Genomic DNA, 85,946 nt, shown 5'->3' on the forward strand with positions numbered 1-85,946 from the left:
GCGGGGGACGCTGCAAGTACGTCCATGTAAGCTCGGTCGCCGCATCCATGCGGCTCACGCCCCCGCAACCGGACCCACCCCGCCTTCGACAGAGTCCTGCGATCTGTCGGAATGGCATGGCCTGCTGTTGGTAGGTGTCGACCTTGGTCGACACATGTGGAGGCGATGGGGTCAGATCCCTTTTCCCTCGGAAAAAGGATCTGACCCCGGGGGGCTCAATCGACTTCGTACAGCTCCAGCGGCAGGTCGTCGGGGTCGGCGAAGAAGGTGAAGCGGCGGCCGGTGTATTCGTCCACGCGGATCGGTTCGCATTTCACGCCGTGGCGGGCCAGGCGTTCGATGAAGGGCTCCAGCGCGGCTACCCGGAACGCGAGATGGCGCAGGCCCTGGGCTTCGGGGCGGCTGGGCCGTGCGGGGGGCGAGGGGAAGGAGAACAGCTCCAGCTGGCCGCCATCGGGCAGGGCCAGGTCCAGTTTCCACGAGTCGCGTGCCGCGCGGTGGTTCTCGGCCAGTATGCGCAGGCCCAGCACGCGCACGTAGAAGTCTTTCGAGCGGGCGTAGTCGCTGCAGATCAGTGCGGCATGGTGGATGCCCAGCAGGCCGGTGGTCGTGGTGGTCATTGCAGGGTGTCCAGCCAGCGCTGGGCGATCTTCTGCGCCAGCGGATAGGGTTCGGGGGCGTTGCGGTTGCTCAGCACGATGACTGTCAGGTGCTTGTCCGGGTAGCGCAGGATCACGTTGCGGAAGCCGATGCTCTCGCCGCTGTGCCAGTGCATGCGGCCGTTCAGGCGCCAGCCGAAGCCGTAGTGCGGCACGTCCGCTTCGGTGGTGGCGGTGGCCGGGCTGAACATGGCCTTGCGTGATGCGGCCGACAGCAGGCGGTCGTCGTACAGGGCTGCGTCCCAGCGGGCGAGGTCGTCCAGCGAGGAGTAGATGCCACCGTCGCCGAGCACAGCGCTGGTGGTGCTCTGGTCGGTGCGCTGCCAACGTCCGTCAACTTCGCTGTAGCCATAGGCACGCTGCGCGACCTGGTCGATCCCGTCCTGGTGGGCGACGGTGTGCGCCATGCCCAGCGGCTGGAAAATGCGCTGCTGCAGGAAGCTGGCAAAGTCGCTGCCGGCGGCACGGCCGACGATCAGCGCCAGCAGTGCGTAGCCGCTGTTGCTGTAGCGGTACTGGCTGCCGGCTGCGAAGGCGAGTCGATCTTCGCGGGCCAACAGCGCCAGCACGTCGGCGTCGTGCACCTGCCGGGTGTCGGCCGGGTCCATCAGGTCTTCGTAGTCCAGCAGGCCGCTGGTGTGCGACAGCAACTGGCGCAGGGTGATGCCGGCAGCGGCGGGCGGCAGCTCCGGCAGCCAGCGCCGCGCGGGCTGGTCCAGCGCCAGGCGACCGTCCTCGACCAGCAACAGCACCGCCGCAGCGGTGAACTGCTTGCTGACCGAGGCCAGGCGGAAGTTGCTGGCCGGCGTGACTGCGCTGCCATCTTCAACCACGGCCAGGCCGTAGCCGCGACGGAACACCGGCTGCCCGTCGTGCAGCACCAGCACCGCCGCGCCCGGCACCTGGCTGTCGTAGGCCTGCATCAGTCCATCGATGCCCGCATCCGGCGGTGCCAGCGGTGCCGCTGCCAACGCTATCGACGGCAGCAGAGCGAGAACCGTGGCACACAGCAGGGCGGCAGGGCGCATGGCAGCTCCGTGGCGGTCAGGGCGCGGGCGCAGGCGTTGCAGCGGCCGGCTGCGCCAGCCAGCGTTCGATCTTGTGGTCCAGTACATCCAGCGGCATCGAACCGTCCTTCAGCACTTCGGCATGGAAGCGGCGCAGGTCGAACGCAGCGCCCTGGCGTGCCTTGGCCTTGTCGCGCAGGGCGATGATCGTGGTCAGGCCGGCGACGTTGGACAGCGCCTGGCCAGGCTGGGCCATGATCCGTTCCACTTCCGCGTTGGCATCGTCAGCGCTCATGTCCACGGTTTTCTGCAGATAGGTCACAGCCTGCTGCTTGCTCCAGCCCTGCGCATGCACGCCGGTATCGGCGACTACGCGCGCGGCGCGCAGCAGGCGCGAATACAGATAACCAATGCGGTCGTACGGATCGGTGTACACCCCGAGCTCGTCGCCCAGGGTTTCCGCATACAGGCCCCAGCCTTCGACGAAGGCGAGGTCACCGCCGAGGCGGCGGAAGCGCGGCAGCTTGGTCAATTCCTGTTGCAGGCCCAGCTGCACATGGTGCCCGGGAATGGCTTCATGCAGGTACTGCACCGGCACGTTCCAGCGCTTGCGGCTGGGCAGGTCGCGGGTGTTGACGAACAGCACGCCGGGTTGTCCCGGCGGCGACGGCTGGTAGGAGGCTGCGGCGGCGGTCATGGCACGCTCCGGTTCCACTGCACGGATCTGCAGCGGCGCCTTCGGCAGGGTGTCCAGTACCTGCGGCAGGCGTGCATCGACCTGCTGCTGCACCTGCCGGTAACGGTTGAGCAGCGCGTTGGCATCGCTGTACTGGAACTGGCGGTCGTTGCGCATGCTGCGCAGCAGCTTGGCCTGCGAACTGCGCAGCTTGCCGTCGCGCATCACCGTGGTGATCTGCGCCTGCAGCTCCTGCACACGCTGCTCGCCCAGCGCATGCAGCTGCGCGGCGGTCTGCTGGCTGGCGGTGGTCTGCACGATCAGGTTGGCGTACCAGGCCTGGCCGTTGGGAAGTGCGCCAAGGCCGCTGCTGCTGCGCGTGGCAGGCAGGTATTCGGTGGCGATGAAGCCGCGCAGGGCGCGGTAGGCCGGCATGATGCGCAGTTCGATCATGCGCTTGTACTCGGCGCTGATGCGCGCCTTGTCTTCGGCGGAGATGGACTCGGGCATGGTCCGGATCGGCGACCAGAAGATGCTCTCTTCAGCGCTCGGCTTGATCACCGCGTCCAGCTGCGGCAGTACCTTTTCCATCAGGTCGCGCGGCTGCACCACACCGGCCTTCATGCCCTGGCGCATGTTGTCGATGGCCTGCTCGAACAGGTCGGGGATGCCCAGCGAGCGTCGCGACCAGGTGTCGTAGTCCTTGGCCGTGTTGAACGGCTGTGCGCCAGCACCGGCGCCGAGGATGGCCATGATGCTGCCGACGTTGTAGTACTGGCTGATCGGCATCATCCAGCTCGGATAACGCTCGGCGGCCAGCGATGCGCGGGCATCACGCACGAAGATCTCGTAGCTGAGCAGGTCCTGCCCCTGCAGGCCGTCGCTGCCGATCTTCTCGACCTTGCCCAGCCATTCGGTGGTGAAGTCGTGCGATTGCTGGCGCCAGGCGGCGGAAAGGATGTTGGGCAGCTGGTCGTTGTAGCGCGGCTCGCCCTGGAAGGTGGCCTGCAGCGGGTTCAACCGCATGGAGGCATCCCAGTATTCGTCGTACAGCCGCTCCAGCTGCACCTGCTTGGGCACCGCACGGGCAGGGGCGACCGGACGCGGCGCGGCGCGGCGCGCCGAACTGCCGCGGGCCGGCGTGGTGGCACGTGTGCCGGCGCGGGCCTTCGGCTTGGCCGCCTGGCGGGTCTGCGCGGCGGCGGGGCGGCTGCCCTTCTTCTTCGCTGCTTCGGCCGGCGGAACGGCGCTGAACAGGAACAACGCGGCGATGGCGGCGGCCAGGACGCGGGGGGAATACGGCATCAAGAAGCTTCCGTGGAACACAGACCGTGGAGCTTGCACGATCCGCGCGCGTACGGCCAGCGTGGGGGCGCAGTCAGCTTGCGCGCCGCTGGGGCTTCAGTCAGCCGCGGCCGCAGCGCGCAGGTCGGCGGCGCGGTGTTCGCCCAGATAGCGGGTGATTGCACGCCGCATCAGGTACAGCAACGGAATCAGGGCAATCGCAAAGCCCATCTTGTAGACGTAGTTGACGCTGCTCACTGCCAGGAACAGTGATGTCGGCCAGTGCTGCGGGCCGAGCACGAAGGCGATCCAGATCACCACGAAGCTGTCCACCAGCTGCGAGACCGCGGTGGAACCCGTAGCACGCAGCCATACATGGCGCTCGCCGGTTGCCTGGCGGATGCGGTGGAACACCGCCACGTCGATCAACTGGCCGAACAGGAACGCCACCAGCGAACCGGCGATGGTCCACATGCCCTGTCCGAACACCGCCGCGAACGCGGCTTGGTAATCGGGCACGCCGTGGGCATCCATCGAGGTCACCCACCAGCTGGCCGGTGCCAGCGAGATCGCCGCGAATGCGAACAGGAAACCGTAGGCGATCAGCACCACCGCCAGCCACGAGATGAAACGCACCCCGCGCTTGCCGAAGAATTCGTTGATGGTGTCGGTCATGATGAACACCACCGGCCACAGCAGCGTGCCGGCGGTGAAGCTCAACGAGCCGGTCTGGCCGAACAGGTTCCAGTTCAGCGGGTCGATGCCGAGGGTGTCTTCCAGGGCAAAGATCTTCACCCCGATCAGTTCGGCCAGCACCGCGTTGCCGCAGAAGAACGCAGCCAGCACGATGAACAGCAGGACCGCGCGGTCCTGCAGCGGGCGCGCGTGCGACGCCTCGCTCATCCGGAACGATCGCCGGCGCGGGTGAACGGAACGCTGGCTGGTGCCACTGCACCGCCGGAAATGATGAAGCTCATTGCCTGGTCCACCGTCCAGTCGGTCGGGGTGAGCAGTTCGACAGGCACGATCTCCAGATAGCCCGAGGTCGGGTTCGGCGTGGTCGGCACATAGACGGCCGCCAGTTCGCGGTCGGTGCCCTGTTCCTTGATGACCCGGGTGACCAGGCCCACCGACTTCATATCGCGGTGCGGGAAGTCGATCAGCACCACGCGCTGGGTACTGCCCGGCTCGGTCTGCAGCATGTCCAGCAGCTTCTTGGCGCTGTCATAGATGATGCTGGCCAGCGGAATCCGCTTGATGACCGCGCCGACCCAGCGCAGCAGGCGCTGGCCGACCACGCGGCGGCTGGCCACGCCCACCGCCAGGATCACCAGCAGGGTGGCCAGCAGGGCAATGGTGTTCTGGATCCATTCGGCGCGGACCCAGCCGAGGTAATGCGGGAAGCTGGTCGCGATCTGTTCGGACAGCGGCACCACCAGCGGGCTGGAGATGCCCGACAGCAGCACGAACACGAATTTGACCACCACCCAGGTCAGCCAGATCGGCAACAGGGTCAGCAGGCCGGTCAGGAACAGGCGCTGCAGGGAGGGACGGGGAACCAGGGCGGGGGCATCGAGCGACATGCGCGCATTGTAGCGGTCGCGGCCGCTCGTTTACGCTGCCCGTTGGCGGCGCTGGCCATGCGGGGAAGGGATGCTGTGTTGAGGATGCTGCGGTGGTTGGGCTGGGCAATGCTGGGTCTGCTGTTGATCACCACCGCGGCATGGCTGCTGTCGAGGTTCTGGCCGTTGTCGGCCGCCCAGCAGGAGGATGTCCGCCTGCTTGAAGCCGCGCATCGCAGCGAGGGCAGGAACGGCTTCGCTTTGCTGTGGACGCTGCCCTTCGATGGGCTGGACCTGGCCCAGCGTGAGGCGGCATTGGCCGAAGATCTGCAACGCTGGCGGACGACGCCCACGCAGGCGTCGCATGCGTCGGTGCTGGCCGCCAGGCACGCACCGTTGAATCTGGATGGGGCAGGTCGTTGTGCAGTCGGGCCGGTCGGCTGCCTGGCCCAGGTACGCGCTGAGCCGCAGCGCTTCGCTGACGCCCACGCGGGGCATGCCGGCCTGCACGAGCGACTGGCCCGGATGGCCGACTACGATCGCTTTGATTCCCCGTTCCGGCCCAGCGGAAACGAGCCGATGCCTCTGCCGGCCTATGTGCCGCTGCTGGATGGGGCAAGTGCACAGGCATTGGCCTATCTGCAGGGCGATGTTGCCGGTGCCATCGAGGGCAGCTGCAGCGCGGTGCGGTTTGGCCGGCGGATGATGCGGACCGGCAGCACGCTGGTGGACAGCATGATGGGCGCCGCCGTGGTGCGGACCCATGCCGCGCTGCTTGGCGACATGCTGGTCGAGCAATCGCCGGATTACGCGCTGCCCGCCGCCTGCGAGTCGGCGCTGCAGCCACTGGACGTCGACGAACAGAGCCTGTGCCAGGCGATGCAGGGCGAATTCGCGATGAACAAGGCGGCCATCGAGGCGTCCACGCAGACAGCAGGCAGCCGCCTGCTGCTGGATCGCGAGCACACCCTGGCCCGGATCGCCGGCAGTTTTGGCTGGGCATGCCGGCCCGCTGCAGCCAAGGCACTGACGGCCGACGTCCCGCTCCTTGTTCCGGCGCCACCGCAATGGGATGTGGGCTGCGTGGCCAATCCGCTGGGATGCACATTGAGCGCCATCGCCGGGCCGCACCATGCGCCGTACGCGGCGCGCAGCCAGGATACGGCGGCGATGATCCGCCTGCTCGGCGCGCAGCGCTGGCTGCGGCAGCAGCCCGGGCCCGCTGACGAGGCGCTGGCGCGGTTGCCGGCGCAATGGCGTTCGGACGCCCGCACGCCCGAGGTGTCTGCCGATGGCCGCTACCTGCAGGTGCTGCGGCGCGGACCTGCGCGCGAAGGCGAAGGCCCGTATCTGTCGATGCCGTTGCGGGCGGATTGACCCGCGCTCAGCCGCCGTCGCCGAGCGGATTGAACGCCCAGCCATCACCGACGCTGTCCAGCGTCCAGTGCTTGCGGTCACGCAGGGTCTGCCAGCGCACCTGTTCCTTGTCGTCCTTCATGCTGCCTTCGGTCAGCTTCACCTTGCCGGTGGAGTAGTTCACGCTGAGGCCCTCGGTCTGCCCGGAATTGCGCATCATCGTGTCGCGGTCGTAGCCGATCAGCGCGAAATCGCCTTCCTGCCAGCGGAACGTGAACGTGGTGGTGCCCATCGACCAGCTGCCCGCGCTGGAGAACGAGTACAACCCAACCCGCAGTGCGCCGCGCTGGATCGACACGCCGGTGCCTTCGGCCAGCGCATCGCTGAGCACGGGCGAGTCCGGCCGTGGAATGAGCGTGTGGTTCTGCGCGGCCAGCACGTAACCGGACGGTCGCGCGAAGGCGATGGCGAGGATGCGCGGGTTGCTGTCATACGGCGAAGGGCCAAAGCCATCGTGCTCGATGATGTTGCGCGGGTCCTGCTGGCGCAGCACCAGCGCGAGGTCTGCGCGCCCGTCCTGGTCGAGGTCGCCTTCGATCCTGTATTCCAGCGTCCAGCCGGCAGGTACGAATCCCTCGGCCGTGGCGGCCTGCGCGGGCACGGCGGGATAGCGTACCGGCGGTACGTCCAGTGCAGTGGCGGCGAAGGGCAGGGCGGTCAGTGCCGCAGCAAGGAACAAAAGGCGCATTGCAGCCTCCATGGCAGGGCTGCAGAGGATAGCCGGGCGTCAGCCGGCCCGCTTTACCGTGCGTGTGGCTTCAGGCGCACATAGACTTGCTTGCGTACCTGCGCGACCACCTCGCCGGCTTCGTCGACCACATCATTGCTGAACCAGCGCAGCACTTTTTCGCCACCGGCCGCCGCCGTGCGCAGTTCATCCAGCAGAGCGTCGTCGATGCGGAAAGACGTGCGCACCGTGCCGCGACCGGGCTTGAGGAAATCGATCGCACCGGCGCGATCCCAGACGTAATAGTCACGGCCCAGGGTGTGCATCAGGCCCAGCATCCAGAACGGATCGGTCATCGCAAACAGGCTGCCACCGAAGTGGGTGCCGACGTAGTTGCGGTTCCAGGGGCGCAGGCGCAGTTCCACGTCGATCTGCCGGTAGTCCGGGGTGATCCGGGTGACATGGATGCCGGTGAACAGGAACGGTGGCCACAGGTTGATGCCGAAGCGGAACGTGCTGGCTTTCATGCGGGAACCGGCAGGGGACGGGGTTCACAGTCTAACCATTCGCATGCGTATGTTGTAGCCCGCAGCGGTTCCGCCGAGCCTGCCGGGCGCTACGGTGCTAGGGGCCGCCGTCGATCACATAGCCGTCGCGGCCATTGTCCTTGGCCCGATACAGCGCGTTGTCGGCGCCTTCGACGAAATGATGCGGTTGCAGGTCGCCGTCAGGCACACGGGTGTAGACGCCGATGGTCAGGGTGACACCTGTGTCGCTGGTGCCATCGCCGGGTGGCGGCAGGGCGCGGATGCAGGAGATCAGGTCTTCGATCACCTGCCGCGCGCCTTCAACCGGGGTGTCGGGCAGCACCAGTGCGAATTCGTCGCCGCCGTAACGGGCAGCCATGTCACGGGGGCGCCGGGCATGCGCCTGGATCAGGCGGGCCACTTCGCACAGCACGCGATCGCCGACCTGGTGGCCATGACGATCGTTGTGGTGCTTGAAGTGGTCGACGTCGATCAGGGCCAGGGTCAGTGGCTTGCCACTGCGGCGTGCCGCATCGCATTCCTGTTGCAGCGACTGTTCGAAGCGCAGGCGGTTGCCCAGTCCGGTCAGCGCATCACGGTTGGCCTGGCGGTGCCAGGAGGCGATGCGCCAGGTCGCCCACGCCGTCAGCACCAGCACGACGCCGAGCAGGGCGCTGGCCGGTGCCCACCAGAGGCTGCCGGTGCGCAGCAGCAGCCAGCTCAGCAGCGGCGCAGCCGGCAGCGAGCACAGCGCAATCACCCAGGGCAGGCGCAGCCCGAGCAGCAGCACGCACATGGCCACCAGCAGGCCGCCCAAGGCGTCCTGCCAGGCGCGGGGCAACACGTTGATCTGCTTGTCCTGCAACAGCATCGAGGCGATGTTGGCCTGGTACTCGCTGGCGCTCATCCAGTATTCGCGGGTGGTGGGTGTCAACAGGCGGAGGGCGATGCCGCTGGCCGTCATGCCCACCACGATGCGCCTGCCACGCAGCATCGAGGCATCCACGCGCCCTTCCAGTACATCGGCGTAGGACACCTGCGGCAGGCGTTCCGGTGGCCCGGCATAACGCAGGCGCACGTAATCATTGCGGCGCCATTGATAAGGCGATTCCAGCGCCGGGTCGGGGTCGGGCAGGCCCTGTGCGCGTTGCGTCGGCAGGCCGGTCAACGCCAGGCCGAGTGCCGGCCAGTGCGCCTGGCCGATGCCGGCGTGCAGGTAGACCCCGCGGGCGACGCCATCTCCGTCGACTTCAACGTCGCTGTGGCCCATGGCGGCAGCGCTGGCGGCAATCAGCGGGATCGGCAGCATCTCCTCGGCCATGCGGTCGCCGGCGGCCGGCGCGGCCAGCACCGGCAGCACCACACGGCCGTTGCGACGGATCGCCGCTGCCAGCTCGGCATCCTGGCGCGCATCGCGACGGTCGGGCTCGGACAGCATGAGGTCCAGTGCGACGCGCTCGGCACCGGCGTCGGTCAAGCGGTCCAGCAGGCGGGCATGCATCGAGCGCGGCCACGGCCACTGCCCCAGCCGCTGCAGGCTGCCTTCGTCGATGGCTACGATCAGCACGCTGGGGTCGGGGCGGTAATCCCAGCTGCCAACCATCAGGTCGTACGCGCTTTCGTCCTGCCGCCACAACCACTGGCCATGGCTGACCACCGCCGTTGCTACGCCTGCCAGAAGGGCCAGCAGGATCCGTCGCGACCATGGCAGCGGCGAGCGCCTCACAGCAACAGCCACAGCAGCAGGGCACCACCGCTGGCGCCGTAGCACAGGCGACACGGCAGCTTGACCTGCTGGGCGGGCGAGAACGGGCCAGCATGGCCGTCGTCATCGATGTACTGCACGCGGATGTGCAGCGTGCCGCGCCACGGGCGCTTGAAGCTGACCTGCGGTTGGTCGACGGTGGTATCGAGCAGCGGCGCGCTGAAGTCGCCGCGACGATCGACCTGCACCCGGTAGCGCTGCCCGTCGCTTCCCGCCTGCCAGCGCACCGTCAGCTCGCCATTGGCTGCTTCCGGCGGTTGCAGTGCCGGGTCCACGGGCTCATTGGTCAGTTGCAGCGTCATTGCCTGGCCATAGCGCCCCTGGTGGCCCTGGTCATCACGCGAGGCGATCCGCCAGTAGTACTGGCCGGGAGGCAGCGGCTGGGCCAGGCGCAGGTCGGTGCCGCCGGTGCTCTGCTCGCGCAGCGGCTGCAGGAACTGCGGCTCATCGGCCACCTGCAGCACGCTGCTGCTGGCACCGGGTGCCTGGCTCCAGTGGAAGCGGGGACGGTCGCTGTTGACCGCCTGTCCCTGCAGCGGGGAAATGGTCAGCGGCGGTGGAGGCTGGTCGTCGAGGACGAAATCCTCGCTGGCATCCAGGCCTTCCACACCCTGTGCATCCACCGCGCGCAGCAGCAGGCGAAGCGTTCCTGGCGGCAGCTCGCCGATCACCAGCCGGGTATCGGCGGTGTCGGCGGCAAACAGCAGGATCTCCGGGGTGGCGGCCTGCACGACTTCCACCCGGTAATGATCGGCACCGGTCACCGGCTCCCACGCGAGCTGTACCGGCAGGGCTCCCAGGCGGGTCGAATCGGCATGCAGGCGCGGCGCCGGCAGCAGGCCGGAAACCGCTTCGGGCGCCGTGCCGCTGCCAGCGCTGCGGCTGGCCTGGCCGGGGTGCACCAGACGCTGGCCATGCGGGTTGCCGACCTGCACCTTGCCCTCCAGTACCTCGGTGGCACCGGCATGGGCGTCATCGCCGGCACTGACCCGGAACACGGTGCCGCGCACGCTGCTGGTGGCCGTGGGGGCATCGATGATGTAGCGCGAGGCCGGCCCGCGCGCCGGGGTGACCCGGTTGCTGGCGCGCCCCTGCTGCAGGCGCAGGCGGGTATCGACCATGCCGGTGCGGCCATAGCGGCTGAGCTGGTCCAGGCGCAGGCGTGAGTATTCGCGCAGCTGCAGCCGCGACGCATCGGCGAACTCAAGGGTGATGCTGGAATCGGCCTTGGTCTGGATCGCGTCGCCGATGTGCAGAAGTTCGCCTGCGCGCACGGCGCGGCTGCTGCTGCCATCGGCCGCGTTCAGTTCAACCTGCCCACGCACGGCCAGTACCCGTGCCGGGGCGGGTTCAACGCGCAGCCAGCTGATCGGGAAGCGCAGCAGTTCACCCGGCGGCAGCCGATACGGGTTGTCGATGCGGTTGTGCTGCTGCAGCTGCTGCCAGCCGATGCTGGGCTTGAGGTAGGCCGCGCCGAGATCCCACAGGGTATCGCCGGGGCGGACCCGGTAGTTCCAGTCCTGCGCGCCGGCGATTGCCGGCAACAGGCAGAGGGCACACAGCAGTGCGCGCAGGAAATACATGATGAAAGACGACGAGCGGCCAACGGTCACGGATAGCTGTCCCGGCAAAGCGGGGGCGCAGCAGCAAGACCCCATGGCCCCGACCTCATCCCCCCGAACGGATCGTGGCGGCCCCAAGGCCACCATCGCGGGCATTATTGCCCGCGTTCAGTGCAGGGATTCTGAACGATGCCGGTGCCGTTCAGAACAGCAGGGAGGCCATCCGGCGCCGCGAACGGCCGACCAGGTCTTCATCGGCGATGACGTTGAACGCATCGATCAGGGCCTTGCGCGGCAGTCCTTCCTGGAAACCGCGGTCGATCCGCAGCATCTCCAGGAACTGTTCCAGCGCAGCTTCGTCCTCGCTGGCCAGCAGCAGCTGCACACCCCGCAGGTGGCGTGCCTGCAGATCCTTGCCGTCGGCGGCGATGCGCGCATCCAGCTCCTCGGCGGGCGGGGCATCCTTCAGCGCGGCGGCGAAGGAGAGCCGGGCGCGACCACGCACGGCGCGGTCGTCGGTGGCCAGATTGGCGGGCAGGGCATCGATCAGGGTGCCCGCCTCGTCCACGCCGCCGACCTGCAGCAGGGCCAGGGCCAGGTCGAGCTTCAGCTCATCCTTGTCCGGCTCGGCGGCGATCTGCGCGCGCAGCACGTCCACCTGTGCCTGCGGGTCCAGCGGCGCTTCGTCTTCGGCAATGGTGTCGCCGATATCGGCCGGCACCACGCCGTGCTGGGCCAGGAATTCACGCAGCTGGCCTTCCGGCAGGGCGCCGGGGAAGCCGTCCACCAGCTGCCCACCCTTGACCAGGAACACGGTGGGCACCGAACGGATCTGGAAGGCCGCCGCGATCTGCTGTTCCTTGTCCACGTCGACCTTGGCCAGCTCGAACGCGCCGTTGTATTCGCCGGCCAGCTTTTCCAGCATCGGGCCGAGGGTCTTGCACGGTTCGCACCAGGTCGCCCAGAAATCCACCAGGACCGGCGTCTGCAGCGACTTCTGCAGCACTTCCGCCTCGAAGGTGGCAGTGGTGGCATCGAATACGTAGGTCGTCTCGGTCATGGGGCATCGTTCGGCATCTGGAGACCGATTCTATGGTGACGAACCTTGCCGGTCTCAACCCTGCGGTCACGCCCCCCATGAAATCGCGGACGGCTTGGCGCAGGTGCCGGCTGCCGTGACAATGGCCTGATGTTCTCCTGAAGAGTGGCTGCAATGTCCGTGGTTCGGCTGGATCGTTGGGTAGGCATGCTCGCTGCAGCTCTGTTCGTGCTGTCGGTGGCCGGCTTCGGTGCGGCCCTGCCGGACTATTCGCAGGCGATGCATCCGGTGACCTGGCTGGGTGCGCACGGCATCCCCCATGCGCTGGGCTTCAACCTGCTGGGCCTGGTGCTGCCGGGTGCACTGGCGGTGGTCGTGGCCGAGCGCCTGCGCCGGCAGCTGCCGGTGGACGCCGCCTGGACGGCACGCGTGGGCAGCCAGATGCTGCTGCTGGCCGGTCTCGCCTTCATCGCGATGGGCCTGCTGCCGCTGGATTTCGAAGACCAGATGGGCATGCAGGGCCCTGCCAGCAAGCTGCACGCCAGCGTGTGGATGGTCTGGGCACTGGCCTTTGTCGCCGGCAGCGTGATGCTGGGCGCGGCGCGGCTGCGGCATTCCGGCGGGCGCAGGCTGGGCCTGCTGACGCTGGCCTGCGGAATCGGTGCCGGTCTGCTGGCGTTCGGTCTGCCGGGGGTACTGCCGGCGGCGCTGGCGCAGCGGTTGGCCTTTGCCTGCTGGGCGCTGTGGCTGGCCCTGGCCCTGCCTCTGTCGCGCGGGCGCTGAGACGCTTCCCGCAGCCACGCCGCGCGCCGGTCCGGCAGGCAGGATTGGAGCCATTTGCCGCACTGCGGTACGCTGTACCGCTTTGCCGCCGCAACCGCGTGTTACATGACCAGCGTCGAACCCAACGTTTACGATCCGCAGCAGGTTGAATCCGCCGCCCAGCAGTACTGGGATGCTACCCGTGCCTTCGAGGTCGATGAAGCCTCGGACAAGCCGAAGTACTACTGCCTGTCGATGCTTCCGTATCCGTCCGGTGCGCTGCACATGGGCCACGTGCGCAACTACACGATCGGCGACGTGATCAGCCGCTACAAGCGCATGACCGGCCACAACGTCCTGCAGCCGATGGGCTGGGACGCGTTCGGCCTGCCGGCGGAAAACGCCGCGATCAAGAACAAGACCGCGCCGGCCGCCTGGACCTACAAGAACATCGACCACATGCGCAGCCAGCTGAAGTCGCTGGGCTATGCCATCGACTGGTCGCGCGAGTTCGCCACCTGCCGCCCGGACTATTACGTCCACGAGCAGCGCATGTTCACCCGCCTGATGCGCAAGGGCCTGGCCTACCGCCGCAACGCGGTGGTGAACTGGGACCCGGTCGACCAGACCGTGCTGGCCAACGAACAGGTCATCGACGGACGCGGCTGGCGCTCCGGCGCGCTGGTGGAAAAGCGCGAGATCCCGCAGTGGTTCCTGCGCATCACCGACTACGCCCAGGAACTGCTGGACGGCCTGGACGAACTGGACGGCTGGCCGGAGTCGGTCAAGACCATGCAGCGCAACTGGATCGGCCGCTCCGAAGGCCTGGAAATCCAGTTCGACGTGCGTGATGTCGATGGCACCGCACTGGATCCGCTGCGCGTGTTCACCACCCGTCCGGATACCGTGATGGGCGTGACCTTCGTGTCGATCGCGGCCGAGCACCCGCTGGCCCTGCATGCGGCGAAGAACAATCCGGAACTGGCCGCGCTGCTGTCGGAAATGAAGCAGGGCGGCGTGTCCGAGGCCGAGCTGGAGACCCAGGAAAAGCGCGGCATGGATACCGGCCTGCGCGCCATCCACCCGGTCACCGGCGAGAAGGTGCCGGTGTGGGTCGCCAACTTCGTGCTGATGGGCTACGGCACCGGCGCGGTGATGGCCGTACCGGGCCACGACCAGCGCGACAATGAATTCGCCAACAAGTACAACCTGCCGATCCGCCAGGTCATCGCGCTGAAGTCGCCGCGCAAGGACGAGGGCGCCTACGACGCGACGCGCTGGCAGGACTGGTACGGCGACAAGACCCGCGAGACCGAACTGGTCAACTCCGACGAGTTCGACGGCCTGGACTTCCAGGGCGCCTTCGAAGCGCTGGCTGAACGGTTCGAGCGCAAGGCCCAGGGCCAGCGCCGGGTGAACTACCGTCTGCGCGATTGGGGCGTGAGCCGCCAGCGCTACTGGGGTTGCCCGATTCCGGTGATCTACTGCGACAAGTGTGGCGCGGTGCCGGTGCCGGAAGACCAGTTGCCGGTGGTGCTGCCTGAAGACGTCAACTTCGTCGGCACCGGTTCGCCGATCAAGGCCGATCCGGAATGGCGCAAGACCACCTGCCCCGATTGCGGCGGCGCGGCAGAGCGTGAGACCGACACCTTCGACACCTTCATGGAGTCGAGCTGGTACTACGCCCGCTACACCTCGCCGGGCGCCCGCGATGCGGTCGACAAGCGTGGCAACTACTGGCTGCCGGTGGACCAGTACATCGGCGGCATCGAGCACGCGATCCTGCACCTGATGTATTTCCGCTTCTACCACAAGCTGCTGCGCGACGCGCGGATGGTGGACAGCAACGAGCCGGCGCGCAACCTGCTGTGCCAGGGCATGGTGATCGCCGAGACCTACTACCGGCCGAACCCGGACGGCTCGAAGGACTGGATCAACCCGGCCGATGTGGAAGTGCAGCGCGACGAGCGAGGCCGCATCACCGGCGCCACCCTGATCGCCGACGGTCAGCCGGTGGTGGTCGGTGGTACAGAGAAGATGTCCAAGTCGAAGAACAACGGCGTGGACCCGCAGGCGATGGTCGGCAAGTACGGTGCCGACACCGTGCGCCTGTTCTCGATGTTCGCTGCACCGCCGGAACAGTCGCTGGAATGGAACGAAGCCGGCGTGGACGGCATGGCCCGTTTCCTGCGCCGCCTGTGGGCACAGGTGCACAAGCACGCTGCCGACGGTGCCGCACCGGCGCTCGACGCGGCCGCACTGGATGCCAGCCAGAAGGCCCTGCGCCGCAAGACCCACGAGACCATCGGCAAGGTCGGTGACGATTACGGCCGCCGCCACAGCTTCAACACCGCGATCGCCGCAGTGATGGAGCTGATGAACGCGCTGGCCAAGTTCGAGGACGGCAGCGAGCAGGGGCGCGCCGTGCGCCAGGAAGCGCTGCAGGCCATCGTGCTGCTGCTCAACCCGATCACCCCGCACGCCAGCCACGCCCTGTGGCAGGTGCTGGGCCATGGCGAAACGCTGCTGGAAGACCAGCCGTTCCCGCAGGCCGACAGCAGTGCGCTGGTTCGCGACGCGCTGACCCTGGCCGTGCAGGTCAATGGCAAGCTGCGCGGCACGATCGAGGTCGCCGCCGATGCCGCGCGCGAACAGGTTGAAGCGCTGGCGCTGGCCGAGCCGAACGCGGCCAAGTTCCTGGAAGGCCTGACGGTGCGCAAGATCATCATCGTCCCCGGCAAGATCGTGAACATCGTCGCTGCCTGATGTACCTGGCACCGGCCGCCATCGTGGCGGTCGGTGCGTTGTCGCCACGCCGGGCACGCCCGGCCGATGGCCCTGCGTTCACGCGGCCTCGGGCACCCTGTCTGTTGCCGTGATCGCCCGGCTCCGCCAGACTGTCTCCATGACCCGAATCCTGCTTGCCCTCGTTCTCGTCCTCGGCCTCGCCGGCTGCGGTTTCCACCTGCGCAACAAACTGATGCTGCCGACCGACACGGCGCCGGTGAAGGTGGTCTCCACCGCGCCCTACAGCGAGCTGGTCAAGCTGTTGAACCGCAGCCTGCTGGCCTCCGGTGCGCGCTTGGCCGATGAGGACAGCAAGGGCCCCAACGCCCAGCTGCAGGTGCTGTCCGAACGCTGGGGCGACCTGCCCATCGCGATCGACTCGCAGGGCCGCGCGCAGGAATACAGCCTGCGCTATGCGGTGATCTTCATCTTCCGCCGCGAAGACGGCAGCGAGCTGGTGCCGCAGCAGGTGATCGAACTGTCGCGCGACTATGTGTCGCCGCCAACCGACGCCACCGGTACCACCACCGAACGCGAGATCCTGGCCGACGAACTGCGGCGGGAAATGTCCGCCTCGATCATCCGCCGTATCGACAGCGTGGTCCGCGCCGAACTGGAAAAGGGCGGCAGCCTGTCGGCGCCGAAGCCGGTCGAGCACGATCCGATCGAGCCCGCACCCGCCGTCCAGCACTGAGCCGGGCGCCCGATGGAACTGCGACCGGAACAGTTGGCCGGGCAGGGCGCTGACACGGCGCTGGCGCCGGTCTATCTGATCGCCGGTCCGGAAACGCTGCGTGTGCTGGAGGCGGCTGATGCCGTGCGTGCCCGTGCACGTGCGGCCGGCATCGACGAGCGCGAAGTGTTCGATGCCGATGGCCGTGATTTCGACTGGAACCAGCTCGACGCCAGCTTCAATGCCCCCAGCCTGTTCAGTGCCCGCCGCCTGGTGGAAGTGCGCCTGCCCAGTGGCAAGCCGGGCAAGGAGGGTGGTGAGGTGATCAGCCGGTTCTGTGCCAACCCGGCGCCGGACGTGATCCTGATGATCACCGCCAACGAATGGAGCAAGGCCCACCAGGGCAAATGGGCCGAGGCGGTGAACCGCGTCGGCGTGCTGTCGGTGGCCTGGGCCATCAAGCCGCATGAGCTGTCGGACTGGATCGAACGGCGCCTGCGCGGCAGGGGCCTGCGCGCCGAACCGGCGGCCGTGCAGCGCTTGGCCGAACGCGTGGAAGGCAACCTGCTGGCGGCTGCGCAGGAGATCGACAAGCTCGTATTGCTGGCCGACGGCCAGACCCTGGACGTGGAACGGATGGAATCGCTGGTGGCCGATGCTGCCCGCTACGACGTGTTCCGGTTGGTGGAAGCCACCTTCTCCGGCCAGCCCCAGGCGGTATTGAGGATGCTGGCCGGGTTGCGCGGCGAAGGCGAGGCCGTGGCCGCGCTGATGCCGATCGTGATCCGCGAGCTGTTGGCCGGTGCCGGCCTGGCACGGGTACAGGCACGCGGCGGCAATCTGGCGGCGGAGATGAAATCCCGGGGTATCTGGGAATCGCGGCAGGCGCCCTACAAGCGCGCGCTGCAGCGGCATCCGGAAGGCAAGCGCTGGGAACGTTTCGTGGCCGAAGCAGGGTTGGTTGACCGCATCGCCAAGGGCCGCGCAGACGGCGATGCCTGGCTTGCACTTGAGCGCCTGCTGGTGGCGGTGGCCGAAGCGCGTGCGGTGCGGCTGCTCGCCCGGGCCTGATCCATGAGCCTTCGGATCTATTACGGGGGCACCTTCGACCCGGTGCATCTGGGCCATCTGGCAATCGCGCGCGCTGCGCGCGATGAACTGCAGGTGGCGGTGCGCATGCTGCCTGCTGCCGACCCGCCGCATCGCGCGGTACCGGGCGCGACCGCCGAGCAACGCTGCACCATGCTCGGCCTGGCCATCGGCGATGAGCCGGGCCTGCTGCTGGACCGGCATGAGCTGGATCGGGCCGAGCGCTTCCCTGGCCGACCTTCCTATACCGTCGATACCCTGCGCGAACTGCGGGCCGAACTGGGCCCCAGCCGCCCGCTGGCGTGGCTGGTGGGGGCCGACAGCCTGCTGGGCCTGCCCAGCTGGCACGAGTGGCAGGCGTTGTTCGGTCTGGCCCATTTCATCGTTGCCGAGCGGCCCGGCAGCCCGCTGCGGGCCAGTGTCGACGGCGCGCTGGGCCAGGCCACCGAGGGGCGCTGGGCCGACAACGAGCAGGCCCTGTTCACCAGCCCGGCCGGCCGCATCCTGCGCCTGCACCACCCGCTGCGGGTGGAATCGGCCAGTGCCGTGCGCGCCCAGATCGCCGCGGGCGGCCCGTGGCGGGCCATGCTGGCACCGGCGGTGGCCGACTACGTTTCTGGCCACGGCCTGTACCGCCCCGCCACCTCGTGAATACGGTTGCCGCGCTGTGCCCGTATAATCGCCCCCACGTTTATCGAGTCGACCCGCTTTGAGCAACCAGACCCAGCCCCAGACCATCAAGGTCGATCTGCCCAGCCCGCCGCCCTCCGTGCCGGAACTGCTGGCCAGCGTCCGTCAAGCCACCGAAGACCTGAAGGCCAAGGACCCGGTCGAGATCGACGTACGCGGCAAGTCCAGCGTCGCCGACTACATGGTGGTCGTGTCGGGTACGTCGACACGCCATGTGAAGTCCATCGCCGACGAAGTCGTGCGCTTTGCCAAGAACATCGATGTCATGCCGCTGGGTGTTGAAGGCGAGCGTGAAGCCGAATGGGTGCTGGTCGACCTGGGCGACGTCATCGTGCACGTGATGCTGCCGCGCGTGCGCGAGTTCTACGCGCTCGAGCGCCTGTGGACCGTTGGCGACCAGCCGCCGTCCCACGAAGACGACGAAGTGGCCTGAGCCATTCGTTGATGCGGTTTTCGACGGCGCCCGCCTGATCGCCACCGGCGAACGCGCGCCCAGCTGGGTGGCGCAGGGGTTTGCCGAGTACCAGAAACGGCTCTCGCACTGGCTGCCCTTTGAACTGGTGGAGATCGAGCCCGGCCTGCGTGGCAAAGGTCGCGATGCACGCCGCGCCACCGAGGACGAAGGCAAGCGGGTGATCGCTGCGCTGCCAAAGAATGCCTATGTCGTTGCCCTGGACGTACCGGGCCGCCAGCTCAGTTCCGAACAGCTGGCGCAGCGCCTGGAGCATTGGCGCGGACAGGGCAGGGACCTGGCGTTCCTGATCGGTGGCCCCGAAGGGCATTCGCCGGAAGTGTCTGCACTGGCCGATGAAAAGTGGTCGATCGGCCCGCTGACGCTGCCGCACATGCTGGTGCGGCTGGTGGTGGCCGAGCAGTTGTATCGCGCTGCTGCGATGTTGGCCAATCACCCCTACCATCGCGCGTGAAGAGTCGTTATACTGGCGGTCTGCCCGAATAGCTCAGCCGGTTAGAGCACTTGACTGTTAATCAGGGGGTCGTTGGTTCGAGTCCAACTTCGGGCGCCACATTCAAGAGGCCTGCATCGCAAGATGCAGGCCTTTTTTATTGTGTCGCGCCGCGCAGTCGCGTGCGGCGGTAGATCCACGCCATGCGTGGATGCATGGCGCGCGATCTTTCGAGCGGACTCGACTCTACACTGCAGGTCCATCACGTGGATGTTGACGATGCGCGCTCGCTTTGCATTTCTCCTGCTGATGGTCCTGCTGCCGTCTACCGCATCTGCAGCCGCGCCTGCTACCTGGCACCCGCCAGCCGGTACCACCGAATTCCCTCTCTGGCCCGATGGGCAGGTGATGGCGCCACCGAAGCTGAAAGGCCGCGAGCAGGTCAGCGAAAACGTGTCCAAGGCCAGTGGCGAGCGCTGGATGATGCTGCAGAACGTGGCCGTGCCCACGCTCACCGTGTTCCCGCCGAAAGGCTCGCCCAACGGAACGGCAGTGATGGTGATACCGGGTGGTGGCTACAACGTGCTGGCGATCGACCTGGAAGGCAGCGAGATCTGCGATTGGCTGACCGCGCAGGGCGTCACCTGCGCACTGCTGAAGTATCGCGTACCGGCCTCGGGACCGAACTGGGACCGCGAATGCAACTGCCGCGACATCCCGGCCGTGCCGATGGCCTTGCAGGATGCGCAGCGGGCAATGGGCCTGCTGCGTGCGCAGGCCGCGCGCTGGATGATCGATCCACAACGGTTGGGCGTGATCGGCTTCTCGGCCGGCGGCCATGTGGTGGCGGGGTTGAGCACGCATGCGCAGCGCAGCTATGCACCGCTGGATGCGGCCGACGTGCAGTCCAGCCGGCCGGATTTCGCGATGCTGCTGTATCCAGGGCATCTCTGGGTACGCAAGGATGATTCGCTGGAAAAAGACATCGTGGTCGATGCAAAGGCGCCGCCGACGTTCATCGTGCAGGCCACCGATGACCCGACGGACGATGTCCGTCATGCATTGGTCTATCACCGCGCACTGATCGATGCCGGCGTGCCGGTTGAAATGCATCTGTTCGCGCACGGCGGCCACGCGTTCGGCCTGCGCCTGAAAGATGCGCCGGTGTCGGCATGGCCCAGCCTGGCAGAACGCTGGATGCATGACATCGGCATGCTGACGAAGCACTAGCGTCGGGCGTGGCTCGGCCTTACAAGGTCAGCGCACCACGGGCGAACGCCACCAGCGTAGCGATCGCCACCACCAGGATCGCGCCGAACAGCACCCATTCCCAGCGCGTGAACACCCGCTCGCCACGCTGGCGCCGGGTCAACGCGTACAGCACTACGCCCGGCACATACAGCAGTACCGACAGCAGCAGGTTGTCCAGGCCACCGGCATACACCAGCCACAACGCATAGGCGCTGGCCAGCAGCGCGACGATGAAGTCGCGCCAGCGGGCGCCGGCCGCGCTGGCGTATGCCTCGCCCTGCCAAGCCAGCTTCACGCCGAATGCGCTGGACAGGAAGTACGGCACCAGGCTCATCGACGCCGCCAGCAGCACCAGGCTGGTGTAGCTGCCCGAATTGAACAGCACCAGCAGCAGGAACAGCTGGATCAGGCCGTTGCTCAACCACAGCGCATTGGCGGGCACGCCGCGCGCGTTCTCGCGGCCGAGAAAGGCCGGCATCGTGCCATCGCCAGCGGCGGCAAACAGAACCTCGGCGCACAGCAGCACCCATGCCAGCAGCGCGCCCAGTACCGAGATGATCGAGCCGATGATGATCACCGTCGCCCCCCATTCGCCAACGATCGCGCGCAGCACATAGGCCATCGAGGGATTGGGCAGGCCGGCCAGTTCGGCCTGCGACAGCACACCCATCGACAGCAGGCTGACCAGCACCAGCAGCAGCCACACGCCGAGGAAGCCGATCACGGTGGCGCGGCCGACATCGGCGCGTCGTGCCGCGCGCCGCGAATAGATGCTGGCACCTTCGATGCCGATGAACACCCACACGGTGACCAGCATCATCCCGCGCAGCTGCTGGCCCATGTCGCCCAGCGCGGGAGCGCCGAAGAAGTCGGCGCGGAACACGTCCATGCGGAATGCGCCGGCTGCCAGGATCAGGAACAGCGCAATCGGCACCAGCTTGGCCACGGTGACCAGGCCATTGATGATCGCCGCGGTGCGCAGGCCACGCAGTACCAGCAGGTGCACGGTCCACAGCAACAGCGACGATGCGGCGATGGCGGCCGGTGTATTGCCTTCGCCGAACACCGGTGCGAAGTGGCCGAGACCGCTGAAGATCAGTACGAAGAAACTGGCGTTGCCGAGCACCGAAGCGACCCAGTAGCCCCACGCGGCGGAGAAACCGATGTAGTTGCCGAAGCCTTCGCGCGCGTACGCATAGATGCCGGTGTCCAGGTCGGGGCGGCGATTGGCCAGGGCCTGGAACACGAAGGCAAGCATCAGCATGCCGGCACCGCTCACCGCCCAGCCGATCAGCGCGGCGGCCGGGCCGGCGCTGCGCGCCACGTTCTGCGGCAGCGAGAAGATGCCGGCACCGACCATCGAGCCGACCACCAGTGCGGTCAGTGCGGCCAGGCCAAGGCGTTGGTTGGAAGAGGGCATCGCGCCGGTCGCAGGAGAAGGTGCACCCATGATGGACGCTGACGCGTGTGTAGAAAAGCAAAGGCCCGGGCGTGAGCCCGGGCCTTTGCGGGTGACGCTGCAGCAGGATTACTTGAAGGTGTACTTGGCGCCGACGGTGAAGTAGCGACCAATGGCACCGCTGAAGTGCAGCGGGTTGTAGTTCACGCCACCGTAGGTGGTCGGATCGAGCGGAGCGATGCGGTCGAACACGTTCTGCACCGAGGCGTTCAGCTCGAAGGCTTCGGTGATGTTCCAGCGGCCGGACAGGTCGAAGGTGGTGAACGAGGAGATCTTGGTGACGTCGGTACCGTCGGCATAGGCGAACTGGTAAGAGCCGTCCGGGCCACGGAAGTCCGTGTTCTCCATCTTCGAGATGTAGTTGGCAACGCCGCTGACGCTCCAGCTGCCCTGCTTCCAGGTAGTGCCGAAGTTGATGCGGTTCTTCGGCGTGCCGATGCAGTTGGTCACATCGCAGTTGCCATGGGTGCCGGCGTAATCCCTCGTGACATCGGCATCGGTGCGCTCGAACTTCAGCACGTGGCTCCACTGCAGGTCCATTTCCAGCTGACCCGGGCCAATGTCAAAGGTCTGGCGGATATCGGTATCGATGCCGCGCACGCGGGTCGATGCAGCGTTGATGTACTGCGTGTTTACCGCCAGGATGCTGCCGGTGCCGGGAACGCCGTTGAGCAGGTTGTTGTCGCGCAGCACGTTGCCTGCAGCGATGGCTGCGCCGGTATCGCCCTGGGCGATTTCATTGGTGCGCTTGATCTGCCAGGCATCGACGGTCAGCGAGGTGGAGGAGGTCGGCTGCAGCACGATGCCCACCGAATAACTCTTGGACTCTTCCGGCTTCAGATCCTTGTTCGGGCGGGTGATGATGGCGACCGGCAGGGCGCCGCAATCGTCGTCCGTTGCACCGGGGGCCGGATTGCCGCCCGGGCAGCGCACAGGGTCGGCGGCATTGGAGAACGCTGCCAGGCCGCCATCGCCGTTTTCAGCCGGATTGGGGGCACGGAAACCTTCTGCATAGCTGCCACGGAGCGCGATCCAGTCGGCCGGGGTCCACTTGATACCGACCTTGGGCGTCGCCTTGCCTTCGCCGCTTTCATACTTGTCATAGCGCATGGCGGCCGACAGTTCCAGCTGCTCCAGCACCGGCGCCGACAGTTCGACATAGCCGGCATACACGTTCTGGGTGCCGTCGTAGGCCGAGTAGCCCAGGCCGATGATGTCACCCTGGTCGGTGTAGGTCTGCGGGGTCAGGCTGTTGCTGGTCTTGCGCCACTCGGTGCCCATCGCCAGGCCCAGCGGGCCACCCTTCAGATCCATCAGGCTGCGCGACACGGTGAAGTCGAACATGTCCAGGCTGGACTTGGCGCGTGCGCTGATCTGCGGCGAGATGTAGTCGTACAGTGCCTGCGAATTGAGGTTGGCATTGTCGCCGATGCGCCACACACCGCCGGCACAGTTCGGATTGCCCAGTGCGCACTGCACGGCGCTGTAGCGCAGGAAGCCGGTGCGCTTGTTGACCAGATCGGTGCCGGAGTGCAGGTAGGCGGTGTCGTAGCTCCAGTCACCCCAGTTGCCCTTCACGCCAACCAGGAACCGGTTGAACTCGTTGGTGTTGTTGGTCACGCGCGGACCGACATCCCACGCCGAATAGCGCAGGCGCGAGGCCTGGCCCGGGATCGGATTGTCCGGATGGTTCGGGCCAAGCACCGTTGCCCCGTCGCCGCTGTTGGCGTTGACCGGGCCGCCGGGATAGCCCCAGCCGCCGGACACGCCCGACGGCGTGTTGCTGAAGGTGGTTTCCTTCTTCGAGTAGCCGATTTCGGTGTAGACCTCACCGCCCTCGCCAAAGGCGAAGCTGGCGCGGCCGAACACGTTGACGTACTTCTCCTCCGGGGTCAGGTCACGGTACAGCTGGTTCGGATCCCACAGGCAACCTTGGGCCTGTGCGGTGGCCTCGGTCTGGCCGGGGATCGTGGTCAGGCCGGCGCAGCCCGGCAGCGCGACCAGGAAGGCGGGATTGTCTTCGTCTACATTGCGGTCGTCATATACCGCGCCGGTGGGGCCCACGCCACCGCGGGTGCGGCCGGACAGGAAGGCGCCACCCAGGAACTGGGCATTGTTGCCGTAGCCCCACGGACGGATATCGCCGGTGCCGATCCACTTGCGGTTCTTGCGGTCGCTGATCTTGATCGCGTCGGTCTTGCCGACATCCAGGCTGAAGAACGCATTCCAGCCATCGGTTGCGAGGTCGCCGGTACCGGCGGTCAGGGTGGCCTTTTTGGCATCGCCATCGCCGTCGCCGGAAATGCCGTAGGAGCCGCGCAGGATCGCGCCCTGGAAGTCGCTGCGCAGGATGATGTTGACCACGCCGGCGATGGCATCGGAACCATAGATCGCCGAGGCGCCGTCCTTCAGCACTTCCACGCGCTCGACAGCGTCGAGGGGAATGGTGCTGAGGTCGGTGAACACCTTCTGGCCGTCATCGGCCAGGCCATAGGTCGCCATGCGGCGGCCGTTCAACAGCACCAGTGTCGAACCGGCACCAAGGCCGCGCAGCGAAATGCCTGCGCCACCACCGGCGAAGCCGTTGCCGAAGGTCTTCGGAATCGAACCGGAACCGTCAGCGGTCAGGGTCTGCAGGTACTCGGCCACCGTGGTCTTGCCGGTGCGATCGATTTCCTGGCGGGTCACCACCTGCACCGGCGACGGTGTCTCGGTGTTGGTACGCGGAATGTTCGAACCGGTGACGGTGATCCGGTCAAGGTTGGTGGCCTGTTCCTGCGCGAAAGCAGAAGAGGAAGCCACGGCCCCGGCGAGCAGCAGGGCACCGCCGGTGAGGATATGGGTAATGGACGTTGCCAGGTGGTTGCGGCGGCGGCTGGCGGGCCGTTGGATCGGGTGTTTCACAGCTTCTCTCCTGACTGGAAAACTCGAGCATTGAGGGCTGTCTCCGGTGTGTCCCGGGACGCGTCAATCTAGGTTTCCGGCAGGTGACGAAGGTGTGAAGTTTTACTAAATTCGTAACGGTTTTCCAACGGATCGCAAATAACCGGGCAGCTTGGCCCTGTTTCGGCCCATTCACCGTTGTGACCGGCCCGGCGNGCTGCCGGGCCGGTCGGTGGCTCAGTCGGGCAGGGAGAACTGCACGGGCACCATGCCGATGGCGGGAACGGCCATGCCGTCACGCTCGGCCGGCACGAAACGCCAGTGGCGCAGCACCTGCTGGCGGGCGGCCTGGTCGAGGCTGCGCGAGCCGCTGCTGCGTTCGATGCTGACGTTCACCGGCTGCCCGCTGGGGTCCACCTCCACCCGCAGCAGCACCGTGCCCTGTTCGTGATTGCGCAGGGCCTGGATCGGGTAGCTGGGCGGCGGGTTGTTGCGGTACTGCAGCTGGGCGCCGGCCAGCGGCGTGGACGGGGCAATGGTCGGCGCAGCCTGCACCGCGGTCGGCTCGGCCGCCGGCAGGATGATGCCTTGGGCCTCCTCGACCGTCGCGGTGGGCGTCGGCAGTGGTGCGGGCACCGGCGTGGCCTGCCGCTTGTGCACCACCTCCACCTTTTCAGGCTCGGTCGGCACCGGCAGCGGCTCGATCGGCTTGGGCTCTTCCCTGGGAATGAACCGTACCGTGGTCTGATCGCGCGGCAGCGCGGTAATGGCCTGGTAGGTCGCCGGGATCAGCAACAACAGGAACGCGAGCAGATGCAGGGCGATGGCCGCACTCCAGGCGGCAACGCGGGCGGGATCGAAGTGCAGGGGTACTACGGGATACGTACGAACCATGGTCCACCTCCATGCCAGTGTCGAAGTCCTCAACGCACCAGGGCCGCCATCGGGGTTGCCGCACGCGGCTGGCAGTCAATCATTAGCGCGCTGCCTCCACCACTGCCTAGAGGCAGGGGCGGCAGCGTTGGGCTGGCCTTCATGTAACGCTGCCGGCACGGCGGCGGTGGAAACGAAAACGGCGCCCCCGCAGGGCGCCGTCGGTTGAACGGAAGGAGCCTCAGCGGCCCAGTTCGAACACCACGTCCAGGTTCACCGAGACGGTCGATTCACCCGGGGCGACCGGGGTGGCCTTGTCCATTGCCATGCCGGCGGCCTGCGCACGCATCATCGGCATCGGGCGGAAACCGCCACCGGCGTTCTCGGAAATGCTGACAATGCGGCGCACCTGCAGGCCAAGCGACTTGGCATAGGTCTGGGCACGGGCCTGGGCCTTCTTCAGTGCCGCCAGGCGCGCTTCGTCATAGACCGGCTCGGGCTGGTCGATCTCGAACTGCGGGCCGTTGATCTGGTTGGCGCCCTGCGCGGCCAGCGCGTCCAGCACCTTGCCGAGCTTGGCGATGTCGCGGACCTTCAGGCTGACGGTGTTGCTGGCCTGGTAGCCGGTGATCTTCGGGGCTTCGTTGTCGGCATAGCGGTACTGCGGGTTGAGGCTGACGCCGCTGGTCTGCACGTCGCGCTCGGCGATGCCGGCGGCCTTGATCGCAGCCAGTACCTTGTCCATCTGCTGGGCGTTCTGGCGCATGGCGCTGTTGCCGTCGGCGGCCTGGGTGACCACGCCGGCCGACAGCGTGGCCACGTCCGGCACGCGGGTGGCTTCGGCGTTGGCCGAGATGTTCAGCAGGGTGCCTTCGGCCGCGGCGGCGATCGACGGCGACGACGGGTCGGCATGGGCGGTCATCGAAGCTCCAAGAGCGAGGGACAGGGCAAGCAGCAGCGGGGTGGCGGTGCGACGCATGGGATCTCCTTGTTGTGGCGGTGAGGGTGGTGTCGTAGCGATGAACGCGTTGTGAGTCCGTTCGGGGTTGCAGGCGCCGGGAAGGATTGTCCGACGATTCAGGTACCGGCGTCAGGTTATGCTGTGTCGATGCTCTATCTTGCTTCCCGCTCCCCCCGACGCAACCAGCTGCTGGCCCGACTCGGACACCCTTTCCAGGCGTTGGACCTGGAGGTCGTCGAGCAGCGCGCGGCCTCTGAAAGTGCCCAGGACTATGTCTGCCGGGTCGCCGCCGACAAGGCGCGCGCCGGCCTGGCACGGGTGCTGGCCGATGACCCGCAGGCGCGGGTGCTGGGCTCGGATACCGAAGTGGTGCTCGATGGCGAAGTATTCGGCAAGCCGGCCAACGCGGCCGACGCGCGGGCGATGCTGGCACGGCTGGCCGGGCGCACCCATCAGGTGATGACCGCCGTGGTGGTGGTGGACGCGCGCGGGCTGGACAGCGAACTGGTTGTTTCCGAGGTCACCTTCGCCGCCATCGAGTCCGCCGACATCGCTGCCTACGTCGCCACCGGCGAGCCGCTGGACAAGGCGGGTGCCTATGCCATCCAGGGCGGTGCCGAGCGCTGGATCGAACACCTTTCCGGCAGCTACTCCGGTGTCATGGGGTTGCCGTTGCTGCATACCGATCGTCTGCTGGCACGCTGCGGCGTGCTGGCCCCAACTGCTGATGCCGCCAGGGAGGCTGCCGATGTCTGAGGAAATCCTGGTCAATGTGACCCCGCGCGAAACCCGGGTCGCGGTGATCGAGAACGGCATGCTGCAGGAACTGCACATCGAGCGCGGTTGGCGCCGGGGTGTGGTCGGCAACATCTACAAGGGCAAGGTACAACGGGTCATGCCGGGCATGCAGGCGGCATTCGTCGAAGTGGGCCTGGAGCGCGCCGCGTTCCTGCACGCCAACGACGTGGTGCGGCCGGCGCCGGTGGCCAGCGCCGATACCGAGAACACGACCCTGCCGCCGCCGTCCAGCGTGCCGATCGTGGAGCTGCTGCGCGACGGCCAGGACATCGTGGTGCAGGTGGTGAAGGATCCGATCGGGACCAAGGGCGCACGCCTGACCACCCAGATCAGCATTCCCTCGCGCTACATGGTGCTGCTGCCGCAGTCGAAGGTGGTGGGCGTGTCGGCGCGCATCGAGGACGAAGGCGAGCGCGCGCGGCTGAAAGCGCTGGTGACCGAACTGTCGGCCCAGCACGGCGGCTACGGCTACATCGTGCGCACCAATGCCGAGGGCCAGCCGGCCGAGGCCATCGCCGAAGACATCGCCTACCTGTCACGGGTGTGGAACGTGGTCGAGCGCCGCGGCCGCGAGGCGGCGTCGTGCAGCAACATCTATGAAGACCTGAGCCTGCCGCTGCGTTCGGTGCGCGACCTGATCCGCAAGGACGTGGACAAGGTAAAGGTGGACTCGAAGGAGACCTTCGCCCAGCTGCAGGCGTTCGTGGCCAAGTACATGCCGGTGCTGGCAGAGAAGATCGAGCTGTACAGCGGTGATCGTCCTATCTTCGACATGTTCGGGGTCGAGGACGAGATCGGCCGTGCGCTGGACAAGCAGGTACCGCTGAAATCCGGTGGCTACCTGGTGATCGACCAGACCGAGGCGATGACCACCATCGACGTCAACACCGGCTCGTTCCTCGGCCAGCGCAACCTGGAAGAGACGGTGTTCCGCACCAACCTGGAGGCCGCGCAGGCGGTGGCCAGGCAGCTGCGCCTGCGCAACCTGGGCGGCATCATCATCATCGACTTCATCGACATGGATGACGCCGAACATCGCCGCCAGGTACTGCGTACCCTGGAAAAGGCGCTGGCCCGCGACCATGCCAAGACCACGGTGTACGACTTCTCGCCGCTGGGCCTGGTGGAGATGACGCGCAAGCGCACGGTGGAAAGCCTGGAGCGCCAGCTGTCGGAAACCTGCCCGCAGTGCAGTGGCCGCGGCACCATCAAGACCACCGAAACGGTGACCTACGAGATCTTCCGCGAGATCACCCGCGCGGTGCGCCAGTTCGATGCCGCGCGCCTGCTGGTGATCGCGTCCAGCAAGGTGGTGGCGCGGATCACCGATGAGGAATCCACGGCCGTGGCCGAGCTGGAAGAGTTCCTCGGCAAGAGCATCCGCTTCCAGGCGGACGAGCAGTATCTGCAGGAGCAGTTCGATGTTGTTCTGCTCTGATCCAGGCCGGCTGTCTGCTTTCGGTGGCCGATGAGCGCGCCGCCGCGCCTGCGACTGCGAAGGATCCGCCGTCACTTCATCGCCGCATGCGCGGTCGGCCTGGTCGGGCTTGCGCTGCTGGTCGGCACCCTCAGCCAGCTGTTGCCGCTGGCTGAGCGCCATCCGGACCGGATCGCGGCCTGGCTGAGCACGCGCGCCGGGCAACCGGTGCGCTTCGAACGCCTGGACACCGCCTGGACCCGACGTGGTCCACTGCTGCAGTTGAAGGGCCTGCGCATCGGCGCGGGCCAGGGCCTGGCCATCGGCGATGCCGAGGTGCTGGTGTCGATGTACAGCGGCCTGTTGCCGGGCCGCTCGCTGACCGAACTGCGCCTGCGCGGCCTGGCGCTGGACCTGCAGCAGGCCGCCGATGGCCGCTGGTCGGTGCGCGGCCTGCCGCAGTCCCGCGCTGGCGGCGATCCGCTGGATGCGTTGCGCCGGCTGGGCGAACTGCAGGTGATTGGTGGTCGCCTGGGCGTGCATGCGCCGGCACTGGGTGTCGATGCCACCCTGCCACGTATCGACCTGCGCCTGCGTGTGGATGGCGACCGCCTGCGGGTGGGCGTGCGTGCCTGGGCACAGACCGACGCCTTGCCGCTGACGGCGGTGCTGGACCTGGATCGCCAGCGCGGCAACGGCCAGGCCTGGGTAGGCGCCGATCCGATCGATTTCCGTGCCTGGGCGCCGTTGCTGGCGGCCGGCGGCATGCGCCTGCGCCAGGGCAAGGGCGAGCTCAACCTGTGGCTGACACTGCGTGATTTCGCCCCGGTGGCGCTGACCACCGATTCGGACCTGCGTGATCTGCGTGTCGAAGGCGCGCCGATGCCTGGCGTGGCGCGCCCGGAAATTCAATTGCAACGGCTGCAGGCGCGCCTGCGTTGGCAGCGGACGGCAGAAGGCTGGGCGCTGCAGGTGCCGCGCCTGCGCCTGCAGGCCGATGGCAGCCAGCAGCAGCTGGATGGGCTGCAACTGCGGGTGGGCAAGCAGATGCAGGTGCAGGCCGCAGCAGCGCAGGCGGGTACCGCGTTGCGTGCGCTGGCGCTCAGCGACCGCCTGGACGCGGGCCTGCGGCATTGGCTGTACCTGGCCAAGCCGCAGCTGGAGGTGGCGCAGCTGCAGTTGCGCGGGCAGCAGGATGGCCCGTTGTGGATGCAGGGCGAACTGCAGTCGCTGGGCTTTGCCAGTGTTGGCAACTCGCCGGGCCTGCGCGGCCTGGGTGGCCGCTTCGAGGGCGATGCCAACGGCTTCAGCCTGCAGCTGCAGCCCCAGCGCCAGCTGCAGTTCGATTGGCCAACCGGTTTCGGCGTGCGTCACGACCTGCGCCTGGCCGGGCAGATCGTCGGTTGGCGCGACGAGGCCGGTGGCTGGCGCATCGGCACCCCGGCGATGCGTGTGGAAGGCACCGACTACGCTGCCGACGTGCGCGGTGGTCTCTGGTTCCAGGGCGATGGCACCCGGCCGTGGATGCAGCTGGCGGCCAAGCTGGACGATGTACCGATGACCGCGGCCAAGCGTTTCTGGATCCACTCCAGGATGAGCAAGGGCGCCACCGACTGGCTGGACATGGCCTTGGCCGGCGGCCAGGTGCGCAACGGCATCGGCCTGGTCAGTGGTGACCTGGACGACTGGCCGTTCGACAACAACGATGGCCGCTTCGAGGCCACCGGCCACATCAGCAACGGTGACATCCGCTTCCAGCACGATTGGCCGTTGATGGGCCAGGTCGATGCCGATGTCGCCTTCATCGGCCCTGGCTTCCACATGCAGGGGAGCGGCGATCTGGCCGGCGTGGCAGTACAGACGTTCGAAGCCGGCATCCAGGATTTCGGCCAGCAGCCACTGTACGTGCGCGCCGACAGCCAAGGCGACGCCGGCAAGCTGCTGGCGATGCTGCGGCAGAGCCCGCTGCACAAGGAATACGGCGACACCCTGGACAACCTCGCGGCAAGCGGGCCGGCCAACGTGCATTTCGACCTGCTGCAGCCCCTGCATCATGACCAGGGCGGTGGCCACCTGCAGGGCACGGTGGACCTGGCCGGGCTGAAGCTGGTCGACAAGCGCTTCCAGCTGGAATTCGACAACATGCGCGGGCAGGCCCGCTACAGCAACGCGGGCTTCGCCGCCGAGGAGCTGGCAGTGCGCCACCTCGGCCAGGACGGCCGGCTGAGCCTGCGCGCCGGTGGTTTCGTGCGTGACCCCAAGCTGGCCTTCGAATCGGAACTGGCCGCCACGCTCGATGCGGGCGTGCTGATCGACCGCGCGCCGGAAATGGCCTGGCTGAAGCCTTACATCAACGGCACCTCGCCGTGGACCATCGCGGTGAACCTGCCGAAGGTCGCGCCGGGTACACCAGCGCCGCCCAGCGAGCTGCGCCTGCGCTCGGATCTGCTGGGCACCCGCCTGGACCTGCCGGCACCGCTGCAGAAGCCGGCCAACGAACCGCTGCCGACCACCGTGGCCGCACAGCTGCCGATGGGCGCCGGCCGCATCGACGTGGCGTTCGGCCAGCGCCTGGCGCTGGCCGCGCGCAGCCACAACAACCAGACCGGCGTGCAGGTCACCCTGGGCAGCGACCACGTTGACCGCGAACCACCGCCCAGCGGGCTGACCATCAATGGCCGCAGCCCGACCCTGGATGCGCTGGAATGGATCGGCCTGGCCCGTGGTGCCGGTGGCGATGGCGACCCGATGCCGCTGCGCGCAGTGGACGTGCAGGTCGGCCAGCTGATGCTGATCGGCGGCGTGTTCGAGCAGACCCGCCTGCAGCTGCGCCCTGGCCCGCAGGCGCTGGATGTGCGCCTGGATGGCCCCTCGCTGGCCGGCAAGTTGAATGTACCCAACGCCGATGGCGGCACCATCAGCGGCCAGCTCGAGCGCGTGTACTGGCAATCGCTGCCGACCCTTCCCGGAGCCACGGCGGCACCGGCGCGGGTGCAGGCCGGTGCCGACGACATGGACCCGGCCAAGCTGCCGCCGTTCGCACTGGACATCGCCGACCTGAAGTTCGGCAAGGTCGTGCTGGGCCAGGCCGTGCTGCGAACGCGGCCGATCGCCAATGGCCTGAGCGTGGAACAACTGCAGTTCCGCGCCCCCAGCCAGGAGATCGACATCCGTGGCCGTTGGCTGGGCAAGGGCGGCGGTTCGCGAACCGCGCTTGATGCGCAGGTGCGCAGTGAAGACCTGGGCGGGTTGCTGCAGAACCTCGACTACGGCGGCCAGCTGCGCGGCGGCTCCGGCCACGCCCAGCTGCAGGCCTCGTGGCCCGGCGGTCCCTCGGACTTCCAGCTGGGCAACCTGCAGGGCCAGCTTGATGTGAATGCCCGCAATGGCCAGCTGCTGGAGCTGGAGCCGGGTGCCGGCCGCGTGCTGGGCCTGCTCAGCGTCGCCCAGCTGCCGCGGCGGCTGATGTTCGACTTCCGCGACTTCTTCTCCAAGGGCTTCGCGTTCAACCAGGTCGAGGGCAGCGTGCAGTTCGGCGAGGGCATGGCCCGTACCGACAAGGTGTTGATCGAAGGGCCGGCAGCGAACATCACCATCCGTGGCCAGGCCGACCTGCGCAAGCAGCAGTTCGACCAGACCATCGACGTCAACCCGCGCGCCGGCAACCTGCTGACCGTGGTCGGCGCGGTGGCCGGCGGCCCGGTGGGCGCAGCGCTGGGTGCAGCCACCAATGCGGTATTGTCCAAGCCATTGGGCGAGATCGGTGCCCGCACCTACAAGGTGACCGGCCCCTGGAAGGAGCCCAAGGTGGAGGTGATCGAGCGCAGCCGCGAACGCGCGCCAGTACCCGCACCGCCGCCGCGCCTGCCGCCGTTGCCGGCCGTGCCGCCGACCGTCACCGAACCACCGCCACCGCGCTGAGCGCGGCCCCCGTTTCCCCAGGGCGGCCTTGCCTGACCGCCTTCACACCCCCAGATCGAGACCATGACTGACAACGCCCTGACGCTTGCCCAAGATCGCCTGTTGCGCCCCGGTGGCCTGGATACCGCTGGCCTGGAGCGCACCTTCGGCCAACTGCTCGGCCCCGGTGTCGACTTCGGCGACCTGTATTTCCAGCATGCCCGGCGCGAAAGCTGGAGCGTGGAAGACGGCATCGTCAAGGACGGCGCCCATTCCATCGAGCAGGGCGTGGGCGTGCGTGCGATTGCCGGTGAGAAGACCGGCTTTGCCTATTCCGATGACATCCATGCCGGTGCACTGCTGACCGCAGCGCAGTCGGCACGTGCGATCTCGCGCGAAGGCGGTGCACAGACCGGACGCTCGCTGCTGCGCGGCGATGCGCGCGTGCTGTATCCAGCGCTGGACCCGATCGACGGCATCGGCAACGAAGCCAAGGTCGAGGTGCTCAAGCGCCTGGACGGCTACCTGCGCGCGGCCGACCCGCGCGTGAAGCAGGTGATGGTCAGCCTGTCCGGTGGCGTCGATACCGTGCTGGTTGCCCGCACCGATGGTGTGCTGGGCGCCGACGTGCGCCCGCTGGTGCGGTTGAACGTGCAGGTGATCGTCGAGCAGAACGGCCGCCGTGAGTCGGGTTATGCCGGCGGCGGCGGTCGCTATGGCTATGAAGCGCTGTTTGCCGATGGCCGCCCGGAAGCCTTTGCGCGCGAGGCGCTGCGGCAGGCCCTGGTGAACCTGGAAGCGGTGCCGGCGCCGGCTGGTGTGATGCCGGTGGTGCTGGGCCCGGGCTGGCCGGGCGTGCTGCTGCACGAGGCGGTCGGCCATGGCCTGGAAGGTGACTTCAACCGCAAGGGCACCAGCGTCTACGCCGGCAGGATCGGCGAGCGCGTGGCCGCCCCGGGCGTGACCATCGTCGACGACGGCACCCTGGATGGACGCCGTGGTTCACTCAACATCGATGACGAAGGCCACCCGACCCAGTGCACCACGCTGATCGAGGACGGCATCCTGGTCGGTTACATGCAGGACAGCCTCAACGCGCGGCTGATGGGCGTGGCGCCGACCGGCAACGGCCGTCGCGAGTCGTTCGCGCACATGACCATGCCGCGCATGACCAACACCTACATGCGCGCCGGTCAGCATGACCCGCAGGAAATGATCCGTTCGGTGAAGAAGGGCCTGTACGCGGTCAATTTCGGCGGCGGCCAGGTCGACATCACCAGCGGCAAGTACGTGTTCTCGGCCACCGAGGCGTACCTGATCGAGGACGGCCGGATCACCGCTCCGGTGAAGGGCGCGACCCTGATCGGAAATGGCCCGGAGACCATGCAGAAGGTGCGCATGGTCGGCAACGACCTCGCCCTGGACGAGGGCGTGGGCATCTGTGGCAAGGACGGGCAGAGCGTGCCGGTCGGTGTTGGTCAGCCGTCGCTGCTGATCGAGGGCATCACCGTCGGCGGTACCCAGGCCTGAGCACGGCGATGGCCACAGCCACCGCCATGCCCGACGGGGACTCAGTCCTCGTCGGCGTCGCCGACCGGTTCGTCTGCCTCGACGTCCTCAGCGGACGCCTTCAGGCCCAGCGCGGCCGGCAGCATCAGCGTGCGCAGCACCTGGAAGATCTCGCGGTAGGCGCGTGGCGGCTTGTTCTTGGCCTTTTCGGCCTGGGCGTTGCGTACCAGCGTGCGCAGCTGCTGGCGGTCGGCCTGCGGATGGTCATCCAGCAGCGCAGCCAGGGCCTTGTCGCCTTCATTCATGAGGCGTTCGCGCCAGTCTTCGACACGGTGCATCATCGCCACTTCGCGGCGCCCGGTTTCGCTGTTGGCATCCAGCGCATCGCGGATCGCGTCCAGCGTGGCATCGTCCTCGCGGCGCATGTGCTTGGCCAGGAACGCCAGCTGCCGCTTGTGCGCGATATGGGCGGTGATGCGCTTGCACTCGGCGATGTGCGGCAGCAGGTCCTCCGGGATCGGCAGGCGCGCCAGCTGGGCCGGGGTCAGCGACACCAGCTTCTCGCCCAGGGCCAGGACGTCGAGCGCATCGCGCCGGTTCTGGCTGCGGCTCTTGTCGTGGAATTCACCGGTTTCTTCGTCGCGTCCGCGCATCGTCCATACCTGATTTCAAAAAAAGTCGCCCGGCGTGATGCCGGGCCCAACCCGCACAGGATAAAGCATTGAACGTGATCGCCCCTGAAGTCGCCGTCGGCGACGACAGCCCGGCCCGGCTGGAACGGCTGGCCGACATCTCCCAGCAGCTGCTGCAGCGTGCCCGCGCTCTGGGCGCCAGCCAGGCCGAGGTCAGCTGCAGCGAAGACCGTGGGCTGGAGGTCAATGTCCGTCTCGGCGAGGTCGAGACCGTGCAGTCCACCCGTGACCGCGGCATTGCCGTGACCGTCTACTTCGGCCAGCGCAAGGGCAGTGCCAGTACCGCCGACCTGCACGAGGCCAGCTTGCTGGCCACCGTCGAGCAGGCCTGCGCGATCGCCCGCCATACCGAGGATGATCCGGCCGCCGGCCTGGCCGAGGCCGACCTGATGGCCCGCGACTTCCCCGAACTGGATGGCTGGCACCCCTGGGAGCTGCAGGCCGACGACGCGGTGGACCTGGCGCTGGCCTGCGAGGCCGCGGGCCGCCAAGCCGATGCGCAGATCCGCAATTCCGATGGCGCCTCGGTGTCGAGCATGCAGAGCGTGTCGGTCTATGCCAATTCGCATGGGTTCATCGGCCGCGAGCGCGGTACCCATCATTCGATCGGCTGTGCGCTGATCGCCGGCACCGGCGATGGCATGCAGCGCGACGGCTGGTACACCGGCGCCTTGGCCCGCGAGGATCTGGAAGATCCGGCGAGCGTCGGTCGCCGCGCCGCAGAGCGCACGATCGCCCGCCTGCAGCCGCGTTCGCTGCCGACCGGCAGCATGCCGGTGCTGTACGCGCCGGAAGTGGCGCGCAGCCTGGTGGGCCACCTGCTGTCGGCGGTCTCCGGCGGCGCACTGTACCGCCAGGCGAGCTTCCTGCTGGACAGCGTCGACCAGCAGCTGTTCCCCGACTGGATGCAGATCGAGGAGCTGCCGCACCTGCGCCGTGGCCTGCGCTCGGCCGCCTTCGACGGCGACGGCGTGGCCACGCGTGCCTCGGCCCTGGTGCGTGACGGCGTGCTGCAGCGTTACGTGCTGGGCAGCTATTCGGCGCGCAAGCTGGGCCTGCAGACCACTGCCAATGCCGGCGGCGTGCACAACCTGCAGCTGGCGGCCAATGCCGGTTCGCTGCAGGACATCGCCGCGCAGATGGGCAACGGCCTGCTGGTGACCGAACTGATGGGGCAGGGGGTGAACGGGGTGACCGGCGACTACTCGCGCGGCGCTGGCGGCTTCCGCGTGGAGAACGGCCAGATCCAGTATCCGGTGGACGGCATCACCATCGCCGGCAACCTGCGGGACATGTTCATGGCCATCGAGGCGGTCGGCAGCGACGTCGATCCGCGCTCCCATATCCGCACCGGCTCGATCCTGGTGGGACGGATGACGATCGCCGGCAATGATTGATGGCATTGATGGCGTAAGCTAGGCCCGCCTGACGCGACCGGCTTGCCGCTGGTCGGTCAAGACCACCCCAAAAAAAAGGAGTTTTGTCGTGAGTGAATTCGAGACTGTCCCGGCGGCCAGCAGCGTACCCGCTGACCAGCGCACCATGGCCCTGGCGGCGCACCTGCTGGGCATCTTCACCTGGTTCATCGGTGCACTGATCATCTGGCTGATCAACAAGGATGACGCCAGCAAGGCCTTCGTCACCGACCAGGCCAAGGAAGCGCTGAACTTCCAGATCACCGTTTCCATCGCGATGTTCGTCTGCATCATCCTGAGCTTCGTGATCATCGGCATGTTCCTGGCGCCGATCGTCGGCCTGCTCAGCCTGGTCTTCAGCATCATCGCTGCGGTGAAGGCCAACAACGGCGAAGCCTACCGTTATCCGTTCGCGCTGCGCCTGATCAAGTAAGCGGCAACGATCAACGACGCAACAAGAAACGCCCGGCAATGCCGGGCGTTTCCGTGTATGGCGGACAGGGTGGCGCCGGGCCATGCCTGGCGAGCGCGCGGCGTGGCAGATCCATGCCTGCAGTCAGTGATCGCGTTCCACGGCCAGCGTGGCCAGCGCGCGCAGCGCATCGGCTTCTTCGTGATAGCCCGCCAGCGCCTGCTGCATGCGCGCGGACAGTTCGCGCAGCTGCGCCTTGGCACCGTCCATGCCGAGCAGGGCAGGGAAGGTGCTCTTGTCCTGGGCCTGGTCCTTGCCGGCGGTCTTGCCGAGCTGTTCGGAACTGGCTTCGACATCGAGGATGTCATCGCGGACCTGGAAGGCCAGGCCGAGCGCATCGGCGAAACCGTCGAGCTGGGCCAGCACGGGTTCGGGCGCATCACCGCACAACGCGCCCATGCGCACCGCAGCGCGGATCAGCGCACCGGTCTTCAGCGCATGCATGCGGGTGAGGGCTGCCAGCGACTGCTGCTGGCCCGTGGCATCGATGTCCAGCGCCTGGCCGCCGCACATGCCGGCCGCGCCGGAGGCATGGGCCAGGGTCTGCAGGCACGCCACGCGCAATGCCGCCGGCAGCGGTGCATCGGCGAGCAGGCCGAACGCACGGGTCTGCAGGGCGTCGCCGGCGAGGATCGCGGTGGCTTCGTCGAAGGCGATGTGGGTGGTGGGCTTGCCACGGCGCAGGGCATCGTCGTCCATCGCCGGCAGGTCGTCGTGCACCAGCGAGTAGGCGTGGATCAGTTCCACCGCCATCGCCGCGGCATCAAGCCTGTCCAGGGGCGCGCCGAACACCTGGCCGGCGGCATAGACCAGCAAGGGGCGCATGCGCTTGCCGCCACCGAGCACGGAATGGCGCATCGCCTGGTGCAGGCGTTGCGGGGCGTCGGCCGGAGACGGCAGCGCAGCGTCGAGCTGGCTTTCGATACGGTCGCGCCAGCGCGCGAACAACGCCTCAGCCGTCATGGCTGGGCGGATCGAAGGGTTCGGCGGTGTCGGGCTGGGCCGGATCGCTGAGCAGGCGCACGCGCAGTTCGGCCTGCTCCAGCGCCTGCTGGCACTGGCGGTACAGACCAACGCCACGTTCGTAAGCACTGAGCGAGGCTTCCAGGCTCAACTCACCGGTTTCCATCTGCTCCACCAGCTGTTCCAGCGATTCGAGCGACTGCTCGAACTGGGCGACCGGGGAGGCGTTTTCGGGGGACTTCTTGGCCATGCGACAAGTGTGGACGGCGCGCGCGCGAGGGTCAATTCACCAGCCGCCCGGATGCCACTGCAACTGCGCATTGCGTGCCTGCAGCCAGGCCTGCAGCGGTGCGGCAATGACTACATCGGCGGCCGCCAGCAGCTGCCCCTGATCGAACAGCAGGGGCAGCTGTGCACGTCGCCAGGGCGCCAGGTGCTCGCGCTGCAGGCAATCCTTCAACGCGGATGAATGCGTACGGCCGGGGAGCACGATGCGCTCGCCGCCCTGGCGGGCACGCAGGTCCAGCGGATGTTCGAAGCCGTCCGTGCCGAGCAGGCGCAGCTGGCCACCGTCGGGCAGCCGCAGCGGCGCGCGGCCGTCCCATGCCGCCTGCCAGTCCTTCGGCAGTGACGGCAACGCTGCCGGCAGCAGGTAGGCGTGCTGGCGCCACTGGCGGATGGCGTGCTGCTGCCAACGCACCTGCGACTGCCGATCGGCGCCTGCGGCCATCAATTCGTTCTGTACTTGCCGCAGCACATGCGCCGGCAACGGGGCTGCGCCATGGCGGCGCACCCACGCACGCAGCACGCGCGCAGCACGCTCCGGTGCAACCTGGCGCAGCAGCTCCAGCGACAGCACCCGGGGTGCCACTTCCAGGTGAGCGAGCAGTTCGGCGTCTTCTTCATCGAGCAATGCACGGGTCTGCGCGCAATGCGCGGCGCTGCCGGCCAATGCGGCGGTGGCATGCGGCCAGCGCTGGCGCAGCAGTGGCAGTACCCGCAGGCGCAGGAAATTGCGGTCGGCGTGGTCTTCGCCGTTGCTGGGGTCTTCGATCCACTGCAGGCCGTGTGTCGTCGCGTAAGCCTGCAGTGCGCTGCGCGGCACATCGAGCAATGGCCGCCACAGCCGATGGCCCTCAAGGCGGCTGTCAGCGGTCATCGCCGCCAGCCCATCGATGCCCGAACCGCGCAACGCGCGCAGCAGGAAGGTCTCGGCCTGGTCGTCCCGGTGCTGGGCCAGCGCCAGGGTTTCCCCGGCCTGCAGCTCGGCGCTGAATGCAGCGCGACGTGCCAGCCGGGCGGCCCCTTCGATGCCATGGCCGTCATCACGGCTGACCTGCACGTGGTGCACGGCCAGTTCGATGCCCAGCACCGCGCATTGCTGCTGGCAGTGCTGCACCCAGTCATCGGCAACCGGTTGCAGGCCATGGTGTACGTGCATGGCACGCAGCGGCGTGCCGGCCGCCTGTGCCGATCGCCACAGCCAGTGCAGCAGCACGGTGGAATCCAGGCCGCCGCTGTAGCCGACCAGCAGCGGTGCATCAAGCGGAACGAGGGCGGGGAAGGCAGTCACGGCGGCAAGTATAGGGTGGGTGGATGAGTCGGCAGGGCTGCGCCCTGCACCCGCCGATGCAAGCGCAACAGCCAAGGCAACAGCGGGCATTCCGTGGGATGGCGGTGCACTGTGGGTTTGCGGGGACGCCGTGAATCCGTCCATGGAGGCTTGGTCGCCGCATCCATGCGGCTCACACCCCGCAAACCCACAGTGCACCGCCTCCGACAGTTGGCCGGTGGCCAGTAGATNCACGCNATGCGTGGATGAAATCTGTCAGATATCGAATGAAATTCTGGGCCATTCCCGTGTCGACCAAGGTCGACACCCACCAAGGGAAGGCCACCCCGTTCCGACAGAGCGCAGGAAACTGTCGAAGGCCGGGCCCACCCCGCCATCCCACGGAATGCCTGCTGTTGCTTTGGCCGTTGCCGTTGCCTGGCGTCGGCAGGTGCAGGGCGCAGCCCTGCCGAAAAACCCTTACTTCACTCGACGACCGGAACGATCGATGCGGAACCACTCACCGCCTTCCATCGGCGTATGCCCGTCGCCATCGGGCGTGCCCCGGCGGCAGCCGTTGCAGACCTCGGCCACGCCGTCCTGGAACGGCCAGGCAAAATCGAACGTGGCCGCAATCACCTGCTCGAAGGCAGCGTTGAAATAACCCACGCGATCGCCGACGCGGCCGCGGAACAGGCCTTCCTGCAGCGGGTCTGCGCCGTTGTCCCAAGCGATCACCGCCTGGCTGCGGCCGCGACGGTCGACGTAGTGGAAGCCATCGGCGGTCTGTACCAGCGCCAGGCCATCGCCGTCGTAGGGAAGATCCTGCAGGGTCTCCGCGCTGATCTGCGGCTTGTCATCGACGACCTCGCAGCCGGGCAGCATCCACAATCCGTGTTCTTCGGTCATGACCTTGCAGGCCGGGCCCTGCGCCGACGCCCATGGGCTGGCCAGCACGCCCAGCAGGGCCAGCCAGCGCGCAGGGCGGAGGCTGCCCAGCGCAGAGCGTGCCGGCCGCGCCATCACTTGGCCTCGGCCCTGCGTTCGAAGGTGGCCGGTGCCGGCAGTTCCACCGGTACGCCCTTGTCGTCGCAGGTGCCGGCCTGGCACAGGCGATCGCGCAGGGCCGGGGTGGCCTGCACGATCATGTGGTAGATCGCGTTCTGCTCCAGGGTGCCGCGGATCGCCTTGCTGCCGGGGCCGCGTGCCCAGATGCCGACGTCCTCGCCACCATGCGATTCGGACTTCATCGGTACCAGCGCTTCCTGCATGTAATCCGGATGCTCGGTATCGACGTCGTGCAGGTTCGGGCGGCCGTTGGCCGGCTCGAAGCTGCTGGGGTTGTGCGGGTAGCGCTTCGGGCCGGCCGGTTGCTGGTTGCTGGTGCCGGTATGGCCGGGGCCGTTGGCGTAGCTCAGGGTGGTGTACGGCTGGCCGTTGCCATCCAGCGCGTAGTCGAGCTTGCCGGCACCATCTTCGCCACCCTTGTCCTTCACCTTGCCCAGGATCGGATTGCCGCGGGCCGGGTAGCCGACGAAGTTCAGGGTGTGCGAATGATCGGCAGTGACGATGATCAGGGTGTCATCGGCCGAGGTGAGCTCGTTGGCCACGCGCACGGCATCGGACAGGGCCACGGTTTCGGTCAGCGCACGGTAGGCGTTGCCGCTGTGGTTGGCGTGGTCGATGCGCGCGCCTTCGATCATCAGCACGTAGCCTTCCTGATGGCGCGACAGGTTCTTGATCGCCGCAGCGGTCAGCTCGGCCAGGCTCGGCTCACCGGCCGGATCCTGCGGGCGTTCGTATTCGTAGCGCATGTGGTCGGGCTCGAACAGGCCGAGGATCGCCGGAGCGTTGGCGGCGGCCTGCAGCTGCTTGCTGTTCCACACGTAGGCGCCCTGCGGGTGCGCCTGCTGCCATTCCTGCACCAGGCTGCGACCGTCCAGGCGCTGGCCGACCTTGTCGTCGTACTCGGGGTCGCGCTCTTCCACGGTGGTGAACTCACCGCGACCACCGCCCAGGGCGACCAGCGGGCCGCGGCCGTAGCGCGAGGTCGACAGCAGCTGCTGGGCGATGTCCTTGCAGCCGGCGGCCTTGGCCGCCTCGGTCAGGTCGGTGTCGTTTTCCCAGTTGCGCTCGGGCGAGTGCGCATAGGTTGCGGCCGGCGTGGCGTGGGTCAGGCGCGCGGTGGAGACCACGCCAGTGGCCAGGCCGGCGCTGTCGGCCAGCTGCAGCCAGGTCAGCAGGCCCTTGGACAGGCTGTCGGCGCAGTCGGTGCGGATGCCGGCACTGACGCCGATCGCACCCATGTGGGTCTTCACGCCGGTGGTGATGGCGGTCATGGTGCCGGCCGAATCCGGGGTCTGCGAATCGGTGTTGTAGGTCTTGCTGAACGCGGTGGCGGGGAACCGCTCCCACGACAGCAGGTTTTCTTCACCGGAGCCGCCCTTCTGCTGGCCTTCGTAGATGCGCGAGGCGGCCACCGTGGTCAGGCTCATGCCGTCGCCCAGGAACAGGATGACGTTCTTGGCCTTGCCGGACATCGCGCCGTTCGCCGCTGCCTGCGCAGCGCCGCTGCGGTACCACCACTGCGGGGTTTCACCGGCAGGGTGGGCAACGGGGGCAACGCTGACCTTCAGGCCGGCTGGAGCGGACGCGGGGGCAGTGCTGGCGCAGGCGCCGAGCAGCAGGGTCGTGGCGCAGGCGGCCAACAGGGAGACGGAACGACGCATGGACGCTGGGATCTCACAAAGTGTAACGGGACGTTCATTATGCCCGGCCCTGCAAGGCACGCCGATGACACACTGATTTGCCATGCGGGCGGTCGTTCTGCGGCCCGCCTTGGGCTATCGTGCCAGCATCCCTTCCTACCCCCTTGGATTGCCTATGAAGCTGGTCTCTGCCTGGCTGCGGATTCCATTCTGGCAGCGCGTGGTCGGTGGCTTCGTGCTCGGTGCGCTGGCCGGCTGGGCGCTTGGCCCGGCTGCTGAAACCTGGTTCGGCCCGCTCGGCGAGCTGTACGTCACGCTGATCAAGATGATCGCGGTGCCGCTGGTGTTCTTCGCGGTGATCAACGCGATCTCTTCACTGCACGGCCAGAAATCGGTCGCCGCGCTCAGCGGGCGCACGTTCCTGTGGTTTGTGATCACTGCTGCGTTGGCGGTATGCGTGGGCCTGGGCGTGGGTACGTTGCTGCAGCCCGGCGCCGGTGGCCTGCAGCTGTCGATGGCCAGCAACTATGTGCCGCGCGAAGTGCCCAGCGTGGTGCAGGTGCTGCTGGATGTGGTGCCGTCCAACGTGTTCTACGCGCTGTCGGGTATCGGCACCAAGGTCAACGCCGCTGGTGAGACCGTGCTGGCGGCGGGCCGTGGTTCGATCCTGCCGGTGATCTTCTTCGCTGGCCTGGTCGGCTTTGCCATCGTCAAGCTCGGCGAGAAGGTGACCGAAGCGCGCAAGCTGGTCGGGCAGATGAGCGACATCATGATCCAGGTGACCCGCTTCGTGCTGGAAGTCACCCCGATCGGCACCTTCGGCCTGATTGCCGGCCTGGTCGGCAGCTACGGCTTCGAGAAGCTGCTGCCGTTGGGCCACTTCGTGCTGGCGCTGTACGTGGCCTGCGCGCTGCACATCGTGGTGGTGTACAGCGCGCTGCTGCTGGCGCATGGCCTGAACCCGCTGAAGTTCTTCCGTGGCGCGGCGCCGGGCATGCAGGTGGCCTTCGTCAGTTCCTCCAGCTTCGCGGCGATGCCGGTCGCGCTGCGCTCGATCACCCACAACCTGGGCGTGAACAAGGACTACGGTTCGTTCGCGGTGCCGCTGGGCGCGAGCATCAAGATGGACGGCTGCGGTGCGATCTATCCGGCGCTGTGCGCGGTGTTCATTGCCCAGTACAGCGGTGTGCCGCTGACGCCGGAGCAGTACGTGGTGGTGCTGATCGCTTCGGTGCTGGGCAGCTTCGGCACCGCCGGCGTGCCTGGTACGGCGGTGATCATGGCAACGGTGGTGCTGAGTGCGGCCAACCTGCCGCTGGAAACCATCGGTTACCTGTATGCGATCGACCGCATCCTGGACATGATGCGCACGATGACCAACGTGACCGGACAGATGCTGGTGCCGGTGCTGGTGGCCAAGGAAACCGGCCTGCTCGACCAGGCGGTGTACGACAACCCGTCCACCAATGTCGGCATCGATGACCCCGACCCGAGCCCGCCGCGCGCCTGAAGGGGCACTGCAACGTGCTGTATCAGCCGCTGTAACACGGCTGATACAGCCCCGATGGCGCCTTGCGCAGTGGTGTTTCCTGCGCGTTAAGACGAACGGAATCCGAACGAAGTTGTAACACTGTGGCGTCATGCCGCCGTGGTGTTACCCGTCAAACCCCCGCTGCGACGGACTTCCGGTGTTGGCACGAAAGCTGCTCTCTCCCTGCGCATATGCAACGGGAGAGCGGCATGGAAGGCAGCACCACCCTTTTCACTGTTTCCGGCCGGCAGCTTGCGCTGTTGCTGGTGCTGGCCGTTCCGCTGGCGGCTGCGGCCTCGGGTGCCCGTCAAGGGGTGAAGGCGCAGCCGGGTGAGATCGTCCTGCTGCGCGACGTGTCTACACGCCCGGCCTACCGCATGGCGCCGCCCGGCGTGGCGTTGATCGCCGATCCGAAACCGCAGCATGAGATCGCCGCCGCACTCGGCAGCAGCGGCGCTGCCAGCGGCATGGATGAACTCAGCGATGACGACTACGCCGGCCTCGGCGCTGGCCAGACCGGTAGCGTGCATGCGCACGGCGTCACCACTGTCGAGCGGGTGACGCAGCAGGCCCTGGGCGGAACCCTTGGACGCTCGGGCGAGGGGATGATGAGCGGCAGCAGCCTCAGCGGTGCGATGAGCGGCCCGCTGGGGGCGGTCGGCAATACCACGCGCGGCATCGGCGATACCGTGCGTGGCGCACTGTCGCAGTTCCCGCTGGGCGCTCCGGCGCAGGCGGGTGGCAAATGAAGCGCGCAGTGCTGCTGGCGGCCTGGCTGGCATTGCCCGCCACAGCGCTGGCCGACGACTACAGCGGCATGCTGGCCTACCTCGACGTGACCCGCATCGACGGTCGCGCGCTGGCCGGTGCCAGTGGTGCCATCGCCATCAACCAGGCGGCGGGCGATCTCAACATCCAGGCCAATCTGCATGGCATGGCCAGCGGCGACCGCGCCGACGTCGCCATCGCTGCGCGCCAGCAGCACAGCAACGACGTCGTGCTTTCGGCACCACTGGAAGCCAGCGCGCACATCGCCGGACAGGCATTGGCAGGCGCCAGCGGCATTGCATCGATCAACCAGGCCAGCGGCATCGCCAACACGACGCTCAACGTCGTCAGCGCGACGCTGGCCCGGCAAGGAATACGCGAGTCCGATGACACGGCGTTGGCCGCCTCGGACATCGCGTCAGCAGGGGGGCAGGGCGACACCGGTGACGGTGTTGCGGCGGGTATCCGCAGTGTCGGCGTTGCGTCGACGGCACTGCGGGGCTTCGACGGTGTCCTGCAACTCAATCAGATCGCGGGAGCGCGAAACGATACGGCCAATGTTCTGGGCCTGGTCGTGCAGGGCAACCCGTGAGTACCACCCACCCGAACCAATCACCTGATGAGAGAGAGGGCACCATGAAAGCGACTGTCAAAAAGACCGTACTCGCCATGGCAATTGCCACTGCCTCGACCGCTGCTGCGGCCAATGGCTGGGACAACCAGAATGCCAATGCGAACATCAGCCACAACCATGTCGTGACCGAAACCCGCAACGACACCCACAACCATACCGACAACGAAGTCCGCAACTGGACCCGCACCAACACCACGGTACGCAACAACACCGACACCTCGAACGTGAGCCGTACCCGCACGGTGAACGTCAACGAGCAGGTGCAGAAGAACAGCAACATCCAGGCCGACGAGCGCAAGGAAAAGAACAACCACGGCGTCGACGTGAACCTGGAGAAGGATCTGCGGCTGAGCTCGGACATCAACTTCTCCGGCGATCCGACCATCACCGGTGACATCGACCTGGATTCGGCAGCCATCGCCGTGATCGACAACCGCCAGTCGATCAGCAACAACCTCACCGGCAACAGCCTGGTCAGCAACAGTGCATCGATCGCCGATGATGTCGGTGCGGGTGCCTCCGGCAATCTCGGCTTCAACGTGGTGGCCGGCGACAACAACGCGCAGGACAATGCTGCGTCGCTGTCCGCTGCGGACGCTTCCTTCAGCTTCGGCATGGCCGACGCCGAGGTGTTCGTCAACCAGGCCGGCTTCGGCAACACCACCATGAACTCCGGCGTCACCAACGCCGCCGGCCTCGGTGGCAATGCCTTCGGCGGCGCCTCGGGCAACATCGGCGTGAACATCGCCTCGGGCAACAACAACGAGCAGAAGAACGCGCTCGCAGCCTCGGTGGCAACCAGTGCGATGGCACAGTCGAGCATCAGCTCCAACCAGGTGTCCACCGGCAACACCGTGTCCAACGCCGGCTTCGTGCAGTCCTACACCGATACGGTTCAGGTCGGCCTGAGCGGTCGCGTCGCAGGCGGTACCCTGGCCGTGGGTGCCGGTACCTATCGCGGCACCGGCAATGCCTACCAGATGGCCAACTACTACCTCGATTCGTGGAGTGGCGATCTGCCGCATCCGGGTGGCAATGCGACCGGGCACATCGATCTGGACAACGAGATCCAGAATGCAACGATGAACCCGAACCGGCCGGGAGTGGGTGGCCTGGGCTTCGATACGCGTGAAAGCGGCACCAGCCAGTTCGTCGAGCTGGGCGTGGCCGACCTGTATGCCAGCCTCAGCGGCACGGTCAGCACCACCCGCTGGGTGAACGTCGATGCGACCAACACCTCGGCACTGTCCGGCAGCGCGTTCTCCGGCGCGTCCGGCAACATCGGCGTGAACGTGGCATCGGGTACCGGCAACCTGCAGGCCAACAGCCTGGCATTGGCCGTGGCGCAGCCAAGCACCGGTGGTGGGACCGGCGGCGGCGAGTGATCCACGGCGTGACCGCTTTCGCAGCGAACCTGCGTTGAGCGCAACAAGCCCGGCCATCCGCCAATGGCCGGGTTCCCCCGGGGGCCCCTGTCCCTCCTCCCCCTTGGGGCAGGGGCTCCTTCCTTCTCGTGGAGAACGGCATGGCTGGTCATCACTGGTGGTTGCGTCTGCTGCCCTGCCTGCTGCTGCTGACCAGCGCATGTGGCTGGGCAGGCGAGGTGGTGTTCAGCGGGGTGCTGCCCAATGGCGCGCTGCTGCAGCAGAAGGTGGAAAGCATGCAGGAGCGGCGTTATCGCAACCTGGTGCGGCAGCACACCGACTACAGCTGCGGGGCGGCCGCTCTGGCCACCATCCTGCGTCATGCCTACCACCTGGACACCACCGAGGCGACGGTGATCGAGGGAATGATGGGGGTATCGGATCCACAGCTGGTCAAGGAACGCGGTTTTTCACTGCTGGACATCAAACGCTATGTCGAATCGCTGGGCATGCGTGGACGCGGTTATCGCATCGATGAATCGCGCCTGCGCACGTTGCGGGTTCCTGGACTGGTGCTGATGGATGTACGCGGCTTCCGGCATTTCGTCGTGCTCAAGCAGGTGCGCGACGGCGTGGTGGAAGTGGCCGATCCGATCCTGGGCAACCGCAGCCTGTCACTGGCCGAGTTCAGTGCCGCCTGGCCGTCACGCGCCGTTTTCGTCGTGATCGGCAGCGACTTCGATCGCAATACGGTGCTGCTGCAACCCAGCGAACGGCCCAGTGCCCGCGCGTTGTATGCGCGGCAGGGACCGATCACCGATGCCGAACTGGTCGACTTCGGCTTCAGCCACGCCGACCTGTTCTGAAGGAGGCACGATCATGCAATGCCAACGTGTAGTACTCGCCCTGCTGCTGATGCTGCCGGTGTTGCCGTTGATGGCGGCAGACGGTGCACCGGGGCGAGGCCTGAAGGAAATACCCGATCCCGAACTGAACCTGATGCGCGGCCGCTACACCGTCGGCGGCAACAACGTGGCCTGGTTCGGGGTGACGATGATTTCGCAGTGGCAGGGACCCAACGGTGCGGTGGTGCAGGGCGCGCTGACCCTGGGCATGGATTTCCGCAATGGCGGTACACCCAGGCTGAGCTTCCAGCCAAGCGTGCACGTTACCGCCGCCGACGCACCGTTGCCGGCAACGGCGGGGCGCAGCATCGACAGTACCGGCCTGGCCAATGCCAGCGGACTGGTGCAGAGCGTGCAGGTGGCCGGCGATGGCAACACCGCACGCAACGTGACCACCCTGACCGTGCGTGACGGCGCGGTGCCGACCGCACTGGGCGATGACGGCAGCCGCATGGCGCAGGCACAGCAGGGCGGGGCTACTGCCACCGCCATGCTCGAAGGCAACCAGGCGCGCCTGCTGCTGCAGGTTGATGGGCAGAGCCTGGTACAGCAGTGGATCCGCAATGGCAGCGTGGGGCAGGGCATTGCCCTGGCCGGCGATGGACAGACCGCCAGCAACCGGCTGCAGCTGGAGCTGGTACGCAATACCGCGGCCAACAACCTGCCCTTGAGCCAGAACGTGGCCCAGGCGATCGGGATGAACCGCGGCATGGGCCCAGGCCAGTAACACGGCCTGGTCGGGGGAACCGACGTACAACGCAGGTCACCGACATGCACACTTTCTACCGGCTTACTCCGCTGGCGCTGGCGGCGCTGGCGGCCACTGCCTTCGCCCAGCAGCCTGCGCCCAGTGATGGCGCCGACATGCAGGCATTGATCGCGCAACTGGAACAGCTCAAGGTCAATTACGCACAGGAGGTACGACGCCTGCGCGAACTGGACATGCAGGTGCAGGCGATGCAGGCGCGGCTGAGTGGTCGCGCAGGCCCCGGTGCGACGCCCGCTGCGCCGTTGGCGCCGGCTGCGGCATCCGCGGTACCGCCCAGCAGCGAAGGCTATGCCAGCACCGCGGCCGAGGCACAGCAGGCCAAGCAGGAGGCCCGGCGCAGCGTGGATGACGTCAAGCAGCAGCAGGCGGCATTGTTCTCGCGCCGGTTCACCATCGAGAACGGCCTCACCTATGCACGCTACGACCGCAAGCAGCTGACGCTCAACGGGTTCCTCGCCCTGGATGCGATCTTCCTTGGCAACATCGCGATCGAGAACGTCGAATCCGATTCGTTGACCTACAACCTGGCCGCGCGCTGGGGCGTCAGCCCCAACCTCACCTTGAACATGGACGTGCCGTACCTGGCACGGCGCACGGTCTACCAGAAAGGCGGTGCCGGCGGCGCTGCGGCGGCGATCGCGCAGGAAGAAACCAACGGCAGCGGCATCGGCGATGTCAGCCTGAGTGCCAATTACCGGCTGTTCTCCGAACGCGGCTGGCGCCCGGAGACGGTGCTGACCGGTGGCGTTACCGCACCAACGGGCCGCGCACCCTATGGCCTGGACTGGAAAGTAATCGAGCGCGATGACGATGACTACATCCGCTTCGCGGTGCCGCAGGAACAGCCGACCGGCAACGGCGTGTGGCAGGCCAACCTGGGCGTATCGATGGTGAAGACCGCCGATCCGGCGATCCTGTTCGCCAACGCCGGCTACATCCATTCGTTCCCGCGCGGCTTCAGCGATATCGACAGCAACCCGGACACGGTCAACCCCGGCGATGTGAAACTGGGCGGTTCGGTGTACTTCGGTGCCGGCGTGGCATTCGCGTTCAACGAGCGCACCAGCCTGAGCATTTCCTTCAGCGACAAGATCAGCACGCGCGCCTCGACCCGGTTCAAGGGCGGTGAATGGGTGAAGGTGATCGGCAGCGATGCCAATGCGGCCTCGCTCAATCTCGGCGTGACCTACGCGTTGAACCAGCACACCACGCTGGTGACGCTGCTGGGCATCGGCCTGACCCCGGATGCGCCGGACTTCACCCTGGCATTCAAGGTGCCGTACATGTTGTAAGCGCGGCTGCCCGGCATGGCGCGGCGCTGCACAGCCGCGCTTTGCCGGCGTCGGGCCATGCCCGGCAGTGCAGGTTCCTGCGTTGTCAGCGCTGCGCCGGCAGCTCCAGATGATGCTTGCGGCACAACCGGTATATCGTGACCCGCGAGATCTGCATGTGCCGCGCGCACGCCGACACGTTGTAGCCATGCTGGCGCAGGGCCTGCAGCAGTACATCGCGCTCCACCTGGCCACGCGCATCCTGCAGCAGCGCGCGCCGCGCAGGGGCGTCCGGCTCTGCCAGGTCCAGGTCAGCGGCGCTGATCAGCTCGCCTTCGGCTACGATCGCCGCCCGCTGCACGCGGTTCAACAACTCACGTACGTTGCCGGGCCAGTCGAACCCGCGCATGGCCTGGCGCGCGCCGGGATCAAACCCGCGTGCACGGCCGGGGTGGCGCTGCCGGAAACCGCGCAGGAAGTGCTCGGCCAACAGCAGGACATCGCTGCCGCGTTCGCGTAGCGCGGGCATCGGCAAGCGTAGGACATTGAGGCGGTAGTAAAGGTCCCGGCGGAAGTGGCCCTGGGCCACCGCCTGTTCCAGTTCGACGTGGGTGGCTGCCAGTACGCGCACGTCCACACGCAGCGGCTGGTTGCTGCCGACCCGTTCCAGCGTCCCCTCCTGCAGCACCCGCAGCAGGCTGGTCTGTGCGTCGGCGGGCAGGTCGCCGACTTCATCGAGGAACACGGTGCCGCCGTGGGCACTTTCAAACAGTCCGATGCGGCGTTGGGCGGCACCGGTGAAGGCCCCGCGCTCGTGGCCGAACAGTTCGGACTGCACCAGATTGGCAGGGATCGCGCCGCAGTTGATCGCCAGGAACGGTTTGCCGGCACGGCCGGACAAGGCATGCAGCGCCTGTGCGGCCAGCTCCTTGCCGGTGCCGGTCTCGCCGGTGACCAGCACCGGCAGGTCGACCGGAGCAAATTTATGCAGGGAGGCGCGCACCGACAGCAGGGCGGTGCTGTCGCCGATCAGCGCCGGCAGGTTGCCGGACTCGCGGACAATGTGCAGCAACGCGTCGTCGCCCTCGGACTGTCGCTGCATTGCCGACAGCAGATCGTGCAGTTCCAGCGGCAGCGCGAACTGGTCGCGGCAGGCGCGCAGCAGCGGTCCCCACGCGGGCGGAGCGCTTCCCAGTCCAGCGGGCAGCACGGCGAGCCAGGGCAGGTGGTGATGCCGCTCGATCCACGGCAGCAGCAACTGCACGGCGTCGGTATCAAGGCAACGAAGATCAACGATGGCAACCAGGTGATCGCGGCTGCGCAGGCCGATGGCCATGGCAGGGGCAGGGCTGACGCAGCGCAGTTGCCAACCGGCCGCCGCCAGCGCCCCCCGCTCGGCGGCCTGCGGTTGACCGAACCAGATTGCGCAACGCGATGGAATCTCCAGGCTTGCCGCCATTCCTTTCCCCCAGGCAACGCGGGCGGTCCAGCCGGGCACCCGCCGCGCCGCCCCGCGCCGGTATGCTGTGGCCGAACGCGGTCGGCCTGTCGCGGTCACTGCAACCTCGACATCAAGGACCAACGCAGCCAGCGGCGGCCAGCGGCCAGCGGCCCCGGTTACTGCCAGCCGCCCAATGAAAAAAGCCGCTGCAGGGCAGCGGCTTTTCAGGCAATGCGCAGATGACCCAGGCTCAGAGGTCGACCCGGCGGGCCTGCATGAACTTGTTGCCCCAGTAGCCGGTGAGCAGAGTGTCGACGCGGACGTCCTTGCCGGTGCTCGGGGCGTGCAGGAAGCGGCCATCGCCCACATAGATGCCGACGTGGTCGACCCGGCCCTTGCGGCCGAAGAACACCAGATCACCTGCAGCCAGCGCGGCGCGGTCGTTGATCAGTTCGGCATTGGCGTCATGCGCCATTTCGCGCGAGACGCGCGGCAGCTCGATGCCCAGCGCCGAACGGAACACGTAACCGACCAGGCCGCTGCAGTCGAAGCCGCTGTCCGGATTACTGCCGCCCCAACGATACGGCGTACCAAGCAGGGTCATGGCCCGGCGCAGCAGCGACTGCACCTTGCCGTTGTCGGCAGCGTTGCCGACCACGACGCTGCCATTGGCGGCGCTGCTGGTGTCGTAATTGGCGAGGAGGCGGCTGAGGTCACCGGCCACCATGGCCGAGCGGTCCATCAGGGGAATGGTGTCATTGGCGGCCAGGTGCGGCAGCAGGGCGGCCAGAGTGGCGCTGGCGGCGGCATCGGCGCGGCTGCGCTGCGGAGCGGTGGCGTCGGCCTTGGCGGCTGCGCGGGGAGCGGTCTCGGCGGTGGCAGCCGGGGTCGCGTCGGTACGGGTGGGAGCGGACTGCGACCAGGCCGGAAGGCTGGTCAGACACAATGCCAAGCCCAGCAGAAGTGGGCGGACACTACGTGAAGAAACGGCGGTCTGGCCTTGGCACGTCGGGTCGTTTGTCGTCACGCGTCGGTCACAAGGAAAAAAACGATGGGGCATCATGCCCTGTAAAAGCNGTAATAAGTTAAAAATTCCGTTAATAAATCGTTAGTTGCGCAGTGATGCCTGTCACATTTTTGAACATATCGCCTGTTCATTTTAGCGAAGGACACGTTTGGCCCCTGTGTAGTGGTCCTTCCAATAGGGGCCGCTGAGGGAATCCAGGCGGACCGTTCCGCCGCTGCTCGGGGCATGCACGAATCGACCTTCGCCCACGTAGATACCGACGTGGCTGACACTGCCGCGACTACCAAAAAAGACCAGGTCGCCGGTTGCCAGGCGCTTCGGGTCGATCTTCGGCCCCTGTACCGCCGCCAGGTCGCGTGAGGTCCGCGGCAGCTTCAGGTCCAGCATTTCCCGGTAGACGTAGGCGACCAGGCCACTGCAGTCGAAGCCGGATTCGGGCGTGTTGCCGCCGTAGCGATAGGGCGTGCCGACCAGGCTGATGGCACGCATCAGCACCGAATTGGCGGCTTCGGGGTTGTCCGGTGTGGTGCTGGGCCAGCTTGCCGCAGGCGGTGGCGGGGCGGAACGGACGGCCTTGCTGCCGCCGCAGGCGGTCAGCAGCAGGGGCAGGGCCAACAGCAGGGGCAGGGCCAGCAGCAGGGCGGGCGCGAGGCGCCGGCGCGTGCCGGACGAAACTGGCGTGATGTGCATGTTCTCCGGATAATGCCCGACCTTGGATTGGCCGTCATGATGGCGGCGTCCCCGCTGGGCGACAACCCGCCCCAACCCGCCTGCCTCCGGCAGATCCAGACAGAGTTGCGCATGAAGATCGAAAAAGACCGCGTTGTCCGCTTCCACTACACCGTCTCCGAGGCCGGCCAGGAGCCGATCGAATCGTCCAAGGACCGCGGCGAGCCGCTGGCGATCCTGATCGGCCACGGCAACATCATCCCGGGCCTGGAAAACGCCATGATGGACAAGGAAGCCGGCGCGGCCTTCGAGGTCGACGTCAAGGCGGCCGACGCCTACGGCGAGCGCCGTGACGGCCTGTCCCAGCGCGTGCCGAAGAAGCACTTCGGTACCGCCAAGCTGGTCCCGGGCCAGCAGGTCGTGCTGCAGACCAACTTCGGTCCGCGTGCCGTGACCGTGCAGAAGGTCGGCATGAGCGTGGTCGATGTCGACCTGAACCACCCGATGGCCGGCAAGGACCTGCATTTCAACGTGGAGATCGTTGAAGTGCGCGAAGCCGGCAAGGAAGAGATCGAACACGGCCATGTCCACGGTGACGGTGGTCACCAGCACTGATCGCATCGCGATCGTGATGGCAGCAACGGCCCGCTTCGACGGGCCGTTGCGTATCTGGAACAGGACGGGGCCATCCATGGCCCGCAGGCCGGCGGCATAATGACGGACCTGCACGCCGGATACCCCGTGAACACCGCTTCCCCTTCCCTGCAACCGGTGGCTTCCGGCGAACGCATCGCCGTGCTGGACATACTGCGTGGCTTCGCCCTGCTGGGCATCCTGCTGATGAACATCGAGGCCTTCAGTGGGCCGTTGGACCTGGCCTTTACGGGCATCGACGCGCAATGGCAGGGCATCGACTACTGGGCCGATGCGTTCGTCTATGTGTTCGTGCAGGGAAAATTCTTCACCCTGTTCTCGCTGCTGTTCGGGGCGGGCTTTGCGGTGATGGCCCAGCGCGCCGAGGCAGTGGGCCGCCAGTTCACTCCGTTCTACCTGCGCCGCAGCGCCGGGCTGCTGCTGATCGGCCTGTGCCATGCACTGCTGGTCTGGTCGGGCGACATCCTGGTGCTGTATGCGCTGGCCTCGCTGCCATTGCTGGCCTGCCGTGAGGCACCGCGCAGCTGGCTGCCCTGGATGGGGTTGCTGGTGTATGCGCTGGGTGTTGCGCTGATGCTGCTGGTCGGCGCGATGGTGTCGATGGCCACCCCGCAGGACCTGCAGAAGATGCTGGTCGACGCGCAGCAGGGCATCGACCAGCAACGCCTGGTGTACGGCCAGGGTGACTGGATGCAGGCCAACGTGCAGCGCCTGCATGAGTTCGGCGCGTCGCTGGGTGGCATGTTCATTTCCGGGCCCGAAGTGCTGGGCATGTTCCTGCTGGGTGCCTGGTTCGCCGGCAGCGGCGCATTGACCGCGCCGGAGCGTTTCCCGCGGTTGTATGCCGGCCTGCGCTGGATCGCATTGCCGCTGGGCCTGCTGGCCACCCTGGCAGGTGTGTTGTGGAAGCCGTATCTGGCGCCGGGTGTCTATGACCTGCCGACCACCACGGCAATGGCACTGGTGGCCGTGGGCGGTGTGCCGATGTGCCTGGGCTACCTGGCCTGGATCGTGCACTGGCGCGCGCGCATGGGCTGGCTGGCGCCGGTCGGTCGGATGGCGTTGACCCACTACCTTGCCCAATCGGTGGTCTGCACGCTGCTGTTCTATCACTACGGGCTGGGATGGTTCGACGTGCTGCCGCGTGCCTGGCAGCTGCAGTTGGCACTGCTGCTGTTTGCAGCGCAGGTGATCTTCAGCCACCTGTGGCTGCGCCGTTTCCGCTTTGGTCCGATGGAATGGCTGTGGCGTGCGATGACGTACCAGCAGTGGCCAGCACTGCGCCGTGGGGCCGGGCAGGGGTGATCGATGCCGGCCGCGCGCGTTTCGACCTGCGTGGCTGCATGCATCAGCAAGCGTGCCGCTGCATGCCCTCACGTCTGGCCTGCAGTGGGCCGTGGCATGCTCGCAGCAGCATGGGTGGCGGCGCCAACCCGCTGCCTGCCGATCTTCGTTGCGGGCGCTCGCCCGCCATCTTCCCTGTCGACTCGAGCGATTGCGATGAATACTCCCTCTTATGACTACGATCTGATCGTCCTTGGCGGCGGCTCCGCTGGCCTGGCCGGTGCCATCCGCGCTGCGCAGCATGGCAAGCGGGTTGCCCTGCTGGAGCCGGGTGAACTGGGGGGGACCTGCGTGAATGTCGGGTGCGTGCCGAAGAAGGCGATGTGGCTGGCCGCCGATCTGGCCGAGCGCATCGGCCTGGCCAGCGCGATGGGCTTCGACGTGGCGCCGCGTCCGGCGCTGTCGTGGAAGGAACTGGTGATCCATCGCCAGGCCTACATCAGCAACATCCACACCAGCTATCACAAGCGCCTGGATGAAACCGGCGTGGTGCGCATCCCGGCCCGCGGCCATCTGCTGGATGCGCACACCGTGGCGTGCAGTGATGGCGTGCGTTACAGCGCTGCGCAGATCCTCATCGCCACCGGCGCCCATCCGCAGCGGCCGGACATTCCCGGCGCCGAACTGGGCCTGGTATCCGATGATTTCTTCGACCTGCGTGCGGCACCGGCCGAGGTCGCCATCATCGGTGGTGGCTACATCGCGGTGGAACTTGCCGGGCTGTTGCAGGCGCTGGGCAGCAAGGTGAGCCTGCTGGTACGTGGCAGCCGCCTGCTGGAGCGCTTCGACTACGAGCTGACCGCGCAGTTGGCCGAGAACCTGCGCCAGCAGGGCGTGCGCATCCACTTCGATTACCGTCTGCGTGAGTTGAAGCGCGACGGCGAACGCGTGCGCGCGTTCGGCCATGACGGCCCGATCGACAGTGTGTTCGACGCGGTGTTCTTCGCTACCGGCCGGCGCGGCAACAGCAAGGAGCTCGGCCTGGAAGCACTGGGCATCGGCATCGGCGAACACCAGCAGGTGGAGGTGGACGCGTGGCAGACCACGGCGGTGCCAAGCGTGCATGCGGTCGGTGACATCGCAGGCAAGGTCGGCCTGACGCCGGTCGCCGTGGCTGCAGCGCGACGCCTGATGGATCGTCTGTTTGGTGGCCGCCCGAAAGCGAAGATGGACTACGACAACGTGGCCAGCGTGGTGTTCTCGCACCCGCCGCTGGGCGCGGTAGGCATGAGCGAGGAAGATGCACGTGCGCGCTTCGAGCAGGTGACGGTGTACCACAGCCGGTTCCGGCCGATGCTGCAGGCGCTGGCCAACGGCACCCAGCGCAGCCTGTTCAAGATGGTCTGCGCCGGCCCGGAGGAGCGCGTGGTGGGTGTGCACCTGCTCGGCGAAGCAGCCGACGAGATCCTGCAGGGTTTCGCGGTGGCGGTGAAAATGGGGGCGACCAAGGCCCAGTTCGACGACACGGTGGCCATCCATCCGACGTCTGCTGAAGAAGTGGTGTTGATGCGCTGAGCCGACACTCACGGTAGTGCCGGCCGCTGGTCGGGAACCTCGACAGCAACGGCCGAAGCAACAGCAACAGCAACAGCAACAGCGTGCATTCCGTGGAATGGCGGGGTGGGTCCGGTTGCGGGGGACGCTGCAAGTACGTCCNTGTAAGCTCGGTCGCCGCTTGCTCGTGNGCGCTNTCCTGCGTACACGGCAAGACCGGGGTTGGGCGTCCTGCCCAACCCGCCCGAGGCGTGCCTCGGGCCCATGCGGCTCACGCCCCCGCAACCGGACCCACCCCGCCTTCGACAGATTGCTGCGATCTGTCGGAACTGCGTTTTGTGCTGCTGTTGGTGGGTGTCGACCTTGGTCGACACGTAGATCCACGCCATGCGTGGATCAGGAGTTGCAATGAGCCTGAACGGACATCGGATCGTTCGCCCCGAAGTGCCATGAGACAATTGGAAGCAATCCGGCTGCTTCCAGCCGCCCATGCGGCCCGTTTTTTTCCTGATGTCCACTTCTTCTCCCGGTATCGCCACCACGTCCCCGCGCATCGCTCTGGGCGGTATCGGCCTGGCTGCGATCGGCGCCATTGCCGCCTCGGGCAAGGCGATCATCGTCAAGCTGGGGCTGCGCCATGGCGTGGACGCGACCACGCTGCTGGCGCTGCGCATGCTGATGGCGCTGCCCCTGTTCGCGCTGATGGCGGTGTGGGCCTCGCGCCGTGCAGAGCGACTTTCCTGGGCTGACCGCGCACGCGTGCTGTGGCTCGGCTTCACCGGTTACTACCTGTCCAGCCTGCTGGATTTCCAGGGCCTGCAGTACATCAGCGTGACCCTGGAACGGTTGATCCTGTACTTGAACCCGACCCTGGTGCTGCTGATCAACGTGCTGCTGGCGCGGCAGCGGCCGGGTCGCTGGCAGGTCGGCGCGCTGGTGCTCAGCTATCTCGGCGTGCTTATCGCGTTCGGCCATGACCTGCAGCGGGAGGGTGGGCAGATCATCCTCGGCAGCCTGCTGGTGCTGGGCAGTGCGCTCAGCTATGCGCTCTATCTGTTCGGCAGCGGCCAGGTGGTCGCCCGTATCGGCGCGGTGCGTCTGACCGCCTACGCCAGCTGCGTGGCCAGCGTACTGGTGCTGCTGCATTTCACCATCACCCATCCACTGCCGTTGCTGTGGCAGGTCCCCGCTGTCGTGCAGTGGTTGTCGCTGATCAACGCAACGGTCTGCACCGTGCTGCCGGTGCTGGCGATCATGCTGGCGGTGCAGCGCGTCGGCTCGTCGCTGGCTGCGCAGGTGGGTATGCTGGGCCCGGTTTCCACCATCGTGATGAGCCTATGGCTGCTCGACGAACCGATGGGGCCGGCGCAGATCGCCGGCACCGTGCTGGTCCTGATCGGCGTGCTGCTGGTGACGCGCCTGCGCCGCTGACGCCGGAGCAGGCGCGTGCCCGCATCCTGGCGGTGATCCATGCGATCCCGCCAGGGCAGGTGTTGGGCTACGGGCAGGTCGCGATGCGCGCCGGCCTGCCCGGACGCGCACGGCTGACCGCACGCATCCTCGGCCAGAATGACGATCCCTCGCTACCCTGGCACCGGGTGCTGCGCTCGGATGGGCGCATCGCCATGGCCGAAGGTTCGGCCGGCTGGCGCGAACAATCGCAGCGGCTGCGCGCCGAGGGTGTCATCGTCGAAAACGGCCGGGTGCGGATGCCCGCGACCGACCCGGCGGCGGCGCTGGATGCGGCCGTATGGGGGCCGGGCTGATCGCCGCCTGCGACTGAACGGACGACCGTCCGCTCTGGTCAAAAAGGGCCGGTGCTGCGGCTATGATGGAGGCCGTTCCATGCCGGTGTCCCCATGTTCCCGCGACTGCCAACCGTCACCAAGGCCCTGTTGATCGCCAACGCGATCCTGTTCCTGCTGCAGCAGCCGTTCCTGCTCGGCATGCAGACCTTCGAGCCGTTCATGCTGCAGCCGCTGCAGCAGGGGTTCGATGCGTTCTCGCCGGGCGGCAATTTCCAGCCCTGGCAGCTGCTGACCTACGGCTTCCTGCATGGCAGTTTCTTCCATCTGTTCTTCAACATGCTGGCCGTCTTCATGTTCGGCGCGCCGCTGGAACAGACCTGGGGTGAGAAGCGCTTCCTGACCTACTACCTGGTGTGCGTGGTCGGCGCCGGCCTGTGCCAGTTGCTGGTCGGCACGATGCTCGACAATCCGGCCACGGTGCTGGGTGCGTCCGGTGGTGTGTTCGGCCTGCTGCTGGCTTACGGCATGCTGTTCCCCAACCAGCGGGTGATGCTGCTGTTCCCGCCGATTCCGATGAAGGCACGTACGTTCGTGATCCTGTTCGGCGTGGGCGAGCTGGTGCTGGGCATGACCGGCTGGCAGCCGGGCGTGGCCCATTTCGCGCACCTGGGCGGCATGCTGTTCGGCTGGCTGCTGATCCGCTACTGGCGTGGCCAACCGCCGTTCAACAAGCGTCGTCCGCCCGGCCCGCCAAAGCGACCGAACCACCTGCGCAGCGTCAAATGATCCGAAGGAACATTTGACGCTGTAGGTGCCGACCGTTGGTCGGCACACCTCGTCCCACGAGGGTAGATGCCAACCTTGGCTGGCACGCATTTCATGCATCGGCCAGCACCACCTGCGCCGCGTTGTGCCCGGGCGCGCCGGTGACCCCGCCGCCCGGATGCGTACCCGCGCCGCACAGGTACAGGCCGGGCAGGGCGCCGCGATAACCGGCCTGGCCGATCATCGGCCGCGCCGAGAACAGCTGGTTGGCGCTGAGCGCACCGTGGAAGATGTCGCCACCGACCAGCCCGAACGTGCGTTCCAGATCCAAGGGTGACAGGGCCTGTCGACCGAGCACGCTGTCGGCGAAGCCGGGAGCGTAGTGATCGACGGTAGCGATCATCAGGTCGGCGACGGTATCGCGGTGATCATCCCAGCGTCGGCCATCGGGCAGCTCCGGCGCCACGTGCTGGCAGAATAGACTGGCCACATGCTGCCCGGGTGGCGCCAACGAGTCGTCCAGCGTGCTCGGAATCAGCATCTCCACGATCGGCTCGCGCGACCAGCCCTCGCGACGTGCGTCCAGCCAGGCATGGTCCATGTAATCCAGGCTGGGCGCCATGATGATGCCGGCACTGAGGTGATCGCCGGGGCCGGGCAGGGCACGGAAATCCGGCAGCCGCGACAGCGCGACGTTCATCCGGAACGTGCCCGAGCCGCAGCGCCAGTTCGCCATGCGTTCACGGGTGGTGACGGGAACCTGGGCGGGCTGCAGCAGTTGTTCGTACAGCAGCTTCGGGTTGACGTTGGCCACCACGGCACGTGCGCGCAGGCTCTCGCCGCCGGACAGCGCGACGCCGACCACGCGTCCGTCTTCCACCAGCAGGCGCTGCACGTCGGCATCAACGCGCAGCTCGGCGCCGGCCGCACGCGCCGACGCGGCGATGGCCTGGCTGATCGCGCCCATGCCACCGATGGCGTGGCCCCACGCGCCCTTGACCCCGTTGCACTGGCCGAACACGTGATGCAGCAGTACATACGCGCTGCCTGGCGTGTACGGGCTGGCGTAGTTGCCGACAATGCCATCGAAACCAAACAGGGCCTTGATCGGCTCGCTTTCGAACCAGCGATCCAGGTACTCGGCGGCCGACAGCGTGAACAGGTCCAGCAGTTCCTGGCGCAGTGCAGGGTCGAGTGCGGCCAGCTCCCGTCCCAACCGGCCCATCTGCCACAACGCCGGCAACGCACGCCAGCCGGCCATCACCCCGAGGTCGGGCGGCGGACGCAGCGCCCAGTCGCGCAGCACATCGGCAAATACTTCCAGGCGCGCTTCATAGGCGGGCAGCGCCTGCGCATCACGTTCGGAGAACTTCGCCACCTCGGCCTGGGAGCGGCCAGGTGCGGACAGCAGGTAGCGGCCATCAGGCAATGGCAGGAAGTTGTTGGCTGGCCGCGCGACGATGCGCAGCCCGTGCGCATGCAGCTGCAGCTCCTCGATCACCTTCGGCTGCAGCAGCGACACCGTGTACGAGGCCACCGAGTTGCGGAAGCCCGGGTGGAACTCCTCGGTGACAGCTGCACCGCCAAGGATGCCGCGACGCTCCAGCACCAGCACCCGTTGCCCCGCGCGCGCCAGATACGCCGCGCACACCAGCCCGTTGTGGCCGCCGCCAACGATGATCGTGTCCAACGTCGTCATGCGTTGCGGATCGCCGCTTCGATGGTGGCGATGTCGATCTTTTTCATCGGCATCATCGCGTTGAAGGCGCGCTTGGCCAGGGCCTTGTCCTTGCTGGTCACCGCGTCGATCAGCATGCGCGGGCTGATCTGCCAGGACACGCCCCATCGGTCCTTGCACCAGCCGCATTGGCTTTCCTGGCCACCGTTGCCGACGATGGCATTCCACAGGCGATCGGTCTCGGCCTGGTCCTCGGTGGAAATCTGGAACGAGAACGCTTCGCTGTGCTTGAAGGTCGGGCCACCATTGAGGCCTACGCAGGGAATGCCGCAGACCGTGAATTCGACGGTGAGCACGTCCCCCAGCTTGCCGTCGGGGAAGTCGCCGGGCGCGTGATGCACAGCGGTTACTTCGCTGTCGGGAAAGGTCTTCGCATAGAACGTGGCGGCCTCGAGCGCGCCGTTGTCATACCAGACGCAGATCGTGTTCTTGTGAGCCATGGCGGGGCTCCGCAGTGGACGAAGGCGCAGCGATAGCATGGGCGGCGTTAATGCCGGATCGTGCTGCACTGCGGAAGCTGCCGGCGCCGCGCTACCATGGCCGGACGACACGACAGGGATGATGCGTGAAGATCCTGATTCTGGGTGGCTATGGGGTGTTCGGGGGACGTCTGGTCCGCTTGCTGGCCGACCTGCCGATGCTGGAACTGCTGATCGGCGGCCGCAACCTGGCAGCGGCGCAGGCCTTCTGCGCAAGCTATGTGGGGCAATCGACGCTGCGTCCACTGCAGGTCGACCGGCAACGGCTGGCCACGGCCCTGCAGGCCGAGCGACCGGACTTGGTGGTGGATGCCTCCGGTCCTTTCCAGGACTACGGCGAACACCGCTACGGCGCGATCGAAGCCTGCATCGCCGCCGGCATTGATTATCTGGACTTCGCCGACGCGGCAGACTTCGTATTCGGCGTTTCGCAGTACGACGCGCAGGCCAGGGCGGCTGGTATCTACGCACTGTCCGGCGTCAGCAGTTTCCCGGTATTGACTGCGGCAGTGCTGCGCGAGATGGCCACGCACATGGACATCGTCAGCGTGGAAGGCGGCATCGCGCCATCGCCCTATGCCGGCATCGGCCTGAACGTGATGCGTGCGGTGGTCGGCTATGCCGGTTCGCCGGTGAAGCTGCGCCGCAACGGTCGCGATGGGCACGGCATCGGCCTGGCCGAGAGTCGCCGCTTCACCGTCGCGGTGCCGGGGCGACTGCCGCTGCGCAACCTGCATTTCTCGCTGGTGGATGTGCCGGATCTACAGGTGTTGCCACCCGAACATCCGACGATGACCGACATCTGGATGGGGGCTGGCCCGGTGCCGGAGATCCTGCATCGCGTGCTCAATCTGCTGGCCAAGGCGCGCCTGCACCTGAAACTGCCATCGCTGGAGCCATGCTCGCGGTTGTTCTATACCGTGTTGAACCTGATGAAGTTCGGCGAGCATCGCGGCGGCATGATCGTGCGTGCCGTAGGCACCCGCGATGGTGCGCGTGTGGAACAGAGCTGGCACCTGCTGGCCGAAGCCGATGACGGCCCGTACATCCCATCGATGGCCATCGAAGCGGTGATCCGCAAGCAGCTGGCCGGTGAACGGCCGTCACCGGGGGCTCGCCCGGCCACGCATGCGCTGGAACTGCCCGACTACGACCGGCTGTTCAACGGACGCACGATCCATACCGGTTTCCGCCGCGACATGCCCGGTGCCAGCCTGTACCAGCGCCTGCTGGGCGACGCGTACGCGCTGCTGCCGGCCAGCGTACAGGCGTTGCATGCACCGTCTGCCGCCAAGCGCTGGAGCGGCACGGCATCGGTCGAACGCGGGGGTGGGTTGTTGTCGCGGTTACTGGGGAACGTGTTCGGTTTTCCGGCAGCGGGCGAGGCGGTGCCGGTCAGCGTGGAGTTCACCGCAGAGGCGGGTGGTGAGCGCTGGACACGGACCTTCGCCGGCCGTCGTTTCTCTTCGTTGCAGACGCAGGGGCAGGGGCGCAACGAAGCGCTGCTGGTCGAACGCTTCGGTGCGGTATCGGTAGCGTTGGCACTTCTGGTCGATAACGGGCGGCTGCAACTGGTGCCGCGACGCTGGTCGATCCTGGGCCTGCCGTTGCCGCAGTGGCTGCTGCCGGGGGAGAACAGTTTCGAAAGTGATGAGGATGGGCGCTTCGTCTTCGACGTGGAGATCGGCGCGCCGGTGGTGGGGCGAATCGTGCATTACCGGGGAACGTTGAAGGCGGTGTAATGGGTGTCGGTGCAGCGCTGGATACACCATGAGTGTCGGAACCAGAACGCGGGGCTGTCGTATTGAACGCTTAACACAACACATCGACTTCGTTCATGTGACGTATGCGACCGCTGTTGACCTGCTGAGGATGCGGTCGTCACGGTGCCGCTGATTGGCTGTAATACCCGTGTTTTCAGCTGTCTGGCCCGATTCAAAGGCGTCGCTGATGCCCGCTTGCTGACGCTTTCGTCCTGATTCATCGCGGGTTGCAGCACTGCCATGCGAGGGCGGCCCGTGCCTATAAATCCCGTCAGTTTCATCACGGGAGAGAGCTTCATGGCATTTGCATCCACGCATCGTGTGTTGAAGCGCAGCGCGCTTTCGGCGGTGTTGTTTTCCATCGTTGGAGCCGTTGCTGCACAGAGCACGACGGGCACGTTGTTCGGCACTGCAGCCGGTGCAGAAGGCGCTACCGTTGTCGCCCAGAGCGACAGCGGTCTGCGGCGGACGGCGCCCGTTGATGCACAGGGGCGCTACACCTTCGGCGCATTGCCGGTGGGGCGCTACAGCGTCAGCGTGCAGCGCGACGGCCGTGTCATCGAGCAGCAGGACAACATCCAGTTGCGCGTGGGCAGTGGCACCGAAGTTAGTTTCGCCGCACATGGGCCGGCCACCACGCTGGACGCGGTCAACGTCACCGCAGCGAATCTGCCGAAAATCGATGTGACCCACACCGTGTCGAAGTCCGTCATCACGTCCGAACAGCTGGATGTGCTGCCGTTGGGCCGAAGTGCCGAGGCCATCGCTTTGCTTGCCCCTGGGGTGGTCGCCGGTAGCGGTGAATTCTCCAACGGTTCGCGATCCGTGCTGTCGTTCGGTGGCGCCAGCGTTACCGAGAACGCCTACTACCTCAACGGCTTCAATGTCACCAACCCGCTGAACAACCTCGGCGGGATCAGCCTGCCCTACGGTTCCATCGATCAGCAGGAGACCTTCACCGGTGGGTACGGTGCGGGTTATGGCCGTTCCACAGGCGGTGTCATCAACCAATTGGGAAAACGCGGCACCAACAGGTGGCTTTTCGGGGCCCAGGTGACGTGGACACCGGCGGAGCTTGCCGAGTCGCCGGCATCGGTCAACTACCCCGACATGGCCTTGCCGGATGACTATGCCTATGAAAATGAGTCCAAGCCCGGCACGTTGTACCGTTACCGTCGGGGAGACAAGGCGACCACCACCAGCTACAGCGGCTATGTCAGCGGGCCGCTGATCGAGGATCGCCTGTTCATCCACCTGGCCGCTGAGTCCAATCGGCGTGAAGGTGTATCGACCGGCAGCGAGGCATCTGCGCAGCAGGCCCGCAACCACTATAGCGTTGATACACCGAAGTTCTACGGCAAGGTCGACTGGAACATCAATGACGACAATATCCTGGAGTACACCCGTTTCCAGGACACCGATCGTTCGGGTGGTTACTACACCGGGTTCGACTACGACACCTTGACCGAAGGGGATCGCACGGGCACGTTTCCCAATACGACCAAGGCCACGACGGACGTCGATATCTTCAAGTACACGGGGTATCTCAACGACGACCTGACCTTGAGCGCAGTGTGGGGGCGCACCCGCGTCGGCAACCTGGAATTCAACCCACTGGATTCGGGCAACCCCTTCATCAGTGGTGCCGGGAACCAGGATCCGTCCCTCACTGGTGGAGCCCCGGTTCGCAATGACCAGGCCGGCCTGTACACCAAGGCTTCTGATGCGGGCAGTACGACGCAGGGGCTGCGCATGGACCTGCAGTACCGCATCGGCAACCACGAGTTGACCGCCGGCGTCGACAATATGACCTATCGGGCGCACAACGAAGGGCAGTCCATGACCGGGCCGGGTCATGCCTGGATCTACTCCCGCGGCAATCCGGGCGCGTCGCCCAACCCCGGCTTCGGCATCGCACCGCCGGGCGGCAATGGCTATTTTGTGCAGAAATACATCTTCTCTACCACCACCAGCATGTCGGTGAAGCAGAAGGCCTACTATCTGGAAGACCGCTGGCAGCTGACGCCCGAGTGGCTGCTGACGCTGGGCCTGCGGAATGATCGTTTCACCAACTACAACAGCGATGGACGCGCGTATGTGGAAAGTGGCGACCAGTGGGCGCCGCGGTTGGGTGCCAGCTGGGATGTGCTTGGTGACGCGTCGTTGAAGGTCTTCGCTAACCTTGGCCGCTACTACCTGGCATTGCCCAACAGTGTGGCCATCCGTGGTGCGTCCGCGTCGACCTACACCCGTGAATACTTCACTTATACCGGCATTGACGCCAACGGCAACCCCACGGGCCTGACGCCTTTGGGCGACGGTCCGGTATCAACCAACAATGAATACGGTCAGGCTCCCGACCCCCGTTCGGTGGCGCCCACAGATCTGCGTTCCCAGTACCAGGATGAGCTGATCCTGGGTTTCGAGAAAACCTTGGGCAGTAGCTGGAACAGTGGCGCAAAACTGACCTTCCGGCGGCTGCAGTCGGCCATTGACGATACCTGTGATTCCGGTCGCTTCGCCGACCGACTCGCTGGCATGGGGCTGGATGCAGACGCGTACGAGCTCCCGGGCTGCGTGATCTTCAACCCGGGGCAGACCAATAGGTTCCAGGTACGTCATCGCGATGGTTCCGGTTATACGCCCGTCACCATGAGCGCGTCCGATTGGGGCTACGACGGCAAGAAGGCCAAGCGCGAGTACGTGGCGGTCGATCTGTTCATCGAACACCCGATGTCCGAGCGCTGGTACGCGCGCCTGGACTACACCTGGTCACGTAGCTTCGGGAACACCGAAGGACAGGTGAAGTCCGATATCGGTCAGGATGATGTTTCCAAGACCCAGGACTGGGATGCGGTGTCGCTGATGGAGTACGCCGGTGGCTACCTCGCCAATGATCGGCGGCACCAGTTAAAGGCGTTCGGCGCCTACCAGATCAATGACGAATGGACGGCCTCGTCGACGGTTCGTGTGATGTCGGGCATGCCCAAGAGCTGCCTGGGTTACTACGGAAGCGACCAGAGCGATCCGGCGCATGGCTATGGATCGGCGTACCACTATTGCAACGGTGAGCCGTCACGGCCCGGTGATGCCGGCCGGCAGCCGTGGACGGCGCAGCTGGACATGGGCGTGATGTACCGGCCTGTGTTTGCCGGCAACCGCCTTGGCTTGGGGTTGAACGTCTTCAACGTACTCAACCAGCGGCGCCAACTGCAGTCGACGGCGAAGTATCAGACGGGTCCGGATACGGTCTCCAATCTCTACGGCATGGGCAGCCATTTCACGCCGCCGCGAACGGTTCGCTTGACCGCCTCGTACGATTTCTGACCTGCGCGCATAGCGGCTCACTCTCCGCATGGGTTGGCTTGGCCCTGATTCGTCAGGGTCCTTTTCCAACGGAACCTTCAACAGAAAGGGCGCCCGAAGGCGCCCTTTCATCAACACAAAGCCATCAACCTCAGCGCCAGACCTTGATCTGCTCGCCGTCGGTGCGCTGCATCGGCTGGCCCGGCTTGCAGCTGAAGCTGGCGCCGAACGCCGGCAGGTTCGACAGCGGGCCGTTGGTGCGCCAGCGACCTGGTGCACGGATGTCGGCGGTCAGGCGGCGTGCGGCCTCGTTCGGCGACAGCTGCTGCGGCCACAGCGCGGCCCAGGCGCGGAAGAAGCCCTGCTGCTGTGCCGGCTTGGCCTTCGGCTCCTGCGCGGTGTACGCGGCCCAGGCCAGCTCCAGACCGGCGATGTCGGCCAGGTTCTCTTCCTGGGTCAGCGTGCCGTTGACCTTGGCCCCCTTCACGCCGGGGAACTCGTAGGCGCCGTACTGGCTGGCGACACGGGTGCCAAGCAGGGTCCAGGCGGTCTTGTCGGCCGGGGTCCACCAGCTGCGCAGTTCGCCCTTGGCGTCGACCAGCGCACCCTTGGCGTCGATCGCGCGGGTCAGCTCGTGGCCGACCAGGCCGCCGAAGCTGCCGAACTTGTCCGCGGCATCGGCCTTGGCGTTGAACACCGGGCCCTGCAGGATCGCCGCAGTGACGATCAGCCGGTTCTGCGCCAGGTCATAGGCCAGCGACGGCTGCTGCGGCAGCACGTCCCAGCGGCGGTCGGCGTTGCCCTTGCCGATGCGCTTCATTTCTTCGCGGTGGCGCCAGGTCGAGGCGATCAGCATGTTGCCGCCGAACGAACCACGGCCCATCGGCTGCACGCTGTAGTCCAGGTCGCGCAGCGGGGTGCCGATCTCGATCTTCAGCGCGGCCAGCTTGGCCTGCGCTTCGGTCTTGGCCTCGGCGCTCATCCAGCTGTTGTTCTTGACCGCTTCGATCTGCACTTCACGCACCTTGTCGACGATCCAGGCCGCCTGGCGGCGGTCTTCGGCGGACAGGTAACGGGCTGCGTATTCGCGGCCGACCATCGGGCCAGCGGCCACGTTGATCGCGTCCAGCACGCTTTCCCAGCGCTGCGGCGGCAGGGTCTCGCCACGCAGCACGCGGCCACGGAACTCGAACTCCGCATCGCGGTACGCCTTGGACAGGTACGGCGCCATCGAGTCGCCCACGCGCCAGCGCAGGTAGGCCTTCCACTGGTCCGGCTTGAGCTTGGTGACCATCCCGTCGAGCTGCTTGAACAGCGCCGGATCGGCCAGCGACACCAGGTCATCGTTGACGCCCTGCGCCTTCAGGAACGCATCCAGCTGCAGGTTGCGGTAGCGGCTGTTGAGGTCCTTGGTGGAGATCGGCGCGTAGTTGTTGAACGGGTTGTTGATGCCCGCCAGCGACTGCGCGTTGCGGGCCAGTTCGGTTTCCAGCGCGATCACCGCCTGCGACTCGGCGTCCAGCTTGGCCGCGGGGGTGCCGGTCAGTGCGAGGATCTGCTTGACGTAGTTGCGGTAGCGGCCCATCAGCGCGACGGTGTCGGCGTCGGTGCGGGTATAGAAGGCCGGATCAGGCAGGCCCATGCCGCCCTGCATGAAGTAACCGATGTGGCGGTCCAGCGCCTTCAGGTCCACGTCCGGACCGAAGTTGAAGGCCACCGGGATGCCGACCTGGTGCAGCGCGGCGATCGAGGCCGGGACATCCTTGGCCTTCTTGATCGCGTTGATGCGGGTCAGCAGCGGGGCGATCGGGTTGGAGCCGTCGGCTTCCACGGCCGCTTCGTCCAGGCCGCTGGCCCAGAAGTCGCCCAGCAGCTTCTGCACGTTGCCCTGCGGCGCCTTCATCGAGGCGTCCAGCAGTTCACGCTGTTGCTGCCGGCTGCGGTCGACCAGCTGGCCCAGTGCGGTGGCGGCGCCGGTCTGCGGCACCGGGTTGGCCTTCAGCCAGCCTGCGTTGGTGGCGTCGTAGAAATCGCTGCACTGCGCACTGACGGCCGGGGCGCGTGCGGCCTTCTTCTTGGCGGCGAACGCATCGTGGGTCGGAACCAGGGTCGCCAGGCTGATGCCCAGGGCGATGGCAAGCGGACGGAAGTTGGGCATGTAGAACGAATCCGTGATGGATTGAGGGCGGGCGAACTATAGCAAGCCGGGCAGGGTGGGAGATGCATGCTTCATGGTGCATCCGCCGGGCATGGCCCGGCGCTACCGGCTGGCATGGGCACGCCATGCGTGGCTGCGGCCACCGCGCGGAAAAACAAAGGCCCGGGAATCCCGGGCCTCTGCAGGAAAGCCGTGGCCTCAGCCGTGGCTTACCAGATCACCACCTGCGAGTCGCCGGTGCGCGACATCGGCGTACCCGGCTTGCACTGGAAGGCCGCGGTGAAGGTCGGCAGGTTCGACGGCGCACCGATGGCGCGGAACTGCGCCGGCGCGTGCGGGTCGGTTGCCAGGCGGACCTTGGCGTTCTCCGGGGTGTACTTGGTGCGCCACACGGTGGCCCAGTTGAAGAAGAAGCGCTGATCGCGGGTGAAGCCGTCGATCTTTGCGTCTTCCTTGCCAGCCGACGCCTTCTGCAGCGCGTCGTAGGCGGTGGCCAGACCACCCAGGTCGGCGATGTTCTCGCCCAGGGTCAGATGGCCGTTCACGGCCTGGCCGTCGACCTTGTACTGATCGAACTGCTTGACCAGCTTGCCGGTCAGGCCAGCGAAGTTCTTCGAATCAGCTTCGGTCCACCAGTTCTCGAAGTTGCCGGTCGGCCCGAAGCGGCTGCCCTGGTCGTCGTAACCGTGGGTCATTTCGTGGCCGATGACCGCACCGATACCGCCGTAGTTCAGCGCGTCGTCGGCCTTCGGGTCGAAGAACGGCGGCTGCAGGATGGCGGCCGGGAACACGATCTCGTTCTGCAGCGGGTTGTAGTAGGCGTTGACCGTCTGCGGGGTCATGCCCCACTCGGTCTTGTCCACCGGCTTGCCGATCTTGGCCAGGTTGTACTGGTAGTTGAACGCGGTGGCCGCGCGCACGTTGCCCAGGTAGCTGTCGCGGTTGGTCTGCAGGCCCGACCAGTCACGCCACTTGTCCGGGTAACCGATCTTCGGAGTGAAGGTTTCCCACTTGGCGATGGCCTTGGCCTTGGTCTCTTCGCTCATCCAGGACAGGCCCTGGATGCGTTCCTTCAGCGAAGCGGCCAGGTTCTTCACCAGCTCTTCCATCTTCGCCTTGGCTTCCGGCGAGAAGGCGACCTTCACGTACAGCTGGCCGAAGGCTTCGCCGGCATCGCTCTCGATGGTGCCCAGCACGCGCTTCCAGCGCGGCTTCTGTTCCTTCTGGCCATTGAGGGTCTTGCCGTAGAACTCGTAGTTTTCCTGCACGAACGCATCGGCCAGGTACGGCGAGGCACTGTCCACGGTGTGGAAGCGCAGGTAGGCGCGCCATACCGACGGATCGGTATCGCCCAGTGCCTTGCTCACTTCCTGGTGGAAGGCCGGAATGGCCAGCGAGAACTTCTCCGGCGCGGCCACGTTCTGCGACTTGAAGAACTCGGTCCAGCTGAAGTTCGGAGTCAGCGCATCGGCCTCGGCCAGGCTGACCGGGTGGTAGTACAGGGAAACATCGCGCGACAGCTCGACGCTGGACTTGGACGCCTTGGCCAGGCGGGTCTCGAACTTGACGACTTCTTCAGCCTGCTTTGCGGCATCGGCAGCGGCGACGCCGGACAGTTCCAGCACCTTGGCCACGTGGGCCTGGTAGGCCTTCAGCTTGTCGGCCTTGGACGCATCGGTATAGAAGGTCTTGTCCGGCAGGCCCAGGCCGCCCTGGCTGGCGTAGGCCATGTTCACGGCCGAGTTCTTGAAGTCGGCTNCGGCGCCGAAGCCGAACAGCACGTTCTCGCCCTTGGCGGCGCTGGTGCGGAGGTAGTTGGCGATGGCGGCCTTGTCCTGCAGGCCGTCGATCGCGGCCAGATCGGCCTTCAGCGGCTCGATGCCCTGGGCGTTGACCTTCGCTTCGTCCATGCCGGTGGCCCACAGGTCGCCGACGATCTTCTCGATGCCGGCCGGGTTCTTGACCTGCGCGACCTGCTCGGCCAGCTGGTGCTGCACGGCCACCGAACGTTCGTCGAGGATGGTGAAGGCACCCCAGCTGGTGCGGTCGCCCGGGATCTCGTTGGCGGCCAGCCACTTGCCGTTGACGTAGTCGCCGAAGGCGGTGCAGGCGTCAAGGTTGCTGTCCAGATCGCTGGCCTGGAAGGCGTTGTAGGCCGGCAGCTTGCTCTCGTCGAGCTTGTAGGTGGTGGCGGCGTCGGCCGCGGCCGGCGTGGAGGCGGTGGCATCCTTTGCCGGGGTTTCGTTCTTGCCGCAGCCGACCAGCGCGGCCGAAACGGCCAGGGTCAGCAGCACGATCTTGGGAGTACGGGTCACTTGAATGGCCTCCAGGCCGAGTGAGTCAGGGAAGGGCCGGGGGAACGGCCGTGGGCCGAACGATACGCCGCCGGCCCGCACTGCAAGGGTGTCGAAGGTCATGGCCGGGCGCAAGGGGGCCTTGCCGGTACCGGAAAAAGACAGACCCGGCAAAAGCCGGGTCTGTCGGGGTACTGCGGTTCTGGATGGATCAGAACTTGTACGAGGCGCCCATATAGAAGTAGCGACCGATGTTGTCGTACATGGCCGAGCCGACATCGGAGCCGAAGTAGTTCACCGGGGGATCCTTGTCGAAGGCGTTGTCGATGCCCAGATAGACGTCGATCTTGTCGCCCGGGAAGCGGTAGCCGAACTGGAAGTTGTTGTAGACGTAGGAACCGTTGCGGATCGGACTCTGCGAACCTGGGTTGCTGTTGTAGCTGTCCGGGGTCACGCGCAGGTTTCCGTCAACGTAGGTCATATCCCACGAAGCGCGCCACTGGCCCAGCGAGTACTTGGTCTGCAACTGGGCACGCCAGCGCGGATCGGTCACGTAGGTGACGTACTCGGTGTATTCATCCGGGAAGTCCTGGAAGGCCCATTCGCGGGACTGCAGCAGACGGGTGCCGACGAAACGCACCACGGTATCGCCACCGGCCAGTTTGAAGCGGTAGTCCATTTCCAAGTCGACACCGATACGGCGCGAGCGGGCCAGGTTCTCGTTCAGCGCGGTCCAGCGGGTGATCGAGTACTCGGGGAAGGCCCGGCCCTGGGCGTCGGTGAAGCCACCGACCGGCGCGCGGACGATCTGGCCACAGAACGCATTGCCCACGCCCCCCGGCGAATCAACGCAGCGGGTGGCATTGGTCTGCGCGTTCACCGCACCGATGGCGTCCTTCAGGTTGATGTTCCAGTAGTCGATCGACATGCCGAAACCTTCCAGGAACTCGGGCTGCCACACCAGGCCGTAGGTGAAGCTGCGAGCGCGCTCGGGCTTCAGGTCCGGGTTGCCGCCGCTCACGCCGGGGCGGCTGGCGGTGTAGGTGTCAACCCAGCCCACTGGAATGCCCAGCGCCGAGCAGTTGGCCTGGCGCAGCGCCGGATCCTTGGCGGTGGACGGACGGTTGCTGTTGGTCACCAGGTAGTTGCAGGGATCGGCGACGGTGGCGAAGTTCTCGCTCTGCGGGTTGTACAGCTCACCGATGCTCGGTGCGCGCACTGCCTGCGACAGGGTGCCGCGGGCGCGCAGGGTCGGAATGATGGTCCAGTCCAGGCCCACCTTCCAGGTGGTGGTCTTGCCGATGCTGCTGTAGTCCGACCAGCGGCCGGCAGCATCCATGGTCAGGTTGTAAATGCCCGGGATGTCGGCCAGCAGCGGTACGGTGGTCTCCACGAACGCTTCGCGCACGTCGTACTTGCCGGCACGGTTGGGAATGGCGTTCAGGAAGGTCAGGCCCTGTGCGGCCAGCGGATCGGTGATTTCGCGGCTCTTCTCGCGGCGGTACTCCACGCCACCGGCCACGCCCACGTCACCGGCCGGCAGGCTGAACAGTGATCCGTTGGCGACCGAGGCGCTGAACACGCTCTGCTGGATGCGGGAGAAGTTGTACGACTCGACGTTCATCCAGTCGCGAGCGGCCTGGGTGACCTGGCCATTGCCCAGCACGCTGAACGGAATACATCCCTCGCGGCCGAAGGCCGAATAGACGCGGCCGGTGTGCGGATTGATGGCGTTGGGGTTCAGCGTGGTGCGGCAGGTGACCTGGCCGGTGGCGGGGTCGATCACTGCATCCAGGCCAGCCTGCCAGCGCTCGTTGATGCGGTTGTTGAGGTTCCAGCGCTTGACTTCGCTCTGGCCCCAGTTGCCGTATACGTCGTAAGTCCAGTTATCGGTCAGGTTGCCTTCCATGCCGAGCACGAAGCGCTGGGTGTTGCGCTCGACGTGTTCACCACGCTGGCCGGCATCGACGTTGAAGCGGTTCAGCGTGATCGTCGAGGCGCCGTTGGCCAGCATCAGCGCACGCAGTTCCGGCGTCACAAAAGCGTTGTCGCGCTGGATGCGAAGGGTGGTATCGAACGACGGCTGGGCCAGGAAGTCCGATTCGGTTTCGGTGTACTTGCCTTCGAAGTAGATGCGGTGGTTGTCGGTCAGGTCGAAGTTGATGATCGTGTTGACGCTCTTGCGATCAAACTCCGGCTGCAGATCGGCCACGGCATTGAGGTCGGCGAAGTCGCAGTTGGTGCAGCTGCTGTTGCTGACGACAATGCCGTCGTAGCGCTGCTTGCGGAAGGTGCCGTCCGGGTTGAACTGGTAGCGGTTGCCCCACGTTGCCGGGTTGGTCGCGCTGAAGGTGCCCAGGGTGAACGTGCCGCCATAGGAGATCGAGTGGTTGCCACCCGGGCCGCTCAGCACGGTCTGCGGGTTGCTCTCGCTCGGCGGCTTGGACGAGTCATAGTTCGGGTTCGGCACCGACACCAGGTACTGGCGACCGATGGAACGGTCGGTACGCACGAATCGGTCCTGCTTGCTGTACTCCAAGGCGATGGCAGCGTTGCCGCGGCCACCGGCGAAGTCGGTACCGGCCGACATGCTGACGAACGAACGGTTGAAGCCGCCTTCATCGGCCATGCCGGTCTGGCCGCGGATTTCCGCGCCATCGAAGGACTTCTTCATGATGAAGTTGACCACGCCGGCTACGGCGTCGGCACCATACACGGCCGATGCGCCACCGGTGATCACTTCCACCCGCTCGATCCATTCCACCGGAATGGTGTTCACGTCGACCGAGGTCGAGCCGGAGGTCGCGCCGACGTGGCGGCGACCGTTGACCAGCACCAGGGTACGCGAGGGGCCCATGCCACGCAGGTCCATCAGTCCTACGCCGGCGGTGCCGATGAAGCGGGTCGAGTTGCCCAGGGTATAGGTCGGGGTCAGCGCCGGCAGGCGGGTCATCAGGTCGCCGATGTTGTTCGCGCCGGTGGCGCGGATTTCTTCGGCGGTGATGGCAGTGACCGGGGAGGGGGTCACGAAGCCGGTGCGCGCGATGCGCGAGCCGGTCACGCTGACGCGGTCCAGGTCGATCGGGTTGTTGCCGGAGCTGGCTTCCTGGGCCAGGGCCGGGGCTGCGGCAGCCATCATCAGGCCGGCGAGCAGGGCGTTGGTCAGCGGGTGGCGACCGGGCGTGCGGTGGTGTGTCATCGAGTGGATCCCCCTATGGACAAAATTCTCTCGCCTCCATGCAATTGTTATGGTGATGTTCAGATGTCGTCCTGACTTGGCTCGAACCTAACATGCAATTAACGAGAAATGCATGTTCCCGTCACAATTTGCAATATGCCGCAGTGCTTAGCTACATAAAAGTGCAACAAATACATCTACTTGGTCTCATTTGTGATGGACGCACGGAGATCGCTCGGATGATGCTGAATCCCACGTTAAGGTCGACTTTGCGCAGGGTGGCGGTTTGTTCTGAAAAAAAGCCCCGGGTCGAAGCCGGGGCCTTGGTTGTTCAGGGGCCTGTGCTGCGCGTTCAGCCGCTGGCGGGGTCAGGGTCTGACCGGTCCGTCCTGAAGGGCGGGCATTTCGGTGCCCGCATCCGGTTCGGGCAGCTCTCCTTGTGGCTTCACCTCCGGAATGCGGGAGGCGGCCGTTTCCTTCGGCAGCTGTTCGACGCCGCCGACGTTGACCGAGCCGATCCGCGGCTTCTTCCAGATAGAGTCGTGCCAGGCCTGGTAGCGTTCGGGGTCCCAATAGCGTTCGTCGTAGAACTTGGAGCCGTCGATTTCCTGCGGACCCGCCGGGCCGGGCACGATGATGCGCAGGGTTCCGGTGAAGCCGGTGCGGCTGCCGGTCGTGGCACGGCGTTCACGGCGCAGCACCGCAGCGATGCGCGGCTGCGCGGCGGCATCACCGTAACGGGCGTAGATGGCTTCGCCTTCGCTCACCGCCCGCGTGCGTTCGGCTTCATCCAGCTGCTTCCAGTAGCGTTCGCGCATTTCCAGGAAGCCTTCGTAGCCACGTTCGGCGGCCAGGTCCATCCAGGCATAGGCCAAGGCACGGTTCCGGACAGTGCCATCGCCGTTCCACAGCATCTCGGCCACCATCGCCTGCGATGGCTTGTCGGCGTACTGGGCGGCGTACTGGAAGAAGCGCAGCGCGTCCTCACGCTTGCCGGCCTTGTACTTCTCCAGCGCCAGCAGCCGGAAGCGCAGATCCGGGTGGCCGTTGAGGAAGCCGGCGGTGATCATCAGCTTGTCCTGGGTGGGATCGGTCGGAGCCTGGTCAGTCGCCAGCGCGTTCGTGTACATCAGCAGTCCAGTCAGCAGGGCGCCGGTCGCCATCCATTGCGGGTATTTCATCTGCGGTTTCCAAGGTGCGTGGTGAGGACCGGGCGGGCAGGGCCCGCCCGGCGATGCCAGGCTCAGGGGCTGGCGGCATTGCCGCCGCCGGCGCCGATGTGGCGGTCGAAGAACTTCAGCATTTCCGTATACAGGTTGACCCGCGCGTCTTCGCCATAGAAGCCGTGCATTTCCCCGCTCTGGACAATCATGCCCTCGGGCTTGTTACCGGCGGCGATCAACGCCTTGTTCATCAGCTCAGTCTGCTCTGGTACGGCACGCGCGTCACGTGCACCGGCGGCCAGGTAGACCGGGATCTTCACCTCGGCCGCGCGCAGTGCCGGCGAAGCGCGATTCCAGTCTGCGCGCTCGGTGCCGTGGGTGCGGCGCAGGAAGCGCAGGCCCGATTCGCGCTGCGGAATGTCGCCCTTCTTGAACAGCATGTCGATATCGTAGACGCCCACATAGCCAAACGCGCACTTGAACAGGCCCGGCTCGCGGATCGGCGCCATCAGCGCGGAATAGCCGCCGAAGCTGCCGCCGTATATGCAGATGCGGTCGCGGTTGGCGTAGCCGTTGTCGATGGCCCAGTGGGTTGCTTCCAGGATGTCGTTCTGGATGCCCTGGTCCCACTGCCGGTGGCCGGCATCCTCGAAGGCCTTGCCGTAGCCGGACGAGCCGCGGAAGTTGACCTGCAGCGTGGCGTAGCCGCGGTTGGCGAACAGCTGTGCTTCCGGATTGAAGCCCCAGTTGTCGCGCGGGCCGATAGGTCCGCCGTGCGGGTTGACCACCAGCGGCAGATTGCGCCCGTTGGAGCCGTTGGGCAGGGTCAGGTAGCCGAACACCTTGCGGCCGTCGCGGGTGGTGATGCTGAATGGCTTGATCGACGCCATGTTCTTCTTGTCGATCTGCGGGCGGCGGGACATCAGGAAGCGGGCCTTGCCGGTATCGCGGTCGTACAGATACAGCTCGCCAGGGTTGCTGTCGCTGTACACGCTGACGATGATCTTGCGGCCGTCCTGGGTGTAGCTGGAGAAATCGACCATCTGACCGTCGAAGGCAGCCGCCATCGAGCCATACAGTTCGGCATCGGGGTGGTCTTCATTGATCAGCTTCACCGCAGGCGCACCGGCCTCGGTGACCACGCCGATCAGCGTACTTTCGTCGGTCGACCAGATGTAGTTGGAGACTTCGGCAACCGGGTCCTGGAACAGCGGCTTGAAGGCGCCGCTGGCGGTGTCGAGCACGCCGACGGCGGCTGGCGCCTTGCCATCGTTCTCGGTGGCATAGACGGTGCCCGTGTTGGTCGTGGTGATCACATCCAGGTGCTTGCCGCCACTCTTGGAGGCATTGAGCAGAGTCCAGCCGCTGCCATCGCGCCGGTACAGTTCACTGCGCTCCTCGTACTCACCTTGTTCGTTGCGACTGGAACTGCAGATCGCAAAGCGCGGCTCCTTGGCGGCGTCCAGCGCGATGCTACAGTTTTCCTTCGGCGCGCGGCCCAGCGAGGTGCGGCGGCCGCTGGTGGTATCCATGCGCACGATTTCGGTGTTGCCGCCCTCGGACGAGCGCGCCGAGGTGACCTGCATGATCACGTTCTGGTTGTCGCTCTTCAGCGTATCCAGCAGCGAGAAGCTCTCGCGGCCGACTTCCTTGCCGCGCTGGGTGGCGTCGCGGGTACCGTAGTAGATCAGCGGACGAGCTTGGCTGCCGTCGGCGTTGACGGCATACCATTCGCCGGTGGACATCGGCGAGGCGTAGCCGCCCAGCTTCTTGACCGCGTCGAACAGCAGGCGGTCGGGACTGGTCCAGTAGAACGAGCCGATGCTCTTCTTGTCCGGCAGCGAGTGCACCTTGACCGGCTTCAGGTCGCTGGTGCGGATGACCGTCAGCACGTCCTGGTCGCCTTGGTCGACTGTGATGGCCAGGTACTCGCCGTTGGGCGATATCTTGACCGTGCCGTAGGTCGCATGGCCGACGAAATCCTTGACCGGCTGCTGCGGGGCGACGGCGTGGGCGGGCGGTGCAGCCGCCGCGATCGCCAGCGCGAGGAGGGACAACATGCGCTTCATACGCATTCTCCAGATGTTTGAGGCAATGGGTGCCCTGCAACGCGAAGAGCCCGGCAAGGCCGGGCTCTCCGTTGCAGCATGGAACGATCAGTTCAGCTTGTACTCGAACTGCACGAAGATCTCGCGACCGATCGCGCTGTAGTTGTAGAAGAAGAACGGATAGGTGTTGTAGGTGTCGTCCTTGGGCGCCAGTTCATCGAAGACGTTGTTCACGTACAGGCCAATGGTGGCTTTGTTGGTGATCTTCTTCTGGATGTTGGCGTTCCAGATCACGTAGGAGCCGATGCGGCCGGTTTCCGCCCAGTTCGGCAGCGAACCCCAGCGGTAGCCGTACACGGTGGCGCCCCAGTCGTCGCGTTCCCAGCTGGCGGTCCAGTTGATGCGGCTGCGGAAGTTGAAGAACTGCTTGTGGTCACGCACGTTGCGCGTGCCGCTGCCCGGGAACTCCTGGTCTTCCAGCTTCAGCACGTGGGTCCAGTTCAGGCCCAGGTCGAAGTTGCCCCAGCGATCGGTGTCGATCTTGTACTTCCAGGCCACGTCCAGGCCCGAGGTCTTCTGGTTGGCCTGGTTGAACGGCACGGAGTGGTAGTCGACCACGTACTCGTCTTCACCAGTGGTCGGGTTGATGCCATCGCGGCCGACCAGACTGCGGAAGTAATCGCACGCGGCAGAGGTGCCATCCACCGGTGCGCCGTCGCGGGTGCGGCCCAGGCGGCAGTCGGCTTCATTGCGCATCAGGTAACCGAAGGCGATGTCCTTGACCGCGCCTTCCAGCTCGATGTTGTAGTAGTCCACGCTGAGCGACATCTGGTCCATGACGTCCCAGACGAAGCCAACGGTGGTGGACTTGCCGGTTTCTTCCTTCAGGTTGCGGTTGCCCTGTCGGTCGCCCTGGATGGAGTAAGTGTAGTCGGTGCCCGAGCCGCAGTCGGTATTGCTTAGCGGGTTCAGGCCATCACGACGGCAGCGGTACTCGTCCAGCGCGCCGTTGAGGAAGAAACCCGACGGCTGGGCGAAGATGTAGTGCATGTCCGGCGCACGGAAGCTGGTGGCGTGGGTGGCACGCAGCAGCAGGCTCTGCACGGGGCGGTATTCGAGGCCGGCCATCCACGTGGCGGCACCGTCGACCGAACTGGCGTCGTCGTACTTGTCATAGCGACCGGCCAGGTTGGCCTTCAGGGTGCTGAAGATCGGCACGCTGAACTCCAGGCCCGCCGCATATCGACTGCGCTCGCCGCCGCCGCCGGTGGCGGTACGACCCAGCGGGCCACCGGTACCGGTGTAGTCCTGTTCCATGCGGAAGTCCGGCGAGATGTCGTACTTCTGGCGGGCGGCTTCCAGCACACCGGCCATGGCCAGCGGGCCGGCCGGCAGTTCGAACAGGTCACCGCTGATGCCGAAGATGGCCTGCGAGGACTGCGAATCGGCGGTGCTGGAGAACTTGTCGCTGAAAGAAGCGACCTGCTCCGGCGTCAGCGGGTTCATCAGACGATCGACGTTCAGACGGTAGATCGGCAGCCCATTGGGGCGCGTGCCCAACTGCGGGCCGTAGAAGAAGTCGCGCACGCGGCTGGCCACCGGCCAATTGAAGTTGTCATCGGCGCTGTAGCGCGAGTGCGACAAGGTGGCGTCCCAGTCGAACTTGTTGGCGATGTTGCCGCGCAGGCCGAAAGCCACGTCCAGCGACTTTTCGACGTAGTTGTTCTGCGCACCGATGCTGCCCACTTCCGACGGGGTCAGGATGCGCTGCACGTTGCCAACAGTGCCGCCGAACTGCGGATCGTAATGGTTGGTGATGCCCAGGGCTCCGCCGCTGGCGAAGAAACGGGTGGCACCGGCCAGCTTGGCCTCCGAACGCGACGCGCTCAGCTGGCCCCAGGCCTGCAGGCCGCCGTTGAAATCGTAGGTGCCGTACAGGTAGCCGGACTGGGTGCTGTCGGAATTACGGATCGACTGCGTGGCCGGATAGCCGAAGTAGCCGCAGCGGTTGGGCGCGGCCACGGTCGGTGCGGACTTGTAGGTTTCGAATTCGGCGAAGCGGCCGCAGACTTCAGCCAAGCCACCCGGTGCGGGCCATTCGCGGATCGCGCCAGCGCCGCGGTTGACGGTGAAACGAACCGATTCCACTGCGGTGGCGTCGGCCGGATCCACCGACGGGTCGTCGCGGTAGGAATCCATGAACTTGCGCTGGCTGGCGTAGATCGCCTCGCGCTCCATGGCTTCGAAGGCATAGGTCAGGCTCCAGTTGCTGCCGGTCTTGCCGCCGACCCACTGCAGGCGACCGGAGTCACCGCCGCCGCGGGTGGTGGTGCCGCCGCGCAGGGTGATCGTGTCGCCTTCGAAGTTGGTCTTCATGATCACGTTGACCACGCCGGCCACCGCGTCCGAACCATAGATCGCAGACGCGCCGCCGGACAGGACTTCGATGCGGTCGATCGCAGCGGCCGGGATGTTGGCCAGGTTCACTGCGTTGGACTGGCTGTTGTACGGCAGCGGGTAATCGGTGGCGCGGCGGCCGTTGATCAATACCAGCTGGTAACCCGGGCCAAGGCCGCGCAGGTTCAGGAAGCTGGCGTTCTGGGTGAAACTGCCCGAGGTCAGTTCGTTCTGCACCGAGCCGGTGAACTGGCTCAGCGTGGTCAGCGCGTCATATACGGTGTTGAAACCCTGCTTTTCAATGTCCTGCGAAGTCACCACGACCACCGGTGCCGGGCCTTCGACCTCGGCACGCTTGATGCGCGAACCAGTGACCGTGACCTTGTCCAGCTGGGTGGTGGTGCCGCCGCGGCCAGCGGTCTGTTCCTGGCCGCCCGCGTCCTGGGCCAAGGCAGGTGCTGCGACCGAGACAACCAAGGCCGAAGTCAGTGCGAAGCTCAGCGGGTGGCGGCCGAGCAGCTTCCGATGCGTCATGAGTGGATCCCCTTGAATTCATTCCGTTCGCACTTGGTGTCCTCGGGAGTCGTGCCCGGGTGGCGTCCAATGTGCCCCTTGAAAAAGTGAACTAAGTCACGATTACCGGCTTCACGAGCCGACGACCCGAGATTAACACGAGCTTAACTAGTCCAGTCAAGTGTTCATCAGCAAGTCATAAAGACATGATCGGCAAAGTTGTTTTTCGGGCCGTCTTTCGGGACGGTGCTTGCGTAAGTGATTGAAATTACTTTCATTAATTCAAGTGTCGTGGAGTTCGCTCAAAAAAAAGACCCCGCTGAAGCGGGGTCCATGAAACACATGCGCAGGGTTCTTACTTGGCACCGAACTCGTACTTGGCCTGCACGTAGATGGCACGGCCATACGCGTTGTACAGGTAGTTGTTGTACGGCTGGCCGCTGGTGCCGGAGAAGCTGTACCGCTGGTTGTCGGGCATCTTGTTGAACACGTTGTTGACCATCAGCGACAGGGTCAGGTTGTCCATCGCCCGATAGTTCACGCTCAGGTTGTAGGTGGTGTAGGAACCCCACTTGCCGGCCTTGTAGCCGGAGCTGTGGACGTAGTCGTAGCCATTGCCCAGGTAGGCCATGTAGTTCGGCGTCTTGCCGATGTAGTTGGCATACAGGGTGGTGGTCCACTTGTCCTTGGCCCAGCCGATCGAACCGTCGGCGCGCACCTTGGCGTACGAGTCGTACACCCACATCGCATACGGGTCGCGCAGCAGGTCCAGGTACTCATCGCCCGGCTGCGGTTGCAGTTCGCGCTTGAGCATGTCGGTGTAGTTGCCGGAGAACTGCAGCGAACCGAAGCGGCCGATGTCCTGTACGTACTTGAAGCTGGCCGTCAGCGCCTGCAGGTTCTGGCTGGCCACGTTCATCTTCGGCGTATAGATCTCATCGAGTACGCCGGAGGCGTCGCGGGTGATCCAGTCGCTGACGTTCTGGCAGCTGGCCGAGGTGTTGTTGGTCTGGCCGTTGCGGCAGTAATACTCGGCCAGCAGCAACTGGTCGGAACTGAGGGTGTTGACCTCGTTCTTGATCTTCCAGTTGTAGTAGTCCACCGACACCGACAGGTTGTTGATGGGCGCCCACACGATGCCGGCGTTCCAGACATCGGCGGTAATCGGCTCCAGGTCCGGGTTGCCGGATTGGGTGCCGAACACCGACACGCTGTCATACGGGCAGCCGGTGGTGTTGGCCGGGTCGTAGCCCAGCTGGCCGCAACGGTAATAGTCGGTGGAACCGTTGGCGTAGTAGCCGCTGACACCCTGGAAGGCGTCGGACAGGGTGGGCGCGCGGAACGCGGTGCCGTACTTGCCACGGAACAGGAGGCTGTCGATCGGACGGAATTCCAGGCCGACGCTGTAAGTCGCCTTGTCGATGGTGTTGCCACCGATCTTGAAGGCGTCGTAGCGGCCGGAGCCGGTCACCGTCAGTGATTCCAGCAACGGCATGCGCAGTTCGCTGGTCACCGCGTAGCTGCTGCGATGGCCGGCGCCGGAAACCGCAGTGGTACCCCACACGCTGCCATCCACCAGGCGGGTATCGGGCGTGTAATCCCAGCCTTCGCTGCCGCCTTCAACCACCACTGCGAAGCCGGCGTCGCCGCCGGGCAGCTTGAACAGCGAGCCATTGGTGACCTGCGCACGCAGCAGGTTCTGCCAGGTGCGGCTCTGGCTGTAGGTGTAGCCGGTGAAGCTCTGGAAATCACCGCTCGGCAGTGGTGAGTAGAACGCTTCCCAGTCCGGGCTGTAGATGTTGTACCCGGTGCTGGTGGTGCCCAGCACCGGCCCCAGCACGCGCTGCTCGAAGTAATCGTTGATCGGATCGTTCCAGCGCACGAAGTTGCGCTCGGTCAACTTGTATTCGCCGCGGGTGAAGCTGGCACTGTAGTCCCAGCTGCCGGCCGTGCCGCGGCCGCCGAGCGTGACCTGGTAAGCCTTGTTGCGATCGGTGTTCATGATGTCGCGATAGCCGCCGGTGCCGATGTCCTCCGGCGCGAACACGCGCTGCAGGTTCATGTACTGGCCGCTGCCCTGATCGTAGAAGCGGCCCCAGCCGGAGGAGGTGCCCCACCAGGTGTAGTTGGAGCCGGTGGCGTACTTCACTTCTTCCAGGCTGTAGAGCGCGTCGCCGAACAACTGGAAGTTGTCGTTCACATCGAAGGTCATCGAGCTGTAGATCTGCCCGCTTTCCTTGCCGTTCTTGATGGTCTTGTAGCCGGTGCCATAGACCGAACCGCAGGCTTGGCCGGTCGGCCGGGTGCCGAGCACGGTGGTGCCGTCGAACTGGCCCGCCACGTTGGCGCACAGGTTCGGGTCCATCATCGCGTAGCGGTTGCTGTTGGCCGGCAGCAGCACCAGGAAGTCGTTGGAGACGTACTGGGGGCTGTAGCCGTCGGGATTGTTGACCTTGGTCAGGTCACGCTGATAGCCCCAGATTGGGCTGGTCTTTTCGTACTGCACGTTGACCAGCGCATGGAATCGATCGTCGACACCATTGAAGCCGCGCGCCGCACTGACGCGTACGCTGTTGCCGCCGCCTTCGGAGTAGGCACCGCCACGGACGTTGAGCACACCGCCATCCATGCGCTCCTTGAGGATGATGTTGACCACGCCGGCGATCGCATCCGAACCGTACAGCGAAGACTGGCCGCCGGGCAGGATCTCGATGCGCTCGACGATATCGATCGGAATGCCGCTGATGTTGTTGAAACTGTCGCTGCCGTTGTACAGCGCCGGATACGAGAGCATCGGGCGGCCGTTGATCAGGTACTTGGTGTAGCCGGGGCTGAGCCCGAACATGCCGGCGGCCTCGGCACCCTGCGTGAACGAAGCGGAGGTCTGCCCGCCCTGCAGGCCGCCGGTGGACAGCGAGGACTGCTGCAGGACGTCGGCGACGCTGGTGAAGCCGCGGGTCTGGATGTCCTCGGCGGTGACGGTCAGAACCGGCGTGTGGTTCTCGATCTGCGTCTGCGGGATCAGTGAACCGGTGACGGTGACGCGGTCAAGCTGGGTCGGGCCGGTGTCCTGCGCGTGGGCTGCGCCGGAGGCGAGCAGGGTGCCGATCAGGGCAAGGGTCAGGGGGTGACGCGAAGGCGTGGAGCGATGGCGAGACATGATGGATCCCCGTAATGAGCGATGTCGTCTGGCTGATGTCCTCCCTGACATCTTCATGATGTGTTCAGTTGCAATCCATTCAGCCGGACCGTAACACGACGTTCACGTTGTCAAAACGGTCCCGTCACACGGATGTGCTGCTCATCGGAAGAAAAGTCCTTTGAAATCAGTGCGTAAACGCGATTGTCTGGGAATGTTTCAAAATGTTGCGTTGCGGAACAAAATCGATCGAAGCCGATGTTTCGTATGTAGATCAAGGGCTTGCTGGCTTCGCGGATGCTTTTCTCATTATTTAATTTATGAGACGAGTTTGGATCTTCCGTCTCAATTGACGGGCATGAAAAAAGGCCCCGCCGGAGCGGGGCCTCTGCGCAAGTGCGGGTTCGACGCTTACTTCGCTCCGAACTCGTACTTGGCCTGCACGTAGACCGCACGGCCGTAGGGGTTGTAGATGCTGCTGTTGTACGGTGCGCCGATGTTGCCGGCGTAGCTGTGGGCCTGGCCGTCGGGCATCTTGTTGAACACGTTGTTGACCATCATCGACAGCGTCAGGTTGTCCATCGCCTGGTAATTCACGCTCAGGTTGTAGGTGGTGTACGAGCCCCACTTGCCGGCCTCGTAACCAGACGGATGCACGTAGTCGTAGCCCTTGCCCAGGTACGCCATGCGGTTGGGCGTCTTGCCGATGTAGTTGAAGTACACGGTGGTGGTCCACTTGTCCTTCGCCCAGCCCACCGCACCGTCGGCACGCACCTTGGCGTACTGGTCGTAGTTCCACATCGCGTACGGGTCGCGCAGCAGGTCCAGGTACTCGTCGCCCGGCTGCGGCTGCAGTTCGCGCTTGATCATGTTGGTGTAGTTGCTGGAGAACTGCAGCGCACCGAAGCGGCCGATGTCCTGCACGTACTTGAAGCTGGCCGTGACCGCCTGCAGGTTCTGGCTGGCGATGTTCATCTTCGGCGTGTAGATCTGCTCCAGCTTGCCGGTGCCATCGCGGGTGATCCAGTCGCTCACGTTCTGGCAGCTGGCCGAGGTGTTGTTGGTCTGGCCGTTGCGGCAGTAGTACTCGGCCAGCAGCAACTGGTCGGAACTGAGGGTGTTGACCTCGTTCTTGATCTTCCAGTTGTAGTAGTCCACCGACAGCGAAAGGTTGTTGATGGGCGCCCACACGATGCCGGCGTTCCAGACGTCGGCGGTGATCGCTTCCAGCTCGGGGTTGCCGGACTGCTCACCGAACACTGATTCGTTGGCATACGGGCAGCCAACCGTGTCGCTCGGGTTGAAGCCGAGCTGGCCACAGCGGTAGTAGTCGACCGAGCCGTTGGCGTAGTACCCGCTGCGGCCCTGGAAGGCATCGGACAGGCTGGGCGCGCGGAAGGCGGTGCCGTACTTGCCGCGGAACAGCAGGCTTTCAATGGGACGGAATTCCACGCCGATGCTGTAGGTCGATTTGTCGACGGTCTTGTCGGCGATCTTGAACGCGTCGTAGCGGCCCGAGGCGGTCACGGTCAACGACTCCAGCAGCGGCATGCGCAGTTCGCTGGTCAGCGCGTAGTTGCTGCGATGGCCGGCGCCGGCCACCGAGGTGGTGCCCCAGACGCTGCCATCAAGCAGGCGCTGGTCGGGGGTATATGACCAGCCTTCGCTGCCCGCTTCGGCCACCACTGCCAGGCCCGCATCGCCACCGGGCAGCTTGAACAGCGAACCATTGGTGATCTGCGCGCGGCCCAGGTTCTGCCAGGTGCGGCTCTTGTTGTAGGTGAAGCCGGTGAAGGTCTGGAAATCGCCGGCCGGCAGCGGCGAATAGAACGCGCCCCAGTTCGGGTTGTAGATGTTGTAGCCGTCGTCGGTGACGCCCAGCACCGGACCCAGCACGCGGTCTTCGAAGTAGCTGTCGATCTCATTGGCCCAGCGCGCGAAGCTGCGCTCGGTCAGCTTGTACTCGCCACGGCTGAAGCTGGCGCTGTAATCCCAGTTGCCGACGTTGCCGCGCCCGCCCAGCGTGATCTGGTAGGCCTTGTTGCGATCGGTGCTCATGGTGTCGCGGTAGCCGGCGGCGCTGATGTCCTCCGGCGCGAACGCGCGCTGCAGGTTCATGTATTCGCCACTGGCCTGGTCGACGAACGCACCGAAGCCGACATCGCTGCCCCAGAAGGCGTAGCCCGAACCCGAGTTGTACTGCACTTCTTCCAGGCTGTAGAGCGCGTCTGCGAACAGCTGGAAGTTGTCGTTGACGTCAAAGGACATCGACGAATAGATCTGGCTGCTTTCCTTGCCGTTCTTCAGCGTCTTGTAGCCGGCACTGAAGGGTGAACCGCAGGATTCGCCGGTGGCACGCGTGCCCAGTACGGTGGTGCCGCCGAACTGGCCTGCCACATTGGCGCAGCGGCTCGGGTCCATCATCACGTAGGCGTTCTGCTGGTCCGGCAGGTAGACCAGGAAGTCGTTGGTCGGAACCTGCGGCGTATAACCCTTGGTGTTGTTCTGCTTGGTCAGGTCGCGCTGGTAACCCCAGATCGGGCTGCTCTTCTCATACTGCACGTTGACCAGCGCGTGGAAGCGGTCATCGAACGCATTGAAACCATGCGCGCCGCTGACGCGGAAATCGTTGCCGCCACCCTCGGTGTAGGCGCCGCCGCGTACGTTCAGTACACCACCGTCCATGCGGTCCTTGAGGATGATGTTGACCACGCCGGCGATCGCATCCGAGCCGTACAGAGACGACTGGCCGCCGGGCAGGATCTCGATGCGCTCGACGATGTCGATCGGGATGCCGCTGAGGTTGTTGAAGGTGTCGCTGCCGTTGTAGAGAGCGGGGTAGGACAGCATCGGCCGTCCATTGATCAGGTACTTGGTGTAGCTCGGGCTGAGACCGAACATGCCCGAGGCTTCAGCGCCCTGGGTGAACGAAGCGGAGGTCTGGCCGCCCTGCAGACCGCCGGTGGTCAGCGAGTTCTGCTGCAGCACCTCGGCAACGCTGGTGAAGCCACGGGTCTGGATGTCCTCAGCGGTGACGGTTAGGACCGGCGTGTGGTTCTCGATCTGCGTCTGCGGGATCAGCGAGCCGGTGACGGTCACGCGTCCAAGATCGGTGGGAGTGTTGTCCTGGGCGAGCGCGATCGCGCTGCTGCTGGCCAGGATCAGGCCGCTGAGGACGGCGCGGGTGAGCGGGTGACGCGGGAAGCCATTGCGAGACATGCGGTACTCCGTGTGGTCGTGAGAAACGCGTTTTCCCTTTCCTGGGAACTCATGGATGGTTCAGCAGCCCTGCAGGCGCAGGAGGGCGGCGTTTTTCGAACGTAACACACGCTTAACTTGTTTTTCGCGGGCTTGTCGCGCTCTCGCAATGTCTGGTTGGGAGTTAATAAAAATTTCTTTAAAAACAATTTATTGCAATAGTGGTACGAATTTGCCGAGTCNGGCTTAATGAATATGGAGTAAA

63 protein-coding genes and 1 tRNA gene are annotated in these 85,946 nt (G+C 66.1%); 31 read left to right on the plus strand and 33 right to left on the minus strand.

Going from position 1 to position 85,946, the window contains the following annotated elements:
* Nucleotides 1-215: 215 nt before the first annotated feature.
* From TEP_RS05110 to TEP_RS05130, 5 genes are all read right to left on the minus strand, one after another.
* Complete coding sequence (locus tag TEP_RS05110; RefSeq protein ID WP_132824504.1) at nt 216-620, minus strand: VOC family protein; 405 nt, start codon at nt 618-620, stop codon at nt 216-218.
* Nucleotides 617-1,687: a serine hydrolase domain-containing protein gene (locus TEP_RS05115; protein WP_132824505.1), complete on the minus strand. Its 1,071-nt coding sequence runs from the start codon at nt 1,685-1,687 to the stop codon at nt 617-619. Before TEP_RS05115 ends, TEP_RS05110 begins: the two co-directional genes overlap by 4 nt.
* Nucleotides 1,688-1,703: 16 nt before the next feature.
* Nucleotides 1,704-3,647: a DUF885 family protein gene (locus tag TEP_RS05120; protein ID WP_132824506.1), complete on the minus strand. Its 1,944-nt coding sequence runs from the start codon at nt 3,645-3,647 to the stop codon at nt 1,704-1,706.
* A 96-nt stretch (nt 3,648-3,743) separates the two neighbouring features.
* Nucleotides 3,744-4,529 carry a queuosine precursor transporter gene (locus tag TEP_RS05125; RefSeq protein ID WP_025879090.1) on the minus strand — a complete coding sequence of 262 codons (786 nt, stop codon included), beginning with the start codon at nt 4,527-4,529 and terminating at the stop codon, nt 3,744-3,746.
* Nucleotides 4,526-5,209 (minus strand): DUF502 domain-containing protein, encoded by a 684-nt coding sequence (locus TEP_RS05130; RefSeq protein ID WP_132824507.1) that lies wholly within the window; start codon nt 5,207-5,209, stop codon nt 4,526-4,528. The genes TEP_RS05125 and TEP_RS05130 overlap by 4 nt, the downstream gene beginning before the upstream one ends.
* 84 nt (nt 5,210-5,293) lie before the next feature.
* Here TEP_RS05130 and TEP_RS05135 point away from each other — a divergent pair, with 84 nt between their 5' ends.
* A complete protein-coding gene (locus tag TEP_RS05135) occupies nt 5,294-6,565 on the plus strand; it encodes a hypothetical protein (RefSeq protein WP_240790632.1) in 1,272 nt (423 codons plus the stop codon).
* Between the two features lie 7 nt (nt 6,566-6,572).
* Here TEP_RS05135 and TEP_RS05140 read toward each other — a convergent pair whose 3' ends face one another.
* From TEP_RS05140 to trxA, 5 genes are all read right to left on the minus strand, one after another.
* On the minus strand, nt 6,573-7,292 hold the full coding sequence (locus TEP_RS05140) for a hypothetical protein (RefSeq protein ID WP_132824509.1): 720 nt from the start codon (nt 7,290-7,292) through the stop codon (nt 6,573-6,575).
* Nucleotides 7,293-7,345: 53 nt separating this feature from the next.
* Entirely contained in the window at nt 7,346-7,798 is a 453-nt protein-coding gene (locus TEP_RS05145) for a DUF4442 domain-containing protein (protein WP_032975063.1), read from the minus strand.
* A 97-nt stretch (nt 7,799-7,895) separates the two neighbouring features.
* Nucleotides 7,896-9,524, minus strand: a complete 1,629-nt coding sequence (locus tag TEP_RS05150; protein WP_132824510.1) for a CHASE2 domain-containing protein — start codon at nt 9,522-9,524, stop codon at nt 7,896-7,898.
* Nucleotides 9,521-11,221 (minus strand): FecR domain-containing protein, encoded by a 1,701-nt coding sequence (locus TEP_RS05155; protein WP_132824511.1) that lies wholly within the window; start codon nt 11,219-11,221, stop codon nt 9,521-9,523. The genes TEP_RS05150 and TEP_RS05155 overlap by 4 nt, the downstream gene beginning before the upstream one ends.
* Nucleotides 11,222-11,327: 106 nt before the next feature.
* Nucleotides 11,328-12,185: a thioredoxin gene (trxA, locus tag TEP_RS05160; protein WP_132824512.1), complete on the minus strand. Its 858-nt coding sequence runs from the start codon at nt 12,183-12,185 to the stop codon at nt 11,328-11,330.
* Between the two features lie 153 nt (nt 12,186-12,338).
* Here trxA and TEP_RS05165 point away from each other — a divergent pair, with 153 nt between their 5' ends.
* From TEP_RS05165 to TEP_RS05205, 9 genes are all read left to right on the plus strand, one after another.
* Nucleotides 12,339-12,947, plus strand: coding sequence for a DUF998 domain-containing protein (locus tag TEP_RS05165; RefSeq protein WP_033831703.1), 609 nt, complete (start codon nt 12,339-12,341; stop codon nt 12,945-12,947).
* Nucleotides 12,948-13,052: 105 nt separating this feature from the next.
* On the plus strand, nt 13,053-15,692 hold the full coding sequence (leuS, locus tag TEP_RS05170) for a leucine--tRNA ligase (RefSeq protein WP_132824513.1): 2,640 nt from the start codon (nt 13,053-13,055) through the stop codon (nt 15,690-15,692).
* 139 nt (nt 15,693-15,831) lie between these two features.
* Nucleotides 15,832-16,407 carry an LPS assembly lipoprotein LptE gene (lptE, locus tag TEP_RS05175; RefSeq protein WP_132824514.1) on the plus strand — a complete coding sequence of 192 codons (576 nt, stop codon included), beginning with the start codon at nt 15,832-15,834 and terminating at the stop codon, nt 16,405-16,407.
* A 12-nt stretch (nt 16,408-16,419) separates the two neighbouring features.
* Nucleotides 16,420-17,457 (plus strand): DNA polymerase III subunit delta, encoded by a 1,038-nt coding sequence (holA, locus tag TEP_RS05180; RefSeq protein WP_132824515.1) that lies wholly within the window; start codon nt 16,420-16,422, stop codon nt 17,455-17,457.
* Between the two features lie 3 nt (nt 17,458-17,460).
* The gene (gene nadD / locus TEP_RS05185) at nt 17,461-18,126 is read left to right on the plus strand and encodes a nicotinate-nucleotide adenylyltransferase (protein ID WP_025879296.1); all 666 of its coding nucleotides are present in this window, start codon (nt 17,461-17,463) and stop codon (nt 18,124-18,126) included.
* Between the two features lie 58 nt (nt 18,127-18,184).
* Nucleotides 18,185-18,598 carry a ribosome silencing factor gene (gene rsfS / locus TEP_RS05190; protein WP_049467016.1) on the plus strand — a complete coding sequence of 138 codons (414 nt, stop codon included), beginning with the start codon at nt 18,185-18,187 and terminating at the stop codon, nt 18,596-18,598.
* A 34-nt stretch (nt 18,599-18,632) separates the two neighbouring features.
* A complete protein-coding gene (rlmH, locus tag TEP_RS05195; protein WP_132826455.1) occupies nt 18,633-19,091 on the plus strand; it encodes a 23S rRNA (pseudouridine(1915)-N(3))-methyltransferase RlmH in 459 nt (152 codons plus the stop codon).
* A 22-nt stretch (nt 19,092-19,113) separates the two neighbouring features.
* Nucleotides 19,114-19,190, plus strand: a tRNA-Asn gene (locus TEP_RS05200).
* Nucleotides 19,191-19,349: 159 nt separating this feature from the next.
* Nucleotides 19,350-20,300, plus strand: coding sequence for an alpha/beta hydrolase (locus TEP_RS05205; RefSeq protein WP_132824516.1), 951 nt, complete (start codon nt 19,350-19,352; stop codon nt 20,298-20,300).
* Between the two features lie 19 nt (nt 20,301-20,319).
* Here the strand turns inward: TEP_RS05205 and arcD are convergent, their stop codons facing one another.
* From arcD to TEP_RS05225, 4 genes are all read right to left on the minus strand, one after another.
* The gene (arcD, locus tag TEP_RS05210; protein ID WP_132824517.1) at nt 20,320-21,741 is read right to left on the minus strand and encodes an arginine-ornithine antiporter; all 1,422 of its coding nucleotides are present in this window, start codon (nt 21,739-21,741) and stop codon (nt 20,320-20,322) included.
* A gap of 108 nt (nt 21,742-21,849) precedes the next feature.
* Complete coding sequence (locus TEP_RS05215) at nt 21,850-24,684, minus strand: TonB-dependent receptor (protein ID WP_132824518.1); 2,835 nt, start codon at nt 24,682-24,684, stop codon at nt 21,850-21,852.
* Between the two features lie 216 nt (nt 24,685-24,900).
* Complete coding sequence (locus TEP_RS05220) at nt 24,901-25,557, minus strand: energy transducer TonB (RefSeq protein ID WP_132824519.1); 657 nt, start codon at nt 25,555-25,557, stop codon at nt 24,901-24,903.
* Between the two features lie 220 nt (nt 25,558-25,777).
* Entirely contained in the window at nt 25,778-26,515 is a 738-nt protein-coding gene (locus TEP_RS05225) for an SIMPL domain-containing protein (RefSeq protein ID WP_025879289.1), read from the minus strand.
* Between the two features lie 129 nt (nt 26,516-26,644).
* On the opposite strand from TEP_RS05225, the gene TEP_RS05230 reads away from it, so the two are divergent.
* The 4 genes from TEP_RS05230 (at nt 26,645) to tldD (ending at nt 34,142) form a co-directional block, all read left to right on the plus strand.
* Nucleotides 26,645-27,253, plus strand: coding sequence for a Maf family nucleotide pyrophosphatase (locus TEP_RS05230; RefSeq protein ID WP_025879288.1), 609 nt, complete (start codon nt 26,645-26,647; stop codon nt 27,251-27,253).
* The gene (gene rng / locus TEP_RS05235) at nt 27,246-28,733 is read left to right on the plus strand and encodes a ribonuclease G (RefSeq protein WP_025879287.1); all 1,488 of its coding nucleotides are present in this window, start codon (nt 27,246-27,248) and stop codon (nt 28,731-28,733) included. Before TEP_RS05230 ends, rng begins: the two co-directional genes overlap by 8 nt.
* A gap of 30 nt (nt 28,734-28,763) precedes the next feature.
* The gene (locus tag TEP_RS05240; RefSeq protein ID WP_132824520.1) at nt 28,764-32,633 is read left to right on the plus strand and encodes a YhdP family protein; all 3,870 of its coding nucleotides are present in this window, start codon (nt 28,764-28,766) and stop codon (nt 32,631-32,633) included.
* Between the two features lie 63 nt (nt 32,634-32,696).
* Nucleotides 32,697-34,142: a metalloprotease TldD gene (gene tldD / locus TEP_RS05245; RefSeq protein WP_025879285.1), complete on the plus strand. Its 1,446-nt coding sequence runs from the start codon at nt 32,697-32,699 to the stop codon at nt 34,140-34,142.
* Nucleotides 34,143-34,183: 41 nt separating this feature from the next.
* Here tldD and yjgA read toward each other — a convergent pair whose 3' ends face one another.
* Nucleotides 34,184-34,774 carry a ribosome biogenesis factor YjgA gene (gene yjgA / locus TEP_RS05250; protein WP_132824521.1) on the minus strand — a complete coding sequence of 197 codons (591 nt, stop codon included), beginning with the start codon at nt 34,772-34,774 and terminating at the stop codon, nt 34,184-34,186.
* Nucleotides 34,775-34,842: 68 nt separating this feature from the next.
* On the opposite strand from yjgA, the gene pmbA reads away from it, so the two are divergent.
* Entirely contained in the window at nt 34,843-36,210 is a 1,368-nt protein-coding gene (pmbA, locus tag TEP_RS05255; protein WP_132824522.1) for a metalloprotease PmbA, read from the plus strand.
* A gap of 88 nt (nt 36,211-36,298) precedes the next feature.
* On the plus strand, nt 36,299-36,661 hold the full coding sequence (locus TEP_RS05260; protein WP_132824523.1) for a DUF4870 domain-containing protein: 363 nt from the start codon (nt 36,299-36,301) through the stop codon (nt 36,659-36,661).
* Nucleotides 36,662-36,784: 123 nt separating this feature from the next.
* Here TEP_RS05260 and TEP_RS05265 read toward each other — a convergent pair whose 3' ends face one another.
* The 5 genes from TEP_RS05265 to TEP_RS05285 all read right to left on the minus strand — a co-directional run bounded on the left by TEP_RS05265 (nt 36,785) and on the right by TEP_RS05285 (nt 41,944).
* Nucleotides 36,785-37,663, minus strand: a complete 879-nt coding sequence (locus tag TEP_RS05265) for a farnesyl diphosphate synthase (RefSeq protein WP_132824524.1) — start codon at nt 37,661-37,663, stop codon at nt 36,785-36,787.
* Nucleotides 37,653-37,913 carry an exodeoxyribonuclease VII small subunit gene (locus TEP_RS05270; protein ID WP_065174877.1) on the minus strand — a complete coding sequence of 87 codons (261 nt, stop codon included), beginning with the start codon at nt 37,911-37,913 and terminating at the stop codon, nt 37,653-37,655. Before TEP_RS05270 ends, TEP_RS05265 begins: the two co-directional genes overlap by 11 nt.
* Before the next feature lie 36 nt (nt 37,914-37,949).
* Nucleotides 37,950-39,236, minus strand: coding sequence for a tRNA lysidine(34) synthetase TilS (tilS, locus tag TEP_RS05275; RefSeq protein WP_132824525.1), 1,287 nt, complete (start codon nt 39,234-39,236; stop codon nt 37,950-37,952).
* Between the two features lie 459 nt (nt 39,237-39,695).
* A complete protein-coding gene (locus TEP_RS05280) occupies nt 39,696-40,241 on the minus strand; it encodes a WG repeat-containing protein (protein WP_132824526.1) in 546 nt (181 codons plus the stop codon).
* A complete protein-coding gene (locus TEP_RS05285; RefSeq protein ID WP_132824527.1) occupies nt 40,238-41,944 on the minus strand; it encodes an alkaline phosphatase in 1,707 nt (568 codons plus the stop codon). The genes TEP_RS05280 and TEP_RS05285 overlap by 4 nt, the downstream gene beginning before the upstream one ends.
* 154 nt (nt 41,945-42,098) lie before the next feature.
* Between TEP_RS05285 and TEP_RS05290 the strand changes: the two genes are divergently transcribed.
* The 7 genes from TEP_RS05290 (at nt 42,099) to TEP_RS05320 (ending at nt 49,186) form a co-directional block, all read left to right on the plus strand.
* Entirely contained in the window at nt 42,099-43,433 is a 1,335-nt protein-coding gene (locus TEP_RS05290; protein WP_132824528.1) for a dicarboxylate/amino acid:cation symporter, read from the plus strand.
* A 230-nt stretch (nt 43,434-43,663) separates the two neighbouring features.
* Nucleotides 43,664-44,203 carry a hypothetical protein gene (locus TEP_RS05295; RefSeq protein ID WP_132824529.1) on the plus strand — a complete coding sequence of 180 codons (540 nt, stop codon included), beginning with the start codon at nt 43,664-43,666 and terminating at the stop codon, nt 44,201-44,203.
* The gene (locus TEP_RS05300; protein WP_132824530.1) at nt 44,200-44,814 is read left to right on the plus strand and encodes a hypothetical protein; all 615 of its coding nucleotides are present in this window, start codon (nt 44,200-44,202) and stop codon (nt 44,812-44,814) included. Before TEP_RS05295 ends, TEP_RS05300 begins: the two co-directional genes overlap by 4 nt.
* A gap of 44 nt (nt 44,815-44,858) precedes the next feature.
* Nucleotides 44,859-46,241 carry an adhesin gene (locus tag TEP_RS05305; RefSeq protein ID WP_132824531.1) on the plus strand — a complete coding sequence of 461 codons (1,383 nt, stop codon included), beginning with the start codon at nt 44,859-44,861 and terminating at the stop codon, nt 46,239-46,241.
* A gap of 140 nt (nt 46,242-46,381) precedes the next feature.
* Complete coding sequence (locus TEP_RS05310; RefSeq protein WP_132824532.1) at nt 46,382-47,086, plus strand: C39 family peptidase; 705 nt, start codon at nt 46,382-46,384, stop codon at nt 47,084-47,086.
* Nucleotides 47,087-47,099: 13 nt separating this feature from the next.
* Nucleotides 47,100-47,852 carry a hypothetical protein gene (locus TEP_RS05315; RefSeq protein ID WP_132824533.1) on the plus strand — a complete coding sequence of 251 codons (753 nt, stop codon included), beginning with the start codon at nt 47,100-47,102 and terminating at the stop codon, nt 47,850-47,852.
* A 44-nt stretch (nt 47,853-47,896) separates the two neighbouring features.
* Nucleotides 47,897-49,186 carry a transporter gene (locus TEP_RS05320; RefSeq protein ID WP_132824534.1) on the plus strand — a complete coding sequence of 430 codons (1,290 nt, stop codon included), beginning with the start codon at nt 47,897-47,899 and terminating at the stop codon, nt 49,184-49,186.
* An 85-nt stretch (nt 49,187-49,271) separates the two neighbouring features.
* On the opposite strand, the gene TEP_RS05325 is transcribed toward TEP_RS05320, so the two are convergent.
* From TEP_RS05325 to TEP_RS05335, 3 genes are all read right to left on the minus strand, one after another.
* Complete coding sequence (locus tag TEP_RS05325) at nt 49,272-50,624, minus strand: sigma-54 dependent transcriptional regulator (protein ID WP_132824535.1); 1,353 nt, start codon at nt 50,622-50,624, stop codon at nt 49,272-49,274.
* 232 nt (nt 50,625-50,856) lie between these two features.
* Entirely contained in the window at nt 50,857-51,633 is a 777-nt protein-coding gene (locus TEP_RS05330; RefSeq protein WP_132824536.1) for a C40 family peptidase, read from the minus strand.
* Between the two features lie 132 nt (nt 51,634-51,765).
* Nucleotides 51,766-52,323, minus strand: coding sequence for a C40 family peptidase (locus tag TEP_RS05335; RefSeq protein WP_132826456.1), 558 nt, complete (start codon nt 52,321-52,323; stop codon nt 51,766-51,768).
* Between the two features lie 111 nt (nt 52,324-52,434).
* Between TEP_RS05335 and TEP_RS05340 the strand changes: the two genes are divergently transcribed.
* The 6 genes from TEP_RS05340 (at nt 52,435) to TEP_RS05365 (ending at nt 58,328) form a co-directional block, all read left to right on the plus strand.
* Nucleotides 52,435-52,917: a peptidylprolyl isomerase gene (locus TEP_RS05340; RefSeq protein ID WP_132824537.1), complete on the plus strand. Its 483-nt coding sequence runs from the start codon at nt 52,435-52,437 to the stop codon at nt 52,915-52,917.
* Between the two features lie 99 nt (nt 52,918-53,016).
* Complete coding sequence (locus tag TEP_RS05345; protein WP_132824538.1) at nt 53,017-54,261, plus strand: DUF418 domain-containing protein; 1,245 nt, start codon at nt 53,017-53,019, stop codon at nt 54,259-54,261.
* A 195-nt stretch (nt 54,262-54,456) separates the two neighbouring features.
* Nucleotides 54,457-55,815: a glutathione-disulfide reductase gene (gene gorA / locus TEP_RS05350; protein ID WP_132824539.1), complete on the plus strand. Its 1,359-nt coding sequence runs from the start codon at nt 54,457-54,459 to the stop codon at nt 55,813-55,815.
* 489 nt (nt 55,816-56,304) lie between these two features.
* Nucleotides 56,305-57,225 (plus strand): DMT family transporter, encoded by a 921-nt coding sequence (locus TEP_RS05355; RefSeq protein WP_132824540.1) that lies wholly within the window; start codon nt 56,305-56,307, stop codon nt 57,223-57,225.
* Complete coding sequence (locus TEP_RS05360) at nt 57,222-57,560, plus strand: MGMT family protein (protein ID WP_240790741.1); 339 nt, start codon at nt 57,222-57,224, stop codon at nt 57,558-57,560. Before TEP_RS05355 ends, TEP_RS05360 begins: the two co-directional genes overlap by 4 nt.
* A 93-nt stretch (nt 57,561-57,653) precedes the next feature.
* The gene (locus TEP_RS05365) at nt 57,654-58,328 is read left to right on the plus strand and encodes a rhomboid family intramembrane serine protease (protein WP_025876091.1); all 675 of its coding nucleotides are present in this window, start codon (nt 57,654-57,656) and stop codon (nt 58,326-58,328) included.
* Between the two features lie 91 nt (nt 58,329-58,419).
* On the opposite strand, the gene TEP_RS05370 is transcribed toward TEP_RS05365, so the two are convergent.
* A complete protein-coding gene (locus TEP_RS05370; protein ID WP_132824541.1) occupies nt 58,420-60,006 on the minus strand; it encodes an NAD(P)/FAD-dependent oxidoreductase in 1,587 nt (528 codons plus the stop codon).
* Nucleotides 60,003-60,485 carry a VOC family protein gene (locus TEP_RS05375; protein WP_132824542.1) on the minus strand — a complete coding sequence of 161 codons (483 nt, stop codon included), beginning with the start codon at nt 60,483-60,485 and terminating at the stop codon, nt 60,003-60,005. Before TEP_RS05375 ends, TEP_RS05370 begins: the two co-directional genes overlap by 4 nt.
* Nucleotides 60,486-60,610: 125 nt before the next feature.
* Between TEP_RS05375 and TEP_RS05380 the strand changes: the two genes are divergently transcribed.
* Entirely contained in the window at nt 60,611-62,266 is a 1,656-nt protein-coding gene (locus TEP_RS05380; RefSeq protein ID WP_132824543.1) for an SDR family oxidoreductase, read from the plus strand.
* Nucleotides 62,267-62,584: 318 nt separating this feature from the next.
* Nucleotides 62,585-65,614 carry a TonB-dependent receptor gene (locus tag TEP_RS05385; RefSeq protein WP_132824544.1) on the plus strand — a complete coding sequence of 1,010 codons (3,030 nt, stop codon included), beginning with the start codon at nt 62,585-62,587 and terminating at the stop codon, nt 65,612-65,614.
* A 130-nt stretch (nt 65,615-65,744) separates the two neighbouring features.
* On the opposite strand, the gene TEP_RS05390 is transcribed toward TEP_RS05385, so the two are convergent.
* From TEP_RS05390 to TEP_RS05425, 8 genes are all read right to left on the minus strand, one after another.
* Nucleotides 65,745-67,751, minus strand: a complete 2,007-nt coding sequence (locus tag TEP_RS05390) for a M13 family metallopeptidase (protein WP_025876099.1) — start codon at nt 67,749-67,751, stop codon at nt 65,745-65,747.
* A 209-nt stretch (nt 67,752-67,960) separates the two neighbouring features.
* The gene (locus TEP_RS05395; protein ID WP_132824545.1) at nt 67,961-70,066 is read right to left on the minus strand and encodes a M13-type metalloendopeptidase; all 2,106 of its coding nucleotides are present in this window, start codon (nt 70,064-70,066) and stop codon (nt 67,961-67,963) included.
* 190 nt (nt 70,067-70,256) lie between these two features.
* Nucleotides 70,257-73,253, minus strand: a complete 2,997-nt coding sequence (locus tag TEP_RS05400; protein WP_165933949.1) for a TonB-dependent receptor — start codon at nt 73,251-73,253, stop codon at nt 70,257-70,259.
* A gap of 338 nt (nt 73,254-73,591) precedes the next feature.
* Nucleotides 73,592-74,404 (minus strand): sel1 repeat family protein, encoded by an 813-nt coding sequence (locus TEP_RS05405; protein WP_132824547.1) that lies wholly within the window; start codon nt 74,402-74,404, stop codon nt 73,592-73,594.
* Nucleotides 74,405-74,466: 62 nt separating this feature from the next.
* Nucleotides 74,467-76,455, minus strand: coding sequence for a prolyl oligopeptidase family serine peptidase (locus tag TEP_RS05410; protein ID WP_240790634.1), 1,989 nt, complete (start codon nt 76,453-76,455; stop codon nt 74,467-74,469).
* 87 nt (nt 76,456-76,542) lie between these two features.
* Entirely contained in the window at nt 76,543-79,365 is a 2,823-nt protein-coding gene (locus TEP_RS05415; RefSeq protein ID WP_132824549.1) for a TonB-dependent receptor, read from the minus strand.
* A gap of 334 nt (nt 79,366-79,699) precedes the next feature.
* Nucleotides 79,700-82,504, minus strand: coding sequence for a TonB-dependent receptor (locus TEP_RS05420; RefSeq protein ID WP_132824550.1), 2,805 nt, complete (start codon nt 82,502-82,504; stop codon nt 79,700-79,702).
* A 390-nt stretch (nt 82,505-82,894) separates the two neighbouring features.
* On the minus strand, nt 82,895-85,702 hold the full coding sequence (locus TEP_RS05425) for a TonB-dependent receptor (protein WP_132824551.1): 2,808 nt from the start codon (nt 85,700-85,702) through the stop codon (nt 82,895-82,897).
* Between the last annotated feature and the right edge of the window lie 244 nt (nt 85,703-85,946).

The organism is Stenotrophomonas sp. TEPEL (assembly GCF_004348785.1).
Classification (GTDB): Bacteria; Pseudomonadota; Gammaproteobacteria; order Xanthomonadales; family Xanthomonadaceae; genus Stenotrophomonas; species Stenotrophomonas indicatrix.

Excerpts from the sequence above, each read along its gene's own strand:
- TEP_RS05110 (WP_132824504.1), bottom strand. The coding sequence starts at position 620 with ATGACCACCACGACCACCGGCCTGCTGGGCATCCACCATGCCGCACTG.
- TEP_RS05115 (WP_132824505.1), bottom strand. The coding sequence starts at position 1,687 with ATGCGCCCTGCCGCCCTGCTGTGTGCCACGGTTCTCGCTCTGCTGCCG.
- TEP_RS05120 (WP_132824506.1), bottom strand. The coding sequence starts at position 3,647 with ATGCCGTATTCCCCCCGCGTCCTGGCCGCCGCCATCGCCGCGTTGTTC.
- TEP_RS05125 (WP_025879090.1), bottom strand. The coding sequence starts at position 4,529 with ATGAGCGAGGCGTCGCACGCGCGCCCGCTGCAGGACCGCGCGGTCCTG.
- TEP_RS05130 (WP_132824507.1), bottom strand. The coding sequence starts at position 5,209 with ATGTCGCTCGATGCCCCCGCCCTGGTTCCCCGTCCCTCCCTGCAGCGC.
- TEP_RS05135 (WP_240790632.1), top strand. The coding sequence starts at position 5,294 with ATGCTGCGGTGGTTGGGCTGGGCAATGCTGGGTCTGCTGTTGATCACC.
- TEP_RS05140 (WP_132824509.1), bottom strand. The coding sequence starts at position 7,292 with ATGCGCCTTTTGTTCCTTGCTGCGGCACTGACCGCCCTGCCCTTCGCC.
- TEP_RS05145 (WP_032975063.1), bottom strand. The coding sequence starts at position 7,798 with ATGAAAGCCAGCACGTTCCGCTTCGGCATCAACCTGTGGCCACCGTTC.
- TEP_RS05155 (WP_132824511.1), bottom strand. The coding sequence starts at position 11,221 with ATGGGGTCTTGCTGCTGCGCCCCCGCTTTGCCGGGACAGCTATCCGTG.
- trxA (WP_132824512.1), bottom strand. The coding sequence starts at position 12,185 with ATGACCGAGACGACCTACGTATTCGATGCCACCACTGCCACCTTCGAG.
- TEP_RS05165 (WP_033831703.1), top strand. The coding sequence starts at position 12,339 with ATGTCCGTGGTTCGGCTGGATCGTTGGGTAGGCATGCTCGCTGCAGCT.
- leuS (WP_132824513.1), top strand. The coding sequence starts at position 13,053 with ATGACCAGCGTCGAACCCAACGTTTACGATCCGCAGCAGGTTGAATCC.
- lptE (WP_132824514.1), top strand. The coding sequence starts at position 15,832 with ATGACCCGAATCCTGCTTGCCCTCGTTCTCGTCCTCGGCCTCGCCGGC.
- holA (WP_132824515.1), top strand. The coding sequence starts at position 16,420 with ATGGAACTGCGACCGGAACAGTTGGCCGGGCAGGGCGCTGACACGGCG.
- nadD (WP_025879296.1), top strand. The coding sequence starts at position 17,461 with ATGAGCCTTCGGATCTATTACGGGGGCACCTTCGACCCGGTGCATCTG.
- TEP_RS05205 (WP_132824516.1), top strand. The coding sequence starts at position 19,350 with ATGCGCGCTCGCTTTGCATTTCTCCTGCTGATGGTCCTGCTGCCGTCT.
- arcD (WP_132824517.1), bottom strand. The coding sequence starts at position 21,741 with ATGCCCTCTTCCAACCAACGCCTTGGCCTGGCCGCACTGACCGCACTG.
- TEP_RS05220 (WP_132824519.1), bottom strand. The coding sequence starts at position 25,557 with ATGGTTCGTACGTATCCCGTAGTACCCCTGCACTTCGATCCCGCCCGC.
- TEP_RS05225 (WP_025879289.1), bottom strand. The coding sequence starts at position 26,515 with ATGCGTCGCACCGCCACCCCGCTGCTGCTTGCCCTGTCCCTCGCTCTT.
- TEP_RS05230 (WP_025879288.1), top strand. The coding sequence starts at position 26,645 with ATGCTCTATCTTGCTTCCCGCTCCCCCCGACGCAACCAGCTGCTGGCC.
- rng (WP_025879287.1), top strand. The coding sequence starts at position 27,246 with ATGTCTGAGGAAATCCTGGTCAATGTGACCCCGCGCGAAACCCGGGTC.
- TEP_RS05240 (WP_132824520.1), top strand. The coding sequence starts at position 28,764 with ATGAGCGCGCCGCCGCGCCTGCGACTGCGAAGGATCCGCCGTCACTTC.
- tldD (WP_025879285.1), top strand. The coding sequence starts at position 32,697 with ATGACTGACAACGCCCTGACGCTTGCCCAAGATCGCCTGTTGCGCCCC.
- yjgA (WP_132824521.1), bottom strand. The coding sequence starts at position 34,774 with ATGCGCGGACGCGACGAAGAAACCGGTGAATTCCACGACAAGAGCCGC.
- TEP_RS05265 (WP_132824524.1), bottom strand. The coding sequence starts at position 37,663 with ATGACGGCTGAGGCGTTGTTCGCGCGCTGGCGCGACCGTATCGAAAGC.
- TEP_RS05270 (WP_065174877.1), bottom strand. The coding sequence starts at position 37,913 with ATGGCCAAGAAGTCCCCCGAAAACGCCTCCCCGGTCGCCCAGTTCGAG.
- TEP_RS05285 (WP_132824527.1), bottom strand. The coding sequence starts at position 41,944 with ATGCGTCGTTCCGTCTCCCTGTTGGCCGCCTGCGCCACGACCCTGCTG.
- TEP_RS05290 (WP_132824528.1), top strand. The coding sequence starts at position 42,099 with ATGAAGCTGGTCTCTGCCTGGCTGCGGATTCCATTCTGGCAGCGCGTG.
- TEP_RS05295 (WP_132824529.1), top strand. The coding sequence starts at position 43,664 with ATGGAAGGCAGCACCACCCTTTTCACTGTTTCCGGCCGGCAGCTTGCG.
- TEP_RS05300 (WP_132824530.1), top strand. The coding sequence starts at position 44,200 with ATGAAGCGCGCAGTGCTGCTGGCGGCCTGGCTGGCATTGCCCGCCACA.
- TEP_RS05305 (WP_132824531.1), top strand. The coding sequence starts at position 44,859 with ATGAAAGCGACTGTCAAAAAGACCGTACTCGCCATGGCAATTGCCACT.
- TEP_RS05310 (WP_132824532.1), top strand. The coding sequence starts at position 46,382 with ATGGCTGGTCATCACTGGTGGTTGCGTCTGCTGCCCTGCCTGCTGCTG.
- TEP_RS05315 (WP_132824533.1), top strand. The coding sequence starts at position 47,100 with ATGCAATGCCAACGTGTAGTACTCGCCCTGCTGCTGATGCTGCCGGTG.
- TEP_RS05320 (WP_132824534.1), top strand. The coding sequence starts at position 47,897 with ATGCACACTTTCTACCGGCTTACTCCGCTGGCGCTGGCGGCGCTGGCG.
- TEP_RS05325 (WP_132824535.1), bottom strand. The coding sequence starts at position 50,624 with ATGGCGGCAAGCCTGGAGATTCCATCGCGTTGCGCAATCTGGTTCGGT.
- TEP_RS05335 (WP_132826456.1), bottom strand. The coding sequence starts at position 52,323 with ATGCACATCACGCCAGTTTCGTCCGGCACGCGCCGGCGCCTCGCGCCC.
- TEP_RS05340 (WP_132824537.1), top strand. The coding sequence starts at position 52,435 with ATGAAGATCGAAAAAGACCGCGTTGTCCGCTTCCACTACACCGTCTCC.
- TEP_RS05345 (WP_132824538.1), top strand. The coding sequence starts at position 53,017 with ATGACGGACCTGCACGCCGGATACCCCGTGAACACCGCTTCCCCTTCC.
- gorA (WP_132824539.1), top strand. The coding sequence starts at position 54,457 with ATGAATACTCCCTCTTATGACTACGATCTGATCGTCCTTGGCGGCGGC.
- TEP_RS05355 (WP_132824540.1), top strand. The coding sequence starts at position 56,305 with ATGTCCACTTCTTCTCCCGGTATCGCCACCACGTCCCCGCGCATCGCT.
- TEP_RS05365 (WP_025876091.1), top strand. The coding sequence starts at position 57,654 with ATGTTCCCGCGACTGCCAACCGTCACCAAGGCCCTGTTGATCGCCAAC.
- TEP_RS05370 (WP_132824541.1), bottom strand. The coding sequence starts at position 60,006 with ATGACGACGTTGGACACGATCATCGTTGGCGGCGGCCACAACGGGCTG.
- TEP_RS05375 (WP_132824542.1), bottom strand. The coding sequence starts at position 60,485 with ATGGCTCACAAGAACACGATCTGCGTCTGGTATGACAACGGCGCGCTC.
- TEP_RS05385 (WP_132824544.1), top strand. The coding sequence starts at position 62,585 with ATGGCATTTGCATCCACGCATCGTGTGTTGAAGCGCAGCGCGCTTTCG.
- TEP_RS05390 (WP_025876099.1), bottom strand. The coding sequence starts at position 67,751 with ATGCCCAACTTCCGTCCGCTTGCCATCGCCCTGGGCATCAGCCTGGCG.
- TEP_RS05405 (WP_132824547.1), bottom strand. The coding sequence starts at position 74,404 with ATGAAATACCCGCAATGGATGGCGACCGGCGCCCTGCTGACTGGACTG.
- TEP_RS05410 (WP_240790634.1), bottom strand. The coding sequence starts at position 76,455 with ATGAAGCGCATGTTGTCCCTCCTCGCGCTGGCGATCGCGGCGGCTGCA.
- TEP_RS05415 (WP_132824549.1), bottom strand. The coding sequence starts at position 79,365 with ATGACGCATCGGAAGCTGCTCGGCCGCCACCCGCTGAGCTTCGCACTG.
- TEP_RS05420 (WP_132824550.1), bottom strand. The coding sequence starts at position 82,504 with ATGTCTCGCCATCGCTCCACGCCTTCGCGTCACCCCCTGACCCTTGCC.
- TEP_RS05425 (WP_132824551.1), bottom strand. The coding sequence starts at position 85,702 with ATGTCTCGCAATGGCTTCCCGCGTCACCCGCTCACCCGCGCCGTCCTC.